At 72.0% G+C, this 115,343-nt stretch carries 99 protein-coding genes, 1 tRNA gene and 1 pseudogene (2 of these 101 running past the window's edge); 68 read left to right on the top strand and 33 right to left on the bottom strand.

All coding sequences use genetic code 11. The features are described from left to right. The 3 genes from ABZ840_RS18045 to ABZ840_RS18035 form a co-directional block, all read left to right on the top strand. Window positions 1-263 carry the 3' portion of an ABC transporter ATP-binding protein gene (locus tag ABZ840_RS18045; RefSeq protein WP_361560630.1) on the top strand. The gene continues 763 nt to the left of window position 1, outside the view, so only the last 263 of its 1,026 coding nucleotides appear in the window; its start codon lies off the left edge, out of view; it ends in the stop codon at window positions 261-263. Between the two features lie 61 nt (window positions 264-324). Then, window positions 325-1,125 (top strand): ABC transporter permease, encoded by an 801-nt coding sequence (locus tag ABZ840_RS18040; protein WP_361560911.1) that lies wholly within the window; start codon window positions 325-327, stop codon window positions 1,123-1,125. 77 nt (window positions 1,126-1,202) lie between these two features. Further along, entirely contained in the window at window positions 1,203-1,898 is a 696-nt protein-coding gene (locus ABZ840_RS18035) for a DUF2567 domain-containing protein (RefSeq protein WP_361560627.1), read from the top strand. A 201-nt stretch (window positions 1,899-2,099) separates the two neighbouring features. Here ABZ840_RS18035 and ybaK read toward each other — a convergent pair whose 3' ends face one another. The 3 genes from ybaK to ABZ840_RS18020 all read right to left on the bottom strand — a co-directional run bounded on the left by ybaK (window position 2,100) and on the right by ABZ840_RS18020 (window position 5,063). Next, complete coding sequence (ybaK, locus tag ABZ840_RS18030; RefSeq protein ID WP_361560624.1) at window positions 2,100-2,600, bottom strand: Cys-tRNA(Pro) deacylase; 501 nt, start codon at window positions 2,598-2,600, stop codon at window positions 2,100-2,102. Window positions 2,601-2,615: 15 nt separating this feature from the next. Continuing rightward, window positions 2,616-3,389 carry an LON peptidase substrate-binding domain-containing protein gene (locus ABZ840_RS18025; RefSeq protein WP_361560622.1) on the bottom strand — a complete coding sequence of 258 codons (774 nt, stop codon included), beginning with the start codon at window positions 3,387-3,389 and terminating at the stop codon, window positions 2,616-2,618. A gap of 75 nt (window positions 3,390-3,464) precedes the next feature. Beyond that, on the bottom strand, window positions 3,465-5,063 hold the full coding sequence (locus tag ABZ840_RS18020) for an oxidoreductase (protein ID WP_361560619.1): 1,599 nt from the start codon (window positions 5,061-5,063) through the stop codon (window positions 3,465-3,467). A 216-nt stretch (window positions 5,064-5,279) separates the two neighbouring features. Between ABZ840_RS18020 and hisD the strand changes: the two genes are divergently transcribed. Genes hisD through ABZ840_RS17965 form a run of 11 tightly spaced genes read left to right on the top strand, consistent with a single transcriptional unit; the run spans window position 5,280 to window position 12,257 of the window. Next, window positions 5,280-6,605: a histidinol dehydrogenase gene (hisD, locus tag ABZ840_RS18015; RefSeq protein ID WP_361560616.1), complete on the top strand. Its 1,326-nt coding sequence runs from the start codon at window positions 5,280-5,282 to the stop codon at window positions 6,603-6,605. Continuing rightward, on the top strand, window positions 6,602-7,726 hold the full coding sequence (locus tag ABZ840_RS18010) for a histidinol-phosphate transaminase (RefSeq protein WP_361560613.1): 1,125 nt from the start codon (window positions 6,602-6,604) through the stop codon (window positions 7,724-7,726). The genes hisD and ABZ840_RS18010 overlap by 4 nt, the downstream gene beginning before the upstream one ends. Then, window positions 7,723-8,325, top strand: coding sequence for an imidazoleglycerol-phosphate dehydratase HisB (gene hisB / locus ABZ840_RS18005; RefSeq protein WP_031057003.1), 603 nt, complete (start codon window positions 7,723-7,725; stop codon window positions 8,323-8,325). The genes ABZ840_RS18010 and hisB overlap by 4 nt, the downstream gene beginning before the upstream one ends. Then, a complete protein-coding gene (locus ABZ840_RS18000; protein ID WP_361560609.1) occupies window positions 8,322-8,486 on the top strand; it encodes a hypothetical protein in 165 nt (54 codons plus the stop codon). The genes hisB and ABZ840_RS18000 overlap by 4 nt, the downstream gene beginning before the upstream one ends. Then, window positions 8,477-9,127: an imidazole glycerol phosphate synthase subunit HisH gene (gene hisH / locus ABZ840_RS17995; RefSeq protein ID WP_361560606.1), complete on the top strand. Its 651-nt coding sequence runs from the start codon at window positions 8,477-8,479 to the stop codon at window positions 9,125-9,127. The genes ABZ840_RS18000 and hisH overlap by 10 nt, the downstream gene beginning before the upstream one ends. Before the next feature lie 23 nt (window positions 9,128-9,150). After that, window positions 9,151-9,873: a bifunctional 1-(5-phosphoribosyl)-5-((5-phosphoribosylamino)methylideneamino)imidazole-4-carboxamide isomerase/phosphoribosylanthranilate isomerase PriA gene (priA, locus tag ABZ840_RS17990; protein ID WP_361560909.1), complete on the top strand. Its 723-nt coding sequence runs from the start codon at window positions 9,151-9,153 to the stop codon at window positions 9,871-9,873. A gap of 13 nt (window positions 9,874-9,886) precedes the next feature. Further along, a complete protein-coding gene (locus ABZ840_RS17985; protein ID WP_361560603.1) occupies window positions 9,887-10,315 on the top strand; it encodes a Rid family hydrolase in 429 nt (142 codons plus the stop codon). Next, the gene (gene hisF / locus ABZ840_RS17980) at window positions 10,312-11,082 is read left to right on the top strand and encodes an imidazole glycerol phosphate synthase subunit HisF (RefSeq protein WP_361560600.1); all 771 of its coding nucleotides are present in this window, start codon (window positions 10,312-10,314) and stop codon (window positions 11,080-11,082) included. The genes ABZ840_RS17985 and hisF overlap by 4 nt, the downstream gene beginning before the upstream one ends. 41 nt (window positions 11,083-11,123) lie before the next feature. Beyond that, window positions 11,124-11,393: a hypothetical protein gene (locus ABZ840_RS17975; protein WP_361560597.1), complete on the top strand. Its 270-nt coding sequence runs from the start codon at window positions 11,124-11,126 to the stop codon at window positions 11,391-11,393. Beyond that, entirely contained in the window at window positions 11,386-11,670 is a 285-nt protein-coding gene (locus ABZ840_RS17970) for an SH3-like domain-containing protein (protein ID WP_361560595.1), read from the top strand. Before ABZ840_RS17975 ends, ABZ840_RS17970 begins: the two co-directional genes overlap by 8 nt. After that, complete coding sequence (locus ABZ840_RS17965; RefSeq protein WP_361560592.1) at window positions 11,667-12,257, top strand: nitrile hydratase subunit alpha; 591 nt, start codon at window positions 11,667-11,669, stop codon at window positions 12,255-12,257. The genes ABZ840_RS17970 and ABZ840_RS17965 overlap by 4 nt, the downstream gene beginning before the upstream one ends. Window positions 12,258-12,349: 92 nt before the next feature. Here ABZ840_RS17965 and ABZ840_RS17960 read toward each other — a convergent pair whose 3' ends face one another. From ABZ840_RS17960 to ABZ840_RS17950, 3 genes are read right to left on the bottom strand one after another with little or no spacing between them, the layout of a single operon-like run. Further along, entirely contained in the window at window positions 12,350-13,090 is a 741-nt protein-coding gene (locus tag ABZ840_RS17960) for a succinate dehydrogenase/fumarate reductase iron-sulfur subunit (RefSeq protein WP_361560589.1), read from the bottom strand. Continuing rightward, on the bottom strand, window positions 13,087-15,033 hold the full coding sequence (locus tag ABZ840_RS17955; protein WP_361560586.1) for a fumarate reductase/succinate dehydrogenase flavoprotein subunit: 1,947 nt from the start codon (window positions 15,031-15,033) through the stop codon (window positions 13,087-13,089). The genes ABZ840_RS17960 and ABZ840_RS17955 overlap by 4 nt, the downstream gene beginning before the upstream one ends. A 1-nt stretch (window position 15,034) precedes the next feature. After that, the gene (locus ABZ840_RS17950; protein ID WP_361560583.1) at window positions 15,035-15,793 is read right to left on the bottom strand and encodes a succinate dehydrogenase cytochrome b subunit; all 759 of its coding nucleotides are present in this window, start codon (window positions 15,791-15,793) and stop codon (window positions 15,035-15,037) included. Window positions 15,794-15,887: 94 nt separating this feature from the next. Between ABZ840_RS17950 and ABZ840_RS17945 the strand changes: the two genes are divergently transcribed. The 6 genes from ABZ840_RS17945 (at window position 15,888) to ABZ840_RS17920 (ending at window position 21,758) form a co-directional block, all read left to right on the top strand. Beyond that, entirely contained in the window at window positions 15,888-16,787 is a 900-nt protein-coding gene (locus ABZ840_RS17945) for a LysR substrate-binding domain-containing protein (RefSeq protein WP_361560580.1), read from the top strand. Between the two features lie 265 nt (window positions 16,788-17,052). Further along, a complete protein-coding gene (locus tag ABZ840_RS17940; RefSeq protein WP_361560577.1) occupies window positions 17,053-17,619 on the top strand; it encodes a phosphoribosyltransferase family protein in 567 nt (188 codons plus the stop codon). A 136-nt stretch (window positions 17,620-17,755) separates the two neighbouring features. Continuing rightward, on the top strand, window positions 17,756-18,745 hold the full coding sequence (locus ABZ840_RS17935; protein ID WP_361560574.1) for a cysteine synthase family protein: 990 nt from the start codon (window positions 17,756-17,758) through the stop codon (window positions 18,743-18,745). Between the two features lie 5 nt (window positions 18,746-18,750). Further along, the gene (locus ABZ840_RS17930; protein ID WP_361560571.1) at window positions 18,751-19,554 is read left to right on the top strand and encodes a YggS family pyridoxal phosphate-dependent enzyme; all 804 of its coding nucleotides are present in this window, start codon (window positions 18,751-18,753) and stop codon (window positions 19,552-19,554) included. Window positions 19,555-19,561: 7 nt separating this feature from the next. Beyond that, a complete protein-coding gene (locus tag ABZ840_RS17925) occupies window positions 19,562-20,500 on the top strand; it encodes a DMT family transporter (protein WP_361560568.1) in 939 nt (312 codons plus the stop codon). Further along, entirely contained in the window at window positions 20,481-21,758 is a 1,278-nt protein-coding gene (locus tag ABZ840_RS17920; protein ID WP_361560565.1) for an ATP-grasp domain-containing protein, read from the top strand. The genes ABZ840_RS17925 and ABZ840_RS17920 overlap by 20 nt, the downstream gene beginning before the upstream one ends. A 52-nt stretch (window positions 21,759-21,810) precedes the next feature. Here the strand turns inward: ABZ840_RS17920 and ABZ840_RS17915 are convergent, their stop codons facing one another. Then, the gene (locus ABZ840_RS17915) at window positions 21,811-22,443 is read right to left on the bottom strand and encodes a TIGR03085 family metal-binding protein (protein ID WP_361560562.1); all 633 of its coding nucleotides are present in this window, start codon (window positions 22,441-22,443) and stop codon (window positions 21,811-21,813) included. 220 nt (window positions 22,444-22,663) lie between these two features. Here ABZ840_RS17915 and hisI point away from each other — a divergent pair, with 220 nt between their 5' ends. The 10 genes from hisI (at window position 22,664) to lgt (ending at window position 31,956) form a co-directional block, all read left to right on the top strand. Continuing rightward, complete coding sequence (gene hisI, locus ABZ840_RS17910; protein WP_361560559.1) at window positions 22,664-23,077, top strand: phosphoribosyl-AMP cyclohydrolase; 414 nt, start codon at window positions 22,664-22,666, stop codon at window positions 23,075-23,077. Between the two features lie 79 nt (window positions 23,078-23,156). Continuing rightward, the gene (locus tag ABZ840_RS17905) at window positions 23,157-24,704 is read left to right on the top strand and encodes an anthranilate synthase component I (protein WP_361560556.1); all 1,548 of its coding nucleotides are present in this window, start codon (window positions 23,157-23,159) and stop codon (window positions 24,702-24,704) included. Between the two features lie 71 nt (window positions 24,705-24,775). Next, window positions 24,776-25,450: a TIGR02234 family membrane protein gene (locus tag ABZ840_RS17900; RefSeq protein WP_361560553.1), complete on the top strand. Its 675-nt coding sequence runs from the start codon at window positions 24,776-24,778 to the stop codon at window positions 25,448-25,450. Window positions 25,451-25,570: 120 nt separating this feature from the next. Next, window positions 25,571-25,807, top strand: a complete 237-nt coding sequence (locus tag ABZ840_RS17895) for an HGxxPAAW family protein (protein ID WP_361560550.1) — start codon at window positions 25,571-25,573, stop codon at window positions 25,805-25,807. Between the two features lie 184 nt (window positions 25,808-25,991). Beyond that, window positions 25,992-26,432: a DUF2752 domain-containing protein gene (locus tag ABZ840_RS17890; protein ID WP_361560907.1), complete on the top strand. Its 441-nt coding sequence runs from the start codon at window positions 25,992-25,994 to the stop codon at window positions 26,430-26,432. Window positions 26,433-26,637: 205 nt separating this feature from the next. Then, the gene (trpC, locus tag ABZ840_RS17885; RefSeq protein WP_361560547.1) at window positions 26,638-27,447 is read left to right on the top strand and encodes an indole-3-glycerol phosphate synthase TrpC; all 810 of its coding nucleotides are present in this window, start codon (window positions 26,638-26,640) and stop codon (window positions 27,445-27,447) included. Window positions 27,448-27,855: 408 nt separating this feature from the next. Then, complete coding sequence (trpB, locus tag ABZ840_RS17880) at window positions 27,856-29,160, top strand: tryptophan synthase subunit beta (RefSeq protein WP_361560544.1); 1,305 nt, start codon at window positions 27,856-27,858, stop codon at window positions 29,158-29,160. Further along, entirely contained in the window at window positions 29,160-29,972 is an 813-nt protein-coding gene (gene trpA / locus ABZ840_RS17875) for a tryptophan synthase subunit alpha (protein ID WP_361560541.1), read from the top strand. The genes trpB and trpA overlap by 1 nt, the downstream gene beginning before the upstream one ends. Window positions 29,973-30,057: 85 nt before the next feature. After that, entirely contained in the window at window positions 30,058-30,828 is a 771-nt protein-coding gene (locus ABZ840_RS17870; RefSeq protein ID WP_361560538.1) for a thioredoxin domain-containing protein, read from the top strand. A 114-nt stretch (window positions 30,829-30,942) separates the two neighbouring features. Then, a complete protein-coding gene (gene lgt / locus ABZ840_RS17865) occupies window positions 30,943-31,956 on the top strand; it encodes a prolipoprotein diacylglyceryl transferase (RefSeq protein WP_361560536.1) in 1,014 nt (337 codons plus the stop codon). A 63-nt stretch (window positions 31,957-32,019) separates the two neighbouring features. On the opposite strand, the gene ABZ840_RS17860 is transcribed toward lgt, so the two are convergent. From ABZ840_RS17860 to ABZ840_RS17845, 4 genes are read right to left on the bottom strand one after another with little or no spacing between them, the layout of a single operon-like run. Beyond that, a complete protein-coding gene (locus ABZ840_RS17860; RefSeq protein WP_361560533.1) occupies window positions 32,020-33,447 on the bottom strand; it encodes an ADP-ribosylglycohydrolase family protein in 1,428 nt (475 codons plus the stop codon). Further along, window positions 33,444-34,616, bottom strand: a complete 1,173-nt coding sequence (locus ABZ840_RS17855; protein WP_361560530.1) for an ADP-ribosylglycohydrolase family protein — start codon at window positions 34,614-34,616, stop codon at window positions 33,444-33,446. The genes ABZ840_RS17860 and ABZ840_RS17855 overlap by 4 nt, the downstream gene beginning before the upstream one ends. Beyond that, a complete protein-coding gene (locus ABZ840_RS17850) occupies window positions 34,613-35,842 on the bottom strand; it encodes an ADP-ribosylglycohydrolase family protein (RefSeq protein WP_361560527.1) in 1,230 nt (409 codons plus the stop codon). The genes ABZ840_RS17855 and ABZ840_RS17850 overlap by 4 nt, the downstream gene beginning before the upstream one ends. Then, window positions 35,839-36,879: an ADP-ribosylglycohydrolase family protein gene (locus ABZ840_RS17845; RefSeq protein ID WP_361560524.1), complete on the bottom strand. Its 1,041-nt coding sequence runs from the start codon at window positions 36,877-36,879 to the stop codon at window positions 35,839-35,841. The genes ABZ840_RS17850 and ABZ840_RS17845 overlap by 4 nt, the downstream gene beginning before the upstream one ends. A 308-nt stretch (window positions 36,880-37,187) precedes the next feature. Between ABZ840_RS17845 and ABZ840_RS17840 the strand changes: the two genes are divergently transcribed. The 4 genes from ABZ840_RS17840 to ABZ840_RS17825 all read left to right on the top strand — a co-directional run bounded on the left by ABZ840_RS17840 (window position 37,188) and on the right by ABZ840_RS17825 (window position 45,074). After that, complete coding sequence (locus ABZ840_RS17840; protein ID WP_361560521.1) at window positions 37,188-37,928, top strand: VIT1/CCC1 transporter family protein; 741 nt, start codon at window positions 37,188-37,190, stop codon at window positions 37,926-37,928. A 292-nt stretch (window positions 37,929-38,220) separates the two neighbouring features. Beyond that, window positions 38,221-42,831 carry a glutamate synthase large subunit gene (gene gltB, locus ABZ840_RS17835; protein ID WP_361560518.1) on the top strand — a complete coding sequence of 1,537 codons (4,611 nt, stop codon included), beginning with the start codon at window positions 38,221-38,223 and terminating at the stop codon, window positions 42,829-42,831. Further along, on the top strand, window positions 42,824-44,284 hold the full coding sequence (locus ABZ840_RS17830) for a glutamate synthase subunit beta (protein WP_361560515.1): 1,461 nt from the start codon (window positions 42,824-42,826) through the stop codon (window positions 44,282-44,284). The genes gltB and ABZ840_RS17830 overlap by 8 nt, the downstream gene beginning before the upstream one ends. Before the next feature lie 202 nt (window positions 44,285-44,486). Beyond that, window positions 44,487-45,074: a Uma2 family endonuclease gene (locus tag ABZ840_RS17825; protein WP_361560512.1), complete on the top strand. Its 588-nt coding sequence runs from the start codon at window positions 44,487-44,489 to the stop codon at window positions 45,072-45,074. Window positions 45,075-45,081: 7 nt separating this feature from the next. On the opposite strand, the gene ABZ840_RS17820 is transcribed toward ABZ840_RS17825, so the two are convergent. After that, window positions 45,082-45,555, bottom strand: a complete 474-nt coding sequence (locus ABZ840_RS17820) for a PPOX class F420-dependent oxidoreductase (protein WP_361560509.1) — start codon at window positions 45,553-45,555, stop codon at window positions 45,082-45,084. 228 nt (window positions 45,556-45,783) lie between these two features. Here ABZ840_RS17820 and ABZ840_RS17815 point away from each other — a divergent pair, with 228 nt between their 5' ends. Further along, on the top strand, window positions 45,784-47,670 hold the full coding sequence (locus ABZ840_RS17815; RefSeq protein WP_361560506.1) for a propionyl-CoA synthetase: 1,887 nt from the start codon (window positions 45,784-45,786) through the stop codon (window positions 47,668-47,670). A gap of 90 nt (window positions 47,671-47,760) precedes the next feature. Next, entirely contained in the window at window positions 47,761-48,504 is a 744-nt protein-coding gene (locus ABZ840_RS17810; protein WP_361560503.1) for an MBL fold metallo-hydrolase, read from the top strand. A gap of 9 nt (window positions 48,505-48,513) precedes the next feature. On the opposite strand, the gene ABZ840_RS17805 is transcribed toward ABZ840_RS17810, so the two are convergent. Next, window positions 48,514-49,383: a hypothetical protein gene (locus ABZ840_RS17805; protein ID WP_361560905.1), complete on the bottom strand. Its 870-nt coding sequence runs from the start codon at window positions 49,381-49,383 to the stop codon at window positions 48,514-48,516. A 309-nt stretch (window positions 49,384-49,692) separates the two neighbouring features. Between ABZ840_RS17805 and ABZ840_RS17800 the strand changes: the two genes are divergently transcribed. The 4 genes from ABZ840_RS17800 to ABZ840_RS17785 all read left to right on the top strand — a co-directional run bounded on the left by ABZ840_RS17800 (window position 49,693) and on the right by ABZ840_RS17785 (window position 56,156). Then, on the top strand, window positions 49,693-50,544 hold the full coding sequence (locus tag ABZ840_RS17800) for a serine protease (protein ID WP_361560500.1): 852 nt from the start codon (window positions 49,693-49,695) through the stop codon (window positions 50,542-50,544). A 232-nt stretch (window positions 50,545-50,776) separates the two neighbouring features. Then, the gene (locus ABZ840_RS17795; RefSeq protein ID WP_361560497.1) at window positions 50,777-53,857 is read left to right on the top strand and encodes an endo-alpha-N-acetylgalactosaminidase family protein; all 3,081 of its coding nucleotides are present in this window, start codon (window positions 50,777-50,779) and stop codon (window positions 53,855-53,857) included. A gap of 123 nt (window positions 53,858-53,980) precedes the next feature. Beyond that, the gene (locus ABZ840_RS17790) at window positions 53,981-55,123 is read left to right on the top strand and encodes a C45 family peptidase (RefSeq protein WP_361560494.1); all 1,143 of its coding nucleotides are present in this window, start codon (window positions 53,981-53,983) and stop codon (window positions 55,121-55,123) included. Between the two features lie 118 nt (window positions 55,124-55,241). Then, a complete protein-coding gene (locus ABZ840_RS17785) occupies window positions 55,242-56,156 on the top strand; it encodes a MurR/RpiR family transcriptional regulator (RefSeq protein ID WP_361560491.1) in 915 nt (304 codons plus the stop codon). Between the two features lie 53 nt (window positions 56,157-56,209). Here ABZ840_RS17785 and ABZ840_RS17780 read toward each other — a convergent pair whose 3' ends face one another. Continuing rightward, the gene (locus ABZ840_RS17780) at window positions 56,210-58,240 is read right to left on the bottom strand and encodes a beta-galactosidase (RefSeq protein WP_361560488.1); all 2,031 of its coding nucleotides are present in this window, start codon (window positions 58,238-58,240) and stop codon (window positions 56,210-56,212) included. Between the two features lie 277 nt (window positions 58,241-58,517). On the opposite strand from ABZ840_RS17780, the gene ABZ840_RS17775 reads away from it, so the two are divergent. Together ABZ840_RS17775 and ABZ840_RS17770 are read left to right on the top strand one after the other, a co-directional pair. Next, window positions 58,518-59,408, top strand: a complete 891-nt coding sequence (locus ABZ840_RS17775; protein ID WP_361560485.1) for an AraC family transcriptional regulator — start codon at window positions 58,518-58,520, stop codon at window positions 59,406-59,408. 16 nt (window positions 59,409-59,424) lie between these two features. After that, complete coding sequence (locus ABZ840_RS17770) at window positions 59,425-59,883, top strand: hypothetical protein (protein WP_361560482.1); 459 nt, start codon at window positions 59,425-59,427, stop codon at window positions 59,881-59,883. Between the two features lie 162 nt (window positions 59,884-60,045). On the opposite strand, the gene ABZ840_RS17765 is transcribed toward ABZ840_RS17770, so the two are convergent. Continuing rightward, a complete protein-coding gene (locus tag ABZ840_RS17765; RefSeq protein ID WP_361560479.1) occupies window positions 60,046-61,533 on the bottom strand; it encodes an MFS transporter in 1,488 nt (495 codons plus the stop codon). A gap of 497 nt (window positions 61,534-62,030) precedes the next feature. On the opposite strand from ABZ840_RS17765, the gene ABZ840_RS17760 reads away from it, so the two are divergent. The 12 genes from ABZ840_RS17760 to ABZ840_RS17705 all read left to right on the top strand — a co-directional run bounded on the left by ABZ840_RS17760 (window position 62,031) and on the right by ABZ840_RS17705 (window position 74,244). Continuing rightward, window positions 62,031-63,602, top strand: coding sequence for an aldehyde dehydrogenase family protein (locus ABZ840_RS17760; protein WP_361560476.1), 1,572 nt, complete (start codon window positions 62,031-62,033; stop codon window positions 63,600-63,602). Window positions 63,603-63,865: 263 nt separating this feature from the next. Next, window positions 63,866-64,825: a VOC family protein gene (locus ABZ840_RS17755; RefSeq protein WP_361560473.1), complete on the top strand. Its 960-nt coding sequence runs from the start codon at window positions 63,866-63,868 to the stop codon at window positions 64,823-64,825. Beyond that, a complete protein-coding gene (locus ABZ840_RS17750) occupies window positions 64,822-65,685 on the top strand; it encodes an aspartate dehydrogenase domain-containing protein (protein WP_361560470.1) in 864 nt (287 codons plus the stop codon). Before ABZ840_RS17755 ends, ABZ840_RS17750 begins: the two co-directional genes overlap by 4 nt. A gap of 236 nt (window positions 65,686-65,921) precedes the next feature. Beyond that, window positions 65,922-66,701: an alpha/beta fold hydrolase gene (locus ABZ840_RS17745; RefSeq protein ID WP_361560467.1), complete on the top strand. Its 780-nt coding sequence runs from the start codon at window positions 65,922-65,924 to the stop codon at window positions 66,699-66,701. Between the two features lie 49 nt (window positions 66,702-66,750). Next, window positions 66,751-67,272 carry a cupin domain-containing protein gene (locus ABZ840_RS17740; protein ID WP_361560464.1) on the top strand — a complete coding sequence of 174 codons (522 nt, stop codon included), beginning with the start codon at window positions 66,751-66,753 and terminating at the stop codon, window positions 67,270-67,272. Beyond that, window positions 67,272-68,009: an SDR family oxidoreductase gene (locus ABZ840_RS17735; protein ID WP_361560461.1), complete on the top strand. Its 738-nt coding sequence runs from the start codon at window positions 67,272-67,274 to the stop codon at window positions 68,007-68,009. Before ABZ840_RS17740 ends, ABZ840_RS17735 begins: the two co-directional genes overlap by 1 nt. A 100-nt stretch (window positions 68,010-68,109) precedes the next feature. Further along, window positions 68,110-68,898 carry an SDR family oxidoreductase gene (locus ABZ840_RS17730; RefSeq protein ID WP_361560458.1) on the top strand — a complete coding sequence of 263 codons (789 nt, stop codon included), beginning with the start codon at window positions 68,110-68,112 and terminating at the stop codon, window positions 68,896-68,898. 9 nt (window positions 68,899-68,907) lie between these two features. After that, entirely contained in the window at window positions 68,908-70,584 is a 1,677-nt protein-coding gene (locus tag ABZ840_RS17725) for a thiamine pyrophosphate-binding protein (RefSeq protein ID WP_361560455.1), read from the top strand. A gap of 13 nt (window positions 70,585-70,597) precedes the next feature. Continuing rightward, complete coding sequence (locus tag ABZ840_RS17720; protein ID WP_361560452.1) at window positions 70,598-71,590, top strand: PDR/VanB family oxidoreductase; 993 nt, start codon at window positions 70,598-70,600, stop codon at window positions 71,588-71,590. Window positions 71,591-71,623: 33 nt separating this feature from the next. Continuing rightward, window positions 71,624-71,845: a recombinase-like helix-turn-helix domain-containing protein gene (locus tag ABZ840_RS17715; RefSeq protein ID WP_052869760.1), complete on the top strand. Its 222-nt coding sequence runs from the start codon at window positions 71,624-71,626 to the stop codon at window positions 71,843-71,845. A gap of 1 nt (window position 71,846) precedes the next feature. Next, entirely contained in the window at window positions 71,847-72,917 is a 1,071-nt protein-coding gene (locus tag ABZ840_RS17710) for an aromatic ring-hydroxylating dioxygenase subunit alpha (RefSeq protein WP_361560449.1), read from the top strand. Window positions 72,918-72,921: 4 nt separating this feature from the next. Next, window positions 72,922-74,244 carry an MFS transporter gene (locus ABZ840_RS17705; protein WP_361560446.1) on the top strand — a complete coding sequence of 441 codons (1,323 nt, stop codon included), beginning with the start codon at window positions 72,922-72,924 and terminating at the stop codon, window positions 74,242-74,244. Here ABZ840_RS17705 and ABZ840_RS17700 read toward each other — a convergent pair. Further along, window positions 74,198-74,740 (bottom strand): MarR family transcriptional regulator, encoded by a 543-nt coding sequence (locus ABZ840_RS17700; protein WP_361560443.1) that lies wholly within the window; start codon window positions 74,738-74,740, stop codon window positions 74,198-74,200. The two genes, ABZ840_RS17705 and ABZ840_RS17700, sit on opposite strands and share 47 nt — an antisense overlap. A gap of 263 nt (window positions 74,741-75,003) precedes the next feature. Between ABZ840_RS17700 and pepN the strand changes: the two genes are divergently transcribed. The 3 genes from pepN (at window position 75,004) to ABZ840_RS17685 (ending at window position 81,234) form a co-directional block, all read left to right on the top strand. Then, a complete protein-coding gene (gene pepN, locus ABZ840_RS17695) occupies window positions 75,004-77,517 on the top strand; it encodes an aminopeptidase N (RefSeq protein ID WP_361560440.1) in 2,514 nt (837 codons plus the stop codon). A gap of 619 nt (window positions 77,518-78,136) precedes the next feature. Continuing rightward, the gene (locus tag ABZ840_RS17690) at window positions 78,137-79,777 is read left to right on the top strand and encodes a pyridoxal-dependent decarboxylase (protein WP_361560437.1); all 1,641 of its coding nucleotides are present in this window, start codon (window positions 78,137-78,139) and stop codon (window positions 79,775-79,777) included. Beyond that, the gene (locus tag ABZ840_RS17685; RefSeq protein WP_361560434.1) at window positions 79,774-81,234 is read left to right on the top strand and encodes a SidA/IucD/PvdA family monooxygenase; all 1,461 of its coding nucleotides are present in this window, start codon (window positions 79,774-79,776) and stop codon (window positions 81,232-81,234) included. Before ABZ840_RS17690 ends, ABZ840_RS17685 begins: the two co-directional genes overlap by 4 nt. Here the strand turns inward: ABZ840_RS17685 and ABZ840_RS17680 are convergent. Further along, window positions 81,190-83,022, bottom strand: a complete 1,833-nt coding sequence (locus tag ABZ840_RS17680) for a 5'-nucleotidase C-terminal domain-containing protein (protein WP_361560431.1) — start codon at window positions 83,020-83,022, stop codon at window positions 81,190-81,192. The two genes, ABZ840_RS17685 and ABZ840_RS17680, sit on opposite strands and share 45 nt — an antisense overlap. A gap of 297 nt (window positions 83,023-83,319) precedes the next feature. Here ABZ840_RS17680 and ABZ840_RS17675 point away from each other — a divergent pair, with 297 nt between their 5' ends. Beyond that, the gene (locus ABZ840_RS17675) at window positions 83,320-84,048 is read left to right on the top strand and encodes an SIMPL domain-containing protein (RefSeq protein WP_361560428.1); all 729 of its coding nucleotides are present in this window, start codon (window positions 83,320-83,322) and stop codon (window positions 84,046-84,048) included. Between the two features lie 250 nt (window positions 84,049-84,298). After that, a complete protein-coding gene (gene pyk / locus ABZ840_RS17670) occupies window positions 84,299-85,735 on the top strand; it encodes a pyruvate kinase (RefSeq protein WP_361560425.1) in 1,437 nt (478 codons plus the stop codon). Between the two features lie 20 nt (window positions 85,736-85,755). On the opposite strand, the gene ABZ840_RS17665 is transcribed toward pyk, so the two are convergent. The 3 genes and pseudogenes from ABZ840_RS17665 to ABZ840_RS17655 form a co-directional block, all read right to left on the bottom strand. Continuing rightward, on the bottom strand, window positions 85,756-86,187 hold the full coding sequence (locus ABZ840_RS17665) for a hypothetical protein (protein WP_361560939.1): 432 nt from the start codon (window positions 86,185-86,187) through the stop codon (window positions 85,756-85,758). A gap of 240 nt (window positions 86,188-86,427) precedes the next feature. Then, a pseudogene (locus ABZ840_RS17660) lies at window positions 86,428-86,541 on the bottom strand (helix-turn-helix domain-containing protein); the annotation flags it as partial. 84 nt (window positions 86,542-86,625) lie between these two features. Then, window positions 86,626-86,709: transfer RNA gene (locus tag ABZ840_RS17655), tRNA-Leu, on the bottom strand. 91 nt (window positions 86,710-86,800) lie between these two features. On the opposite strand from ABZ840_RS17655, the gene ABZ840_RS17650 reads away from it, so the two are divergent. Further along, window positions 86,801-87,463, top strand: coding sequence for a response regulator (locus tag ABZ840_RS17650; protein ID WP_361560422.1), 663 nt, complete (start codon window positions 86,801-86,803; stop codon window positions 87,461-87,463). Between the two features lie 136 nt (window positions 87,464-87,599). Here the strand turns inward: ABZ840_RS17650 and ABZ840_RS17645 are convergent, their stop codons facing one another. From ABZ840_RS17645 to ABZ840_RS17620, 6 genes are all read right to left on the bottom strand, one after another. Then, entirely contained in the window at window positions 87,600-88,316 is a 717-nt protein-coding gene (locus ABZ840_RS17645) for an ABC transporter ATP-binding protein (protein WP_361560419.1), read from the bottom strand. Further along, entirely contained in the window at window positions 88,313-89,305 is a 993-nt protein-coding gene (locus ABZ840_RS17640) for an ABC transporter ATP-binding protein (protein ID WP_361560416.1), read from the bottom strand. The genes ABZ840_RS17645 and ABZ840_RS17640 overlap by 4 nt, the downstream gene beginning before the upstream one ends. A 7-nt stretch (window positions 89,306-89,312) precedes the next feature. Next, the gene (locus ABZ840_RS17635; RefSeq protein ID WP_361560413.1) at window positions 89,313-91,130 is read right to left on the bottom strand and encodes a branched-chain amino acid ABC transporter permease; all 1,818 of its coding nucleotides are present in this window, start codon (window positions 91,128-91,130) and stop codon (window positions 89,313-89,315) included. A 5-nt stretch (window positions 91,131-91,135) separates the two neighbouring features. Further along, the gene (locus tag ABZ840_RS17630) at window positions 91,136-92,065 is read right to left on the bottom strand and encodes a branched-chain amino acid ABC transporter permease (RefSeq protein ID WP_361560410.1); all 930 of its coding nucleotides are present in this window, start codon (window positions 92,063-92,065) and stop codon (window positions 91,136-91,138) included. A gap of 130 nt (window positions 92,066-92,195) precedes the next feature. Next, the gene (locus ABZ840_RS17625) at window positions 92,196-93,416 is read right to left on the bottom strand and encodes a branched-chain amino acid ABC transporter substrate-binding protein (protein ID WP_361560903.1); all 1,221 of its coding nucleotides are present in this window, start codon (window positions 93,414-93,416) and stop codon (window positions 92,196-92,198) included. Between the two features lie 608 nt (window positions 93,417-94,024). Beyond that, window positions 94,025-94,498, bottom strand: coding sequence for a PaaI family thioesterase (locus ABZ840_RS17620; RefSeq protein ID WP_361560407.1), 474 nt, complete (start codon window positions 94,496-94,498; stop codon window positions 94,025-94,027). Between the two features lie 64 nt (window positions 94,499-94,562). Between ABZ840_RS17620 and ABZ840_RS17615 the strand changes: the two genes are divergently transcribed. Beyond that, window positions 94,563-94,688, top strand: a complete 126-nt coding sequence (locus tag ABZ840_RS17615) for a hypothetical protein (protein WP_361560404.1) — start codon at window positions 94,563-94,565, stop codon at window positions 94,686-94,688. A 191-nt stretch (window positions 94,689-94,879) separates the two neighbouring features. Here ABZ840_RS17615 and ABZ840_RS17610 read toward each other — a convergent pair whose 3' ends face one another. Beyond that, complete coding sequence (locus ABZ840_RS17610; protein ID WP_361560401.1) at window positions 94,880-97,162, bottom strand: FdhF/YdeP family oxidoreductase; 2,283 nt, start codon at window positions 97,160-97,162, stop codon at window positions 94,880-94,882. Between the two features lie 348 nt (window positions 97,163-97,510). On the opposite strand from ABZ840_RS17610, the gene polA reads away from it, so the two are divergent. Further along, window positions 97,511-100,246: a DNA polymerase I gene (polA, locus tag ABZ840_RS17605; protein ID WP_361560399.1), complete on the top strand. Its 2,736-nt coding sequence runs from the start codon at window positions 97,511-97,513 to the stop codon at window positions 100,244-100,246. Window positions 100,247-100,305: 59 nt separating this feature from the next. Here the strand turns inward: polA and ABZ840_RS17600 are convergent, their stop codons facing one another. Next, a complete protein-coding gene (locus ABZ840_RS17600; protein WP_361560396.1) occupies window positions 100,306-101,157 on the bottom strand; it encodes a DUF4184 family protein in 852 nt (283 codons plus the stop codon). A 206-nt stretch (window positions 101,158-101,363) separates the two neighbouring features. Here ABZ840_RS17600 and ABZ840_RS17595 point away from each other — a divergent pair, with 206 nt between their 5' ends. From ABZ840_RS17595 to ABZ840_RS17585, 3 genes are all read left to right on the top strand, one after another. Then, window positions 101,364-103,247: a lytic transglycosylase domain-containing protein gene (locus ABZ840_RS17595; RefSeq protein WP_361560394.1), complete on the top strand. Its 1,884-nt coding sequence runs from the start codon at window positions 101,364-101,366 to the stop codon at window positions 103,245-103,247. Between the two features lie 300 nt (window positions 103,248-103,547). Further along, window positions 103,548-103,682 carry an SPW_0924 family protein gene (locus tag ABZ840_RS17590; RefSeq protein WP_361560391.1) on the top strand — a complete coding sequence of 45 codons (135 nt, stop codon included), beginning with the start codon at window positions 103,548-103,550 and terminating at the stop codon, window positions 103,680-103,682. 47 nt (window positions 103,683-103,729) lie between these two features. After that, entirely contained in the window at window positions 103,730-104,743 is a 1,014-nt protein-coding gene (locus tag ABZ840_RS17585) for a DUF3068 domain-containing protein (protein ID WP_361560389.1), read from the top strand. A 75-nt stretch (window positions 104,744-104,818) separates the two neighbouring features. Here ABZ840_RS17585 and hrpB read toward each other — a convergent pair whose 3' ends face one another. The 4 genes from hrpB to ABZ840_RS17565 form a co-directional block, all read right to left on the bottom strand. Then, on the bottom strand, window positions 104,819-107,398 hold the full coding sequence (hrpB, locus tag ABZ840_RS17580; protein WP_361560387.1) for an ATP-dependent helicase HrpB: 2,580 nt from the start codon (window positions 107,396-107,398) through the stop codon (window positions 104,819-104,821). 84 nt (window positions 107,399-107,482) lie between these two features. Next, the gene (locus ABZ840_RS17575; RefSeq protein ID WP_361560384.1) at window positions 107,483-108,448 is read right to left on the bottom strand and encodes a hypothetical protein; all 966 of its coding nucleotides are present in this window, start codon (window positions 108,446-108,448) and stop codon (window positions 107,483-107,485) included. A 313-nt stretch (window positions 108,449-108,761) separates the two neighbouring features. Beyond that, entirely contained in the window at window positions 108,762-109,079 is a 318-nt protein-coding gene (locus ABZ840_RS17570; protein ID WP_361560381.1) for an SH3 domain-containing protein, read from the bottom strand. Window positions 109,080-109,354: 275 nt separating this feature from the next. After that, window positions 109,355-110,230 (bottom strand): class I SAM-dependent methyltransferase, encoded by an 876-nt coding sequence (locus tag ABZ840_RS17565; RefSeq protein WP_361560901.1) that lies wholly within the window; start codon window positions 110,228-110,230, stop codon window positions 109,355-109,357. Between the two features lie 499 nt (window positions 110,231-110,729). Between ABZ840_RS17565 and rpsA the strand changes: the two genes are divergently transcribed. Continuing rightward, on the top strand, window positions 110,730-112,244 hold the full coding sequence (gene rpsA / locus ABZ840_RS17560) for a 30S ribosomal protein S1 (RefSeq protein ID WP_361560379.1): 1,515 nt from the start codon (window positions 110,730-110,732) through the stop codon (window positions 112,242-112,244). Between the two features lie 183 nt (window positions 112,245-112,427). Here rpsA and ABZ840_RS17555 read toward each other — a convergent pair whose 3' ends face one another. After that, window positions 112,428-113,519, bottom strand: coding sequence for a sheath polysaccharide-degrading enzyme (locus ABZ840_RS17555; RefSeq protein ID WP_361560376.1), 1,092 nt, complete (start codon window positions 113,517-113,519; stop codon window positions 112,428-112,430). 537 nt (window positions 113,520-114,056) lie between these two features. Between ABZ840_RS17555 and ABZ840_RS17550 the strand changes: the two genes are divergently transcribed. Together ABZ840_RS17550 and coaE are read left to right on the top strand one after the other, a co-directional pair. After that, complete coding sequence (locus tag ABZ840_RS17550; protein ID WP_361560373.1) at window positions 114,057-115,010, top strand: PAC2 family protein; 954 nt, start codon at window positions 114,057-114,059, stop codon at window positions 115,008-115,010. A 182-nt stretch (window positions 115,011-115,192) separates the two neighbouring features. Continuing rightward, a protein-coding gene (coaE, locus tag ABZ840_RS17545) for a dephospho-CoA kinase (protein ID WP_361560370.1) crosses the window boundary here: on the top strand, window positions 115,193-115,343 show its beginning. The gene runs 440 nt beyond the window's last position; 151 of the gene's 591 nt are visible here — the first part of the coding sequence; its start codon is at window positions 115,193-115,195; the stop codon falls past the right edge of the window.

Genomic DNA, 115,343 nt, shown 5'->3' with positions numbered 1-115,343 from the left:
AGGAGGTACGGGTGGAACTGGTCTGGCGCGACCGCCCGCCGCTGGACGTGCCCGAGGTCGCCCGGCTCGGCGAGCACGCGCGGCAGAGCGGCCGGCGCTGGACGCTGCGGATGGCCCCGGACGAGGCGCGTGCCGCGGTGGCCGCGGTCACCGGTGGCCCCGCGTTCGCCGCGCTGGACGATTTCACCCTTGCCACGCCCAGCCTGGAGGATGTCTACCTCGCCCTGGGCGGGCGGACTGAGGAAGGCTTGGTGAAGGCGTGAGGGCGGCCCGGCCGGAACGGAAGAGGAGCGGCGCGGCGTGACAGTGGTTCCTGCGGAGGCGGTGACCGGCAAGCGGGCCGGCACCGGGACGCGCGACGTACCGGCGGCGGCCGAACTGGCGCCGCGCGCACGACTGCGCCCGGCGCTGGCCGCCGTCTACCGCGCACAGCTCTCCCGGGCCCGGGTGGCCCGCATCCCGCTGCTGTTCGTCGCCACCTTCCAGTCCGTCGGGATCATGGTCCTGATGCGCGGCGTGGCGGACGGCCCCGACGAGGCCCGGGCCGTGGTCGCCGGGTCCAGCGTGCTGGTCGTGGCGTTCGTGGCGCTCAACCTGCTCGCGCAGTACTTCGGCCAGCTGCGGGCCTGCGGCGGCCTGGACCACTACGCCACGCTGCCGGTGCCGCCCGCCGCCGTGGTGCTGGGCGCGGCCGGCGCGTACGCCTCCTTCACCGTCCCCGGCGCCGTGGTCACCGCGGTGGCCGGCAGCGTCCTCTTCCAGCTGCCGCTGGCCAACCTCTGGGTGCTCGTCGCCGTCATCCCGCTCTCCGGCGCGGCGCTGTCCGGCCTGGGCGCGGCGCTCGGGCTGCTGGCGCCCCGCCAGGAGCTGGCCACGCTCCTCGGCCAGCTGGGCATGTCGGCGGCGCTGCTGCTCGGCGTGCTGCCCGCGGGGCGGCTGCCCGCCGTCATCGGCTACGCGCGCGACCTGCTGCCCTCCACGTACGGGGTGGAGGCGCTGGCGCACAGCTTCGACGCGCACCCGGACTGGCTGCTGATCGGTGTCGACCTCGGCGTGTGCGCGGCCGTCGGCGTGCTCTCGCTGTCCGTGGCGACCTGGGCGTACCGCCGGGCGGCAGTACGGTGACCGGGCGGAGCGGGGCGACCGGCCCGGAGGAGCGTCCTGCCGCCGGTGGGAGAGCCGGGACCTGGCACGATGGCGGGGTGAGTGCACCGCTGACACCGCCCGACCGCCCGTCGAACCAGCAGCCGGGGGACACCCGTGAACCGTGGGCCCGGCCCGCGACCGAGGAGGACCACGTGCCGACGTCCCCGCAGGAGTACGGCGGGTCCGACGCCCGCCCCCTTGACGGGGACGGCGGCCCGGGCCTGCGCGTCGAGCTGCGCGAGGCCCTGCTGATCGTGCTGGTCACGACGGTGTGCGGGGCGCTGTTCGGGGTGCTGTGGGCATGGCTGGCGCCGCACGTTCCGCTGATCTCGGACGGCAAGGCCGTCTATCTGAAGAACGCCGAGGGCGAGGAGTCGATCGGCGCCGACGGCACGTTCCTGCTGCTCGGGCTGGGCCTGGGCGTGGTGAGCGCCGCGCTGGTCTTCCTGTGGCGGCGGCGCGGCGGCGTGCCGCTCGTGGTGGCCCTGGTGGCCGGCGGCCTGCTGGCCTCGGTGCTCGCCTGGCGGATCGGCATGCTGCTCGGGCCGGAGCAGGACGTGGTCGCGCAGGCCAAGGCGGCCGGCAAGGGCATCGCCTTCGACGCGCCGCTGCGGCTCCAGGCCAAGGGCGCGCTGCTGGCCTGGCCGATCGGGGCCGCGCTGGCGAACCTCCTGCTGACCGGGGCTTTCGGCCCGCGCGACCCGGAGCCGTTCGTGCCGGACTGGAACGCGCCGCAGCCGCCCCGGGACTGACGTACCGGGTGGCCCGCCCACGCGTGCCGGCCACCCGGGAGCGCCGTCCTCAGCCGGTCACGCCGGCCGGCGGCCGTGGTTGGCCCGGCCCTTCTTGACGCGCCACTTCCGCTTGCGGGTCTTCTTCGACACAGGGACCTCCTCGGTCGGTCCCTACGGGTACTAGTCGCGGCCGCGGAGGGCGTAAAGGGGTCCCGTCGGTCAGGCCCGGCCGATCGGCGCGAGGACCGCGTCCGTGAGCGCTGCCAGGTCCTCGGGGGACAGCTCGATCTCCAGCCCGCGGCGGCCCGCCGAGACGCAGACGGCCGGCAGCCCCTCCGCCGAGGCGTCCAGGACCGTACGGAGCTTCTTGCGCTGGCCCAGGGGCGAGATGCCGCCGCGTACGTAGCCGGTGGTGCGCTCGGCGAGCGCCGGGTCGGCCATCGCGGCGCGCTTGCCGCCCACCGCCGCCGCCAGCGCCTTGAGGTCCAGCGAGCCGGAGACGGGCACGACCGCCACGGTGAGCATGCCGTCGACGTCCGCCACGAGCGTCTTGAAGACCTGGTCGGGCGAGACGCCCAGCGCCTCGGCGGCCTCCTCGCCGTACGAGGCGGCCGCCGGGTCGTGCTCGTAGGCGTGCGTGGTGAAGGGGATGCCCGCACGGGTCAGGGCCACCGTCGCCGGGGTGCCGCCCTGCTTGCCGTTCTTGGACTTCTTCGCCAACGTCTCGGCCTCGTGTCAGTTGGGGTGGGTCTGCTGCCGGGTCAGGTCCACGGCCGGCAGCGACGGGAGCTTACCGATCACCGCGGTCTCCTGGCGCAGCATTTTCAGCTCCTGCGCGAGCCTGTTGGCGGTGTCCGGCGCCTCCAGGAGCTGCTGCTTGCGGGGGACGTCCAGCACGGTCGCCGCGGCCACCAGGTAGGAGAGGACGGCCGGATCGTCCGGCAGCTCCTGGGAGCTGGTCACCGTGCGCTCGTTCGCCCAGGCCAGCTTCTTCTGGTACATGCGGAACGCCCGCTCCACGCCGGTGGCGAGCGCGCCCGCGCCGTCGCCCTCCTCTTCCTCCAACGGCTCGATCTCGCCGGTGAGGTAGGGCCCCGAGGCGTCGACGGAGAGCAGCCGGAAGCGGGTGGTGCCGGTGGTCAGCACCTCGAAGGCGGTGTTCTCGTCGCTGCCCTCGGGGGCCGGGCCCGCCGCCGTGCTCTTCTCCTGGATCGTCGCCGCGTCAGCGATGCAGCCGACCGGATGGAAGGCGCGCATGGGGTCGTCACCGAAGCCGGCCGCCGCGCCCTGGTCGGGGACGGCGGTGCTGTCGGGCATGCCCGGGGCGGTCGCGGCGACCTCCCGGCCGTCGCGGATGGCGACGACTCCAAAGCGGCGCTCGTCCTCCGGGAGGTCGAGCAGGTCCCGCATCAGTGCTCGGTACCGCGCCTCGAACACGTTCAGCGGGAGCACGAGTCCCGGGAACAGCACCGAGTTCAGCGGGAAGAGCGGTAGGCGCACGGAGGTCACAGCCCGTAAGCCTAAATGGTCGGCGGCGTCCCGGGAGGGGCCGGGCGTCACAGGAGTGTTTCCCGGCCCCGTTGACTACTGGCGCCGCAGCAGCCGCGAGGCGCCGGCGGCGACCGTGGTGGCCAGCACCCAGCCCGCCAGGATCATGAGCGCGGCCGCCCACTGGGAGCCGCCCTCGGGCCGCCAGTAACTGTCCTGGTTGAGGTCGATGACGGGCAGCAGGAGGTCGAGGGAGTACAGATACGGGTTCCACAGGGGCGTCTCGCCGGGCTTGAGGGCGTGCGGCGGGTTCTGCGAGAAGAAGACCGTGCCCACCGCCCACAGGACGGCCATCCACACGGCGGCACGGCCCGGCCGGTACCCGTAGGCCACCGTCCAGTCCTGGAGGAAGCCCCACGACTTGCCCGCGAGGGGCAGCGTCTCCCGGCGTCTGCGCTGCTTGGCGAGGAGGACCTCGCGCGCGTCGGCGTCCTCGCCGCTGCTGCGGAGCGCCGCGGCGAGCATCTCGTACGGCTCGGGGGCGTACTCCGGGGTGGCCGCGGCCACCCACTGGAGGCGCAGCGAGAGCGGGAAGTGGCCGCGGGGGATCAGCGTCTCGTACGCGAAACCGGCCATCCACAGGCCGCCCAGTCCGGGCCAGCTGGTCGACTTGTCGACCAGGTTCACCACCCGCGCCCCGGAGAGGATGACCCGGCCGCGCTGCGGACGCTCGCCGAGAAAGCGCAGCTCAGGGGTCTGGATGCGGCGCATCGACAGTTCCTGGTCGGACTCCAGGACGAAGCGGGCCTGGTCCAGGTCGACGGCGTCGCCGAAGCGGCCGTCGTCCAGCCGCATGCCGCCCTCGCACTCGAAGCGCTGCATGCGGGTGCCGCGCGCCGGGGTGGCGGTGATGCCGTACGGGGGAGTGGCGCTGCCGGCGACCGAGCCGGTGAGCCCGGCGGCGGTGAGGTAGAGCGTGCGCTCGACGGTGAGCTGCGGGGCGTTCAGCGCCCGGCGGCCGTAGGGATTGCTCAGCCGGCTGCCGCGCAGGCTCAGCGACACGCCGACGGTCGCGCCGCGCAGCGTCAGCTCGCCGTAGGACTCCAGCATCTCGGCCTGGAGGTCCTGGGCCACGGTCAGGCCGTCGGCGGTGATGGACCGGCCACGCCGGTCCTTGTGCACCACGGCCTGGTTGAGCATGAGGTCCGTGCCGATGTGCGCGTCGGTGAGCCGGATGCCGTTCTGCACGACACAGCGCGGCAGGTGCAGGTCACCCTCGGTATGCAGGCGGGCGGCCTCCAGCCGCGGGATGGCGCAGTTCACCATCCGCAACGTCGTGAAGCGGCTCTCGGGGAGCGTGACCTCGCGCTCGAAGCGGCAGTCGCGCAGTTCCACAAATGGCTCGATCGTGCCCCCCGCGACGTCGAGGGAGCCGCTGATGTACGCGCCGGTCAGCTTCAGCGCGGAGACCCGGCCGGGCTGGGCCGGCGGACCGTCCAGAAGGAGCAGCGCGACGATCCGGGCACGTACCGTGCGCTCGGCGCCCCATGGGTGGCGGCCGTGCGGATCGTTGCGCGCCGGGTCGTCGGTGCGCAGATCACACGTGCTGCCGTTGCGGTACGACTGCCACAGGGCCCATTCCGCAGGGCTCAGGTCCAGGTCGGCCGGCGCGTCGCCGTCGGTGGGGTCACTCACCGCGGCATCCCCCTCTCGTTCCCGGCCGCGCCGCCCGGGCGCCGCCGTCTTCTCCATGCGTACCGGGCGCCCCACACGTACCGCTGCGCCCCCCTCGGCCCCCCATTCCCGCTGGGCGACCAGGTGAACGCCAGTGGTCAGAATCACCCCGGGGAGTGCGTATCACCGATTGATACGGGCGGCGGGCACCGGCAGCACGTCTGAGACACTGGAGGAGTGATCTCCCGAATCGATCTGCGCGGTGACGCCCTCCCCGAGGGTGGCGCCCTGCGCGACCTGCTGCCCCGTGCCGAGTTCGACGTGGAAGCCGCCCTGGAGAAGGTGCGGCCCATCTGCGAGGACGTGCGCCATCGTGGCACGGCTGCGCTGATCGAGTACGCCCATCGGTTCGACCGGGTCGAGATCGAGCAGGTACGCGTGCCCGCCGAGGCGCTGCGCACCGCGCTGGAAGAGCTGGACCCGAAGGTCCGGGCCGCGCTGGAGGAGTCCGTCAAGCGGGCCCGCACCGTCCACCGTGAGCAGCGGCGTACGGATGTGACGACGAAGGTCGTGCCCGGCGGCACCGTCACCGAGCGGTGGGTGCCGGTCGAGCGCGTCGGGTTGTATGTGCCCGGTGGCCGCTCGGTCTACCCCTCGTCCGTGGTGATGAACGTCGTCCCGGCCCAGGAGGCCGGCGTGGAGTCGCTGGCGATCGCCTCGCCCCCGCAGGCCGAGTTCGGTGGCCTGCCGCACCCGACCATCCTGGCCACCTGCGCCCTGCTGGGCGTCGACGAGGTGTACGCGGCCGGCGGCGCGCAGGCCGTCGCGATGTTCGCGTACGGCACCGAGGACTGCCTTCCGGTCAATCTGGTGACCGGTCCCGGCAACATCTACGTCGCCGCCGCCAAGCGCCTGCTCAAGGGCCGGATCGGCATCGACTCCGAGGCCGGCCCCACCGAGATCGCCATCCTCGCCGACGACACCGCCGACCCGGCGCACGTCGCGGCCGACCTGATCAGCCAGGCCGAGCACGACCCGATGGCCGCCGCCGTCCTGGTCACGGACTCGGCGGAGCTGGCCGAGCGGGTCGAGAAGGAGCTGGAGCCGCAGGTCCGCGCGACCCGGCACATCGAGGACCGGATCATCCCGGCGCTGGCCGGCCGCCAGTCCGCGATCGTCCTGGTCGACGGTGTGGACGAGGGCCTGACGGTGGTGGACGCCTACGGCGCCGAGCACCTGGAGATCCAGACCGCGGACGCCGCGGCGGTGGCCGCCCGGGTCCGCAACGCCGGCGCGATCTTCGTCGGCCCCTACGCCCCGGTCTCGCTCGGCGACTACTGCGCGGGCTCCAACCACGTCCTGCCCACCGGCGGCTGCGCGTGCCACTCCTCGGGGCTGTCCGTGCAGTCGTTCCTGCGCGGCATCCATGTCGTGGACTACACCCGCGACGCACTGGCCGAGGTCGCCCACCACGTGGTGACCCTCGCCGAGGCCGAGGACCTCCCGGCACACGGCGCGGCCATCAAGGCAAGGTTCGACTGGAAGGTCCCGCAGTCCAAGTGACCAGGAACCCCTCTTCGTCCCCCTGGGACGAGCTCCCCATCCGGGACGAGCTGCGCGGCAAGTCCCCCTACGGCGCCCCCCAGCTGGACGTGCCGGTGCGCCTGAACACCAACGAGAACCCCTACCCGCTCCCCGAGCCGCTGGTGCGGCGGATCGCCGAGCGGGTCACCGAGGCGGCCCGCGACCTCAACCGCTACCCGGACCGGGACGCGGTCGAGCTGCGCACGGAGCTGGCCCGGTACCTCTCCCGCACCGGCGGGCACGAGGTCACCAAGGACCAGGTCTGGGCGGCCAACGGCTCCAACGAGGTCATCCAGCAGCTGCTGCAGACCTTCGGCGGCCCCGGCCGCTGCGCCCTCGGCTTCGAGCCGTCGTACTCGATGCACGGCCTGATCTCGCGCGGCACGGGCACGGACTGGATCTCCGGGCCGCGCAACGACGACTTCACCATCGACGTCGAGACCGCGAAGAAGACCATCGCCGAGCGGAAGCCCGACGTGGTCTTCATCTGCTCGCCGAACAACCCCACCGGTACGGCCGTGGACGCGGAAACGGTTCTCGCGCTGTACGAGGCGGCGCAGGCGGCCAAGCCGTCGCTGGTGGTCATCGACGAGGCGTACGGCGAGTTCAGCCACCGCCCGTCGCTGCTGCCGCTGATCGAGGGCCGGCCGAACCTGGTCGTCTCGCGGACGATGTCCAAGGCGTTCGGCGCGGCCGGGCTGCGCCTGGGCTATCTCGCCGCCGACCCGGCCGTGGTCGACGCCGTACAGCTGGTACGCCTGCCGTACCACCTCTCCTCGGTCACCCAGGCCACCGCGCTGGCGGCCCTGGAGCACACCGACACCCTGCTGAAGTACGTCGAGCAGCTGAAGACCGAGCGGGACCGCATCGTCGACGAGCTGCGCGCGATCGGCTGCGAGGTCGTCGACTCCGACGCCAACTTCGTGCAGTTCGGCCGGTTCGACGACCAGCACGCGGCCTGGCAGGCCATTCTCGACCAGGGCGTCCTGGTCCGTGACAACGGAGTGCCGGGCTGGCTGCGGGTATCCGCCGGCACCCCGGCGGAGAACGACGCGTTCCTCGATGCGGTGCGCGCGATCATGAAGGAGACAGGCGCATGACGCGCGAGGGTCGCATTGGGCGCATTGAGCGCAAGACCAAGGAGACCTCGGTCCTCGTCGAGATCGACCTCGACGGCACCGGGCAGGTCGACGTCTCGACCGGCGTGGGCTTCTACGACCACATGCTCGACCAGCTCGGCCGGCACGGTCTGTTCGACCTCACCGTCAAGACCGACGGTGACCTGCACATCGACACCCACCACACCATCGAGGACACGGCCCTCGCGCTGGGTGCCGCCTTCAAGCAGGCCCTCGGCGACAAGGTGGGCATCTACCGCTTCGGCAACTGCACCGTCCCGCTGGACGAGTCGCTCGCCCAGGTGACCGTGGACCTCTCGGGCCGCCCGTACCTGATCCACACCGAGCCCGAGAACATCGCGCCGATGATCGGCACCTACGACACGACGATGACCCGGCACATCCTGGAGTCCTTCGTCGCGCAGGCGCAGATCGCCCTGCACGTCCACGTGCCGTACGGGCGCAACGCCCACCACATCGTGGAGTGCCAGTTCAAGGCGCTGGCCCGGGCGCTGCGGTACGCCTCCGAGCGGGACCCGCGCGCGGCCGGCATCCTGCCCTCCACGAAGGGCGCGCTGTGAACGGTCTGTCGACGGTCTTCATCCTCGTGGGGCTCTTCCTGCTCGGCGGGGTCTACTCCTTCTGGAAGCAGCAGCTGCCCAAGAGCGTGATCGTGCTGCTCGGCATCGGCGCGGTGCTCTGCCTCGCGGCCGGCATCGTGCGGCTGGAGGTATGGAATTGAGCGCGCCGCGCAAGAAGGTCGTCGTCTTCGACTACGGCTTCGGCAACATCCGCTCCGCCGAGCGGGCGCTGGCCCACGTCGGTGCCGACGTCGAGGTGACCCGCGACTACGACACCGCCATGAACGCCGAGGGGCTGCTCGTCCCCGGCGTCGGCGCCTTCGCGTCCTGCATGAAGGGCCTGCGCGAAGCCCGCGGCGACTGGGTCGTCGGCCGCCGGCTGGCCGGCGGGCGCCCGGTCATGGGCATCTGCGTCGGCATGCAGATCCTCTTCACGCGCGGCATCGAGCACGGCGAGGAGACCGAGGGCCTGGACGAGTGGCCCGGCACGGTCGGCCCGCTCAAGGCCGACATCGTGCCGCACATGGGCTGGAACACCGTCGAGGCGGCGCGGGACTCGCGGCTCTTCGCGGGCCTGGACGCCGACGCGCGCTACTACTTCGTGCACTCCTACGCGGTGCACGACTGGGAGCTGGAGATCACCAACCCCAGCATGCGTGCCCCGCAGGTCACCTGGGCCACCCACGGCGAGCCCTTCGTGGCCGCCGTGGAGAACGGCCCGCTGTGGGCCACCCAGTTCCACCCCGAGAAGTCCGGCGACGCCGGCGCCCAGCTCCTGTCCAACTGGATCGAAACCCTGTGAGTGCTGAGAGTCCTGTGAGTGCTGTGAACAAGCTCGAACTGCTGCCCGCCGTCGACGTCCGCGACGGCCAGGCCGTCCGCCTCGTGCACGGCGAGTCCGGCTCCGAGACCTCCTACGGCGACCCGCTCCAGGCCGCGCTGGCCTGGCAGCAGTCGGGCGCCGAGTGGCTGCACCTGGTCGACCTGGACGCCGCGTTCGGCACCGGCGACAACCGCGCGCAGATCGCCGAGGTGGCCCGCTCCATGGACATCAAGGTCGAGCTGTCCGGCGGCATCCGCGACGACGACTCGCTGGCCGCGGCGCTCGCCACCGGCTGCAAGCGCGTCAACATCGGCACCGCGGCCCTGGAGAACCCCGAGTGGGTCGCCAAGATCATCGCCGAGCACGGTGACAAGATCGCGGTGGGCCTGGACGTGCGCGGCACGACCCTGCGCGGCCGCGGCTGGACCCGCGACGGCGGCGACCTGTACGAGACGCTGACCCGGCTGGACGCCGAGGGCTGCGCCCGGTACGTCGTCACCGACATCAACAAGGACGGCACGCTCCAGGGCCCCAACCTGGAGCTGCTCAAGAACGTCTGCGCCGCGACCGACCGGCCCGTCGTGGCCTCCGGCGGCGTCTCCTCCCTGGACGACCTGCGGGCCATCGCCTCGCTGGTGCCCGAGGGTGTGGAGGGCGCCATCGTCGGCAAGGCCCTGTACGCCAAGGCGTTCACCCTGGAAGAGGCCCTGGAGGCCACCCGATAACGGAGGCAGTGCGATGAGCGGTGTACGGCGCGTACCTGGTGAGGGCCCCTGGGAAGAGGTCTTCGGCGCGGCACGCGCCGTCGCCGCCGGGGACCGGGTGCTGGTCTCCGGCACCACCCCGTTCGACGGCACGGTGCTGTACGGCGAGGGCGATCCGTACGAACAGACGCGGGTCGCCCTCACTCGCGCCGTCGACGCCCTGGCGGAGTTCGGCCTCGACGCCGCCTCCGTCCTCCGCACCCGCCTCTATCTCGCCCACACCCGTGACCTCGACGAGGCGGCGCGGGCCCACCAGGAGCTGTTCGGCGCGGTCCGGCCCGCCACCACGGTCGTCGTGGTCTCGGGTTTCGTCGACCCGCGGATCCTGGTCCAAGTAGAACTGGAAGCCTTCGCAGGCCCCGAAGGCTTCCGCGCACCCATCGAAGGAGCCTCTCCCTCATGACCCTCGCGGTCCGAGTCATCCCCTGCCTGGACGTGGACAACGGCCGGGTCGTCAAGGGCGTGAACTTCCAGAACCTCCGTGACGCCGGCGACCCCGTCGAGATGGCCAAGGTCTACGGCGAGGAGGGCGCGGACGAGCTGACCTTCCTCGACATCACCGCCTCCTCCGGCAACCGCGAGACCACCTACGACGTGGTCCGCCGCACCGCCGAGCAGGTCTTCATCCCGCTCACCGTCGGCGGCGGCGTCCGCACCCCCGAGGACGTCGACAAGCTGCTGCGCGCGGGCGCGGACAAGGTCGGCGTCAACACCGCCGCCATCGCCCGCCCGGACCTGATCCGGGAGATCGCCGAGCGCTTCGGCCGCCAGGTCCTGGTCCTCTCGGTCGACGCCCGCCGCACGCCCGAGGGCACCACCACCCCCTCCGGCTTCGAGGTCACCACGCACGGCGGCCGCCGCGGCACCGGCATCGACGCGGTCGAGTGGGCCCACCGCGCCGCCGACCTCGGCGCCGGCGAGATCCTCCTGAACTCCATGGACGCCGACGGCACCAAGGACGGCTACGACACGGAGATGCTCGCCGCCGTCCGCAAGCACGTGACCATCCCGGTCATCGCCTCCGGCGGCGCCGGCAAGCTCACCGACTTCCCGCCGGCCGTCGACGCCGGTGCCGACGCCGTCCTGGCAGCCTCCGTCTTCCACTTCGGCGACCTGCGCATCGGCCAGGTCAAGGACACCCTTCGCGAAACGGGCCACCCGGTCCGCTGACGGCACTGGCTGCCCGCCCGCATGACTCGTAGGCTCCGGCCATGAGCCGAGTCAACGATGTGGGCGGGCAGACCGGGTTCGGGGCGCTGCGGATCGAGGCGGACGAGCCGGCGTTCCACGCCGACTGGGAGGCGCGGGTCTACGCGCTGAACACGGCGTTGGTGCGCGGCGGGGTCTACACGCTGGACGAGTTCCGGGACGCCGTGGAGCGGATGCCGCCCGCCGAGTACCTGGCGGCTTCGTACTACGAGCGCTGGCTGCACGCCATCGAGACGCTGGTCGCCGAGCGGAAGGTGCTCGGCGATGAGTGACTTCTCCGTGGGCCAGGCGGTACGCGTACGGCCCGTCGACCCTGACGGGCACACCCGCGCGCCGCGGTACGTGCGCGGGCACACCGGCCGGGTCGTGGAGGCGCAGGGGCGCTGGCCGCTGGCCGACGAGCGGGCCGCCGGGCGCGCCCAGCCGCGCGTCGAGACCGTCTACACCGTCGCCTTCCCGGCCCGGGAGCTGTGGGGCGCCGGCACGCACGAGGTCACGGTGGACCTGTGGGAGTCGTACCTGGAGCGGGCGGAGGAGGAGCGGGCATGAGCGGGGAGCACGCGAGCAGCACGGTGGCGGTGCGGGTCCGGCGCCTGGAGGAGCGGCTGATCGGGGCCGGTGTGATCGCGGACGACCAGCTGGACGCGATCCTGACCTCGGTACTGAACGGCGCTTCGCCGGTCAACGGCGCGCGGATCGCCGCGCGGGCCTGGACGGACGAGGGCTTCCGGGAGCGGCTGCTGGCGGATGCCAACGCGGCGCTGCCGGAAGTCGGACTGTCGATGGCCGGTGGGATCCAGGAGCAGCGGTTGAAGGTCGTGGCGAACACCGCGGAGCAGCACAACGTCCTGGTGTGCACGCTGTGTTCGTGCTATCCGATCGGACTGCTGGGGCCCTCGCCGTCCTGGTACAAGAGCGAGGCGTACCGGTCCCGGGTGGTGCGCGATCCGCGGTCGGTGCTCGGGGAGTTCGGGCTCGACCTGCCGCCGGACGTGAAGATCACCGTCTGGGACTCCAGTGCGGAGAGCCGGTACATGGTGTTGCCACGGCGGCCCGATGGCACGGATGGCCTGGGCGAGGAAGCGCTCGCCCGGCTGGTCACCCGGGAGGGACTCATCGGGACCGCCGCGGTCTGAGGGCGCCGCGGCCGCGGAGCGTCGGTTGCCGCCGCGGCGCCGGTACGGCGGGTCCGGACTCCCGGAGGCCTGGGAGCCCGGACCCGGGTCTGTCAGGCCTTGCGGGCGGCCCGTACGAACTCGCGGTTCATCTTGGTGATGCTGAACAGCGGGATGCCCTTCGGGCAGGCCGTCGCGCACTCGCCGGTGTTCGTGCAGCCGCCGAAGCCTTCGGCGTCCATCCGGCCGACCATGTCCAGGACCCGGGACTCGCGCTCCGGGGCGCCCTGCGGCAGGGAGTTGAGGTGGACGACCTTGGCGGAGGTGAAGAGCATCGCCGAGCCGTTGGGGCAGGCCGCGACGCAGGCGCCGCAGCCGATGCACTCCGCGTGCTCGAAGGCGGTGTCGGCGGCCGCCTTGGGCACCGGCGTGGCGTGCGCGTCCGGCGCGGCGCCGGTGGGGACGGAGACGTACCCGCCGGAGCCGATGATCCGGTCGAAGGCGCCGCGGTCCACGACCAGGTCCTTCACGACGGGGAACGCCGAGGCGCGCCACGGCTCGATGTCGATCGTGTCGCCGTCGTCGAAGTGCCGCATGTGCAGCTGGCAGGTGGTGGTCCGCTCCGGGCCGTGCGCCTCGCCGTTGATGACCATGCCGCACGCGCCGCAGATGCCCTCGCGGCAGTCGTGGTCGAAGGCGACCGGCTCCTCGCCGCGCAGGATCAGCTCTTCGTTGAGGGTGTCGAGCATTTCGAGGAACGACATCTCGGGGGAGATGTCCCGCACGTCGTACTCGGTCATGCGGCCCGCGGAATCGGGGCCGGACTGGCGCCAGATGCGCAGGGTGAGGTTCACGCGTAGCTCCGCTGGGTGGGGTGGACGTACTCGAAGTCGAGCTGCTCCTTGTGCAGCACGGGCGCCTCGCCGCTGCCGGTGAACTCCCAGGCCGCGGCGTAGGAGAACTCCTCGTCCCGGCGCTCGGCCTCGCCGCCCGCGGTCTGGCTCTCCTCGCGGAAGTGGCCGCCGCAGGACTCGGCGCGGTGCAGCGCGTCCAGGCACATCAGCTCGGCGAGCTCGAAGTGGTCGGCGATCCGGTTGGCCTTCTCCAGCGACTGGTTGAGGTCCTGGCCGGAGCCGGGGACCTTGATCCGGCGCCAGAACTCCGCGCGCAGTTCGGGGATGCGGTCCAGCGCCTTGCGCAGCCCGGACTCGGTACGGGCCATGCCGCACTCCTCCCACAGCAGCTCGCCCAGCTCCCGGTGGAAGGAGTCCGGGGTGCGGTCGCCGTTGTTGGAAAGGAGGCGGTAGAGGCGGTCGGTCACCGAGGTGACGGCTTCGGTGACGGCCGGGTGGTCGGCCGGCACCTCGTCGTGCGGGTGCCGGGCGAGGTAGTCGTTGATGGTGGCGGGGAGCACGAAGTAGCCGTCGGAGAGGCCCTGCATCAGCGCCGAGGCGCCGAGCCGGTTCGCGCCGTGGTCGGAGAAGTTGGCCTCGCCGATGGCGAAGAGGCCGGGCACGGTCGTCTGGAGGTCGTAGTCGACCCAGAGGCCGCCCATCGTGTAGTGGATGGCCGGGTAGATGCGCATCGGCGCGGTGTACGGGTCCTCCGCCGTGATGCGCGCGTACATGTCGAAGAGGTTGCCGTACTTCTCCTCGACGGCCTTGCGGCCCATCCGGGCGATGGCGTCCGCGAAGTCCAGGTAGACGCCCTGTCCGCCGGGGCCGACGCCGCGGCCCTCGTCGCAGACGTTCTTGGCGGCGCGGGAGGCGATGTCGCGGGGGACGAGGTTGCCGAAGGCGGGGTAGATGCGCTCCAGGTAGTAGTCGCGCTCGTCCTCGGGGATCTCGTGCGGCGGCCGGGTGTCGCCCTTGGCCTTGGGCACCCAGATGCGGCCGTCGTTGCGCAGCGACTCGCTCATCAGCGTCAGCTTGGACTGGTGGTCGCCGGAGCGCGGGATGCAGGTGGGGTGGATCTGGGTGAAGCAGGGGTTGGCGAAGTACGCGCCGCGCCGGTGCGCCCGCCAGATCGCGGTGGCGTTGGAGTTCTTGGCGTTGGTGGAGAGGTAGAAGACGTTGCCGTAGCCGCCGCTCGCCAGCACCACCGCGTCCGCGAAGTAGGTGTCGATCCGGCCGGTGAGCAGGTCGCGCGCGACGATGCCGCGGGCCCGCCCGTCGACCACGATCAGGTCGAGCATCTCGGTGCGCGGGTGCATCTCCACGGTGCCGGCCGCGATCTGCCGGGACAGCGCCTGGTACGCGCCGAGCAGCAGCTGCTGACCCGTCTGGCCGCGGGCGTAGAAGGTACGGGAGACCTGGACGCCGCCGAAGGAGCGGGTGTCGAGCAGGCCGCCGTACTCGCGGGCGAAGGGCACGCCCTGGGCCACGCACTGGTCGATGATCTCCACGGAGACCTGGGCGAGCCGGTGCACGTTGGACTCGCGCGCCCGGAAGTCGCCGCCCTTGACCGTGTCGTAGAAGAGGCGGTGGACGGAGTCGCCGTCGTTGCGGTAGTTCTTCGCCGCGTTGATGCCGCCCTGCGCGGCGATGGAGTGGGCCCGGCGCGGCGAGTCCTGATAGCAGAACTGGACGACGTGGTAGCCCTGTTCGGCCAGGGTGGCGCCGGCCGCGCCGCCGGCCAGCCCGGTGCCGACGACGATGACGGTGTGCTTGCGCCGGTTGGCGGGGTTGACCAGCTTCGCCTCGAAGCGGCGGCGGTCCCAGCGCTCGTTGATCGGCCCTTCGGGGGCCTTGGTGTCGACGACCGGCGCGCCGACCTCGTACTCCGCGTACGTGCTCATCTCAGCTCACTACTCCGGTCATCACGGATACGGGGACGGCGAGGAAGCCGACGGTGAGGACCAGCGCCAGGACATTGGCGACGGCCTTCAGGACCCGGTCGCGGGTCGGCCGGTTGGCGCCCAGGGTCTGTGCCGCGCTCCAGAAGCCGTGCCGGATGTGCAGGCCGAGCGCGAGCATCGCGACGATGTAGATGACGTTGCCGTACCAGGTGGAGAAGGTGGCGACGACATTGGCGTACGGGTGTCCGGCGGCGGCGTGCGGGTTCACCGTCAAGGTCGTCAGGTCCAGGAGGTGCCAGACGATGAAGAGGCCCAGGATGACCCCGCCCCAGCGCATGGTGCGGGTGGCGTAGGAGGCGCGCTTCTTGAAGAGAAACTGCGGCGCGAAGCGCCTCCGTGAGGGGCGGCGGCCGGGCGACGGGTGGGCGTACTTCTGCGGGCGGGCCGAGATGTCGCGGCGGGACAGCTGGTAGGCCGCCACCGCGTGCACGAGCACGGCGGCCAGCAGCACGATCCGGGCGATCCACAGGAACCACTCGTGGTGCAGGAAGGGCTCGCCGATGGTGCGCAGCCAGTGGGCGTATCCGTCGAACTCGACGGCCCCGAAGAAGATCTTGAGGTTGCCCAGCATGTGGGCGACCAAGTACAGCAGCATCACGATGCCGCTGACGGCCATCGCCGTCTTCTTGCCGACGGTCGAGTGCCACAGGATGCCCGCATAGGAGGACGGCCGTCGGTCCGTCCGGGTGTCCACTGCCATGGGCACGACGGTAGGGACGCCGTAAGCCATCAGTCCAAGACATGGTGGAGCTCATCTCCATAGGCTCCGGCTATCAAGCCACTACCCTGGCCGCATGCAGCTCCAGCAGCTCCGGTATTTCGCGGCCGTCGCCGACACCCGGCACTTCACCCGCGCCGCCGAGCAGGAACACGTCGCGCAGCCCTCGCTCTCCCAGCAGATCCGCTCCCTGGAGCGCGAGCTGGGCGCCGAGCTGTTCCACCGGGCGCGCGGCCACATCACGCTCACCGACGCCGGCGAGACGCTGCTGCCCTTCGCCCGCCGGATCCTCGCCGACGCCGACACCGCGCGCCGCGAGGTCCAGGAGGTCGCCGGGCTGCGCCGCGGCCGGCTGCGCCTCGGGGCCCCGCCCAGCCTCTGCGCCTCCGTCGTCCCCGACGTGCTGCGCGCCTTCCACGACCGCTACCCGGGCGTCGACCTCCAGGTGCACGAGAGCGGCTCGCAGGACCTGGTACGGGTACTGGCCGCGGGCGAACTGGACCTCGCCCTGGTCATCACCCCGCTGCCCGTCCAGGCCCCCGCGCTGACCACCGCCGAGCTGCTGCGCGAGGAGCTGGTCGTGATCTCCGCGCCGGACGCCCCGCCCCCGGTGCGCCGTACGCACATCCGCGTCGACGACCTGCGCGACCGCCCGCTGGTGATGTTCCGGCGCGGTTACGACCTGCGGGAGTTCACCGTCGCCGCGTGCCGGACGGCCGGTTTCGAGCCGGTGTTCACGGTGGAGGGCGGCGAGATGGACGCCGTTCTCGGCTTCGTACGGGCCGGGCTCGGCATCGCCGTCGTGCCCGTCATGGTCGCCGAGCGCGCCGGGCTGCGCGCCACCCCGTTCGCCGCGCCCGGCCTGCACCGCAACATCTCCGTCGCGCACCGCGCCGACGTCTCGCCGCCCCGCGCGGCCCGCGAGCTGCAGCGGATCCTCGTCCGCCACCTGACGCCCGGGGCGGCGGACGACTGACCCCGCCCCCGCGGCCCCTGCCGTAAAAGGGCGCTTTCCGGCCAGAACGTCGCGATATTGCCGTACGGCGGCAGGGGCGGCCCTGCCTGGTGGCGGACGGCCGCGCGGCGCCCGCGGCACATCCGCGCGCTCCGCGACCGGCGGTTTCCACGCACACTTCCGGAATGCCATTGCCCGTCCCGCTGCCGCCGGTGTACCAATGCCTCACTTGCCTTCCGGCGCTACGCGGAAGGCAATCGGGGGATTGGACGGGGGAAACATCACCATGCTGCTCGAAGAGGTCTACGCGGGCGCGCCCACCGTAAAGTCGGGACGCCATCTGACCACCGTGAACGAATTCACGGACCAGACGCCCGCGCTGCGCCCGGAAGTCCTTGCCGAAGCCACCGGCCGTATGCTCGCGCTGGGGAACTTCGACGCCGACAAGATTCTTGTCGAGGAGGACAAGGGCGCCATTCTCGGCGGAGCGCTCTCGCTCGCCGCCGGCCTGCCGCTCGCGGTCGCCCGCTGGTACACCTACGACCTCGGCGGCCGGTCCGTCGCCGTGCCCGTCGACAGCGAGTACTTCCAGGGCACGCTCTACGTCAACGGCGTCGAGCCGGGCGACCGGCTGACCCTCGTCGACGACACGATCAGCACCGGCGGCACCATGGTCGCCCTGATCGAGGCGGTGCAGGCGGCCGGCGCCCGGGTCGGCGAGGTCGTGGTGGCGGTGGAGAAGGCGGCCAACGGCGGCTGCCGGAAGGTCGCCGAGCGCTTCGGCATCACGGTCAAGTCCGTCATCCGGATCACCGTCGACGAGCGGACCGGGCGCGCCGTCGTCCTGCCCTGACACCCGCTGTCGTCCTGCCCCGAGAGCCGGCGCACGTGCCGGCCCCACGCGTCGCGGCCGTCGGCCCGACGCGGTCCGGGCATTTCCTCTTCACGTATTTCTCCATGCTGTCCAGCACGGTTCGGGGGAGCCGCACATGAACACATCGGCGCATGGTGCCGGTATCGGTCACACGGAATTGTACGAACTACGGGAAACTGCCGAGAAGGGCGCCGCTCGGATATTCGCCAAGTGCGAGTTCCGAAATCCCACCGGCAGTCACAAGGACCGGGTCTTCACCTTCATGCTCGACGAACTGGAACGGGCCGGCACGATCGCCCCCGGAATGACCCTGGTCGAATGCTCCACCGGAAACGGCGGCGCGGCGCTCTCCCGGGTCGGCCGGGACCGCGGCTACCGCGTCGTCATCGTCATGCCCGCCGGCATGACCGAGGAACGCCGGAAGCAGATCGCCGCCTTCGACGGCACGGTCGTCGAGACCTCCCCGGAAGGCTTCCTGCTGGAAGGCGAGGAGACCGCCCGCCGGTACGTCGCCGAACACCCCGGCAGCCACTTCCTGGACCAGTCCACGAACGAGCTGAACTGGCGTGCCTGGCGCTCCTGCGGCACGGAGATCGTCACCGCGCTGGACGCGCTGGGCCTGGTCCCCGACCACTTCCTCTGCTCCGTCGGCACCGGCGGCACCTTCACCGGCATCGCCGACGTCCTCAAGGCCGCGTACCCCCGCCTGCGCACCACCGCCGTCGAGGTCGACCGCTCGGCCGCCCTGTACGCCAAGCGGCACGGCCTGCCCTTCGCGCACCGCACCCACAACCTGATGGGCCTCGGGCCCGGCAAGGTACCGGCCAACCTGCGCGAGGAACTGGTCGACGACGTCGAACTGATCAGCGGCGACGACGGCTGGACGGCCATGAAGCGGCTGATCGAGAAGGAGGGGCTGTACGTCGGGCCCACCGCCGGCGGCAACGTCTTCGCCGCACAACGCCTGGCGCGCCGGCTGCCGCCGGAAGCCGTCGTGCTCACCGTGCTGTTCGACTCCGCCTGGAAGTACTTCAGCGTCTGGGACGGCCGGTACGCGCAGTACGCCACCGACGACGCGCCGTACGAGACCGAAAGGGCGGACTGACCGCCATGAACGAGGAACGCACCACCGAATACACCGTCACCGACCGGACCAGGACCGACCGCACCGCACCCCGCGACAGGCCGCCGGACAGCCATCGCCCGGAGCCGGGGCCCGTCCCTGATCCCGCGGCGCGCCTGGCCGCCCTCACCCGCCGCCTGGACGAGGCGTGCCGGCGCGCCGGCCGCCCGCTCGGCTCCGTGACGCTCGTCGCGGTCAGCAAGTACCGCTCACGCGACGCCGTCGCCGCCGCGCTCGACGCGGGCCAGCGCGACTTCGCGGAGAGCCGGGTCCAGGAGGCCCGCGCCAAGTGGCCGCAGCTGCGCGCCCGCCACCCGGGCGTCCGGCTGCACCTCGTCGGTCCGCTCCAGACCAACAAGGCGACGGCGGCCGTCACCGGCTTCGACACGCTGCACAGCGTGGACCGCCCCCCGCTGGCCGCCGCGCTCGCCGCCGCCATGGCCCGCACCGGCCGCAGGCCCGACTGCTTCGTCCAGGTCAACACCGGCGACGAACCGCAGAAGAGCGGCGTCCCCCTGGACTGCGCCGACGCCTTCCTCAAGGAGTGCCGGGACGTGCACGGGCTGCCCGTCGTCGGCCTGATGTGCCTGCCGCCGGCCGGCCGCGACCCGCGCCCGCACTTCCGGCTGCTCCGCTCGCTCGCCGCCGCGCACGGCCTGGCCGGGCTGAGCATGGGCATGAGCGACGACTTCGAGGCGGCGGTGGCGGAGGGGGCGACCGTGATCAGGGTGGGCCGGGCGCTCTTCGGGCCCCGGCCGCGGCGCGCCGGCGGCCCGCCGGGCACCCGCTAGGCACGCCGTGCCCGCGCTGTTCGTCTTCGCCCTGTTCTCCGCCCTGGTGGACGTGTTCGCCGCACACCGGCTCCAGCACCTCGACCCCGGCAGCGTCGCCGCGGTCGCCTTCACCCTCACCGGAGCCTTCTTCTGCGGCCTGACGCTGCTGCGGACGCGCCCGGCACGGCTGCTCGCCGTCGTCCGGGCGCACGCCGCCGACCTGCTCGTCCTGAACCTCACCACCGCGGTCACCTGGCTGTCCCTGCTGTACGCGCTCAAGCTCATGGAACCGGCCGTCGCCAACGTCGTCTCGATCGCCATCGGCCCGGCCTGCACCGTGCTGCTCCAGTACCTGTGGTGGCGCGAGGACCGGGTACTGCCCGGCGAACTGCTCTCCGCGCTCGGCATCGTCCTCGCCCTCGCCGGCCTGGTCTGGGCCTCGCTGGACGGCCGCAGCGGCGTCGGCGACCGGGCCGCCGCGACCATGGCACTCGGCGTGTGCGCCGCGGTCGCCTCCGGCGCCGGCGGGGCCGCCAACGTCGTCTTCTCCGCCCGGCTGGGCGCGGCCGGCGTCGACGTACCGACCGTCATGGGGCTGCGCTTCGGCCTCGTCGCCGCGGCCGGCTGGCTGCTCGCCACCACCGGGGACGCCGGCCGGCTCGGTGCGGCGCTGCTCCCCGGCGCGGTGGTCGCCGTCATCGGCGTCGGCGTGCCGGCCGTCCTCGTGCAGATCGGCGTCCGCCGGACCACCCCGGTGACCGCCTCCATGATCTGCGCCCTCGCGCCCGCGCTGACCCTGCTGCTCCAACTGGCCGACTCCCGGCTGGCGTTCTCGGTGCCGTCGGCGCTCGGCATCGCCCTGATCACCGTCCTCATCGGATGCGGGCTGCTCGCCCGCCGGGGCGCGCCCCCGGCCGCGGCGGCCCGGAAAGGTACCAAGACTCATGCACTGCCTGGTGGTTGACGCCTACTCCACCGGCCGTTTCCTGCCCGCCGCGCTGGCCGCGCACGGCATCGGGACGGTCCCCATCGACAGCGCCCCCGGCATCGGCGACCGCCTCGTCGGCGCGCCCCGCCCGCCCGGCCCGTGCGCCGGCCGGCTCACCTACCGGGGCGACCTGGACGCCCTGGTCACCGCGGTACGCCCGTACGCGGCAGCGCGCGTCCTCCCCGGCAACGAGACCGGCGTGGACCTCGCCGACGCCCTCTCCGCGCAGCTCGGCCTGCCCGGCAACGTCGTCGACGGCCGCCGCGTGCGCCGCGACAAGTACGAGATGGCCGCGGCCGTACGGACCCACGGGCTGCGCGCGCCCGACACGCTGCGCACCCACCGCTTCGACGCGGCCCTCGCCTGGACCCGCGCCCGCGGCCGCTGGCCCGTGGTGGTCAAGCCCGCCGACAGCGCCGGCACCGACAACGTCTTCTTCTGCGCCGGTCCCGTGCAGCTGTGCACCGCCTTCGATCACATCCTGCGCTCGGTGAACTTCGCGGGCGCCCGCAACCGCACGGTCGTCGTCCAGGAACACCTGACCGGCACCGAGTACTTCGCCAACACCGTCAGCGTGGCCGGCCGCCACCACATCGCCGAGATCTGGCGCTACCACAAGCGCCCCGGCCGCGGCGGCGCCCCGGTCTACGACTACGAGGAGCCGGTGCCCGCGCGCGACCCGGCCACCGCCGTGCTCCGCCCGTACGTCCTCGGCGTCCTGGACGCCCTCGGCGTGCGCAACGGGCCCGCGCACTCCGAGATCATGCTCACCGGCGAAGGCCCGGTACTGATCGAGACCGGCGCCCGGCTCGCCGGCAGCATCCTGCCCGACGTGGTCAGCCGCTGCTTCGGCACCGACCACGTGGCGCTGACCGCCCTGGCCTGCGCCGATCCGGCCGCCTTCATGGCACTCACGGACCGCAGGGCGCAGCCGCGCACGCCCTTGCGGTATGTCTCGCTGATCGCCCCGCGCGCCGGCCGGCTGGTCTCCCTGGACCGCTTCGCGGAGATCCGCGCGCTGCCCTCGTACGCGGGCCACCATCTCGCCGTCGCGGTCGGCGACCACCTGGTCCCCACCGTCGACGCGGCCACCTCGCCCGGCGTCTGCTACCTGCTCCACGACGACCCGCGGCAGATCGAGGCCGACTACCGGCGGCTCCGCGCGCTGGAGGAGGCGGACCTGTACGGCACCGAGGCCGGGACGGGCGGGCCGGACGCCCGCCGCCCGGCCTGAGCGCCCCCGCCCGGGGGTGCTCGCCGCCCGGGACCACAGCCCCGGTCCGGGACTACAGCCCCAGCTTGGTCTCCTGCGCCCGGACCACCGCCTCCTTGTCGCCGTCCAGCTCCACCTTGGCGGCGCTCTGCCGCCCGAAGAGGAACAGCGTCAGCTCGCCCGGCTCGCCGGTGACGGTCACCACCGGCGTGCCGCGGTGCGCCACCGCGGTCCGGCCGTCCGGGCGGCGCAGCACCAGGCCCACCGGGGCCTTCCGCCCCAGCACCCGGGCCATCCGCTCGATCCGGGACCACAGGGCGTCGGCGAAGCCGGAGCTCAGCTCGCGCGGCGTCCAGTCCGGCTGGGCCCGCCGCACGTCCTCGGCGTGCACGAAGAACTCCACCGTGTTCGACACCTCGTCGATCTGCTTCAGACCGAACGGCGAGACACGCGGCGGCCCGGTCCTGATCAGCCGGATCAGCTCTTCGTACGGCTTGGCGGCGTACTCGCTCCGCACCCGCTCCATCCGGGACGCCAGCGGCTTGAGCACCAGGCCGCCGGCCGCGTCCGCGCGCCGCTCGCGCACCACCACATGGGCGGCCAGGTCACGCGCGGTCCAGCCCTCGCACAGCGTCGGGGACTCGGGCCCCGCGCTCTCCAACAGGTCGGCGAGAAGAAGTCGTTCACGCTTGGCATGGGTCGACATGGCCTCACCCTACGGCCCGGCCCGCCGCCCGTGCCACGACGCCGCGCGGTCCCTTCCGCACCCCGCGTCACCCCAGGACGAGGATCACCGCCATCACCACCACGGCCGCCACGAAGACCGCGCACAGCACGATCGTCGCCACCTTGGCCGCCCGGTCGTCGTCCGGGGGCGGATACCGGTCGTTCATGCCCGCATGATGCCGCACGGCACAATGGAGGGCATGAGCAGCAGTCCCGCCACCCCGTCCCCCGAGTCCTCGGCCCCGGCCGCAGAGGCAGTCGCCGCCGGCACCTCGCTGGACCCGGCCATCGCCGCCCGGCTCAAGCGCAGCGCCGACGGGCTGGTCCCCGCCATCGCCCAGCAGTACGACACCGGCGAGGTGCTGATGCTCGGCTGGATGGACGACGAGGCGCTGCACCGCACGCTGACCACCGGCCGCTGCACCTACTGGAGCCGCAGCCGCGGCGAGTACTGGGTCAAGGGCGACACCTCCGGCCACGTCCAGCACGTGAAGTCCGTCGCGCTGGACTGCGACGCGGACACCGTCCTGGTCAAGGTCGACCAGGTCGGCGCGGCCTGCCACACCGGCGCGCGCACCTGCTTCGACGAGGACGTCCTGCTCGCCGGGGAGTGACCCGCCGGGTGTCCGCGGCGCCGATCAGTACGCGGACACGCCCGGCCCCCGCCGCTGATCGCTACTAGGATCCGCTGGCATGACCACGGGAACCACCGGCACCGCCACTCCGGACCTCGAAAACTTCCGCACCCTCGCGAAGGACCGCCGGGTCATCCCGGTCACCCGGCGGCTCCTCGCGGACGGCGACACCCCGGTGGGCCTGTACCGCAAACTCGCGGCGGAGCGCCCCGGCACCTTCCTCCTGGAATCCGCGGAGAACGGCCGCAGCTGGTCCCGCTACTCCTTCATCGGCGTCCGCAGCGCCGCCACCCTCACCGCCCGCGACGGGCAGGCGCACTGGCTCGGCACCCCGCCGGTCGGCGTGCCCACCGAGGGCGACCCGCTCGCCGCGCTCCGCGAGACCGTCGAGACCCTGCACACCCCGCGCGACCTCATCGAGGGCCAGGGCCTGCCGCCCTTCACCGGCGGCATGGTCGGCTACCTCGGGTACGACATCGTGCGCCGCCTGGAGAAGATCGGCGACGCCACCTCCGACGACCTGCGGCTGCCCGAGCTGACCATGCTGCTCACCTCGGACCTGGCCGTGCTGGACCACTGGAACGGCACGGTCCTGCTGATCGCCAATGCGATCAACCACAACGACCTGGACACCGGCGTCGACGAGGCGTACGCGGACGCCGTGGCCCGCCTCGACACCATGGCGTACGACCTGAGCCGGCCCGCCCCCTCGAACGCCGCCGCGCTCCCGGCCTCCGAGCTGCCCGAGTACACCGCCCTGTGGGGCGCGGAGGCGTTCAAGGACGCCGTCGAGGACATCAAGGAGCGCATCCGGGCCGGTGAGGCCTTCCAGGTCGTGCCCTCGCAGCGCTTCGAGACGCCGTGCACGGCCTCCGCGCTGGACGTCTACCGGGTGCTGCGGGCCACCAATCCCAGCCCGTACATGTACCTCTTCCGCTTCGAGGGCGGCGACGGCCTGCCCTTCGATGTGGTCGGCTCCAGCCCCGAGGCGCTGGTCAAGGTCGAGGACGGGCAGGCGATGCTGCACCCCATCGCCGGCACCCGGCCGCGCGGCGGCACCCCGCAGCTGGACCAGGCCCTCGCCGACGAGCTGCTGGCCGACCCCAAGGAGCGCGCCGAGCACCTGATGCTGGTCGACCTGGGCCGCAACGACCTGGGCCGGGTCTGCGAGCCCGGCAGCGTCGAGGTCGTCGACTTCATGTCCATCGAGCGCTACAGCCACGTCATGCACATCGTGTCCACGGTCACCGGCAAGGTCGCGGAGGGCCGCACCGCCTTCGACGTGCTCACCGCCTGCTTCCCCGCCGGCACGCTGTCCGGCGCCCCGAAGCCGCGCGCCCTGCAGATCATCGAGGAGCTGGAGCCCAGCCGGCGCGGCGTCTACGGGGGCTGTGTCGGCTACCTGGACTTCGCCGGCGACTCCGACACCGCCATCGCCATCCGCACCGCCCTGCTCCGCGACGGCACGGCGTACGTCCAGGCCGGCGCCGGCATCGTCGCCGACTCCGACCCGGACGCCGAGGACCAGGAGTGCCGGAACAAGGCGGCGGCGGTGCTGCGCGCGGTGCACACGGCCAACCACCTCGAAGGCCCGTCCGGCCTGTGAGGACACCGCGGCCGGTGGCCGCCGCCACCCCGGACGAGCGTGCGGCCGACGGCGTACGGGATAGTGGAAGGGTGAGTGCCGTACCCCCGCCCCGCACCGACGCCGTGGCAGCCGACGCCGCAGCCCCCGCCGCCACCGGCGGCCGGGGCACCGCGCGCAAGCCCCTCGCCCTGGCCCTCCTCCTCGGAGCGCTCGGCGCCGCCCTGGCCCTGCTCTCCTCCGGCCGCACCTGGGCCACCGCCACCGCCGTGGTCGCCCAGGGCGAGCTGCCGCAGAAGGCGTCGGGCCAGGACATCACCGGCGTACCCGGCGCGCTCGCCGTCGTCGGGCTCGCCGCCCTGGTCGCGGTCTTCGCCGTACGCGGCGCCGGCCGCGTCGCCGTCTCCGCGCTGCTGGCGCTCAGCGGCGCCGGCACGCTCGCCGGCGCCCTCCTGGGCAACGCCGACACCGCCGCGCTGAAGGCCAAGGCCGCCACCGCCACCGGCATGAGCAACGCGAGCGTCCACCACGTCGCCCACACCGCTTGGCCCTGGGTGGCCGCAGGCGGCGGCGCGCTCCTGCTGGTCGCCGGGCTGCTGGCACTGGTCTACGGCCGGCGCTGGCCCGCGATGTCCGGTCGCTACGAGCGCGCGGCCGGCGGCCCCCGCGCCGCCCGCGGGCCGCGCCGCGCCCCCGCGAAGCCGGACCTGGACCGCCCGGAGGAGATCTGGAAGTCGCTGGACCGGGGCGAGGACCCCACCACCTAGGCGGTGGCCGGCACCGGTCCGTACCGACCCGATGGCGGGCCCACCCCGCGCATCAGGGACAATGATTCCGAGCGAACGCCGCGCCCCGACCCAGGCGCGAGAAAGCAACGAGGAGCACTCATGTCGAGCAATGGCCACGGCCACGGACACACCCCGGCTGCCTGGACCGGCGTCATCATTTCGTTCATCGGCTTCTGCGTCGCGGGCGCCTTCATGGTGGTCGCCAACGTGCCCGGCTTCTGGGCCGGCGTGGTCCTCATCCTGGCCGGCGCCGTAGTGGGCGGCATCATGCACCTCATGGGCCTGGGCTCCGCCCCGAAGCGCGCCAAGGGCACCCCGCAGCCGCAGCAGAGCTGACCGCCCGGCGGCCGGACACCGGTCCGGCCCCGGCCCGGGCCCGCTGCGGCCCCGTGCTCGACGAAGGCGCGGCTTCCCGGCCGTTCCGCACGCCCCGCACTCATGGCGCGGAGTGGCCCGTGCGGCGGCAGGGAAGCTGCGCCTTCGTCCGTACCGGGGGAGAATCGGTCCCGTGACGGAACCCGTGGCGCGTACCCCGGACGGCCCGCCCTCTGCGGCCCGCCGCGGGGCCGCGCGCCGCCTCGCGGCCCCGCTGGGCGCCCTCGCGGCGGTCCTGGCGGCCTTCGCGTACGTCGGTGCCGTCGACCCCAACGAGGCCGGCCACTACCCCGTCTGCCCGCTGCTGCGGCTCACCGGCCTGTACTGCCCGGCCTGCGGCGGGCTGCGCAGCGCCCACGCGGTCGCGCACGGCGACCTGGGCGCCGCGCTCGGCGCCAACGCCCTGGCAGTGCTCGGCTACGCCGCGGTCGCGCTGTTCTGGACCGTCTGGCTGGTGCGCGCCGGGCGCGGGCTGCCGGCCGCCGGGCCGCGGCCGAGACCCGTCCACTGGTGGCTGATCGGGGGTGCCGTGCTGCTGTTCACGGTGGTACGCAATCTCCCCGCCGGATCGGTTCTCGCCCCGTGAGCCCCGTGAGCGCCCCTTTCCCGCCGCTTTCGGAGCGCCCGAACGCGGCCGGTATGTATCGGTATCTGTCCATGTTGTGGGACTGCGGACAGCCGGATGCGGGGCGGGAGCCCCTGGCCGGATACCATCGGAGTGCCTGCTGGGAGCGCACCGCGCGCCCGAGGGTGACAGATTTCCTCCACCGCTCTAGAAGGAGGCCGCTCGCGTGAGTGTGCTCGACGAGATCATCGACGGAGTCCGCGCCGACCTCGCCGAGCGACAGGCGCGCGTCAGCCTCGACGAGCTGAAGGAGCGGGCGAAGAAGGCCGCCCCCGCCAAGGACGGCGTGGCCGCGCTGAAGGGCGACGGCATCCGGGTGATCTGCGAGGTCAAGCGCTCCAGCCCGTCCAAGGGCGCGCTGGCCGCCATCGCCGACCCGGCCGGGCTCGCCGCCGACTACGAAGCGGGCGGCGCCGCCGTCATCTCCGTCCTCACCGAGCAGCGCCGCTTCGGCGGCTCGCTCGCCGACCTGGAGGCCGTCCGGGCCAAGGTCGACATCCCGGTCCTGCGCAAGGACTTCATCGTCAGCGCCTACCAGCTGTGGGAGGCCCGCGCGTACGGCGCCGACCTGGCGCTGCTGATCGTCGCCGCGCTGGAGCAGGAGGCGCTGGTCTCGCTCATCGAGCGGGCCGAGTCCATCGGGCTGACCCCGCTGGTCGAGGCGCACGACGAGGAAGAGGTCGAGCGCGCGGTGGCCGCCGGAGCGAAGATCATCGGCGTGAACACCCGCGACCTGAAGACCCTCAAGGTCGACCGCGGCAACTTCGGCCGGGTCGCCCCGGAGATCCCCGACCACATCGTCAAGGTCGCCGAGTCCGGCGTCCGCGGGCCGCACGACCTGATCGCGTACGCCAACGAGGGCGCGGACGCCGTGCTCGTCGGCGAGTCGCTGGTCACCGGCAAGGACCCGAAGACCGCCGTCGCGGACCTCGTCGCGGCCGGCTCCCACCCCGCCATCCGGCACGGCCGGGACTGACGGGACAGGGAAGACCGCCTCTCATGACCGCCGCCACCCGATTCCAGCAGCCGCGCCCGGGCCACCGCCCGGCCGCGGCCGGCGCCGCGCGCCTGCCGCACGCGGCCCTGGGACGAGGGTGCAGGCCACGCGGCTGCCGGGCCCCGGCGCGCCGCGCCCAAGGACGACGCGTCCGCTACCACATCGGCGCGGAGCCCGGACAGATCAACGGCCGTCGATGGCCCCGCCCCGCGCCGCGCGCGGGCTCCCACGCCTGACCGGACCTCCCCGGCGGACGCCTGTCCGTACGGGTGCTCCGGCCGTGTGTGACACCCGGGACCGCGCCGCGCGCACGTAGCTTGATGCCCGTATTTCGCTACATCGAGACTTCCGGGGTGCCTGCGCGCGCCCCGGCGAGGAGTACGTCGGATGTCGTCTGACTTCTTCATTCCGGACCCCGAGGGCCAGGTGCCCAGCACCGAGGGCTACTTCGGCGCCTTCGGCGGCAAGTTCATCCCCGAGGCCCTGGTCGCCGCGGTCGACGAGGTCGCCGAGGAGTACGAAAAGGCCAAGGCCGACCCCGAGTTCGCCCGCGAACTCGACGACCTGATGGTCAACTACACCGGCCGGCCCAGCGCCCTCACCGAGGTGCCGCGGTTCGCCGAGCACGCCGGCGGCGCGCGGATCTTCCTCAAGCGCGAGGACCTGAACCACACCGGCTCGCACAAGATCAACAACGTGCTGGGCCAGGCGCTGCTCACCAAGCGCATGGGCAAGACCCGCGTCATCGCCGAGACCGGCGCGGGCCAGCACGGCGTCGCCACCGCCACCGCCTGCGCTCTCTTCGGCCTCGAATGCACCATCTACATGGGCGAGGTCGACACCAAGCGGCAGGCGCTCAACGTCGCCCGCATGCGGATGCTCGGCGCCGAGGTCATCGCCGTGAAGTCCGGCAGCCGCACCCTGAAGGACGCGATCAACGAGGCGTTCCGCGACTGGGTCGCCAACGTCGACCGGACGCATTACCTCTTCGGTACGGTCGCGGGCCCGCACCCCTTCCCCGCCCTCGTACGCGACTTCCACCGCGTCATCGGCGTCGAGGCGCGCCGCCAGATCATCGAGCGCGCGGGCCGGCTGCCGGACGCGGCCGTGGCCTGCGTCGGCGGCGGCTCCAACGCCATCGGCCTCTTCCACGCCTTCCTGCCCGACGAGAGCGTGCGCCTGATCGGCTGCGAGCCGGGTGGCCACGGCGTGGAGACCGGCGAGCACGCGGCCACCCTCTCCGAGGGCACGCCGGGCATCCTGCACGGCTCCCGCTCCTACGTCCTCCAGGACGAGGACGGCCAGATCACCGAGCCGTACTCGATCTCCGCGGGGCTGGACTACCCGGGCATCGGCCCCGAGCACTCCTACCTCAAGGACGTCGGCCGCGCCGAGTACCGCGCCGTCACCGACGACGCCGCCATGCAGGCGCTGCGGCTGCTCTCCGAGACCGAGGGCATCATCCCGGCCATCGAGAGCGCGCACGCGCTGGCCGGCGCCCTGGAGGTCGGCCGCGAGCTGGGCAAGGACGGCCTGATCGTGGTCAACCTCTCCGGCCGCGGCGACAAGGACATGGACACGGCCGCGCGGTACTTCGGGCTGTACGACGAGGCCGCCGACGACGCCGTCGAGGCGGACGACACCGACGCCACGGACACCGCGCTCGGCGCGCACCAGGAGGGGACGAAGTGATGGCGGGCAACGTCGAACTGCTCAGCTCGGTACTGGCCGGCGCGAAGGCCGAGGGCCGCGCGGCCCTGGTCGGCTACCTCCCGGCGGGCTTCCCGACCGTGGACGGCGGCGTGCGCGCCGTCACCGCGATGATCGAGGGCGGCTGCGACGTCGTCGAGGTCGGCCTGCCGCACAGCGACCCGGTCCTGGACGGCCCGGTCATCCAGACCGCCGACGACATCGCGCTGCGCGGCGGCGTGAAGATCGTCGACGTGATCCGCACGGTCGGTGAGGCGCACGCCGCCACCGGCGCGCCCGTGCTCTGCATGACGTACTGGAACCCGGTCGACGCGTACGGCGTGGAGCGGTTCGCCGCCGACCTGGCCGCCGCGGGCGGCGCCGGCTGCATCCTGCCGGACCTGCCGGTCGAGGAGTCCGAGGTGTGGCGGAAGGCCGCCGAGGAGCACGGCCTGGCCACGGTCTTCGTGGTCGCGCCGAGCAGCAAGGACGCGCGGCTCGCCAAGATCACCGCGGCCGGCTCGGGCTTCGTGTACGCGGCGTCCCTGATGGGCGTCACCGGCACCCGCGAGTCCGTCGGACAGGAGGCCCAGGACCTGGTCACCCGCACCCGGGCCACCACCGACCTGCCGGTCTGCGTGGGTCTCGGCGTCTCCAACGCCGAGCAGGCCGCCGAGGTCGCGCAGTTCGCCGACGGGGTCATCGTCGGCTCGGCGTTCGTGAAGCGGCTGCTGGCGCACGAGGGCGACCTGGAGGCCGGGCTCGCCGGCGTACGGGAGCTGGCCGGGGATCTGGCCAAGGGCGTACGGGCGTAAAGCCGGTACCGCCGAGGTCCCTCGATAGGGCGAAATCCGGGGCGGAGGGGCGCAGTGACGTCCCTCCGCCTCGTTTTTCAGCGGTGTGAGCCAGAAAACCCGAGCCGAAGGCACCGCACGCGAGCGGCTGCAGGCACAGCGCGACAAGGAAAAGGCCCGCGCCCGGCGCGGCAGGCAGGCGAAGGTCGCCGCGGTGGTGGTGGCGGTCCTGGCGGTGGCCGCCGGCATCGCGGTCTGGGCGTCCTCCACGGGCGACGACAAGGACACCCCGGTCGCCGCGCCGAAGGGCGCCACCGGCGGGGACAAGCCGATGGTGACCGTCGGACAGAAGAGCGCACCGTCCACGCTCCAGGTGTGGGAGGACTTCCGCTGCCCCGCCTGCAAGCAGTTCGAGACGGGCTTCCGCTCGACCCTCCATGAGCTCCAGGACGCCGGTGAGCTGCGTACGGACTACCACCTCGCCCTGCTCATCGACGGCAACATGGGCGGCAAGGGCTCGCTGAACGCGGCCAATGCCGCGCTGTGCGCGCAGCACGCCGGCAAGTTCCGCGAGTACCACGACGTGCTGTTCACCAACCAGCCCGCCGAGCAGCAGGACCGGTACGCCGACAAGAACTACCTGATCAAGCTCGCCGGCAAGGTGCCGGGCCTGGTGACCCAGGACTTCCGCTCCTGCGTGAACGACGGCACGTACAACGGCTTCGTGCAGAAGTCGAACGAGGCGTTCCAGAAGGCCGGTCTCCAGGGCACCCCGAGCGTCATCCTCAACGGCAAGAACATCTTCGCCGACCAGAGCGCGCAGATGACCCCGCAGAAGCTGAAGCAGACGGTCCAGGAGGCGAACAAGAAGAAGTAGGGCAGGAAGCGAGGCAAGGAATGAGGCGGACAAGTGCCGTCCGGGGGTCGTTACTGAGCCGTTGCCGGGTGGGTTGCCGCCCGGCCCGCCCGGCGCGGTAGCGTCGGGGCTGCCATGGACCTCGCATTCATTCCCAGCCCGTCGACCGGAGTCGTGCATCTCGGCCCGATCCCGCTGCGCGGCTACGCATTCTGCATCATCATCGGCGTCTTCATCGCCGTCTGGCTCGGCAACAAGCGCTGGGTGCAGCGCGGTGGCCAGAGCGGGACGGTCGCCGACATCGCCGTGTGGGCGGTGCCGTTCGGCCTGGTCGGAGGGCGGCTCTACCACGTCATCACGACGTACGAGCCGTACTTCGGCGCGGGCGGCGACCCGATCAAGGCGTTCTACGTCTGGGAGGGCGGCCTCGGCATCTGGGGCGCGATCGCCCTCGGCGCGGTGGGTGCCTGGATCGGCTGCCGCCGCCGGGGCATCCCGCTCCCGGCGTACGCGGACGCGGTGGCCCCGGGCATCGCGCTGGCGCAGGCGATGGGCCGCTGGGGCAACTGGTTCAACCAGGAGCTGTACGGCCGGCCGACGGACGTGCCGTGGGCGCTGAAGATCACCTCCGACCCGTCGATCGGCCGTGTGGGCGGCACGTACCACCCGACGTTCCTGTACGAGTCCCTGTGGTGCATCGGCGTCGCGATCCTGGTCATCTGGGCGGACCGGCGCTTCAAGCTGGGGCACGGCCGGGCGTTCGCGCTGTACGTCGCCTCGTACTGCGCGGGCCGCGCCTGGATCGAGTACATGCGGGTCGACGAGGCCCACCACATCCTGGGCCTGCGGCTGAACGTCTGGACGGCGCTGATCGTGCTGGTCCTCGCGGTGGTCTACATGGTGCTGTCGGCGAAGCGGTCCCCCGGCCGGGAGGCGGTCGTCGAGCCGGCTGCGGTCGAGCAGGAGACCGCCGACGCGGACGACGCCGATACGGAGGGCGCCGACGCGGCGGATTCCGACGCGGCGGACGACGCCCCGGAGAAGGCCGCCCCGAAGGCCGTGGGCTCGGAGGACTCGGAGGACTCCGGGGACCCGGCGGCGGCCGGCACGGCGGACAAGCCCGCCGGGGCCGGGGAGAAGAAGCCCTAGCCGCAGCACGCGGTGCGGCGCAGCGGGCCGTGGTCCCTTCGGGGGCCGCGGCCCGCTGCCGTGTCAGCCGAGGGCCGCGTCCGCCGGTTCCGGAGCCGCGGCGGTTCCGGTGACCGCCAGGGCGGCCGTCTCCCGGGCCAGCGCGTCGAAGCCGATGCCGTCCAGGCCGCCGACGGAGGTGGTCAGCCGGTTGGCGAGCGGTGCCGTCCAGTGGGCGGGCAGGGCGTCCGGCGCACCGGCCAGCAGACCGGTGAGGGAACCGGCCGTGGCGCCGTTGGAGTCCGTGTCCCAGCCGCCGGAGACGACGCGGCAGACGGACCCGGTGAAGTCGCCGTCGGCGTGGGTGAGCGCCGCGGCCAGCAGGGCGGCGTTGGGCAGTACGTGCACCCAGTGGTGCCAGCCGTAGGCCGCGTGCAGCCGGTCCACGACGGATTCGAAGCCGCCGGGCGTGGCATCGGGCGCCTCCCGGGCCGCCGCGATCCCGAAGCGCACGGCCCGCGCGAGCCGGGAGCGGGGCGGCACGACGGCCAGGCCGGCCGTCAGGCACTGGTGCACGTCGGCGGTGCCGCCCGCTGCTGTGGCCAGCGCGGCGGCGGCGAACATCGCCCCGTACACGCCGTTGGCGGTGTGGGTCAGCACCGCGTCGCGCCAGGCAGCAGCCGCGGCCCCGGCCGGGTCGCCCGGGTGCGTCCAGCCGTGGACGTCGGCGCGGATGAGGGCGCCGATCCACTCGCGGAAGGGGTTGCGGAAGCGGGCGGTCTCCGGCGGTTCGAGGCCGTCGAGGAGGTTGCGGTACGCGACGCGCTCGGCGGTGAACGTACGGCCCGCCGGCAGCTCCTCCAGCCAGAGCCGGGCGAGGTCGGCGGTGGTGAAGCCGGGGCCGTGGCGGCGGAGCAGGAGCAGCGCGAGCAGGGGGTGGTTCAGGTCGTCGTCCTCGGGCATGCCGTCGATGTTCTCGGCGAGCGAGGTGGCGCGGCTGCGGCGGTTCCAGGGGTACTGGGCCGCGGTCGCGGGGTCCAGCCCGGCCTCGGTGAACCAGGTGTGCAGCGGCCAGTTCGCGGTCGAGCGGGCGAGGGCGCGGATGCCGGCCAGCGGCAGCTTCTCCACCGGTTTGCCGAGGAGGCAGCCGGCGGCGCGGCCCAGCCAGGCGGCCTCCAGGCGGGGGAGGAGGCCGGCGGCGACGGGGCCGGGCGGGGGACCGGGGGCCGCGGCCCGGATCGCCGCCAGGTCGGTGGGTTCGTCGGCGGCCGTGGGGCAGGGCAGGGTGGCCAGGTCGTCCAGGAGGGCGGTGGCCAGGGCGCGGAGCCGGGGGGACGCCGGCGCGGGGGAGGCCCCGGCCCGGTCGGGCGCGGGGGTGCCGCCGGCGGTGAGCCAGCGGCGGCGGATCACGGTGGCGTCCCGGCCGTCCTCGGCGGCCTGGCGCAGTTCGTGCCCGATCAGGTCCTCGGGCTGGACCCAGGTGACCCGCAGCGGGGCCGGGGGATACGTCATCGGCTCTCCGTGAGGGCGGCGAACGCGGCCTCGTGGGCGCGGCGGCGGGACAGGTCGCGGTGGTGGATCTCGTGGGCGACGGCGGTCAGCGCGGCGGCCGGGCCCCGGAGGTCCAGGCGACTGGCCTCGGTGACGGCCGCGGTCCACTCCGCGGGCACGGGCCGGCCGAGCGCGCCGACCAGGGCGCCGCACATGGTGGCGATGGAGTCGCAGTCCCGGCCGTAGTTGACGGCGCCGAGGACCGTCTCGCGGTAGTCGCCGCCGCCGACGAGCAACAGGCCGAGCGCGACGGGCAGTTCCTCGACGGCGTGCAGCCGGGAAGGCCGCCGGGCGCCCAGCGAGGGCCGGCGGTACTCGGGCCCGACGGTGTCGAACGGCGAGACCGCGCCCCGCAACGACGTCAGCGCGGGCTCGAACTCGTCGTACTTCACCGCCACTTCGCAGACCGCTTCGATCGCCGTGCGGGTGCCGTCCTTCGCGAGGGCGAGCGCCGCGTCGACCACGGAGGCGGGGGTGGCGCCGGGGACGCAGGCCGCGGCCACCGCGGCGGCGAGGACACCGGCCGCCTCCCGCCCGTACGAGGACTGGTGCGCGCCCGCGACGTCCAGCGCCTCGGCGTAAGCGCTCCGCGGATCACCGGCGTTGACCAGGCCCACCGGGGCCATGTACATCGCGGCACCGCAGTTGACGATGTTGCCGACGCCGGCCTCGCGGGGGTCGGCGTGCCCGTAGTGCAGCCGGGTGACGAGCCACTTCTCGGCGAGGAACACCCGCTGCAGGGGGAGCGCTTCGGCCTCCAGCTCGGGGATCCACCGGGGCTCGGTGATCAGTTCGGGGACCAGGTGGTCGGCCACCGCGTACGCGTCGAGGTGGTCGCGGACCTTCTCGTACACCCTGATCAGCGCGTGCGTCATGAGGGTGTCGTCGGTGACGTGGCCGTCGCCCTTGTGGTAGGGCGCGAGGGGGCGGGCGGTGCGCCAGTCCTCGTGCCAGGGGCCGACGATGCCGCGGACCGGTCCGCCGTGCCGCTCCCGGATCTGCTCCGGGCTCCGGCCCTCGACCGGGCCGCCGAGCGCGTCGCCGACGGCGGCCCCGGCCAGCGCGCCGGCCGTGCGGTCGGCGAGGCTCGGGCACGCCGTGGTGGTGGGTGGTGCCGCGGTGTCGGTCATGGCCGGTCGGGTCCTTTCGCCGGGGGCGTCTGCGGAGTGGTCAGTTCGGTGCCGGCGAGCAGCTCGGCCAGCTCGACCAGGTCGGTGCCGGCCAGCCGGGGCAGCGCGCAGCCGGAGAGCGTGCGGCAGGTGTCGCGCCAGGCGGCGGGCAGCGCGGCGGCGCCGCCGAGCGCGCCGGTCAGGGCGCCGGTGAGGGCGGGGGCGGAGTCGGCGACGCGGGAGAGGCAGGCGGCGGCGGGCACCGCCTCGGCGGTCCGGCCACCGCCGGCGAGGGCCAGCGCGAGGGCGACCGGCACGGTCTCGGCGGCGGCGATGCCGTAGCTGTAGACGTGGTCGACGATCTCGTGCTCCAGGGTGGGGACGAGGGCGAACGCGGCGCCGGGGCGGCCGTCGGCGGTGGCCTCGGCCAGGTGCACGGCGTGCAGGGCGTTGCGGCGGATCTCGGTGCCCTCGGGGAGCTGGGCGAGGGCGGCCTCGACGCACGCCGCGACGCCGGTGCCGCCGAGCGCGGCGGCGACCGCCGCGGCCATCGCGCGGGCGCCGTGCACGCCGTCGCCGTCCTGGGTGTACCGGGCGTCGAACTCGGCGAGCCCGGCCGCCGACGCGGGGTCGCCGGGGTGGACGACGGCGAGTACGGCGGCGCGTACGCAGGCCGCGTCGTCGAAGAAGTGCGGGTTGTCGTGGCCGGTGGCGGGCGGCCGCAGCCCGGCGGCGAGGTTGCCGAGCCCGGCGCGTACGGAGATCCGGGCGCGCAGCGGCAGCACCGCCGACTCGACCTCCGGCGCGCGGTCGGCGGCGGCCGCGACCTCGCAGGCCAGGGCGTTCCAGGCGAGGTCGAGGGCGGCCCGCATCCGGCGGTCCCGGCCCAGGTCGGAGAGGAAGGCGCCGGCCGCCGTGAGCACGGAGCCGGCGGTGAAGGCGGCCCATTCGGCGTCGTCGGAGGGGCCGAGGCGGAGCGGCTCGGGGGGCTGGTTGAGGGCGATGGGGACGGGGAGCGTGGTGGTGGCGTTCTGTTCGGCGAAGGTGTCCAGTTCGCGGGTGAGCCGGCGGGTCCACTCGGGCATCCGGGCGGCGCGGTGGCGGCTCGCGGGCCAGCCGGCGGCGTCTCCGGCGGCGAGGCCGAGGAGGAGGCCCTCGATACGGGTGGCGCCGGCGGGGGCGTCCTGGTGCGGGGCCTCGGCGGCGGGGGGAGGGACGGCGGCAGCGGTGTCCGCCGTGGTGCTCATGCGGTGTCCGGGGTGAGCAGGTCGGCGATGTCCAGGACGTGGTAGCCGGCCATGGAGGGCAGACAGCTGCCGCGTACCGGGCCGATCACCCGGGCCCAGTCGGCGGGGACGGCGGCCGTGCCGCCGAGCGCGCCGGCCAGGGCGCCGGCGACGGCCGCCGTGGTGTCGGCGTCCCGGCCCATGTTGACGGCGGTCAGCACCGCGCCGCGGAAGTCGCCGGCCGCCGCGGCGAACGCGCCGAAGGCCAGGCCGACGGCCTCGGGCGCCAGGTCGGTCCAGGGGTAGCCGCCGATGACGACGGCGGAGCGGACGGCGCGTTCGGTGCCGAGCCGGGTGATGCCGGGGGCCAGGCGGGAGCGCTGGGCGGCGGCCACGGCGCGGCGCAGCGAGCGCGCTGTCCAGGAGTCCTCGGGGACGACGGAGAGCGCGGCGGCGATCACCGCGTCGGTGGTCCGGGCGACCATTGCGGCCGCGACCCCGGCGGCGACGGCCTGGCCGCCGTAGATGCCCTCGCCGTCGTGGCTGACGGTGCCGTCCACCGCCACCAGGCGGGCGGCCTCGGCCGGCCGGCCCGCCGCGTGTACGCCGAAGGGTGCGGCCCGCATCGCCAGTCCGTCGCTCCAGGCATGCCGGTGCTGGGCCGAGATCGGTGCGGCGAGGCCCCTGCGGAGGTTCTCCAGGGTGCCGCGCTCGCTGAATCCGGCGCCGCGGAAGGGGCCTTCGTCCAGGTCGGCGATCCACTGGTGCCAGGCGGCCTCGACGTGCGCGACGGTGAGCGCCGCGCCGTGCTCGGCCAGCAGCAGCCCGGAGAAGATGGCGTATTCGGTGTCGTCGGTGCCTGCGGGGTCGTCGGCGACGAAGCCTTCGATGCGGCCCCACCTGCGGCGGATCTGCGAGGGCTTCATGTTCTCGGCGGGGGCGCCGAGCGCGTCGCCGACGGCGAGGCCCAGGAGGGAGCCGCGGGCCCGGTCGCGCGGATCGGCGGTGCGGTCACCCGGGGTGAGGGGGACGGGTGAGGGGGCGTGCGGTGTGCTCATGTGCGTGCCCTTCCGCCGACCGGTCCCGGATGCGTACGCGTGGGAGGGATCGTAGGGCCGGTTTGCCGCGAATGGGGGGACATCAGGCCGGATCGGAACGATGTCGCGATGACCGGAAACAGGCCGCCGGAGAGTAGCCGCTGTGAGCCGGATCACGTGGTGATCGTTCCGGTAAACCCGCAGGTCAGAGCGGTAAGTACGGCCTTCCTTGCTAGCGCGGAGGGGTGTGGGCCGCATAACTTCGAAAGTGTTCCAGGGGGAAGTGCCGCTCATCGGCCCACACCTCGTGAGGGAGGGAGAGGTCCCTTATGTCCGTCACAGATGTCATGGACGCGTCGGCTCCTACGCACATTGCCCACCGTGACAACCACACTCACCGTGACGTGAACGGCGGCTGGCTCCGCCCGGCGGTGTTCGGCGCGATGGACGGCCTGGTGTCGAACCTCGCCCTGATGACGGGCGTGGCGGGCGGCTCGGTGTCGCAGCAGACCCTCGTCATCACGGGGCTGGCCGGCCTGGCCGCAGGCGCCTTCTCGATGGCCGCCGGTGAGTACACCTCGGTGGCCTCGCAGCGTGAGCTGGTCCAGGCGGAGCTGGACGTGGAGCGCCGTGAGCTGCGCAAGCACCCCAAGGACGAGCAGGCGGAGCTGGCCGCTCTGTACGAGTCGCGCGGGGTGGAGCCGGCCCTCGCCCGCGAGGTCGCGGCGCAGCTCTCCAAGGACCCGGAGCAGGCCCTGGAGATTCACGCGCGCGAGGAGTTGGGCGTGGATCCGTCGGACCTGCCCTCCCCGCTCGTCGCCGCCGTTTCCTCGTTCGGCTCCTTCGCACTGGGTGCGCTGCTGCCGGTGTTGCCGTACCTTCTGGGTGCCTCCGCGCTGTGGCCCGCGGTGATCCTGGCGCTGCTCGGACTCTTCGGCTGTGGCGCGGTGGTGGCTCGGGTGACGGCGCGTTCGTGGTGGTACAGCGGGTTGCGCCAGTTGGCCCTCGGTGGTGCCGCCGCAGGTGTGACGTACGTCCTGGGCGCACTGTTCGGAACCGCCGTAGGGTGACTTCCTATGCGTGCAGGCGCATAATTAACGTGTTACCTCGCGGTTTCAGAAAATGACCAGCGGGCATAAGGCACTGACGCCGGAGGCAACGTGGCTTGCCGGCGACCCGCGCTGTCGGACGATGCTCTGTCCCACTGCGTTCTCGATCCACCGCCCTGAGCGGTGTCCGCATGCTGGAAGCCTCTATCCGATTCCCGAGATCGAGGTCATCCTGTAACCTGCACGCAAAATTCGCGGAGGGCCAACGTCGTCCCTCGGCACTGCACATGCCACGACGACGTTGGGAGAGCCGATGCGTTCCGCGTCCACGCACTCCGCGACCACCGGCAGCGCCACCAGCGCCGCCTGGTCGCCCATGGACGGGCGCCCCGCCCAGCAGGGGATGTACGACCCGCGCAACGAGCACGACGCCTGTGGCGTCGGCTTTGTCGCGACCCTCACCGGTGAGGCGAGCCACGCGCTGGTCGAGCAGGCCCTGACTGTTCTGCGGAACCTCGAACACCGCGGCGCCACCGGCTCCGAGCCCGACTCCGGCGACGGTGCGGGCATCCTCCTGCAGATCCCCGACGCCTTCCTCCGCGAGAACGTCACCTTCGAACTCCCCGAGGCCGGCGCCTACGCGGCGGGCATCGCCTTCCTCCCCTCGGACGCCGAGGAGGCCCAGGCCGCCGTCTCGAAGATCGAGACGATCGCGTCCGAGGAGGGGCTGAACGTCCTCGGCTGGCGTGTCGTGCCGGTCGCCCCGCAGCTGCTCGGCAACGGCGCCCGCGCCACCATGCCCGCCTTCTCCCAGATCTTCGTCTCGGACGGCGAGAACACCGGGCTGGCGCTGGACCGCAAGGCCTTCGTGCTGCGCAAGCGCGCCGAGCGCGAGGCCGGCGTGTACTTCCCCTCGCTCTCCGCCCGGACGATCGTCTACAAGGGCATGCTGACCACCGGTCAGCTGGAGCCGTTCTTCCCGGACCTCTCGGACCGCCGCTTCGCCACCGCCATCGCGCTGGTCCACTCGCGGTTCTCCACCAACACCTTCCCGAGCTGGCCGCTGGCCCACCCGTACCGCTTCGTCGCGCACAACGGCGAGATCAACACGGTCAAGGGCAACCGCAACTGGATGCGCGCCCGCGAGTCCCAGCTCTCCAGCAAGCTCTTCGGCGACGCCACCGAGACGCTGGACCGCCTGTTCCCCGTCTGTACGCCGGACGCCTCGGACTCCGCGTCCTTCGACGAGGTCCTGGAGCTGCTCCACCTCGGCGGCCGCTCGCTGCCGCACTCCGTGCTGATGATGGTCCCGGAGGCCTGGGAGAACAGCCCCTCCATGGACCCGGCCCGGCGCGCCTTCTACCAGTACCACTCCACGATGATGGAGCCCTGGGACGGCCCGGCCTGCGTCACCTTCACCGACGGCACCCAGGTCGGCGCGGTCCTGGACCGCAACGGCCTGCGCCCCGGCCGCTACTGGGTCACCGACGACGGCCTCGTCGTGCTCTCCTCCGAGGTCGGCGTCCTGGACATCGACCCCGCCAAGGTCGTCCGCAAGGGCCGCCTGCAGCCCGGCCGGATGTTCCTCGTGGACACCGCCGAGCACCGCATCGTCGAGGACGACGAGATCAAGGGCGCCCTCGCCGCCGAACACCCCTACGCGGAGTGGCTGGAGGCCGGCGAGATCGAGCTGGAGGACCTCCCCGAGCGCGAGCACATCGTGCACACCCACGCCTCGGTCACCCGCCGCCAGCAGACCTTCGGCTACACCGAGGAAGAGCTGCGCGTCCTCCTCGCGCCGATGGCCAAGGCCGGTGCCGAGCCCATCGGTTCGATGGGTACGGACTCGCCGATCGCCGCGCTCTCCGAGCGCCCCCGGCTGCTGTTCGACTACTTCACCCAGCTGTTCGCGCAGGTCACCAACCCGCCGCTGGACGCCATCCGCGAGGAGCTCGTCACCTCGCTGATCTCCTCGCTCGGCCCCCAGGGCAACATCCTGGAGCCCACCGCGGCCTCCTGCCGCAGCGTCACGCTGCCCTTCCCGGTGATCGACAACGATGAGCTGGCCAAGCTCATCCACATCAACGCCGACGGCGACATGCCGGGCATGACGGCCGTGACCCTCTCCGGCCTCTACCGCGTCAACGGCGGCGGCGAGTCCCTCGCGGCCCGCATCGACGAGATCTGCGCCGAGGCCGAGGCCGCCATCGAGGACGGCGCCCGCCTGATCGTCCTCTCCGACCGGCACTCCGACGCCGAGCACGCGCCGATCCCGTCGCTGCTGCTCACCTCCGCCGTCCACCACCACCTCATCCGCACGAAGCAGCGCACCCAGGTGGGTCTGCTCGTCGAGGCCGGTGACGTCCGCGAGGTCCACCACGTCGCGCTGCTGATCGGCTACGGCGCCGCCGCGGTCAACCCGTACCTGGCCATGGAGTCCGTCGAGGACCTGGTGCGCGCCGGCACCTTCCTGCCCGGCATCGAGGCCGAGACCGCCATCAAGCACCTGATCAAGGCGCTCGGCAAGGGCGTCCTGAAGGTCATGTCCAAGATGGGCATCTCCACCGTCGCCTCCTACCGCGGCGCGCAGGTCTTCGAGGCCGTCGGCCTGGACGAGGCCTTCGTCGACAAGTACTTCCACGGCACCGCCACCAAGATCGGCGGCGCGGGCCTGGACGTCGTCGCCAAGGAGGTCGCCCAGCGGCACGCCAAGGCGTACCCGGCCTCCGGCATCGCCCCGGCGCACCGTGCGCTGGACATCGGCGGCGAGTACCAGTGGCGCCGCGAGGGCGAGCCGCACCTGTTCGACCCGGAGACCGTCTTCCGCCTGCAGCACTCCGCGCGCTCGGGCAAGTACGACATCTTCAAGAAGTACACCGAGCGGGTGAACGAGCAGTCCGAGCGCCTGATGACGCTGCGCGGCCTGTTCGGCTTCAAGTCCGACCGGCCCTCGATCCCGATCGAGGAGGTCGAGCCGGTCAGCGAGATCGTCAAGCGGTTCTCCACCGGCGCCATGTCGTACGGCTCCATCTCCCAGGAGGCGCACGAGACCCTCGCCATCGCCATGAACCAGCTGGGCGGCAAGTCCAACACCGGTGAGGGCGGCGAGGACCCGGAGCGCCTGTACGACCCGGCGCGCCGCTCGTCCATCAAGCAGGTCGCCTCCGGCCGCTTCGGTGTCACGTCCGAGTACCTGGTCAACTCCGACGACATCCAGATCAAGATGGCCCAGGGCGCCAAGCCCGGCGAGGGCGGCCAGCTGCCCGGCCACAAGGTCTACCCGTGGGTTGCCAAGACGCGTCACTCGACGCCGGGCGTGGGCCTGATCTCCCCGCCGCCGCACCACGACATCTACTCCATCGAGGACCTGGCTCAGCTGATCCACGACCTCAAGAACGCCAACCCGCAGGCCCGCATCCACGTGAAGCTGGTCTCCGAGGTCGGCGTCGGCACGGTCGCCGCGGGCGTCTCCAAGGCGCACGCGGACGTCGTCCTCATCTCCGGCCACGACGGCGGTACGGGCGCCTCGCCGCTCACCTCGCTGAAGCACGCCGGCGGCCCCTGGGAGCTCGGCCTCGCCGAGACCCAGCAGACGCTGCTCCTCAACGGCCTGCGCGACCGCATCGTCGTGCAGACCGACGGCCAGCTGAAGACCGGCCGCGACGTGGTCATCGCCGCCCTGCTGGGCGCCGAGGAGTACGGCTTCGCGACCGCCCCGCTGGTGGTCTCCGGCTGCGTCATGATGCGCGTCTGCCACCTGGACACCTGCCCGGTCGGCATCGCCACCCAGAACCCGACGCTGCGCGAGCGGTTCACCGGCAAGGCCGAGTACGTCGTCAACTTCTTCCAGTTCATCGCCGAGGAGGTCCGTGAGCTCCTCGCCGAGCTGGGCTTCCGCAGCCTGGAGGAGGCCGTCGGCCACGCCGAGCTGCTGGACACCACCCGCGCGGTGAACCACTGGAAGGCGCAGGGCCTGGACCTGGCCCCGCTGCTGCACGTGCCCGAGCTGCCCGAGGGCTCCGTCCGCCACCAGATCGCCATCCAGGACCACGGCCTGGAGAAGGCGCTGGACAACCAGCTCATCAAGCTGGCCGCCGACGCCCTGAACGCGGACACCGCGGAGCAGGCCGAGCCCGTCCGGGCACAGGTCGCCATCCGCAACATCAACCGCACGGTCGGCACCATGCTCGGCCACGAGGTGACGAAGAAGTTCGGCGGCGCGGGTCTGCCCGACGACACCATCGACATCACCTTCACCGGTTCGGCCGGCCAGTCCTTCGGCGCGTTCCTGCCGAAGGGGGTCACCCTCCGCCTGGAGGGCGACGCCAACGACTACGTCGGCAAGGGCCTGTCCGGCGGCCGCGTCGTCGTCCGCCCGGACCGCGGCGCCGACCACCTGGCCGAGTACTCCACCATCGCGGGCAACACCCTCGCCTACGGTGCCACCGGCGGCGAGCTGTACCTGCGCGGCAAGGTCGGCGAGCGGTTCTGCGTCCGCAACTCCGGCGCCACGGTGGTCTCCGAGGGCGTGGGCGACCACGGCTGCGAGTACATGACCGGCGGCAACGCGGTCGTCCTGGGCGAGACGGGCCGCAACTTCGCGGCCGGTATGTCCGGCGGCTTCGCGTACGTCATCGACCTGGACCCGGCCAACGTCAACAAGGAGATGACCGGCGCGGTCAACCCCTTGAACGACACCGACAAGCAGTGGCTGCACGACGTGGTGCGCCGCCACCAGGAGGAGACCGGCTCCACCGTCGCCGGGAAGCTCCTCGCCGACTGGGATGGCGCGGCCGCGCGCTTCAGCAAGGTCATCCCGCCCACGTACCAGGCAGTGCTCGCCGCCAAGGAAGCCGCCGAGCAGGCCGGACTCTCCGAGTCCGAGACCCACGAGAAGATGATGGAGGCGGCGACCAATGGCTGACCCCAAGGGCTTCCTGAACCACGACCGCGAGGTCGCCAAGACCCGTCCCGTCGAGGAGCGCGTCAAGGACTGGAACGAGGTCTACCAGCCCGGCTCCCTGCTGCCGATCATCAGCAAGCAGGCCTCGCGCTGCATGGACTGCGGCATCCCGTTCTGCCACAACGGCTGCCCGCTGGGGAACCTCATCCCCGAGTGGAACGACTACGCGTACCGCGAGGACTGGGAGGCCGCGAGCGAGCGGCTGCACGCGACCAACAACTTCCCGGAGTTCACCGGTCGCCTCTGCCCCGCGCCGTGCGAGGCCGCCTGCGTGCTCGGCATCAACCAGCCGCCGGTGACCATCAAGAACGTCGAGGTCTCCATCATCGACAAGGCGTGGGACAACGGGGACGTCACCCCGCAGCCGCCCGAGCGCCTGTCCGGCAAGACCGTCGCCGTCATCGGCTCGGGCCCGGCGGGTCTCGCCGCCGCCCAGCAGCTGACCCGCGCCGGCCACACCGTCGCCGTCTACGAGCGCGCGGACCGTATCGGTGGTCTCCTCCGCTACGGCATCCCCGAGTTCAAGATGGAGAAGCGCCACATCAACCGCCGCATCGAGCAGATGCGCGCGGAGGGCACCAAGTTCCGCACCGAGGTGGAGATCGGCCGCGACATCGACGCAGCCAAGCTGCGCCGCCGGTACGACGCCGTCGTGATCGCGGCGGGCTCGACCACCTCCCGCGACCTGCCGGCGCCCGGCCGTGAGCTGAACGGCATCCACTTCGCGATGGAGTACCTCCCCCTCGCGAACAAGGTGCAGGAGGGCGACCTGACCGTCGCCCCGATCTCCGCCGAGGGCAAGCACGTCGTCGTCATCGGCGGCGGCGACACCGGCGCCGACTGCGTCGGCACGGCCCACCGGCAGGGCGCGCTGTCCGTGACCCAGCTGGAGATCATGCCCAAGCCGGGCGAGGAGCGGAACGAGGGCCAGCCCTGGCCGACCTTCCCGATGCTCTACAAGGTCACCTCCGCGCACGAGGAGGGCGGCGAGCGGATCTACTCCGTGAACACCACCCACTTCGAGGGCGACGAGGACGGCAACGTCCAGGCGCTGCACCTGATCGAGGTGGAGTTCAAGGACGGCAAGCTGGAGCAGAAGCCCGGCACCGAGCGGCGGATCCCGGCCCAGCTGGTCACCCTCGCGATGGGCTTCACCGGTACCGACAAGGAGAACGGCCTGGTCGAGCAGTTCGGCCTGGAGCTGGACGAGCGCGGCAACATCGCCCGCGACGCCGCCTTCGAGACCAACGTCCCCGGCGTGTTCGTCGCCGGTGACGCGGGCCGCGGCCAGTCGCTGATCGTGTGGGCCATCGCCGAGGGCCGCTCCGCGGCCAAGGGCGTGGACCGCTTCCTGACCGGCGCGTCCTCCCTGCCCGCCCCCATCAAGCCGACGGACCGCGCACTGGCCGTATAACGCCCGTGCCGTCCTGACGGCCCAGAGATGTCCCGTACAACGACGTACGGAACAAACGCGGCGCCTGCCCCTTCCCCGACCGGTGAGGGCAGGCGCCGCACTGTGCTTTCGGGCGCGTTTCACTCGATCGTGGAGGCGATTGCCTATCGTGGTACCGGAGGCTGCTGCTCTCCATACGCTGTGCCTGAAAAGGAGGCGCGCGATGCCCCTGACGCATCATGAGACGGCCGAGGACATGTCGCCGATCGAGAACCCGCACGATCTGCTGCGCTTTCTGGAAGATCTCCCTGAGCTCGATCAGCTGAAGATCGAGCTCATTGACGGAAAGATCGTTATGCAGGCGTCGGCAGCCCCATTCCACAATCAGATCGTCATGAAGCTCGGTATGCAGTTCGAGTCGCACGGCTGGACAGCGTTGCCGGATCAGGCCCTGATTTCCCCCATTTCCTCGTTTGAGCCGAAGGCGGACCTCACGGTCACCACGCCTGAGGCGATGGCCGACAACGCCAACCCGTTCCCCGCCGACCGTGTCGCCCTCGTAGTGGAGATCGTTTCCAGCGACAAGGACGTCGACTACATCAAGAAGCGGTTCTGGTACGGCATGAGCGAAATCTCGCTCTACCTCGTGATCGACCCGAACATCGGCACGTGCTCACTGCACTCGCAGCCGCACACCAACGGCTATCGGACCGTCACCACATTGGAGTTCGGCGAGCCGGTGGAGCTGCCGGCCCCGTTCGGCTTCGCCGTCGACACCTCCACCTTCAAGCTGTACCCGCCGAAACCCTGAGACTGCCTCAGCCCTCGTCCTCGGCCAGGCGGGCCGGGAAGCCGCCCGTGGCGATGGGGCCCCAGCGGCGGGGGGTGATGCGGATGATCGACTTGCCCTGCTTCAGCATGGCCGCGCGGTACTCGTCCCAGTCCGGGTGCTCGCCGGAGATGTTGCGGAAGTACTCCACCAGCGGCTCCACCGAGTCCGGCGCGTCGATGACCTCGGCCTCGCCGTCGACCTGCACCCACGGGCCGTTCCAGTCGTCGGAGAGGACGATGACGCTGACGGACGGCGCGCGGCGGGCGTTGCGGACCTTGGCGCGCTCGGGGTACGTGGAGATCACGATCCGGCCCGAGTCGTCCACGCCGCAGGTCAGCGGCGAGCCCTGAGGGGTGCCGTCCGACCGGCGGGTCAGCAGGATGGCGCGGTGCCGGGGGCGGACGAATTCCAGCAGCTCGGCGAGTTCGACGGTGGTGTTGGTGGCGATGGAAGGGCTCATACCGGGGAGCCTAGGCGCTGGAGTGCGCTCCAGGCCCCACCGCCGCGACCGGTCCGGCCGCCGCCGCACCGGTACGACCGCACAGCCGCCCCGCCCGCCCGTGCGCCCCTCTTCCTCCGGCGCCCCGTACAGGACACAGTGGACGCCCGAAGACCGACCAGGACGCCGGCAGGGCGGTGAGCGGAGACCTGCGCGGCCGGTCGGCCGAGACGAGGAGTGAGCGCGACGATGCGTGCCTACCGTGCGGCGCACGACCAGAGCATCAGCGACCCCGAAGGCTTCTGGGGAGCCGCGGCCGAGGCGGTGACCTGGACGAGGAAACCCGGCCGCGTACTGGACGCGGACCGCCCGCCGTTCTTCCGCTGGTTCCCCGACGGCGAGCTCAACACCTGCTACAACGCCCTGGACCGGCACGTCGCCGCCGGCCACGGCGACCGCACCGCGCTGATCCACGACAGCCCCGTCACCGGCACGCAGGAGCACCTCAGCTACGCCGAACTCCTGGACGCGACGGCCCGCTTCGCCGGCGTCCTCCGCTCCCTCGGCGTCGGCAGAGGCGACCGCGTCGTCCTCTACCTGCCGATGGTCCCGCAGGCGGCCGTCGCGATGCTGGCCTGCGCCCGCCTCGGCGCCGTGCACTCCGTCGTCTTCGGCGGCTTCGCGCCGCGGGAGCTCGCCGTCCGCATCGACGACGCCCGGCCCAAGGTCGTCGTCTCCGCGTCCTGCGGCATCGAGGGCAAGCGCGTCGTCCCGTACAAGCCGATGCTCGACGAGGCGCTGCGCATCGCCGAGCACACGCCCGACCACTGCGTCGTCCTGCAACGGCCGCAGGAACGCGCGGAGATGACCGAGCGCGACCTGGACTGGGACGAGGCCATGGCGGCCGCCGCACCCGCCGACTGCGTCCCCGTCGCCGCCACCGACCCGCTCTACATCCTCTACACCTCCGGCACCACCGGCCGCCCCAAGGGAGTCGTCCGCGACAACGGCGGCCACGCCGTCGCCCTCACCTGGAGCATGGCCAACGTCTTCGACATCGGCCCCGGCGACGTCTGGTGGACGGCCTCCGACGTCGGCTGGGTCGTCGGCCACTCCTACATCGTCTACGCCCCGCTGCTGACCGGCGCCACCACCGTCCTGTACGAGGGCAAGCCCGTCGGCACCCCGGACGCGGCCGCCTTCTGGCGGGTGATCGCCGAGCACCGCGTCAAGGCACTGTTCACCGCGCCCACCGCACTGCGCGCCGTCCGCAAGGAGGACCCCGAAGCGGCGCTCCTCGCCGGCCACGACACCGGCTCGCTGCGCACGCTCTTCATGGCCGGGGAGCGGCTGGACCCGGGGACGTACCACTGGGCGAGCCGGGTGCTGGACGTGCCGGTGATCGACAACTGGTGGCAGACCGAGACCGGCTGGCCGATCGCCGCCAACCTGCGCGGACTGGACCCGATGCCGGTCAAGCCCGGCTCGCCGACCGTGCCGGTGCCCGGCTACGACCTGCGGGTCCTGGACGAGAACGGGGAGCCGTGCGGCCCCGGGCAGGACGGCTCGGTCGCGCTGCGGCTGCCGCTGCCGCCCGGCTCGCTGCCCACCCTCTGGAACGACGACGAACGGTACGTGTCCTCGTACCTGTCGCGGTTCCCCGGCCACTACGCGACCGGCGACGGCGGATACGTCGACGAGGACGGCTACGTCTTCATCATGGGCCGCACGGACGACGTGATCAACGTCGCCGGGCACCGGCTGTCCTCGGGGGCGATGGAGGCCGTCCTCGCGAGCCACCCGGCGGTCTCGGAGTGCGCCGTCATCGGCGTCGCCGACGCGCTCAAGGGCCAGGTGCCGCGGGCCCTGGTGGTCCTCAAGGCCGGCGCCACGGACGACCACGACCGGGTCGCCGCCGAACTGGTGCAGTCCGTACGCCGGGAGATCGGCGCCGTCGCCGCCCTGAAGGAGGCCGTGATCGTGCCCGCGCTGCCCAAGACCCGCTCCGGCAAGATCCTGCGCCGCAGCATGCGCGCCCTCGCCGACGGCGTGGACGAGCCGGTCCCCGCCACCGTCGAGGACCCCGCCGTCCTGGAGGCCCTCCGCCCGGTGCTCCGCCCACGGCAGCAGGACTGACCCCCGCCCGCCGCTCCCACGCGCTACGCGCTGGGTGAACGCCCGCCGCGCGCACGTCACTTCGGGGCGCAGTCTCCATAGTGTCGCCGCATGGAACCCAGACAACTCACCCCTTCCATATGGCAGTTCCCGTTCCCCGTGGGGCATGTGTACGCCGTCCGCCTGCCGGCCGGCGGCCCCGCGGGGCGGCCCGGATACGCCCTGGTGGACACCGGCGTACCGGGCTCGGCCCCGGCGATCCTCAAGGCGCTGGCCGCGCTCGGCGGTCAGCCGGCGGACGTCCGGCGGATCGTGCTCACCCACTCGCACATCGACCACATCGGCTCGGCCGCCGACCTCGCGGCGGCCACCGGCGCCACCGTGCTGGCCGGCGCGCCCGACGCCCCCGTCATCCGCGGCGAGGCACCCGAGCCGAAGCCGGTCCCCACCGCCGCAGAGCAGGTGCTGCACGAGCAGGTCATGGCGGGCCTCGCGGCCGCGGGGCTGCCGGAGCTGCGCCCCGCAGCGGTCGACGTCGAACTGCACGACGGCGACGTACTGGAGGGCTGGGGCGAGCCGGTGCACGTGTACGCCACGCACGGCCACACCCCCGGCGGTGTCGCCCTGCACCTGCCCCGGTCCGGGGTGCTCTTCCCCGGCGACATCATCGGCGAGGGGGAGGGGCGGGTGGTGCTCGGCCCGTTCAACGTCGACCGGGCGGCGGCGATCGCCTCCTTCCGGCGGCTGGCGTCGCTCACGCCACTGGAGACCGTGTGCGTACCGCACGGCGAACCGGTGCTCGGGGACGCGGCGGCGGTGCTGCGCGCCGCCACCCCGGACACCGACTGGCTGTAGTCATCCCTCCTACGTGTCGCACTCCAGCTCCGTGCGGCACAGCGTGCAGCGGGCGCGGACCGGGCCGCGCACCGGCAGCCGGACGCGCTGGTGGCAGACCGGGCACGGGAAGGTGACGCGCAGCGGCCCCGGCCCGTCGAAGACGTACCCGGCGTCCGGCGGCGGGCCGGAGGCGCGCGGTACACGCGCCGCACGCCGGTCCTTGGCGTACCGTCGCCGCTCGGACCGGCCGGCGGCGGCCAGCGGCGGCTGCCGGGTGTCCCGCAGTGCCCGCAGCCGCCCCGCGCGGTACGCGTCGTACGCCTGCGGGCTGGTGAACCACGGCGCGGGGTCCTCGCCGAAGAACAGCGCCCGCTTGGCGAGGACGTACCCGAACTCCTCGGGGGTGAGGTAGCCCAGCTTCTGCGAGGCGGTGCCGTGCTCCCGGTAGGCGTCCAGCAGCAGCCAGCCGGCGCCGAGGTAGGCGGTCGCGGTGTCGGTGAGGATCTCGTTGGCGTGCGTACCGGGGAAGGACAGGCCCAGGCGGTGCAGGTAGATGTGCATCACTTCGTGGGCGAGGGCTGCGGCGATGTCCTCGCGGTGGTCCCGGAAGCGGTCGTTGAGCTCGATGAAGTACTCGGGGCCCGCGGTCAGTTCGACGTGGGCGGCGTGCCGCATCGTCCGGAAGGAGACGATCATGCGGGCGTCCGGCAGCCGCAGATGGGCCACCATCGTGCGGGCCACCCGCTGCACGCCCAGGTGCAGGTCCTCCTGGTCGGCGAACGCCGCGTCGACGGGCGGCACCGCCATGTCGAAGGTGCGCACCGTGTCGTACGACAGGCGTTTGTAGAGCGCGGTGACGGCCGAGCGGACCGTTTCCAGGTGCGGGTAGCCGTGCACGACCTCGCTGCCGGCGCCGGCCGACCGGCCCGGGCTGCCGGGACCGCCCGGACGCCCGGTGCCTCCCACTGCCACTCCACCACTCTACGAGCAGGAGGGACCGGGCGGTATGGGGCGTACTGCCCCCGGGTACAACGGAATTGAGCGGTTGGATGCCCTTGTCACTCTTGTCTCTCGTTCCACATAATCGCAGGGCGCTTTACGGGCTCACCCCCACTGGGTCCGGACGCCTTTCCGTGCGCCGCCATTGATTCCGCAGATGTTCCTCCCGGCGGCGGACACCGGCTCCGGTGTTGGCATGGGCCCGTCATGGACAACCGTCTTGGCGCGCAACCCCCCACGAAAGGAAGCCCGTTGAACTACCTGAAGCACCTCAAGAGAGCCGCAGCCGTCGGAGCCGTAGCCCTCGCGGCCGTCAGCCTCCAGCCCGGCACCGCAGGCGCCGCCACCCCCGCCCGTGACGGCGGGAACGAGACCAAGGTCGTCGGCGGCACCCGCGCCCAGCAGGGCGAGTTCCCCTTCATGATCCGCCTGTCCATGGGCTGCGGCGGCGCCCTGTACGCCAAGGACGTCGTGCTGACCGCCGCGCACTGCGTGGACGGCAGCGGCAAGGACACCTCCATCACCGCGACCGCCGGCGTGGTCGACCTCAAGGACTCCGCCGCCGTGAAGGTGAAGTCCACCGAGGTCCTCCAGGCCCCGGGCTACAACGGCAAGGGCAAGGACTGGGCCCTGATCAAGCTCGCCAAGCCGATCGAGAACCTCCCCACCCTGAAGATCGCCGAGAACGACACCTACAACACCGGCGACTTCACCATTGCCGGCTGGGGCGCCGACAAGGAGGGCGGCTCCCAGCAGCGCTACCTCCTCAAGGCCGAGGTGCCGTTCATCGACGACGCCACCTGCGAGAAGGCCTACGGCGCCGACCTCACCCCCGGCGACGAACTGTGCGCCGGCAAGCTGGACACCGGCGGCGTGGACACCTGCCAGGGCGACTCCGGCGGCCCGATGTTCCGCAAGGACGACGCCGGTGACTGGATCCAGGTCGGCATCGTCAGCTGGGGCGAGGGCTGCGCACGTCCCGGCAAGCCCGGCGTCTACACCGAGGTGAGCGCCTTCGCCGCGGACATAAAGAAGGGCGCGGGCGAGCTCGGCGGCTGACCACGCCGCTGACCGGGGGCGGTGCCGCGTGCGGCGGCACCGCCCCTCCGCCGGTCCCGCGGCGGCGAGCGACCGGCCCGCCTCCGCCCCTCCGCCGTCCCGCCCCCCATCCGTCCCAACTTCGCCCCTCCGTTAGTCCAACACCTGTCCCTCCTTTGTCCATGGGCGCACCCGACGCACGGGCAGCACGCTGTCCGCGACAAGGCCGCCGGTGCGAAGGAGGACAGTGCGCGTGAACGGACACACAGGTGACGGGCACGGGCCCAGCCGCAGGACCGTCGTCGCCACCACCGCCCTCGCCGCCCTCGGCACCGCCCTGCCCCTCGGCGCCGGCACCGCACACGCGGCACCCCGCCCCGGCGAGGCCGTACTCCGCTCCGACCGCCTCCAGGTCCGCGTCGACACCGCCTTCCCCCGCGTCATCGCCTACACCGACACCGGCACCGGCGCCGTCCTGCACGGCCGGACCGAGCCGGTCACCGAGGTCGTCATCGACGGCACCGCACACACCCCCGAGGTCACCGCGCGGCCCTCCGATGACCGCATCGCCTACACCCTCGCCTTCGACGGCGGCACCGAGATCGACGTGACGGTCGCCGTCGACGGCTGGCAGGTCGACTGGCGCGTCACACGGATCGCCGACACCGCGGCGCTGCGCGTCGGCACCCTGCAGATCCCCGCGCTCGCGCTGCTCAGCGTCCGCAGCGACCAGCCCGGCGCCACCCTCCTCGCCGCCCGCGTCGAACTGGACAAGGCCAAGAGCGGCGACACCCTCGTCCAGGTCACCGACGCCACCCCCGCCGACCCCGCGCCCCTCGGCTGCGCGTACGCCGTCGTCGCCACCGACGAGCTGGCCGCGGCGCTGGAGACCAACACCGTGTACGACAAGCCCGCCGGGGCCACCACCTGGGAGAACGGCCGACTGTGGCGGCAGACCGTACGCCGCGACGGTCACACCGAGGCGCGCCTGGCCTGCGGCCAGTGGACGCACCGCGCGGCGACCGCCCCCGTGGACGCCACCGAACCGCTGCCGTACGCCACCGTGATCCTCACCCGCGACCGCAACGGCGACGGCCGCGTCGACTGGCAGGACGCCGCCATCGCGCTGCGCGACATCATGGTCGAGCCGCTCGGCGCGGACGAGCAGCACCTCCGCGTCGTGCCGCACATCCCGTTCAACTTCGCCAGCCAGGCCACCAACCCGTTCCTCGCCACCCTCGACCACGTCAAGCGGATCTCCCTCGCCACGGACGGGCTGCGGCAGTTCACTCTCCTCAAGGGCTACCAGTCCGAGGGCCACGACTCCGCGCACCCCGACTACGGCGGCAACCACAACGAACGGGCCGGCGGCCTCGCGGACCTCAACGCGCTGGTCCGCGCCGGGAAGAAGTGGAACAGCGACTTCGCCGTGCACGTCAACGCCACCGAGTCCTACCCGGTCGCGCACGCCTTCTCCGAGAAGCTGGTGGACAAGACGGACGAGCAGTGGGACTGGCTCGACCAGTCGTACCGCATCGACGCCCGCCGCGACCTGGTCTCCGGCGACATCGCCGCCCGCTTCCAGCAGCTGCGCGACGAGACCGACCCGGCCCTGAACACCCTCTACATCGACGTCTTCCGCGAGTCCGGCTGGAACTCCGACCGCCTCCAGCGCCACCTCCGCGACCAGGGCTGGCAGATCACCACCGAATGGGGCCACGGCCTGGAACGCTCCTCCCTCTGGTCGCACTGGGCCAACGAGACCGACTACGGCGGCGACACCTCCCGCGGCATCAACAGCAAGCTGATCCGCTTCCTCCGCAACCACCACAAGGACGTCTTCGCCGACAAGTGGCCGACGCTCCTGGGCGCACCCCGCATGGGCAACTTCGAAGGCTGGGTCGGCAAGACCGACTGGCACGCCTTCTACGAGATCATCTGGCGGGACGCGCTGCCCGCCAAGTACCTCCAGGCGTACCCCGTCAGCACCTGGGGCGAGCACGAGATCACCTTCGAGGGCCCGACCCGTACGGCCGTCTCCGACGCCGACGGCGGCAAGCGGCGGATCACCACGGACGGGCGGCTGGTGTACGACGACGGCACCTACCTGCTGCCGTGGGAACCGCGCCGCGCCACCGACCCGCAGAAGCTCTACCACTACAATCCCGCGGGCGGCACGACGACCTGGACCCTGCCGCGCGGCTGGCGGACCGGCACGGTGTACCTGTACCACCTCACCGACCAGGGCCGCGCCGACGAGCGGCGGCTGCCGGTCACGGGCGGCAAGGTCACCCTCGACGCGGCGGCCGGCGTCCCGTACGTCGTCCACCGGCGGCGGGCCGCGGCCCAGGAGGCGCCCGGCTGGGGCGAGGGCACGCCCCTGCCCGACCCCGGCTTCCACTCCGGCACGCTCGACGGCCGACAGGTCACCGGCCCGGCGGCGGTACGCGCGAGCGCGCTGGGCGACTACGAACTGGTCATCGGGGCCGGCGCCGCCGCCACGGTGGCCCGTCGCCTGCACCGCCTCGCGCCCGGCACCTACGCGGCATCCGTCCAGGTCGAGGTCGGCGAGAAGGCGGGGGAGCGGCGCCGCGCCGAACTGGCCGTACGCACCGCCGACGGGGTCACCGCCGTCAACTGGACCGAGACCTCCACGGCCGGCAACTTCGTGGGCGCCGACCGCAAGCACGGCACCCGCTTCCAGCGGATGTTCACCCGCTTCACCGTCCCCGAGGGCGGCGGCCCGGTGACGCTGTCCCTGAAGGCCGCGGCGGGCCGGGCCCGCGTCCGCTTCGACAACGTACGCGTCGTCCCGGCCGTCCACACGACGAAGCCCGGCACGCTGGCGTACGAGGACTTCGAGCACGTACCGCAGGGCTGGGGCGTCTTCGTCAAGGGCGACGCGGGCGGCGCGAACGACCCGCGCACCCACATCGCCCAGCGCCACGCGCCCTACACCCAGCGCGGCTGGAACGGAAAGGCCGTCGACGACGTGATCGACGGCAGCCAGTCGCTGAAGTCGCGCGGCGAGAACAAGGGGCTGGTGTACCGCACGGTGCCGCACACCGTCCGCTTCGCGCCGGGCCGCCGCTACCGGGTCACCTTCCGGTACGAGAACGAGAAGGCGGACCAGTACGCCTGGATCACCGCCGTCGACGAGCCGGCGGCGCGCGAGCTGAGCCGCGAGCCGCTGCCCGTCGCCACCCGGCCCACCGCCTTCTCCTACGAGTTCACCGCGCCGGAGAAGGGCGAGGCGTGGGTGGGCCTCCGGAAGACGGGGGACGACGGGACGGCGGAGTTCGTGCTGGACGGGTTCGAGGTACGGGAGGTGTGAGGGGCGGGGAGGTGTGAGGGCCGAAGGAGGTGTGAGGGGCGGGGTCGAGCGACGTGGCGCAATAGAGATTGCGTAGGCTGATGGCTTTGCAATTTTTATTACGTCACGAGAGGCGGGTGCGCGATGGGTGCGGAGGTCCGGGAGCAGGAACTCGCGGGACTGCGATGGCTGGTGCTCTCCGGCGAACGCTCCGCCGTCTTCCGCACCCTCGGCGACACCACCCGCGCCGACATCCGCGCCGTCCAGGACGCCCTGCCCGAACGCGCCGCACTCCGCGCCCGCACCGCCGACGGCCCCGGCCGCGCACGCGCCGAACGCCTGCTGCGCCGCACCGAGAACCACTGGCCCGTCCAGCTCGCCGAACTCCGGGAACTGGCCGCCGGCGCCGACGTGCCCTTCCACGACCTGCTCCTCGCCAACCTCCGCGGCGACCTCGGCACCGCCGACGGCACCGGCTGCACCGACCTCGGCTGGCGCCGCACCCGCTCCCGTGTCGCCCACAACGAGGACGGCGCCCCCGCCCTCGCCGGCCGCCTGATGCTCCTCACCCTGCGCATCGACGGCGAAGCACCGGTCACCGTCCAGTGGTACCCGGGCTTCCTGCCCGCCAACACCTTCACCGCCACCGGCCACGGCCTCGTCTGGGGCATCAACCACCTCCAGGCCACCACCCCCGCCGACGCACCCGGCCGCCACTTCGTCGCCCGCGCCCTGCAACAGGCCCGCACCCTCGACGAAGCCCTCCACCACCTCACCACCCACCCCACCGCCGGCGGCTTCGCCTACACCCTCGGCGAGGCCGCCACCGGCCGCGTCGTGGTCGTCGAGAGCGTCGCAGGACGCACCGCCGCCCATGAAGTCGGCCCCCGGGCACCACTCCAGTGGCATACCAACCACCTGCGCCGGTTGCCTGCTGTGCTGGACGCCCCGGGCATCGCCCCTGCGACGGGTGAGGCCTTCGCGACCGGGGACGCCACAGAGGCCGCCCGCAGTCTCGGGCAGTACGAGGAGAGCGTGGCACGCGGCGCGGTCCTGGACCGGCTCGACGTTCCGGAGGAGGAGCCCGGTGCCGACTGGTTCCTCGACGTCCTGACCGGCGCGCCCCTGCCGCACGGCGTGCACCGCACCGCCGCCGGCACCGACCCCCTGATGACCCTCTGCACCGCCGTCGCCGACCTCACCGAGGACCGGATCACCGTACGCGGCACCGACGGACGCACGGCCACCCTGCCGCTGCCGGCCTACGCCCGGGGCGAGCTCGTCTGAGCACCCGGACCGTACGCGGACCGGGCGGCCCGCCGTGCCTGTTGTGCTTGCCGTGTCTGCCATGTCTGCCGTGCACGCCGCCCCGGCCCGCGCGGCCCCGTACGAGAGAATCCCTGTCATGGCCCCCGCACCGTCCCGCCCCTCGCACCCACCGCAGACCTACGGCGAACTCGTCGCCGAACTGCAGCGCCGAACGGACACCCTCACCCGCTCCCAGCGCCTGCTGGCCGACCGGCTCCTCGCCGACCCCGAAGGCGTCGCCTTCATGACCGTCTCCGAGCTCGCCTCGGCCGTCGGCGTCAACGAAGCCACCGTCGTCCGCTTCGCCGCGGGCCTCGGCCTCGACGGCTACCCGGGCCTCACCCGCCTCTGCCGCGCCCACCTCCGCGAACAGGCCCAACTGCTCCGCCGCTACGACAACCTCGAACAACTCGGCACCGACGACGGCGACCTCCTGGAACGCTCCGTCGCCCTGGACCGCGCCAACATCGCCCGCACCTTCGCCCGCATCCCCCAGGACACCTGGGACGCCGCCGTACGGGCACTGGCCGAGGCCCCGCGCGTCCACGTCATGGGCCTGCGCAAGTGCCACGCCCCCGCGTACCTCCTCGGCTACCTGCTGCGCATGCTGCGCGAGGACGTCGCCACCGTCACCCCCGGGACCGGCACCCTCACCGACGACCTGCGCCGGGTCCGCCCGGGCGACTGCTTCGTGGCCGTCTCCATCCACCGCTACAGCGCCCAGACCGTACGCGCCGCCGCCTGGGCACACGGCCGCGGCGCCCACTGCCTCGCCCTCACCGACAACCCCTCCTCCCCGCTCGCCGCCACCGCGCAGCAGACCTTCTACGTGGACGCCGCCGGCCCCTCCGTCCTGCGCTCGGTGACCGCGTTCACCTCCCTCGTCCAGGCCCTGGCGGCCGGCGTCGCCCAGCTCCGAGGCCACGAGGTCCGCGCCACGCTGCTCCAGGAGGAAGAGCTGATGGAGGAGTTCGGCGTGTACGCGGGGGAGGGGCGGTCGGGGGTGGAGTGACGTAGCCGCCCGCAGCCGATGCGGTCGGGGCCGGGAGCCGGGGCCACGGGGGCTCAGGGAATCAGGCGGGGGGCTTCTGCGGGCCGTCCGCCCGTGCCCGTTGCGGCGGCTCCATCCGGTGCGTCTCCACTCGGTGCGGCTCCCTCCAGCTCCAGGATCAGCACCTCGTTCGCGCCCTCCCGCAGGCACGGGCCCGGCACGTACAGCGACCGCTGCGGGCCCGCCGACCAGTACCGCCCCAGCGGAAAACCGCCCACCCACACGAACCCCCGCGTCCAGCCCGGCAGTTCGAGCAGCGCATCCCCGACGCCGCCCGCCGGCACCACCACCGACCCCCGGTGCAGGCCCCGCGCCCCGACCCGCGGTGCCTCGAACGCCAGCCCGGCCACGGCCGCCGTGTCCTCCACCGCATCCAGCCGCAGCCCACGCGCCCGTACACCGTGCAGATACTGCCGCTCGTGCAGCACCCCGCCGGTGATCCCCTTCGGCTCACCCAGCCGCGGCCCGTAATTGACCCGCCCCAACGACTCCACCCACAGCTCGACCTCCGCAGGCCCCGCCACCGGCCCGATCAGCCCCGCGTCGTCCCGCCCGGATACGGCCGCCGCTCCGGCCGTGTCCTGGCCTCCGTACGCCTCGTCGCACAGCACCGGCCCGGGCGTCCCGTCCACGAACGTCACCGCCCGGTCCCGCAGCCCCAGCACCCGCAGGTCGTACGGGCCGCGCGGTCCCGGCACCGACAGCCGGTACCGGACCACCCCGCGGTCCACGTCCAGCTCCTCGAACGTCGGCGGCACCCCGGACCACACCTCGGGCCCGCCCAGCCCGTCCACCACCGCGTCCATCGACGCCCACCCCGTCAGCCGTACCTCCGCCGCCCCGCCCAGCACCGGCAGCGGAGCCGGCGGCTCCGGCAACGGCGAGTCGGCATACGGGGCCAGCACCTCCCGGAACCGCCAGAACTTCGCCGTCGGCCGGCCCCGCTCGTCCACCGGTGCGTCGTAGTCGTACGACGTCACGGTCGGCAACAGCGCGCCGTCCTGCAGCGCACCGCCCCGGTTCGCCCCCGCCCAGCCGCCGAAACTCGTCCCGCCGTGCGCCATGTAGATGTTCACCGACGCCCCGCACTCCAGAATCTCGGCCAGCGCCGCGGCGGCGTCCTCGGCATCCCGTATGCCGCCCTCACCCCCGTCCTGCCCCTCGCCCGGCCCCTCTCCCGGCCCCTCTCCCGGCCCCTCGTCTGGCCCCTCTCCCGCGTCCGCGGACGCAGGGCCCCGGCCCGTGCCGGCCGCGTCGGGGTCCCAGTGCGAGAACCAGCCGCACCAGAACTCCATGCACATCAACGGCCCGTCCGGCCGGTGCCGGCGCAGCGTCGCGAACGCCTCCCGCGCCCCCGACCCGAAGTTCACCGTCGCCGTCAGCCCCGGCACGCTCCCGCCCGTCAGCATGTGATCCTCCGGCCCGTCGGAGGTGAACAACGGCACCGTCACCCCCCATGCCCGCAACCGGTCCGCCAGCCACGCCAGATACACCGCGTCCGACCCGTACGAGCCGTACTCGTTCTCCGCCTGCACCATGACCACCGGACCACCGCGGTCGCACTGCCGCGCCACGACCTGCGGCAGGACCGCCGCCAGCCACTCGTCCACCGCCCGCAGGTACCGCGGATCACGCGTCCGCACCCGCCGCCCCAACGGCCCGGTCAGCCAGTGCGGCAGCCCGCCGTTCTCCCACTCGGCACAGATGTACGGGCCCGGGCGGACGATCGCCAGCAGCCCCGCCCGCCCGACGGCGTCCAGGAACCGGCCCAGCGCCGCCAGCTCCCGGAACTCACCGGAACGCGGCTCGTGCAGATTCCACGGCACATACGTCTCCACGCAGTTCAGGCCCATCGCCCGCAGCATCGCCAGCCGGTGGTCCCAGTGCCCCTCGTGCACCCGGAAGTAGTGCAGAGCCCCCGACAGCAGCCGCACCGGCCGCCCGTCCAGCTCGAACTCCCGCTCCCCGACGACGAACCGCCGCCGCCCCGCCGCACGCTCCGCGTCCCCGGCCGTATCCACCACCGCGCCGTCCTTCCCTCGCATCCGCCCTCCCCCGCCCGGTCCAGCACACCCCCTGGCGGCAGAGCGGGTCCATGGACAAAGATCGGCATTGTTTGGACGGAATGCCCGGGGCGGGCCGTCCGGGGACGGAAGGCCGGGGCGGGAACGCCCGGGCACGGAAGGCCTGGTGGCGGAACGCCCGTACACCGGAGGCCCGGTACGCCGGAGGTCCGGTATGCCGGAGTTCCGGTATGCCGGAGGTCCGTACGGAAGGCGGCCGGACGGCAGGGGAAGACGGCGGCGAACGGGAGGAGCCCGCGTGTACCACACCTGGATGCGCTACTTCACGCCGAGCCCGGTGCACCACCGGCTCGGCCTCGTCTGCCTCGGCGTCGGCCTCCAGCACGGCACCCTGCCCGCCGTCGGCCCCCGCACCCTCGACCACCACGTCGCCGTGATCGTCCACGCGGGCAGCGGCTGGTACGCCACCCCCGACGGCACCCGCCACCCCGTCACCGCCCCCGCCCTCCTCTGGCTCACCCCCGGCACCCCGCACCACTACGGCGCCGACCCCGACACCGGCTGGGACGAGAGCTTCGTCGACTTCACCGGCCCGGCCGCCACCACCTACACCGAACTCGGCTACATCGAACCCGCACCCGACCGCCCCCTCGTCCCCCTCGCCGACACCGCCGCCGCCCGCGCAGCCATCAGCCGCATCGCCCGCGCCGCCCGCCGCGGCAACCCCCTCCTCGAAGTCGAGACCTCCGCCGCCGTCCACGAACTGCTCGTCGCCCTCCGCCGCGCCCGCGCCGACACCGACGCCGACGGCGACCCCGTCCTCCAGGCCCTCGCCCGGGACGCCTTCCTGCCGCTCTCCGTCGCCGAACACGCAGCCCGACACGGCATGAGCCCCGCCGAACTCCGCACCGCCGTACGCCGCGGCGCCGGCTGCAGCCCCAAGGACTACCTCCTCGGCATCCGCCTCGGCCGCGCCAAGGAACTCCTCGCCGCCACCGAACTCCCCGTCGCCGCCGTCGCCCGCCGCGTCGGCTACGACGACCCGGCCTACTTCAGCCGCCTGTTCACCCGCAGAGTCGGCACCGCCCCCGTACGCTTCCGCCACCAACAGGGCCGCGCGGTACCGGGCGGCTGGTCCACCCGCATCCCCGACCCGGACAACCCCCCTCTGGTCAGCGGGACGGGTTGAAAACAACGATGCCGTCATGGCCGACCTCACCACGAGACACGTCCTCACCCTCGGGCCGGACCGCGTCACCAAGCGCTTCACCAGCTGGGACCGCGGCGAACACGAACGCGAGTGGCGCGGACCGACCCTCCTCGCCGAGTACGCACCCGGCCTCGCACCCCGGCCGCTGACCGCCGACCTCACCGCCGAACCCCCGGTCATCACCATGACCCGGCTCCCCGGCACCTCACTGCGCGGCACCCGCCTCGACACCGTCCGGACCGCGGCCGTCGCCACCGCCGTGACCCGCCTCCACGAAGCACTGCCCCGGCACGTCCTCACCGCCGTACCGCCCAGGCCCTCGTACACCGCCGAGATCACCGAACACATCTCCGTATGGGGCGACGGCCACCTCCCCGCCGACGCCCCCTCCTCGTCCACTTCGACCTCACCCCCGCCGAGACCGCCCGGCTGCGTACCACCCGCCGCCTCCTGACCGCCGTCTGGCTGTTCCTCCTCCGGCAGGACGCCCGGTCCGCCCACCCCCGCAACCCACCGGACGCCCTCACTCGCCAGGCCGCCCGCGTGCTCGACCGCCTGGGATGACGGCCGGGCACGCGGGCGCGGGCACAGGCGAGCCCGGGAGTCCCCTGATCCCTCAGGGGGAGACCTCTTCGAGCGGCCGGTCGGTGGTCTCCTCGGCGAAGAACGCCGCGGCCAGCGCACCGACGAGAGCGACCCCGCCCAGCGTCAGGAACACCGCGGAGACCTGCCCGCCGCCCGCGTAGATCGCACCGACCAGGATCGGGCCGAGGATCACCCCGAGCCGGTTGAGCGCCCCGCCGACGCTGCACCCCAGCGCCCGCATCCGCGTCGGGTACAGCTCGGGCGTGTACAGGTACAGACAGATGTTGGAGCCGAAGAAGCACACCGCGGCGAGCGAGGTCCACACCAGTACCTGCACCGGCGTACTCGCACCGAGCGCGGCCAGCACGATCAGCAGCACTGCCGCGCCACCGAGGAAGACCGCGAACACCTTGCGCCGCCCGATCAGATCGACCGTGAGCGCGACCAGCAGACACCCGAGGAAACCGGCGACCGAGGTGACGGTGGAGTACAGCAGCGAGTCGGAGAGCGACAGCCCGTACTGCTTGCCGTAGATCGTCGGCAGCCAGGAAGTGATGCCGTAGTTCACGAAGTACCCGGTGAACCACAGCGTCCCGATGACCAGCGTCCGACGCCGGTACCGGCCGGTGAACAGCCCCTTCACCCCGGTCGCGGCAGCCTCGGCGGGAGTCGCGGGGGTGAAGGTCCGGTCGCCCGGCGCGGGAGTGGAAGTCGGGACCGGGGCCGGCTCCGGCGTTCCGGCGACGGGGGTGGCGGCCGGTTCCGGCGTTCCCGTCAGGGCGGGGACCGGCGGCAGCGGAGCACCGGTCGCCGCGACGACCTTCGCCTCGATCAGATCCATCGTCGCCGCGGCCTCCTGCAACCGGCCGCGGTCGGCGAGCCACCGCGGCGACTCGGGAACGGTGCGCTGCACGAGGATGCATAGCAGCCCCGGCACGGCGGCCACGACGTACATCCACCGCCAGCCCAGCGCCGGCACGATCCACGCGGCGGCCAGCGCGCCGAGGGTGAGCCCGGCGGGGAAGACGAGTTCGTAGAGCAGGACGAAGCGACCGCGCTTGAAGCTGCGGGTGATCTCGCTGATGAACGTCGCGGCAACCGGTACCTCACCCCCGATCGCCAGGCCCTGCACGAAGCGCAGCAGCATGAAGGGCGACGGCGACGGACTCGCCGCCAGTGCGAGCGAGGCCAGTCCGGACACGCCGATGCAGATCGCGATGATCTTCACGCGCCCGATGCGGTCCGCCATCCGTCCCGAGAAGAGCGCGCCGATCAGCATGCCCAGGGAGCCGATGGTGAGGACGGCGGTGGCGTCGCCGTCCGTGAGGCGCCACTCCTGGCGCAGCTCCGGCATGGCGTACGCGATCAGCAGCTGGTCGAAGGCTTCGAAGAAGGTCACCACACCGATGACGATGCGGACGGTGACGTGCCAGCGGGACAGGGGGAGACGTTCGAACCGAGCAGCGATTCCGGCGCGTACGGCGTCGGTGTCACGGCCCGGGGAGGCGTCGAGGCTCATCCGGGATTCCTCCATACCCGCGAAGGGCGCGGGCGAGGGACAGGGGGGAGGGGGAGAGGGCGCGCGGGGTCGACAGGGAGCTGGGGGAGTCCCGTACGTCCGTACGTAAGCGCCAAGTTTCTTAGGGCTTAAGTTCTACCGACTCATAGGGTGTGCACGTCAAGGGGTCCGACGCCGACAAATTTTTCTGCGGCCACCCTTGCGGGCAAATACTTAAGCCCTTAGATTTCTGGCACTGAGAGACCCGATGGGCGAGGAGAGCCCGGAGCCGCCGCAACCGCACGGCAGCCACCACCTCCCCGACGCCACCGCCCGAGCCGCACCCGAGCCCCACCCGCGCCCGCCCGGCCCGACCCCGGACACCTCGCCTTCGGGCAGCTCACCCAGCTCACCTCCGGCCCTCCGGCCGGTACGCCCCCGCCCGTCCGCCCGTCCGCCCGCCCGTCCGTTCGTCCACGGGCTGTGTCACGACCCCACCAACGCCTGGGAACCCACCGATGCCTTCGACTCCAAAACCCCCGCCGCCCGCCACACCGCCCACCCCGACGCACGAGGCCCCGCAGGCCGAGGCCCCGGCGGGCGAGGTGTCGCTTCCCAAGGACGAGGTGCTGGTCGCAGGGGAGTGGCGCCCCGGCCGCGGCGACCCGATCACCACCCTCGACCCGGCAACCGGCGCCGCCCTCACCACCCTCCGCGGCGCCTCGCTCGCCGACGTGGAAGAAGCCGCCGAGCGCGCCGCACAGGCCGCCGCCGACCCCGCCTGGCGCGACCTGCCGCCGCACGAACGCGCCCGCCTGCTCCACCGCATCGCCGCCCTCGTCGAAGACGCGGCCGAAGACCTCTCCGCACTGCAGACCGCCGACACCGGAAAGTCCCGTACCGAGACGCGAGCCCTGGTGCACAGCGCCGCCGGCACCTTCCGCTACACCGCCGCAGCCCTGGAAACCGCCGAGGACACCCTCACCCCCGCCCGCGGTCCGTACGTCACGATGAGCACCCACGAACCGATCGGCGTCATCGGCGCCATCACCCCGTGGAACTCACCCATCGCCAGCGACGCCCAGAAACTCGCCCCGGCTCTCGCCGCAGGCAACGCCGTACTCCTCAAGCCCGCAGAGTGGACCCCGCTGGTCTCCCTCGCGCTCGGCCGCATCATCCACCGGGCCCTGACCGAGCACGGACTGCCCGCCGGCCTGCTCTCCGTACTCCCCGGCCCCGGCCGCGTCATCGGCGACGCCATCGTCCGCCACCCCGCGGTCGGCAAGGTCACCTTCACCGGCGGCACCCGCACCGGCCGCACCCTCGCACACGCCGCCGCCGACAAGCTGATGCCCGTATCCCTCGAACTCGGCGGCAAGTCACCCACCGTCGTCCTCGAGGACGCCGACATCGAACAGGCCCTGGCAGGCGTCATGTTCGGCATCTTCTCCTCCAGCGGCCAGAGCTGCATCGCCGGCTCCCGACTCTTCATCGCCCGCCCCGTGTACGACCGCTTCCTCACCGAACTCGTCGCCCGCACCCGGAAACTCCGCATCGGTCCCGGCACCGACCCCGCCACCCAGGTCGCGCCCCTGGTCCACCACAAGCACCGGGACGCCGTCGCCGCATACGTCGACCTCGCCCGCCAGGAAGGCGCCCGCGTCCTGTGCGGCGGCGCGGCACCCGAGGGCGAGCAGTACCGCGACGGCGCGTACTACCTGCCCACCGTCCTGGACGGCCTGCCCAACTCCGCCCGCACCTGCCAGGAAGAGATCTTCGGCCCGGTTCTGGTCGCCCTCCCCTTCGACGACGAGGACGACCTGGTCACCCAGGCCAACGACACCGTCTACGGACTCGCCTGCGGCCTGTGGACCAAGGACGCCGCCCGCGCCTGGCGCCTCGCCCGCCGCATCGACGCCGGAACCGTCTGGATCAACACGTACAAGCAGTTCAGCATCTCCACCCCCTTCGGGGGCATGAAGGACAGCGGCCTGGGCCGCGAAAAGGGCCGCGACGGCATCCGAGCCCACCAACGCCAAAAGTCCCTCTACTGGAACACATCTCCCGCCCCCCACCCATGGGCCACCTGACATCCCCTGGGCCCGTCGGTTCGCTGCGGAAGCGGCACTCCGGTCAGTTCGGTGCAAGGGCCGGACTCCGACCCGCCGGCCGTTCGCCCCGGGCCTTGCCTCGGGGGCCACCCGGGGGCATTTGCCCGAGTCCCGCCTCCCCCTGGGGGCCTCCCCCCCTCCGGCCTCCGCCCCACCCACCTCCTCCACCCCAGCCGCCCCCACCCCGCGCCCACCCCCAACCCCGTGCCGCCCCGCCCCGCCCCGTACGTCTGGAGACAGCGATGCCTCGCTCCCCGCACCAGCCTCCGCCGCAGCAGCCCATCGCGCGCCTGCGCTCGCTGCGGTGCGTCGAACTGTTCACCCCCGCGTTCACCGAAGCCGCCGACTTCTACCAGGAGGTCTGGGGCCTGGAGACCGTCGAGGGCGACGGGGGTGCACGCTGGCTGCGCGGCACCGGCGAGGAGCACCACGTCCTCCAGCTGACCAGCGCCGACCGCACCGGTCTCGGCCGCATCGCGTTCGCCGTCGCCACCCCCGCCGAGGTCGACGAAGCCGCCCGCCGACTGCTCGCCCGCGGCATCACCCCCGTCACCGGCCCCGGCCCGCTGGACCAGGTGGGCGGCGGCTACGGGCTCCGCTTCACCGACCCCGAGCACCGGCTCATCGAGATCAGCGCCCAGGTCGAGGCCGTCGCCCCGCGAGGCCGGGACGGTGCGGTCCCGGTCGGCGTCACCCACGCCGTACTCAACACCGCCGATATCGACGCCGCCGTCGCCTTCTACTGCGACGTCCTGGGCCTGCGCGTCTCGGACTGGTCGGAGCACCAGATGGCGTTCCTGCGCTGCAACGCGGACCACCACTGCATCGCCTTCAACCAGGCCGAGTGGGCCTCCCTCAACCACGTCGCCTACGAGATGAGCTCGGTCGACCACTTCATGCGGGGGCTGGGCCGGCTGCGCCACCACGGCATCACCCCGCAGTGGGGCCCGGGCCGGCACGGTCCCGGCAACAACACCTTCTCCTACTTCACCGACCCTTCCGGTCTCGTCTGCGAATACACCTCCGAGGTCGCCCAGATCGTCGAGGACGCCTGGATCGCCCGTGTCTGGCGCCGTGTTCCGGAGCTGTCGGACCTGTGGGGCACCGCAGGTCCGCCGTCAGCGGAGATCCGCTCCCACATGGCCGGGCGCCCCGACCCCGGCCCACTCACCCAGCCGGCCGCACAGGAGAACTCCGCATGACCGCCCAGACCACCACCGCCTCACCGTCCGTCGCCTCGGCGCCCTCCTCGCCTTCCTCGCCTTCCGCTCCCGCCCCGCGCAAGGTCGGTCTCGTCGGCTGGGGTGCGATCGGCCGCGTCGTCGGCACCGCGCTCGCCGAGGGCGGCGTCCCCGGCGCTGAACTGGTCTGCGTCGTCGACAACCGCGCCCTCGGTGACGCACCGGCCCCGCAGCTGTCCTTCGAGGACGCCCTCGACAGCTGCGACCTGATCGTCGAAGCGGCGGGCCAGAGCGTCGTCCGCGAGTGGGGCGAGCGCGTCCTGCAGTCCGGTACCGACCTCCTCGTCGCGTCGACCGGCGCGCTCACCGACGAGGACCTCGCCGCCGCTCTTCTCGCCGCTGGCCCGGGGAGGGTGTATTTCACCGGCGGTGCCGTCGGCGGCCTCGATCTGCTGCAGGCCGTACGCTCCCTCGGCCCGCTCACGGACGTCACCCTCACCACCACCAAGCTGCCCAGCACCCTCGAACAGCCCTGGATGGGCGAGGAGTTGCTGCACCGGATGCGTACGGCCTCCGGTCCGGTCGAGGTCATGCGCGGCACGGCCCGGGACGTACCGGTGAAGTTCCCGAAGTCGACGAACGTCGCCGCCTCCGTCGCGCTGGCCGTCGGTGACCTGGACGCCGTACGTGTCCACGTCGTCGCCGACCCGGCGGCCCAGCACACCCGGCACGTCATCGAGGCGTCCGGCAGCCACGGCGTGTACCGCTTCGAGGTGCAGCACCTCCCGGACCCCGGCAACCCTGCCACCAGCCAGGTCGTTCCGTATGCGGTGCTGCGCAGCCTCGGTGCGCTGGCCGGCCGGAGGGGGCAGATCCTGTGACCGACCCCGTGGCCACCGCCGCTCACTCCGACCCCGGCTCCTCGCCTTCTCCCGAACCTTCGCCGTCGCCTTCGTCCGCGTCCCCGTCTGCATCTGCGCGTTCGGCATCCGTTTCCCCTTCCTCTTCTCCTTCTACTTCTCCTGCTTCTTCGTCTTCGTCTTCGTCGTCCGCTCTCGCGTCCGTGCGCGAGGCCGGGGACTCGTCCTCCGAGCCGTCGCCGTTCGACCTTGCGGGGTTGCATGTGGAGGAGGCCGGTGACGCGGGGCCCGTGCTGCTGTGTCTGCACGGGATCGGTTCCTCCTCCGCCGCGTTCGCCCCGCAGCTCGCCACGCTGAGCCGGTACGTGCGCGTGGTGGCCTGGGACGCTCCCGGGTACGCCAAGTCCGCCGATCCGACGGGACCGTTCACGCTGGACGACTTCGCCGATACCGCCGCCGCGCTCATCCGGCAGCGTGGCGGCCGCGCCCATGTGCTCGGCGTTTCCTGGGGCGGGGTGATCGCGCTGCGGCTCGCCGCTCGCCACCCCGAACTCGTCTCCTCTCTGATCGTGGCCGACTCCAGTGCCGGGTCGGGCACGGATCCGGTGAAGGCCGAGGCGATGCGGGCGCGCGCCGACGAGCTGGCCGAGGCCGGTCCGCGTGCCTTCGCCGAGCGGCGCGGCCCGCGTCTGGTCTCCGATGCCGCTCCCGAAGCTCTCGTTCAGCGCGTCACCGACACCATGGCCCGGTCTCTGCGGTTGCCCGGCTACCGTTGCTCGACCGAGTCGATGGCCGCCACCGACCTGCGTATCGCGGATCTTTCCGCGGTCACCGCGCCCACGCTCGTGCTGTGCGGGGACCAGGACCGGGTCACCGGGATCGACGCGAGTCAGATGCTCACAGCAGACCTCCATTCCTCCGTGTTCGTGATCGTCAAGGACGCCGGTCACCTCGCGAACCAGGAACAGCCCGAGGCCTTCGACGCGTGGGTTCTCGCCCACCTCCGAATCTCAGCAGGGATCGCCGAAGGCTTTTGAGGACTGTCCACAGTCCTGCCCATTCGTACGACTAAAGGACGGCAGCACCATGCCCATCACCACCACCGACTACGACAACGGCGGCGACCTCGCCCGCTACACCGACTCCCTGATCGCCACCAAGGAGTCCCGCGACCCCGACTGGGACACCCTGGCATTCCAGGCCAAGGCCGGTGACCAGTACCGTCGCGCCCAGATCCGGTACGTCGGTTCCGGCGCGACCGGCAACCACGACGGCGACAACCGCATCCTGCCGTCCGGCGGCTTCACCTTCTCCAACATGCTGCTGCCGCCCGGCGCGGAGGGCCCCGAGCACACTCACCACGACGTCGAGGAAGCCTTCTTCGTGCTGGAGGGCAAGGTCAGGGTCGGTATCCACCGCGGTGAGGGCGAGGCCGAGTACCGCACGCTCGGCTACCGGGACATGATCGTCGTGCCGGCGGGAGTGGCCCGCAGCCTGAAGAACGAAGGCGACACCGACGCCCTCTTCTGCGTCATCATCGGCACCCAGAAGCCGCAGATCCCGACCTACCCCGAGCACTCGCCGATGCACGGCGTCACCCGCGACTGATGCGCACCGTCGTCATCACCGGCGCCGGCCGTGGCCTCGGGGAGGCCATGGCCCGCCGGGCCGCGGCGGACGGCCACCGCGTCGTACTCGCCGAACTCGACGCCGAGCGCGGCAAGCGGGTCGCCGACCAGCTGTGCGCCGAAGGCCGGGAGGCCCACTTCGTGCCGTGCGACGTGGCCGACCCGGAGTCGGTCGACGCGATGGCGGAACGCGTCGCCGGGCTCGGGCCGCTGCACGGCCTGGTCAACAATGCCGGGCTCGCCAACGGCGTGGGCGGCAAGGAGTTCCAGGACATCGGCATCGAGGCGTGGGACCGCATCATGAGGGTCAACGCCCGCGGGCCGTGGCTCGTCGCCCGCGCCCTGCTGCCCCAGCTCCTCGCCGCGGGCAGCGGCCGCATCGTCAACCTCGCGTCGGACGCCGCGCTGTACGGCTCGCCGCGGCTGGCCCACTACATCGCCTCCAAGGGGGCCGTCATCGCCCTCACCCGGGCCATGGCACGCGAGCTGGGCGATCGCGGCATCACCGTCAACGCGGTCGCGCCGGGCATCACCGAGTGCGAGGCGACCGAGAACGTGCCCGCCGAGCGGCACGAGCTCTACCGGCTCAACCGGGCCATTTCCCGGGCCCAGCAGCCGGACGACCTCACCGGGGTCGTCTCCTTCCTGCTCGGCGAGGAGTCCCGCTACCTCACGGGACAGGTGCTCGCCGTCAACGGCGGCTTCACCATGCACTGATCACTCCGGCCGGACCCTGTGCGCCGGTTCGCCGGCGGCACCGGGCGGCTCGCGCCGGAACCCCGTACCGCTCACCACCCCGAAAGACGAAGGACACCCCATGGACCTGGGCCTCGCCGACCGCACCGTACTGGTCACCGGAGGCAGCTCGGGCGTCGGCCTGGCCACGGTCCGCGCCCTCCTGGACGAAGGTGCACGCGTCGCCACCTGCGGCCGTGACGCCGACCGCCTGGACAAGGCCGCGGCCCGCCTCGGAGCGGGCGACGACCGGCTGCTGATCGGCGTCTGCGACGTACGGGACGCCGGCGCCGTACGTGACTTCGTCGCCCGCACCGCCGACCACTTCGGCTCCCTCGACGGGCTGGTCAACAACGCGGGACAGTCACGTATGAAGCGGCTCGCGGAGACCACGGAGGAGGACTGGCGCGACGAGCTGGAGCTGAAGTTCGCCGGCGTGCTCAACCCGCTGCACGCCGCCCTCCCGTACCTGCGCGCCTCCGACGCCGCCGGCATCGTCAACATCAACGCCGTACTCGCCAAGCAACCCGAGCCGCGCCTCATCACCACCAGCGCAGCCCGCGCCGGCATCCTCAACCTCTCCGCGAACCTCGCCCGGGAACTCGCGCCCGACGGCATCCGCGTCAACTCCGTCTGCCTCGGCCTGATCGACACCGGGCAGTGGACGCGCCGGCACGCCGCGGCCGACAGCGGGCTGAGCTACGAGGAGTGGCAGGCCGAACTGGCCGCCGACCGCGGCATCGCCCTCGGCCGCCTGGGCCGCGCCGAGGAGGTCGCCTACGCGGTCCTGGCGCTCCTGTCCCCGCGCGCCTCCTACATCACCGGAACCAGCATCGACGTCTGCGGCGGAGTCGGCCGCGGCATCCTCTGAGGAGCCTCCATGACGCACCATCCCACCGGAGGCGACCTTCTCGTCGCCGTCCTGCGCGAACTCGGCATCGACACCGTCTTCGGCATCGTCAGCGTCCACAACCTGCCGCTCGTCGAAGCCGTCGACCGTGAGCTGCGCTTCGTGCCCGTACGCCACGAGGCCACCGCCGTGAACGCCGCCGACGCCTACGGGCGCGCCCGCGGCTCCCTGGGCTGTGCCCTGACCTCCACCGGGACCGGCGCGGGCAACGCGGCCGGCTCGCTCATCGAAGCGCTCAGTGCCGGTACGGGTGTTCTGCACGTCACGGGGCAGGTAGAGAGCCAGTACCTGGGCAGCGGCCGCGGGTTCATCCACGAGACCAAGGACCAGCTCGGCATGTTGCGGGCGGTCTCCACGTACGCGGCGACCGTGCCCTCCACGGAGGCCGCCGGACGCATCCTTCGTGAGGCGGCGCGCGCCGCGCTGCGCGCTCCTGGTGGTCCCGCGAGCGTCGAGTGGCCGATCGACCTGCAGTACGCGGCGCAGCAGGACGACGACGCCGTTGCCCCGGAGCCGGCGACGCCCCACCCGGACGAGGCCGCGCTGGACGCCGCCGCGCGTCTGCTGGCCGGGGCCCGGCGGCCCCTCATCTGGGCCGGGGGAGGGGCGTGCGGCGCCGCCGACCGGCTCGCGGAGCTGCTGGCGCGCACCGGCGCCGGTCTCCTCACCTCCAATTCCGGCCGCGGCGCCGTACCCGAGGACCACCCGCAGGTCATCGGCAACTTCGCCACCACACCGACGGGCCGAGCGCTGCTCGCCGACGCCGATGTCCTGCTCACCATCGGCACGCACTTCCGCTCCAACGAGACCGGCGACTACTCGCTGGCCCTGCCCGAGGCGCACATCCAGATCGATGCCGACGCCGCCGCCCTGGGACGCGTCTACCCGGCGCGGCATGCGCTGCAGGGCGACGCGGACGCCGTGCTCGGCGCCCTGCTCGCCCGCCTGCCCGCCGCGAGCGTCGGGCAAGCCACCGGAGGCACCGAGCAAGCCGCCGCGAGCGCCGAGCCCGCCTGGACGGCCCGCGTCGCCTCCGTACGCGAAGAGGTGCGTGCCACGCTGCACGACGCCATCGGGCCGCAGGCCGCCGTCTGCGACGCGCTGCGCGCCGCCCTGCCCCGCCGCGCCGTCGTCGCCCGCGACGTCACCATCCCCTCCAGCAGCTGGGGCAACCGTCTGCTGGAGATCTACGACCCCCGCGACAACGTCTTCCCGCGCGGCGGCGGCATCGGCCAGGGGCTCGGCATGGGCATCGGCGCCGCCCTCGCACGACCCGGCGTGCCCACGGTCGTCATGGCCGGGGACGGCGGCCTCGCCGTGCATCTCGGAGAGCTCCTCACCCTCGCCCAGGAGCGCCCCGCCCTTACCCTCGTCGTCTTCAACGACGGCGGCTACGGCGTGCTCCGCAACATGCAGGACCGCTACAGCGAACGCCGCTCCGGAGTGGACCTCGCCACCCCCGACTTCTCCCTCCTGGCCCGCTCCTGCGGCCTGCCCTACGCCCGGATCGCCACCGAGGCCGACGCCGCGCCGGTCCTCACCGAGGCCGTCGCATCCGGCGGCCCCACCCTCGTAGAGGTCGACCTGGCCGCCCTCGGCCCCATGAAGAACCCCTTCACCCCGCCCGTCAAGATCCCCACCGCGTGAGGAGGCCGACGCCATGACCAGCAACGACGCCCAGCCGGACACTCCCGACCAGGCCACGGCCGGCGAGGCCCGCCTCAACCTGCTCGTCCACCGCATGACCTGGGAAGCCGACGGGGTGCTCTCCGTCGACCTCGTCCACCCCGACGGCAAGCCCCTGCCCGCCTGGCAGCCCGGCGCCCACCTCGACCTGCACGTCGGCGGCCACACCCGGCAGTACTCCCTGTGCGGCGACCCTCACGACACCAGCCGCTACCGCCTCGGTGTCCTCAACGAGCCGGCCTCCCGCGGAGGTTCCCGCTTCGTCCACGACCGGCTGCGCCCCGGCCAAACCGTCACGGTCGTCGGCCCCCGCAACCACTTCGTGCTCGCCGACGCGCCCGCGTACTTGTTCATCGCCGGCGGCATCGGCATCACCCCGCTGCTGGCCATGGCCCGCGAGGCCACCCGCAGGGGCGTGCCCTGGCGGCTCGTCCACGGGGGCCGCACGCGCGCCTCGATGGCCTTCGGCACCGAACTCGCCGACCTCGCCGCCCAAGGGCCCGGCGAACTCGTCCTCCACCCGCAGGACGAGCACGGCCACATCGACCTCGACGCCGCCCTGAACGGCCTCGACGCGCAGACCCTCGTGTACTGCTGCGGTCCGGAACCCCTGCTCGTCGCCGTCGAGGAACGCTGCCCCGCGGCGCAGCTCCGGGTCGAGCGGTTCGCCGCGCCCACAGTGGAGCGCAGCGGAGACGACAGCGCCTTCGAAGTGGAGTGCCGCCGCTCCGGAGTGACGCTGAGCGTCGACGCCGACACCTCGATCCTCGAAGCCGCCGAGGCCGCCGGCGTGCCGGCCGAGAACTCCTGCCGGGACGGCATCTGCGGCAGCTGCGAGACCCGCGTCCTCGAAGGCGTCCCCGAACACCGCGACTTCCTCCTCAGCGAGGCCGAGCACGCGGCGAACGCGACCATGATGATCTGCGTCTCGCGCTGTGCCTCCGACCGCCTCGTTCTCGACCTGTAAGCCACCCGCTCGCCTGTGAACCCGGAGGCACCGATGACCCCATGGCCGTACCTGGACGTCCACCAGTCCCGTACGCACGAGCCCACCCCGTACGAGTACAAGCTCGCCGCGACCCTCGAAGAGGTCTTCACCAAGGAGGGCCACGAGCTCGCCGACGTCATCCGCGGCCTCAACTCCCGCCAGGTGCACGCCCCCGACGGCACCCCCTGGACCGAGGACACCTTCCGCGCCGAGATGCACCGCCTGGGAGCCTGACATGACCCTCACCCACCCGGACACCACCGGACACACCGCCACCGCGGACCACATCTACGCCACCGGACTGCGCAACCAGTGGCACCCCGTGGTGCCCTCCCATTTCGTCACCCCCGGAGGCATGCGCAAGGTCACCGCCCTGGGGGAGGACTGGCTCCTCTTCCGCCGCGGCGACGGCACCCTCCACATGCTCGCCGACCGCTGCCCCCACCGGGGCGCCCGGCTCTCCCTCGGCAAGCACCTCGGGGACCGCGTGGCCTGCTGGTACCACGGCGTGGAGGTCGAGGGCGACGGCACCGTCTCCTCCGTGCCCGGCCTGCCCGGCTGCAACCTGGAGGGCAAGAAGCTCGTCACCAGCCTCCCCGTACGTGAGGTGGGCGGTGCGATCCTCGCGTACTTCGGCGACGAGCAGCACCCGGAGCCGTGCGAGTTGACGCTCCCCGAGCCGCTCACCGACCCCGGTACGGAGGCCATCCTCTGCTACGCGGAGTGGAACGTGCCGTGGCGGTTCGGCATGGAGAACCTCCTCGACCCGATGCACGGCCAGTTCCTCCACCACGACTCGCACACGATGTTCGACGGCGACACCACCGCCAAGTTCCGCATCCGGGAGACCGACCGCGGTTACTTCTTCGAGAAGACCGACCAGCGCGGCGTCAACTTCGACTGGGTGGAGCTGTGCCGCACCGGAGTGGACTGGGTCGACCTGTCCATCCCGTACCCGCCGTCCGCGGGCCCCGGCGGCCCCTTCGGGATCGTCGGCATGATCTGCCCCGTGGACGCGCACCGCAGCGGCGTCTTCTTCTGGCGCTACCGCAACGTCGAGGGCTGGCAGCGCGACACCTGGCGCTTCCTGTACCGCACTCTCATCGAGAAGCGCCACTGGGAGGTCCTCGAACAGGACCGCGTGATGCTGGAGGCCATGCCGCGCGACGCGGACCAGGCCGAGAACCTCTACCAGCACGACCTCGGAGTCGTACGGCTGCGCCGCCTCTACCGCGCGGCGGCCGAGCAGCAGGCCGCCGCGCTCGCCGCCCCGGAGCCCGCCACGATCGCCCCCGCCGGCGGCTGACACCGTGGCGCCGACCGCCGTACCGCCCACCGCCGCGGCCTCCCCGCGGCGGTGGGCGGGCGTCCTCAGCCTGCTCGCCGTCGTCCTGATCTCCTACATCGACCGCGTCAACGTCTCCGTACTGATCACCGACCGGGCCTTCACCGACCACTTCGGCATGACCGGCGACCGCGTCCTCCAGGGCGCCCTGATGACCGTCTTCCTCATCGGGTACGGACTCGCCGCCTTCTTCCTCACGCCGCTGTACGAATCCGCCCTGGGCGCACGGCGCGGCCTCCTGGTGAGCGTCGGCCTGTGGGCCGCACTCACCCTGCTGTCCCCGTACGCGCTCGGCGCCCTCATGTTCGTCGCGGTCCGCTTCCTTCTGGGCGCGTCCGAAGGGCCGCTGTTCTCGCTCAAGACGATGTACGTCAAGGAGCACTTCGCGCCCCACGAGGTGGGCCGGCCCAACGCGGTCAGCTCCATGGGCGTCTCCCTGGGCACCGCTCTCGGACTGCCGCTGATCACCTACCTCGTGCACCGCTACGACTGGCACACCTCCTTCGTGCTCCTCGCGCTCCTCAACGCGGCAATCGGACTGCCGCTCATCGCGCTGTTCATCCGGGGCCGCCGGCACACAGCACAGGGGAGGGGCGAACACGCGCCCTCCGAAGCGCGGCGGGGCGTCGCGGCCACCCTTCGGGAAGCCCTGCGCACCCCGCGCCTGGGCTGCATCCTCCTCATCGAGATCGCCACCCTCGCCTACCTGTGGGGAAGCAGCTCCTGGCTGCCGGCGTACCTCCTCCAGGAACGCCACTTCTCCCTCGCACAGATGGGCGCCGTCTCCGCGCTGCCCTTCCTGATGAGCCTGGCCTCCGGCTTCCTCGGCGGGCACCTCATCGACAAGCTGCCCGCCCGGCGGCTGCCCCTGCTCTTCGTCATCGGCGCGCTCGGCACCGGAAGCTGCGTCCTGCTGGTCATCACCGCGGACGCCGCCTGGCTCGCCGCCACCGGACTCGTCCTCGCGGGCGGCTTCTGGGGACTGCAGGGCCCGGCCATCCCCACCCTCGTGCAGCGGCACGCACCGGCCGGCACGGTCGGCAGCGCGTACGGAGTGGTCAACGGCGTCGGCAACCTCGTCTCCGCCTTCATGCCCACCGCCATGGGAGCAGCCATCACCCTCGGCGGCGAGCACGGCTTCGGCGCCGGCTACGCCCTGCTGATCGGCGCGCAGGCCATCACGCTGGTGTGCGGGGCGTGGCTCCTGCTCCGCCCCGGCCCGGCCACCACCGACGGGCCGCTCACGCCCCGGACGGCGACTCCGGCTCCGCCGCACCCGACTCCGTGATGGACCGCTCCAGCTTGGACAGCAGCCGCGCCAGCTGACGGCACTCGGCGGGGGAGAGGCCGGCCAGCATCCGCCGCTCGTTCTCCAAGTGCTCGGCGAACAGCTCGTCGATCTTGGCCAGCCCCTCCTCCGTCAGCCGCGACCGCACCACCCGCCGGTCCTCCGGGTCCCGCTCCCGGACGATCAGCCCGTCCTTCTCCAGCCGGTCGATGCGCAGCGTCACACCCGCCGACGAGATCAGCCCCGAATCGGCCAGCTGACCAGCGGTGCGCTTGAACGGCTTCCCCGCCCGGCGCAGCGCCGTCAGCACGTCGAAACCGGCCACCGACAGCCCGTGCGCCTCCACCGAAGCCGTCAGCTTCGCGCTGTACCGCAGAAACGTACGGTGCAGCCGCGCCAGGACTTCCAGCGGCGAGGTGTCCAGCTCCGGGCGTTCCCGCTGCCAGTCCTCGATGATCCCGGCAACCGCGTCCTGCGCCGCTGTCTTCCTCGCCATCTCGGCACCCTCCCCGGGGCTCGCCCATCGGGCCGGGCTCCCGGCCGTGATCCATAAGAAATCTTAGCCCTGAGAAGCCGGGCCGCTTAACGGTCGGACCGCCCGGGCGCACAGCCCGCCCCGCTCGGGCGGACGGCTCGACCCCGCCGCGGAGCACCCGCCCGGCCGGCCCTTGCCCGCGCCGGCGAACCCGCCCGAGCGAGTTTTCCACAGGCAGCAAGGCATGGGTGCGAGGAGCCGTCGGCCTGCGGCAGCATGACGCCATGCCCGCATTGACGCGCGATGAAGCGCAAACCCGAGCCCGCATCCTCGACGTCCACCACTACGACATCGACCTCGACCTCACCACCGGCGAGGAGCACTTCACCTCCCGCACGGCCATCCGCTTCAGCGCGCGCACCCCGGGCGACACCTTCCTCGACCTCCAACCCGAGGAACTCCGCAGCATCACCCTCGACGGCACCCCCCTCGACCCGGCCGATCTCGCGGACAACCACTTCCCGCTCACCGGCCTCACCGCAGGCGAACACGAACTGCGCATCGAAGCCACCATGCGCTACTCCCGCACCGGCGAAGGCATGCACCGCTTCACCGACCCCGCCGACGGCGAGACCTACCTCTACACCCAGCTGTTCATGGAAGACGTCCAGCGCGTCTTCCCCGCCTTCGACCAGCCCGACCTCAAAGCCGTCTTCGCCCTCACCGTCACCGCCCCCGACGGCTGGACCGTCCTCGGCAACTCCCGCGCCACCCAGGCGCCCGAAGGCCACTGGACCCTCGCCCCCACCCCGCCCCTCAGCACCTACCTCATCGCCATCGCCGCCGGCCCCTGGCACTCCGTCCGCACCGAGCACGCCGGCCTCCCGTTCGGCATCCACTGCCGCCGCTCCCTGGCCCCGTATCTCAATGCCGACGCCGACGAGATCTTCGACATCACCCGCCGCTGCTACGACCGCTACCACCAGCTCTTCGACGAGCCCTACCCCTTCGACTCCTACGACCAGGCGTTCGTCCCCGAATTCAACGCCGGCGCCATGGAGAACCCCGGCCTGGTCACCTTCCGCGACGAATTCGTCTACCGCTCCGCCGTCACCGACACCGAACGCCAGACCCGCGGCATGGTCATCGCCCACGAAATGGCCCACATGTGGTTCGGCGACCTCGTCACCCTCGCCTGGTGGGACGACATCTGGCTCAACGAGTCCTTCGCCGAGTACATGGGCTACCAGGTCCTCAGCGAAGCCACCCACTTCACCGAGACCTGGACCGACTTCGGCGTCGCCCGCAAGAGCTGGGGATACGACGCCGACCAGCGCCCCTCCACCCACCCCGTCGCCCCCGCGCCCGACGCGGTCCCCGACACCGCCTCCGCCTTCCTCAACTTCGACGGCATCTCCTACGCCAAGGGCGCCTCCGCACTGCGCCAACTCGTCGCCTGGATGGGGGAGAAGGACTTCCTCGCCGGAATCAACGACCACTTCGCCCGGCACCGTTTCGGCAACGCCACCCTCGCCGACTTCACCGACTCCCTCGCCCGCGCCACCGACCGCGACGTCCATGCCTGGGCCGAGCGGTGGCTGCGCACCACCGGCGTCGACACCCTCACCCCCGTCGTCGAGACCACCGACGGCTCCTGGACCCTCACCGTCACTCACCAGGGCGACCGCCCCCACCACCTCACCATCGGCCTCTACGACCAGGACCCCACCGACCCGGCCCGCCTCGTCCCCCGCTCCCCTCTCACCCACGACCTCCCCGAAGGCGGCACCCACACTCTCCCGGGCCGCCGCCCCGACCTCGTCCTGCTCAACGACCGGGACCTCACCTACGCCAAGGTCCGCCTCGACCCCACCTCCTGGGCCACCGCACAGGCCGCCCTCTCCGGCCTCCCCGACTCCCTCACCCGCGCCGTGGTGTGGAACGCGGCACGCGACATGGTCCGCGACGGCGAACTGCCGCCCGCCGCCTACCTCGAAGCCGTCCGCACCCACCTCCCGCACGAGACCGACACCGCCGTCGTCCAGGGCGTACTGGCCTTCGCGCGCACCCAGATCGCGGACCGCTACCTCCCCGCCGCCGACCGCCCCGCGGCCCTCACCACCCTCTCCGACCTCTGCCGTGACATCCTGCGCCGCACCGAAGGCAGCGAACACGGCGACCGCCAGGGACTGCGCCTGGCCGCCGTCCGTACCTTCATCGACAGCGCCACCACCCCCGCGGGCATCCAGGACTGGCTCGACGGCGACAGCGTGCCCGGCGGCCCCGCCCTCGACCCCGAACTGCGCTGGCGCATCCTCGGCCGCCTCGCCGTCCTCGGCGCCACCACCCCGGCCGCCATCGACGCCGAAGCCACCCGCGACCCCAGCGCCAGCGGCAAGGAAGGCGCCGCGCGCTGCCGCGCCGCGCTCCCCGACCCGGCCGCCAAGAAGACCGCCTGGGAGGCCATGTTCACCACCGACCCGGCCGACGACCTGTCCGCCTACCTCTTCACCGCCACCGCCACCGGCTTCTGGGCACCCGAACAGGCCGACCTCGTACGCCCTTACGTGAAGCGGTACTTCACCGACGCCGTCCCCCTCGCCGACCGCCGCGGCCCCGCCCTGGCCGAAGCCGCGGGCCGGAACTGCTTCCCCGCAGTGCTCGTCGAACCGGACACCCTGCGGGCCGGCGAGGCATGCCTGCGCGACGAAGCGCCCACCCCGGCCCTCCGGCGCAAGCTCACCGACCAACTCGACGACCTGCGCCGCGCGCTGGCCGTCCGAAACGGCCAGGGGTGATGCCCACGGACCGCCACACGACTGCTTCGTAGCAGGTCAGGGCCGGGGAAGGGAGGGGCGTCGCGGAGCCCATAGCAGATCCGCGCGCCTCAACCCGCACGTGTGTCCCTCGTGAGAGTGGACTCCGCCCGCATCTCGGCGAAGGGCTCGACACCGGAAGTAACTTAGGTCGCCCTAAACCGATCAAATCCCCGACAAGAAGGGCACATCCATGCCTGTGCCCGCCCCAGGCACCCCGGCCCCAGGCGACCGCACCCCCCGCCCTCTCGACCCCGAAAGGACCCCGCCCGACCCCCACACGACAGAAGGTGACACGACAGGAGGTGACACGACAGGAGGTGGCACAACACCGGCAGCAGACGACCGGGACAACCACCACGCGAGCCAGGCCTCGGCGCCGGCCGCGGTCACCACCGCTCTCCTGGACGCCGCCACAACCGGCCCCACCCGGCCAACCGTTCCGGCTCCCGCGGCCCCCGCCCCCACACCCGCCCCCACACCCGCTCCCACACCCGCCGCGGTCCCCGCACCCGCCGCGGCCCCCGAGCCCTCCCTCGCCACCCCCGAGCTGGCCGGTGGACCCCAGGGCCCCGAGGCGCTGCGACCCCTGCTCCACACCGTGCTCGACGCCCTGCACACCGGAGCCACGGAGCGCGGGGGACCACTGCCCGCCGGCGGCCCCGAAAGCGTCGCCGAGACAGTGCACCACGCCTGCGCCCCCCTCCTCCCGGACACCGGCACCGGCCCGCACGCCGCCCTGCACACCGTCGTCCGCACCCTCGCCGCCGGCGCCGCCGACCCCGCCGACCCGCACTGCGCGGCCCACCTGCACTGCCCGCCGCTCGCCCTGGCCACCGCGGCCGACCTCGCCGCCTCGGCCCTCAACCCCTCCATGGACTCCTGGGACCAGGCCCCCGCCGCCTCCGAACTGGAAGCCCTGACCACCCGCACCCTCGCCCACCTCGTCCACCCCGAAGGGCCCGGTGCCGACGCCCTGGTCACCACCGGCGGTACGGAGTCCAACCAGCTCGCCGTCCTCCTCGCCCGGGAACACGCCGCCAAGGAACACGCCGCCCGGGAGCACGAGACCCGCGAGCGCACCGCACGCGAGCGGGAGAACACCCCCGAGTACGCCGCACGGGAACGCGAGACCGTACGCGAACACGCCGGCCGGACATACGGCACCGCACACGACGCCGGCCGGGACCACGGCGCCCGGCACACCGGCGGACAACCCGGCACGCCCCTCGGCGAGCGAGAACCGCACCGCCCCTGCGACCGGCCCGGCCACGGCCCCGACCACCCCGGCCGCCCCCACATCTGCACCCACCCCCACACCACCACCCATCCACACCCGACCCACACCGCACCGGCCGCCCCCGCCGGACCACCCCTGCAGGTCGTCTGCGGCGCCAACGCACACCACAGCGTCCACCGCGCCGCCTGGCTGCTCGGACTGCCCGCCCCCGTCACCGTCCCCACCCCCGACGGGACGCTCGCCCCCGCCGACCTGGCCGCCACCCTCGAACGCCTCGCAGGCCGGCCACTCCTCGTCGTCGCCACCGCAGGCACCACCGACTCCGGAGCCATCGACCCGCTGCCCGCACTCGCCGACATCGCCGCCGCCCACCGCGCCCGGTTCCACGTCGACGCGGCCTACGGCGGCCCGCTCCTCTTCAGCGACGCCCACCGGCACCTGCTCACCGGCCTCGACCGCGCCCACACCGTCACCCTCGACCTGCACAAACTCGGCTGGCAGCCGGTAGCCGCCGGATTCCTCGCCGTCCCCGACGCGCGCGACCTCGCCCCCCTCGACCACCGCGCCGACTACCTCAACGCCGACGACGACACCGAAGCCGGCCTCCCCGACCTCCTCGGCCGCTCACTGCGCACCACCCGCCGCCCCGACATCCTCAAGATCGCCGTCACCCTCAAGGCACTCGGACGCCGCGGCCTCGCCGACCTCGTCGATCGCACCGTCACCGCCGCCCGCACCCTCGCCGACCTCGTCGAAGCCCGCCCCGCCCTCGAACTCCACTCACACCCCACCCTCACCACCGTCCTCTTCCGCCCCACCGGCGCCGACGACACCACCATCGCCACCATCCGCCGCCGCCTCCTCCACGACGGCCGCGCCGTACTGGGCCGCGCCACCACTCCCACCGGCCTCTGGCTGAAGGCCACCCTCCTCAACCCCCACGCCCACCCCGACGACCTGCACTCCCTGCTCGACCTAGTGGAAGGCCACACCCCCCGATGACCACCGCCACCGCCCCGGACCCGCGCACCCCCCTCGACCTCGTCGGCGTCGGCATCGGCCCCTTCAACCTTTCGATCGCCGCCCTCGCCCAGCCCCTCGCCGGCCTCACCTGCGCCTTCTACGACCAGCGCCCCGCCTTCCACTGGCACCCCGGCCTCATGATCGAAGGCGCCACCCTCCAAGTCCCCTTCCTCGCCGACCTCGTCACCCTCGCCGACCCCACCAGCCCCTGGAGCTTCCTGAACTACCTCAGGCACCGCGAACGGCTTTTCCCCTTCTACTTCGCCGAACGCTTCCACGCCCCACGTGCCGAATACGACGCCTACTGCCGCTGGGTCAGCGAAAACCTCCCCGGCCTCCACTACCGCCACCAGATCGACGCCCTCCGCTGGAACGCCGAACACGCCGTCTTCGAGATCGACCACACCCAGCTCGACGCCGAGGGCGAAGCCGAAGCACTCGGCCGCACCTACGCCCGCAACGTCGTCCTCGGCATCGGCACCGCCCCCCACATCCCCGAACCCCTCCAGCCGCTCGCCGCCGCCCCCACCCTCCCCGTCCTCCACTCCGCCGACTACCTCGACCACCGCGAACGCCTGCTCGCCGCCGATCACATCACCGTCATCGGCTCAGGCCAGTCCGGCGCCGAAGTCTTCCTCGACCTGCTCCGCAACCGCCCCGCAGGAAACGAACGGTTGCACTGGCTGGCGCGCACCCCCGCCTTCGCGCCCATGGAATACAGCAAACTCGGCCTGGAACAGTTCACCCCCGACCACACCCGCTACTTCCACGGCCTCCCCGAAGCCACCCGCGACGCCCTCGTCCCCCAGCAATGGCAGCTCTACAAGGGCATCGACCACGACACCATCGCCGCCATCCACCAGGAGCTCTACGAACGCACCGTCGACGGCGGCTGGCCCGACGCCGTCCTCACCCCCGGCGTCACCGTCCGCACCGCCGGCCGCATCGGGGCCCACACCATCGAACTCCACCTGGAACACGCCCACCAGCAGACCCGCAGCCGCCTCACCACCGACGCCGTCGTCCTCGCCACCGGCTACCGCGAACGCAGCCTCGACGCCCTCACCGGCGCCCTCGACCCCTACCTTCGCCGCGACACCGCAGGCCGCCCCCGCATCGACACCCACCACCGGCTCGACCTCGACGCCCGCGTCACCGGCTCCGTCTACGTACAGAACGCCGAACGCCACACCCACGGCGTCGGCGCACCCGACCTCGGCCTCGCCGCCTGGCGCAGCGCCGTCATCCTCAACCACCTCACCGGCACCACCCCCTACCCCCTCCCCGACCGCACCGCCTTCACCACCTTCGGCCTGACACCACAGCCCCGCTCCACGCAGACAGCCGGCGGACGGCGGCTCCAGCACCAGCCGCCCGCCACCACCCGCCCGTCAGAAGACCGGAACGCCGTCCCGCGTCAGCTTCCAGTCCACTGACGCGAACCGCGACGCATCGATCGAACCCGACTGCTTCACCCACTCAATGATCAGATTCCGGATCTCGTCCGACATCGCCCACACCTGCTCCGCCTTCGCCACATGCGGGAAATTCCCGCCGCCGCTCGCCCGGTAATTGTTCACCGCCAGCACGAAACGGGCCGCCGGATCCAATGCTTCACCATTCAGCTGGAGCTTCCCGATCCGCTGCCCCGCCGGCTTCGCGATATCGATCTCGTACGACACCCCGCTCACCGCGTCATAGTTGTAATCCGGGATGTTGTCCGCATTCGTCAGTTTCGACGGATCCACCTCCCCACCCGCCGGCGTCCGCACGTAATACCGGGCCGAGAACTCCAGGTAATCCTTCAGCTGCGCGCCCGTCAGCACCCGCGCCTCCAGCGTGTTGTCGAACGGATACAGCGCCGCCATCGAGCGGATCGTCACCTCCCCCTCCGGCACCTCCGCCGTACGCGAGAAACACGACGCCTGCGACACCACCGGCAGATCCGCGTACTCCCCACCGGCCAGCGCCTTCCGCACCACCTCCGCCTGCACGAAAGCGATGAAATCGAGCACCGGAGTGTCCTTGTAGGGAGCCTCCGCCGCCGACAGCCGCGCGGTGGACCGGCCGATCACCTGGTTCACATACCGCACCACCTTCGCGTGCGCCCCACGCAGCAGCCCGGAAATACGCTCGTCCTCGGCCGCCGCGTTGGAATTCAGCACCCGCGCCGCCACCGAATCCACCGACCAGCGCCCGCGCTCCCACGCCAGCTCGAAGTCGAACAACGTCAGCCGCTGGCCCCACTTCAACGGCTCCGAAAGCACCACCTCACGGCCCGTCCGCTCATTCTTCACCCGGTACTCCGCGATCTCCGTGTGCGCATGCCCCACAAGAATCGCGTCGATACCCGGCACCTGCTGCGCCACCAGCGCGGCCGCGTTCTCCACGTACGGCAACTGATCGCCGTACGACGATGTGCCGCTCGACCCCGAATGCGCCGCGACGATCACCACGTCCGCGCCCAGCGCCCGCAACCGGGGAACCCATTTCGCGGCCTGCTCCTCCAGACCCGGAAAGGCCATCTTCCCCTGCACGTTCGCCTTGTCCCAGATCGCGATGCCGGGATTCGTCAGCCCCAGAACGCCGACCCGCACATCCCGGCCGTGCGGGGTACGCAGACGCTTGATGACGTACGGGGGAAACGCCGGACGCAACGACTTCGCGTCCACCGCGTTCGCGCCCAGCAGCGGGAAATCGCAGTTCTCCTCGAACTTGCGCAGCACCGGAATACCGTAATTGAACTCGTGATTGCCGAGCGCCGCGGCGTCGTACCCGATGGCATTCATGGCCCGCGCCATCGGATGGACCGGACCGCCCGCCCCGGTGATCGGGTCCACCTTGGCGTAGTAGTAGGCCAGTTGCGTCCCCTGAATGGTGTCACCCGCGTCGATCAGGAGCGTGTTACGGCGGCCCTTCTCGGCACGCACCTCGTTCACGAGAGTCGAAATCTTCGCCAGCCCGACATCGTTGTGCGCCGCGTCGTCGAATTCCGCGTCCGTCGCGTAATCCCAGTTGAAGACGTTGCCGTGCAGATCGGTCGTCCCCATCACGGTGAACGCGTACCGCTTGCCGGAATGACCGTGCCCCGGCCCGCGACCGGCGGCGAGCGGAGCACCCGCCGGCCCGTCCGCCGCGGCGGACGGCGCACCCGCACCCGTCAGCGCCACCCCGGCACCCGTGGCGACGGAACTCCCGAGAAACGTTCTGCGATCGAGCGGCATGACTCTCCTTGACCGTCCGCAACCCTGCGAACCGTTGGTCGTACAACTGGTCGTACTACTGGACGTACAGCGGAACAACGCGCGTAGATTCTGGCGTAGGCGCCACTCCCGCAACACCCCTCACAGGTTGCGATCGGATGACCACCACGCCGCCCACCACTCCCGCACTCGCCTGACAAACCCCCGCCACCGTGCGAGGCTCTCCACGGAAACCGTGCGAGGCCTGCCCGGACACCACGCGGCCTGGGCCACCCGGAACACCACCGCGTCGCGCCACCCGAAGGAGCCCCCCGCCCCATGACCGATGCGCCCACCCCCTTCACCAGCGCAGGGCACCCCGAGCCCGCCCTCCCGTACGGCACCCCCGACGCCCCGCGCGTCGCCGTACGCGGCGAAGCACGCCTCGAAGTCGACCCCGAAATCGCCCGCATCGGCATCACCGTCCAGGCCCGTGGCACCGACCGCGCCGCCGCCCTGCAGGACCTCACCCGCCGCAATACCGAAGTCATCGACCTGGTCAAGAGCTACGGCGAAGCGGTGGAAAAGCTCGCCACCGGCGCCTTCACCGTCACCCCCCAGCTCACCCACAAAGGCCGCGGCGAACGCGTCCGCGCCTACCACGGCAGCGTCCACCTCACCGCCACCGTCACCGACTTCAGCGCACTCGGCGAACTCGCCACCCGTCTCGCCGACCACGAACTCACCCGCGTCGCCGGTCCCTGGTGGGACCTGCGCCCCGACTCGCCGGCCCACCGCGAAGCACGCCAGCAGGCCGTACGCGAAGCCGTCCAGCGCGCCCGCGAATACGCCGAAGCGCTCGGTGCCCGCCTCGACGCCCTCCTGGAACTCGCCGACATCGGCGCCGAAGCCCCCGCACCCGCCGGCAACCCCATGCTCCGCTCCCGCGCCGCCTACGGAGGCGCCGCCCACGAGGAGACCGCCCCGGCGCTCGACCTCGAACCCCAGCAACAGACCGTCTACGCACACGTCAACGCGCGCTTCACGATGACGCGCCCCACGCTCTGAAAGCGCCGCGAGCCCCGGCGACGCCGCACGCTCTGGTGGTGTCACACACGGGCATGCGTACGAGCCGACCGCGCGAACAGCGAGCGGCTCGTGCGGACGTACGTACGAGTGCACGTGCAAGGCTCGAATGCTGCTCATAGGAGCGGGCGCTCGCACATTGCAATACTTGTCAAGAGCCTTTCACCGCACCGACGTTGGGCAGTCACTTCTCCACAGGTCTCTACCCGCCGGTAAGTCATAGGGTCGACCCATGCGCCGAGCAAAGATCGTCTGCACCCTGGGACCCGCCACAGATTCGTACGAGCAGATCAAAGCCCTCGTCGAAGCCGGAATGGACGTGGCCCGCTTCAACCTCAGCCACGGCACCTACGCCGACCACGAGGCGCGCTACGAGCGGGTCCGCAAGGCATCCGACGAGACCGGACGCAGCGTCGGCGTACTCGCCGACCTTCAAGGTCCGAAGATCCGCCTCGGCCGATTCCGAGAAGGCCCCGTCCTCCTCGAAACCGACGACGAATTCACCATCACCGTCGAACCGGACACCGACGGCGACCGCCACGTCTGCGGCACCACCTACGAAGGGCTCGCCGCCGACGTCACCACCGGCGAACGCATCCTCGTCGACGACGGCAAGGTCACCCTCGAAGTCATCGGCGTCGACGGCCCCGAGGTCCGCACCCGCGTCATCGAAGGCGGCATGGTCTCCGACCACAAGGGACTCAACCTCCCCGGCGTCGCCGTCTCCGTCCCCGCCCTCTCCGAGAAGGACCAGGACGACCTCCGCTGGGCACTGCGCACCGGCGCCGACGTCATCGCCCTGTCCTTCGTACGCAGCGGCCGCGACATCGAGGACGTCCACCGCATCATGCGGGAGGAAGGCCGCTTCCTCCCCGTCATCGCCAAGGTCGAAAAGCCGCAGGCGGTCGACAACATCGAGGACATCGTCGCCGCGTTCGACGGCATCATGGTCGCCCGCGGAGACCTCGGCGTCGAAATGCCGCTCGAAACGGTCCCGATCGTTCAGAAGCGCGCGGTCAAGCTGGCCCGGCGCAACGCCAAACCGGTCATCGTCGCCACGCAGATGCTCGATTCGATGATCGACAACTCCCGGCCGACGCGCGCCGAGGCCTCCGACGTGGCCAACGCCGTCATCGACGGCACGGACGCGGTGATGCTCTCCGGCGAGACCTCCGTCGGCAAGCACCCCACCGAAACCGTCCGCACGATGAGCCGCATCGTCGAGGCCGCCGAGGAAGACATCCTCGCCAAGGGCCTGCGCCCCCTCACCGAGACCAGCAAGCCCCGTACGCAGGGCGGCGCCGTCGCCCGCGCCGCCGCCGAGATGGGCGACTTCCTGGGCGCGAAGTTCCTCGTGGCCTTCACGCAGTCCGGCGACACGGTCCGCCGGCTCTCCCGCTACCGCTCGCCGATCCCGCTCCTCGCCTTCACGCCGGAGCCGGCCACCCGCTCCCAGCTCAACCTCACCTGGGGCGTCGAGACCTTCCTCGGCCCGACGGTCGACTCCACGGACGAGATGGTCGCCCAGGTCGACGAGCAACTCCTCCGCATCGGCCGCTGCCGCCCCGGCGACGTAGTGATCATCACCGCCGGCTCACCCCCCGGCGTCCCCGGCTCCACGAACCTGGTCCGCGTCCACCACATCGGCGAGGACGACTCCCCGAAGTAGCACGGACGGGCAGGCCCGGTTCAGTACTTGGGCCCGACGTGGGCGTCCATCAACGCGACGGACGCCTGTCGGGCCACGGAGACGTTCTGGGCTTGCCGCGACTGCCGGGCGGCCTTCCACTCCACGCCGAGCGAGTCAAGGGTGTCCGTGTAGAGGCGCACGATGTCCTCGGAGGCATTCGTGAAGAAGTACCGCGGATACTCGTACCGCTTCTGCTCTCCGCCGATCATCCGCGTCGTCCAGTTGGTGATCCGACAGCCGTCGGAATGGATCAGCCCGCGTATGAGCTCCCAGGGGTAGGCGTCGACGATTTCTTGCTGCCAGGGTTCGAGGGCGATGCGGCGCTCGTGCTTCCTACCGGGGCCGTGCTGGGGGAAGAGGCACGGCCAGTGGCGGCTGTAGCTGGTCACCATGACGCAGCCCTGATTGTGGACGACGCACACGCTGTTCATGGGGCGTACGCGGCACACAGCGTCGCGGCACGCCTCTATAAGACCTGGCCACGCGTCGGCGCAGGCGATGCGCAAGGCATAGCCGCCGCGTGGCTGTCGGCTGATGCATCCGTCACCTAGGTACAGGCCGAGAAGATAGGCGTACGTGGCTTCGTCCAGGTCGCAACCGTCGCAGCGCGAGCACTGAAGCAGGCGAGGGGCGGGAAGCCCGCCGCGACTGGCCCGGTCTCTGTGTAGCCACACCCCGACTGTGCTGCGCGGAACGTCGAGGTCGCGGGCGACGTCCGCGTTCTTTCGGCCGGACCGCAGGAGAACGAGTGCCTTCTGACGTACGTCAGGATCATGCGTCTTCATGCGGCCACTCTGCGTTATGAACGCAGGTCGCGCGGTGATCCCTGAAAGATTCACGCGAAGGTGATCGTCCGTTTTAAGGAAGAGTGCCGGGTATGGGATTCGAACCCACATGCCCTTTCGGGCAGAAGCTTTTGAGGCCTCCGCGTCAACCAGTTGCGCCAACCCGGCTGGATGGGCTCCGAGCAGCATACCGTGTGCACCTTCGTGCCCGGTGCTAGGTAGGCTGCATACGCACCACCTGCCTGGAACGAGGAGTCACGTGAGCGCCGCCGAGCCCGAGCAGCCCGTCGCCGACGAGCAGTCGCACGTCCCGCCGCAGACCACCCGCGTCGTCATCGCCGAGGACGAGGCGCTCATCCGCCTGGATCTGAAGGAGATGCTGGAGGAGGAGGGCTACACGGTCGTCGGCGAGGCCGGTGACGGCGCCAAGGCCGTGGAGCTGGCCCGTGAGCACCGCCCCGACCTGGTGATCCTCGACGTGAAGATGCCCGTCCTCGACGGCATCTCCGCGGCCGAGCAGATCGCCGAGGAGAGCATCGCCCCGGTACTGATGCTGACCGCGTTCTCCCAGCGTGAGCTGGTCGAGCGGGCGCGGGACGCCGGTGCCATGGCGTACCTGGTCAAGCCGTTCTCCAAGAGCGACGTCGTGCCGGCGATCGAGATGGCCGTGAGCCGGTTCACGGAGCTGCGGACGCTGGAGAAGGAGGTCGCGGACCTCACCCAGCGGCTGGAGACGCGCAAGCTCGTGGACCGGGCGAAGAGCATTCTGCAGACGCAGTACGGGCTGACGGAGCCCGCCGCGTTCCGGTGGATCCAGAAGACGTCGATGGACCGGCGGCTGTCGATGCAGCAGGTTGCCGAGGCGGTCATCGAGGACGCCGAGGAGAAGAAGCAGAAGGAGAAGGACAAGGCCTCCGAGTAGTCGGCCGTCCCGGGCCGCGCGGCGGCTCCGGGCGGTGGCAGGCGGGGCGCTTTCCGCGTACGGCGAGGGCCGCACCATGATCATGGTGCGGCCCTCGCCGTGTTGCGTACCGACGTCCTGCCTGCTTGCCGCGGCTTCAGTCCTCGCCGAGGTAGGCCTTGCGGACGGACTCGTCGTGGAGGAGGTGTTCTCCGGTACCGGAGAGAACGATCCTGCCGATCTCCATGACGTGTCCGTGATCGGCGAGGGAGAGCGCGGCCTGGGCGTTCTGTTCGACGAGGAGGATCGTCGTGCCCTGGGAGCGGAGCTCGATGATGGTCTCCATGATCTTCTGCATCATGATCGGGGAGAGGCCCATGGAGGGTTCGTCGAGCATGAGCAGTTTGGGGCGGGACATCAGGGCGCGGCCCATGGCGAGCATCTGTTGTTCGCCGCCGGAGAGGGTGCCGGAGGCTTGTTTGCGGCGTTCGCCGAGGATGGGGAAGAGCTCGTAGATCCGCTGGATGTCGCGTTCGATGCCGTTGCTGTCCTTGCGGAGGAAGGCGCCGAGCTGGAGGTTTTCGGCGATGGTGAGGCGGGGGAAGAGGCGGCGGCCTTCGGGGGAGTGGGCGAGGCCGCGTTCGACGATCTTGTGGGCGCCGACTCCGTTGAGGATCTGGCCGTCGAAGGTGATCTTTCCGGCGAGTGGTTTGAGGAGGCCGGAGAGGGTGCGGAGGGTGGTGGTCTTGCCGGCGCCGTTGGTGCCGATGAGGGTGACGACCTGGCCGGCCTGGACGCTGAAGGAGATGCCCTTGACGGCTTCGATCTTGCCGTAGGCGACGCAGAGGTCCTCGACTTCGAGCAGGGCGGTCATCGCGCGTCTCCGTTCGGGGGGTGCTCGTCGGGAGCGGTGGTCTCGTCGGGCGCGGGGCCCGGCGCCGGTCGGGTCTCGGTGGCTGCCGGAGTACCGGTCGTTCGCGTACCGGCTTCCTCGGCACCGGCCGCTCGCGTACCGGCTGCCTGCGCTTCCGCCGCGTCGACCTCGGCGGCTTCTTCGGCTCCGGGGGCGCCTTCGAAGGGGGTGCCGAGGTAGGCGGCGACGACGCGTTCGTCGGCCTGGACGACGTCGGCGGTGCCTTCGACGAGTTTTTCGCCCTGTACGAGGACGGCGACGCGGTCGCAGAGGTTGAAGATGAAGCGCATGTCGTGCTCGATGACGAGGACGGCGGTGCCCTGGTCGCGGATGGCGAGGACGAGGTCCTGGGTGGCGCGGGTCTCCTGGGGGTTCATTCCGGCGGTGGGTTCGTCCAGGAGGAGGAGGCCGGGTTCGCTGGCGAGGGCGCGGGCGATTTCGAGCTTGCGCTGTTCGCCGTAGGGGAGGTTGCGGGCCAGGTGGTCGCGTTTGGCGGCGAGGCCGGTGAATTCCAGCAGTTCCAAGGCGCGGGCTTCGCTGCCGCGTTCGGCTTTCTTGAAGCCGGGGCCTCGGAGGAGCGCTGACCACAGGCCTTCTTTGGTGCGGGTGTGGCGGCCGACCAGGACGTTCTCCAGGACGGTCATGTTGGCGAAGAGGCGGATGTTCTGGAAGGTGCGGGCGACGCCGGCCTGGGTGACGAGGTGGGGTTTGGGGGAGAGGCGGGTGCCTTTGTAGCTGACGGTGCCTTCGGTGGGGGTATAGAGGCCGGTGAGGCAGTTGAAGAAGGTGGTTTTGCCGGCGCCGTTGGGGCCGATGAGGCCGACGATTTCGCCGGGGGAGACGGTGAGGTCGACGGCGCGTACGGCGGTGAGGCCGCCGAAGCGCATGGTGACGCCGGCTGCTTCGAGGACGGCGCCGTTGCTCTTCGTGACGGTCGTGGGTGTGGTCATGGTGTCCTCACGCCCCTGCCTTGGTGGCGCCGGTGGTGTCCTCGTTGAGGCGGGGTTCGGGTACATCGGGTACGTCGAGCTGGCCGGTCTCGTGGAATTCGAGCTGCTTGCGGCGGTCGGGAATCAGTCCTTCGGGGCGGAAGCGCATGAGCAGGACGAGGGCCAGGCCGAAGAGGAACAGCTGGTAGTCCTGGAGGAAGTCCAGTTTGGCGGGGATGAGGAAGAGGAGTGCCGCGCCGACGAGGGGGCCGCTGAGGGTGCCCATGCCGCCGAGGATGACGGCGGCGAGGAGGAAGGCGGAGTTGGGCGGCTGGGGTCCGGCGAACTGGAACTGCTCGGGTGTGACGGTCGTTACTACGTGTGCATGGACGGTTCCGGCAAGTCCGGCCAGGGCGGCGCCGAGTGCGAAGGCGAGGAGGCGGAGGCGGAAGGAGTTGATGCCCATGGCGATGGCGGCGGTTTCGTCCTCGCGGATGGCGATCCAGGCGCGTCCGATGCGGGAGGCGGCGGCGCGGCGGAAGACGAGGACGACGAAGGCCGTCACGAGGATCATGAGGAGGTAGTAGTTGCCGTAGGTGGCGATGGGCACGCCGAGGATGGTGTGGGGCTCGCCGAAGTTGAAGCCGAAGATCTCCAGGTTGGGGACGTTGGGGATGCCCATGGCGCCGTTGGTGACATCGGGTCCGGTGGTGCCGTTGAGGTTCAGCATGGCGATGCGGAAGATCTCACCGAAGCCGAGCGTGACGATGGCTAGGTAGTCGCCGCGCAGTCGCAGGGTGGGGGCGCCGATGAGGACGCCGAAGACGAGGGCCGCGGCGGCGCCGGTGAGGAGGGCTGCCCAGAAGGGGAGTTGGATGCCGAGGGCGGAGTCGGGGGAGCCGGAGACGAGGGCCGCGGCGTAGGCGCCGACGCCGAGGAAGGCGACGTAGCCGAGGTCGAGGAGGCCGGCCAGGCCGACGACGACGTTCAGGCCGAGGGCGACGGTCGCGAAGATCAGGATGTTGGCCCCGATGATCGTGTACTCGTCGGTGTCCTGGGTGAAGGGGAAGGCGGCCGCGGCGATGAAGGCGGCGGCGAGTGCGATGCCGCGGTGCCGGCGGGTGAGTGCGGTGAGGCGGTCGATGAGGCCGGCGCGGTGCAGTGCGGGGACGGCGAGGGCGACGAAGAGGAGGTAGCCGACGAAGGGGGGGCCGTCTTCGGCGTCGATGCCGTAGGTGAAGGCGTAGAGGGCGATGCCGAAGGCGACGGCGATGAGGAGGATCTCGGCCCAGGAGGGGAGTTGCTTGGCGGGGCGCGGGGTGGGGACGGCCGCGCAGCTGTTGGTGAAGCGCTGCCAGGGGCCGTGCGGGGGTGTGGAGGGGGTGCGGTCGGCGGGGAGGCCGAGGGCGCCGAGGAGGGTGATCAGTGCGGTGATGCCGGCGATGAAGCCGCCGGGTTCGAGGTTGATCAGGCCGCCGAGCTGTACGGCGATGGCGCCGAGGGTGAACCACGTGGTGGCGAAGGTGGCGAGCGCGGCGAAGAGGAGGGGCGCGTTGCGGCCGCCGGGGGTGAGTGCGGTCAGGCCGCGGATGCCGAGGCCGGCGAGGGCGAAGGCGAGGGTGAGGAGGGCGCCGACGAGGGCGATGAGCTGGAGTCCGGCGGGGGATCCGTAGTAGGTGAGGTCGCCGGGGAATTCGCTGCTCCAGGTCCAGGAGAGGCCGGTGGAGGCGGCGGTGAGGAGGGCGCCGGCGGCGGTGAGGAGGCGGGCGGCGCGTGCGGGGAGGGGGAGGAGGCCCGCTGGGGGCGTGTCCGTGGCGGGGGTCTTGGTAATGGGGGTGGTGGTCATCGCTATCACGCCCGATCCGCGACGCGTTCGCCCAGGAGGCCTTGTGGCCGCAGGAGCAGTACGAGGATGAGGAGGACGAAGGCCCAGACGTCTTTCCAGGCTCCGCCGCCGAACTGGGTCATGCCGGGGATGAACTCGACGTAGGCGGTGGCGAGGGCTTCGGCGACACCGAGGACGAGGCCGCCGAGCATGGCGCCGTAGATGTTGCCGATGCCGCCGAGTACGGCGGCGGTGAAGGCCTTCAGGCCCATGATGAAGCCCATGCGGAACTGGACCTCGCCGGTGCGCAGTCCGTAGGCGACGGCGGCGACGCCGGCGAAGGCCGCGCCGATGGCGAAGGCGAGGACGATGATGCGGTCGGTGTTGATGCCCATGAGTGCGGCGGTGTCGCGGTCCTGTGCGGTGGCCTGCATGGCGCGGCCGCTGCGGGTCCGGGAGACGAAGTAGCCGAGGGCGAGCATGCAGAGCGGGGCGGCGATGAGGACGAAGAGGTCGCCGCGCTGGACGGTGGCGCCGAGGATGTCGAAGGCGTCGCCCTTGAACTGGGGGAAGACCCGGGCCTTCTTGGCGTCGGGGTACCACTTCCAGACGGCTTGCTGGAGTGCGATGGACAGGCCGATGGCGGTGATGAGGGGGGCGAGGCGGGGTGCGCCGCGCAGGGGGCGGTAGGCGAAGCGTTCGGCGGCGACGCCGACGAGTACGGAGACGAGGATGCCGCCGATGAGCATGAGAGGGAGGGCTGCCATGAGGGGCAGGCCGGTCGGGAGGGCGAGGTAGACGGTGAGCGCGCCGAAGCCGCCGACCATGAAGATCTCGCCGTGTGCGAAGTTGATGAGCTGGACGATGCCGTAGACCATCGTGTAGCCGATCGCGATGAGTCCGTACATCGCGCCGAGGATGAGTCCGTTGGCCAGCTGTTGCGGCAGTTCGTTCACCGCAGGGCCTCCGTGGGGTGGGAAGGTACCGGTGGGCCGTGCATGCGGGGGGTGTGCGGTGTGCCGCGGGCCGCGCCAGGGGTTGGTGTCCTGCTGGCGCGGCCCGGTGAGGGGGCAGAGGTGGTGCCTGTCAGCTCTTGTCGAACTTCTTGAACTCGGCGCTGAAGCGGGCTGCCCACTTCTTGTTGTCGACCTGGTAGGCGGTGATCATGGTGTTGGTGGTGTCGCCGTACTTGTCGAAGGAGACCTTGCCGGTGACGCCTTCGAAGGAGACCTTGTTCATGGCGTCGACGACCTTCTTGCGGGCGTCGTCGGGGAGCTTGCCGTTGTTGTCCTGGACGACCTGCTTGACGGCCTGGATGATCGACCAGGTGGCGTCGTAGGTGGAGCCGCCGTAGGCCTCGTAGGCGTCCTTGTAGCCGGCGTCCTTGTAGTCGGCGATGAACTTCTTGGCGGATTCCAGCTGCTCGACGGGCTTGCCGACGGAGGACGCGTAGTCGCCCTGTGCCTTCTTGTTGAGTTCGATGTAGTCGCCGCTGTACATGCCGTCGCCGCCCATGAGGGGTACGTCGACGCCGCCGTCCTTGAGCTGCTGGCTGAGCGGTCCGGAGGCGGGGTATTCGCCGCCGTAGAAGACGAGGTCGGGCTTGGCGCCCTTGGCCTTGGCGACGACGGCCTTGAAGTCGCGGTCGTCGGGACTGACGTGCTCGGTGCCGACGACCTTGCCGCCGAGCTTGGTGAACTGGTCCTTGAAGGAGGAGGCCAGGCCGACGCCGTAGGTCTTCTGGTCGTCGATGACGTAGGCGGTCCTGACCTTCATCTTTTCGTAGGCGTACTGGCCGTCGAACGCGCCCTGGACCTCGTCGGTGGTGGCGGTGCGGAAGTAGGTGGAGAACTGCCGCTTGCGGTCGTTCTTCTTCCAGTTCTTGCCCTGGGTGAGGTCGGGCGTGGTGTTGGCAGGGGAGATGAGGGTGACGCCGTTGGACTGGGCGACCTGCTGCATGGACTGGGCGACGCCGGAGTTCAGCGGGCCGACGATGCCGAGTACTTCCTTGTCGCCGGCCAGTTTGGTGGCGTTCTGCTGGCCCGCGTTGGGCAGCGCCTTGTCGTCGAGGGGCCGCAGTTCGAAGGTGACGCCTTCGACCTCGTTCTGTTTGTTGGCGTTTTTCACGGCGAGGTCGGCGGAGTTCTTGATGCCCTGGCCCAGTGCGGAGAGTTCGCCGGTGAGCGGGGCGTCGAGGCCGATGACGACGGTGGCCTTGGAGCCGTCGCCGCTCTTGTCTTCGCCGCGGGAGCCGCACGCGGAGAGCGTGAGGGCGCCGGCGGCTACCGTGGTGGTGAGTATCAGCAAGGAACGGTGACGCACGATCAGTCCTTTCCCCTGGCTCGGTCACGCCACTGCGTGACCGTTCGCGCGCCGGGCTGTACGGGGTGATACAGGCCGTGCTGGTACAGCGCGCCCGGCGGCGCGGTGACTGGCGGTGATGGTAGAGCTGCCCCAACGGCGGGGGTACCGGCGCCGACGAGGATGTGACGCTCTTGTTATGACCTTCGATGAGCGTTTCGTGCGGATGGTCCTTACTGCAGAGGGGTGTACGGCAGGCGGAGCGCCAACTCGCACTTCTACGAGGGCGTTTGTCGCGTGGCGCCCCAGAGGCGTCCGGAATGCGGTGCGGGCGGCGGTACGGGAGCGGCGCCGCGACGGCCCTGGGAGGCGCGGCGGAGACAAAGTGCGTGCGTGTTACACAGCGTTAGGGCGACGGACGGCTAGGGCGTCCGTCCGTGCGGAACGCGTACGGGATGCGTACGGATCGCGGCGAGTGCGCGCACCGGATCGCCCGGGGCACGGACACGCCGCGGCCCCGCTCCGAGGCTGCCGGAGCGGGGCCGTGCTGCGAACTGATCGTGCCAGGTCAGCAGGGGTGTGCCGGTCGGTTCAGGAGGGCTGTGCCGGTCCGTTCAGGAAGGCTGCGTCGGGGCCTCGGCGTCGCGCAGCAGGCAGGTCAGCCGCGCGCTGCAGACCCGCTTGCCCTGCTCGTCGGTGATGGCGATCTCGTACGTGGCGGTGGAGCGGCCGCGGTGCACGGGCGTGGCGACGCCGGTGACCAGGCCGGTGCGCGCGCCGCGGTGGTGGGTGCAGTTCAGGTCGACGCCGACGGCGAGCTTGCCGGGGCCGCCGTGCAGCATGGCGCCGACGGAGCCGAGGGTCTCGGCGAGCACCGCGGAGGCGCCGCCGTGCAGCAGGCCGTAGGGCTGGGTGTTGCCTTCGACGGGCATGGTGCCGACGACCCGCTCCGGGGAGGCCTCCACGACCTGCACGCTCATCCGCGTCCCGAGGTGGCCGGCGGAGAACAGGGCGGGCAGGTCCAGGCCCTGCCCGGCCCACTGGTCGAGGACTTCCTGGGGGAACGTGGTCGTGGTCTGCTCGCCCATGGCGTGCGGCTCCGTTCGCTCGCGCTGCTCGTCGTGATCGCTGTTCGTTGTGACGCTGTTCTTCGTGACGCTGTTCGTTGTGGTGTGCCGGCGTGCCGGTGTGCCGGTGTGCTGGCCGTACGCGTACGAGCCGGCGGCGTGGGCCGCGGGCCGGGCCGAGGCGGGCGTCGTGCCGCCCTCAGGCTACTGAGCGAGCGCTCAGTTCGGGGTCGGGAACGCTGTGCGGCTCGTCACTGCGGGGAGGGGCAGGGGCGGGTGCCGGGGCGGTGCCACGACCGCGTGGTCGTACCAGGCTGCACGCGGCCCCGTCCCGGCGCCCGCGCGGGTACGCCGGGCCCCGGCGTACCCGCCGCACTCCGCCCCGCCGGCTGCTCCCACCCCTCAGAGCGTCGTCCGTTCCAGCCTCACCACCACCGACTTGGAGGCGGGGGTGTTGCTGGTGTCGGCCGTGTGGTCGAGGGGGATCAGGACGTTGGTCTCGGGGTAGTAGGCGGCGGCGCAGCCGCGTGCGGTGGGGTAGTGGACGACGCGGAAGCCGGGTGCGCGGCGTTCGATGCCGTCGGTCCACTCGCTGACGAGGTCGGTGTACGCGCCGTCGGCGAGGCCGAGCGCGCGGGCGTCCTCGGGGTGGACCAGGACCACGCGACGGCCGTTCTTGATGCCGCGGTAGCGGTCGTCCAGTCCGTAGATGGTGGTGTTGTACTGGTCGTGCGAGCGCAGCGTCTGGAGCAGCAGCCGGCCTTCGGGGGCGTCGGGGTACTCCACCGGGGCGGCGGTGAAGTTTGCCTTGCCGGTGGCGGTGGGGAAGCGGCGGTCGTCGCGCGGGGCGTGCGGCAGGGCGAAGCCGTCCGGGTTCGCGACGCGGGCGTTGAAGTCCTCGAAGCCGGGGACGACGCGCGCGATGCGGTCGCGGACCGCGGCGTAGTCCCGCTCGAACTCCTCCCACGGTGTGCGGCTGTCCTCGCCGAGCACCCGGCGGGCGAGGCGGCAGACGATGGCGGGCTCGGAGAGCAGGTGCGGGCTCGCGGGCGCCAGGCGGCCGCGGGAGGCGTGCACCATGCCCATGGAGTCCTCGACGGTGACGAACTGCTCGCCGCTGTCCTGGACGTCCTTCTCCGTGCGTCCGAGGGTGGGCAGGATCAGGGCGCGGGCGCCGGTGACGACGTGCGAGCGGTTGAGCTTGGTGGAGACGTGGACGGTGAGGTTCGCCCGGCGTACGGCGGCCTCGGTGACGTCGGTGTCGGGGGTGGCGGAGACGAAGTTGCCGCCCATGGCGAAGAAGACCTTGGCCCGGCCGTCGCGCAGCGCCCGGATGGCCCGTACGACGTCGTAGCCGTGCTCCCGGGGCGGCGCGAAGCCGAACTCCTTCTCCAGGGCCTCCAGGAAGGCGGGCGCCGGGCGTTCGAAGATGCCCATGGTGCGGTCGCCCTGGACGTTGCTGTGGCCGCGTACGGGGCAGACGCCGGCGCCGGGGCGGCCGATGTTGCCGCGCAGCAGCAGGAAGTTGACCACCTCGCGGATGGTGGGGACGGAGTGCTTGTGCTGGGTGAGGCCCATCGCCCAGCACACGATCGTCCGCTTGGAGGCGAGGACCATGTCGAGTGCGCGGTCGATCTCGGCGCGCGTCAGGCCCGTGGCCCGCAGGGTCTCGTCCCAGTCCAGCTTGTCGCGTGCGGCCTCCCGGAATTCCTCGAAGCCGTGCGTGTGCTCCCGGATGAAGTCTTCGTCGAGCGCGCCGTCGGTGGTGAGGAGCAGGTGGTTCAGTGCGCGGAAGAGCGCCTGGTCGCCGCCGAGGCGGATCTGGAGGAAGAGGTCGGTGAGGGCGGTGCCGCCGCCGGCCAGACCGCGCGGGGTCTGGGGGTTCTTGAACCGCTCCAGACCGGCTTCGGGCAGCGGGTTGACCGAGATGATCTTCGCGCCGTTGGCCTTGGCCTCCTCCAGGGCGCTGAGCTGACGGGGGTGGTTGGTGCCCGGGTTCTGGCCGGCCACGATGATCAGATCGGCCTTGTGGAGGTCTTCCAGGGAGACGCTGCCCTTGCCTATGCCGATGGTCTCGGTGAGGGCCGAGCCGGAGGACTCGTGGCACATGTTCGAGCAGTCGGGGAGGTTGTTCGTGCCGAACTCGCGGGCGAAGAGCTGGTACAGGAACGCGGCTTCGTTGCTCGTACGGCCGGAGGTGTAGAAGACGGCCTCGTCAGGGGAGCCGAGGCCGGTCAGCTCCTCGGCGACGATGTCGAAGGCCCGCTCCCAGGACACGGGGGTGTAGTGGTCGGCGCCCTCGGCGAGGTACATCGGCTGCGTGAGGCGGCCCTGCTGGCCGAGCCAGTAGCCGCTGCGCTTCGCGAGGTCGGCGACGGAGTGGGCGGCGAAGAAGTCGGGCGTGACGCGCCGCAGGGTGGCTTCCTCGGCGACGGCCTTGGCGCCGTTCTCGCAGAACTCCGCGGCGTGCCGATGGTCCGGGTCGGGCCAGGCGCAGCCGGGGCAGTCGAAGCCTTCCTTCTGGTTGACGCGCAGCAGCGTCAGCGCCGTGCGCTTCACGCCCATCTGCTGACGGGAGATGCGCAGGGCGTTGGTGATCGCGGGCAGGCCGACGGCCGAGTGCTTGCGGGCGCTGACCTCGGGGGCGTCCTGTACCGGGTCCGACTCGGGTGCTTTGCCTGCCATGACGGTCTCCTGGGTGCCGATGCCGCTCCGCTGCCTGCGCGAGCAGCCGTTCTGTATATCACCATTCAGCCGTCCGGATCATGCATGGAAGGGTCCTTGCGCGGTCCTCCGGCTGCCATCGATCCTGGCACGGGCGACCGGCCGTCGGGTGGTTGTCCACAGGTCGTCGTGGCGAAGGCGCCGGGCGTCGAGGGTGACGAAGTTCTCCACAGCTGACGCGCGGGAGCGGTTCCACGGTCGCCGGGCCGGCACGCCGGGAGCGGTTCCACGGCCGGCCGGCAGCACGCGGGGGCGGTCCCGCGGCCGTCGCGTCGGGGAATGTCAGTGGGGCGTGGCAGGATCGGGGGCGTGGCAGCAAAGGCAGCGAAGAAGAGCGAAACGACCGGCAGCGAGACGACGGGCGGCGGGCGCCCCCGGCTGCTCCTGATGGACGGGCACTCCATGGCGTACCGGGCGTTCTTCGCCCTGCCCGCGGAGAATTTCACCACCGCCACGGGGCAACCGACGAATGCCGTGTACGGCTTCGCCTCGATGCTCGCGAACACCCTGCGCGACGAGGCGCCCACCCATTTCGCGGTGGCCTTCGACGTCTCGCGCAAGACATGGCGGTCGGAGGAGTTCCCCGACTACAAGGCGAACCGTTCCAAGACCCCGGACGAGTTCAAGGGGCAGGTGGAGCTGATCGGTGAGCTCCTGGACGCCATGAAGGTGAAGCGGTTCGCCACCGACGGGTTCGAGGCGGACGACATCATCGCCACGCTCACCACGCAGGCCACCGAGCAGGGCTTCGAGGTCTCCATCGTCACCGGCGACCGGGACTCCTTCCAGCTGGTCAACGACGACGTCACGGTGCTGTACCCCACCAAGGGCGTCTCCGAGCTGACCCGCTTCACCCCGGAGAAGGTGTTCGAGAAGTACGGCCTCACCCCGGCCCAGTACCCGGACTACGCCGCCCTGCGCGGCGACCCGTCGGACAACCTCCCCGGCATCCCCGGCGTCGGCGAGAAGACCGCCGCGAAGTGGATCAACCAGTTCGGCTCCTTCCAGGAGCTGTGCGAGCGGGCCGACGAGGTCAAGGGCAAGGCCGGGCAGAACTTCCGCGACCACCTGGACGCCGTGAAGCTCAACCGCCGCCTGACGGAGATGATCCGCGACGTCGAGCTGCCCTGCGGCCCCGCCGAGCTGGTGCGCGAGGGCTACGACCGGCAGGCCCTCACGGTGTTCCTGGAAGGGCTGGAGATCCGCAATCAGGGTCTGCGCGACCGTCTCCTGGCCGTCGACCCCGGCGCGGAGGAGGCGGCCCCCGCCGAGCCGCTGCCGGGCGTCGAGATCGACGGCCTCGTCGCGGGCGCCGGGCAGCTCGCCCCCTGGCTCGCCGAGCACGGCAGCGCCCTCCTCGGTGTCGCCACGGTCGACTCCTGGAAGCTGGGCAGCGGCTCGGTCGCCGAGGTCGCCCTGGCCAGTGCCGAGGGGCCCGCCGTCCGCTTCGACCCGACCGAGCTGGACGAGGCCGACGACAAGGCCTTCGCCGAGTGGATCGCGGACCCGCAGCGCCCGAAGGTGATGCACAACGCCAAGGGCCTGATGCGGATCTTCCCCGAGCACGGCTGGCACATCGACGGCGTCACCATGGACACCGCCCTCGCCGCCTACCTGGTCAAGCCCGGCCGGCGCTCCTTCGCCCTCGACGCGCTCTCCGTGGAGTACCTCGGCCGTGACCTGGCCCCCGCCGCGGCCGGCGACGGACAGCTGGCCTTCGGTGCCGACGAGCAGGCGGAGGCCGAGGCCCTGATGGCCACGGCCCGTACGGTCCTCGACCTCGGAGCCGCCTTCGAGACGCGCCTCGAAGAGGTGGGGGCCGCCGACCTGCTGCGCGACATCGAGCTGCCCACCAGCGCGCTGCTGGCCCGTATGGAGCGCTCCGGCATCGCCGCCGACCGGGGCTGGCTGGAGCGCATCGAGCAGCAGTTCGCCGCCGCCGTGCAGCAGGCCGTCACCGAGGCGCACGCCGCCGCGGGACACGAGTTCAACCTCGGCTCGCCCAAGCAGCTCCAGGAAGTGCTCTTCAACGAGCTGGGCCTGCCGAAGACCAAGAAGACCAAGACCGGCTTCACCACCGACGCGGACGCCCTCGCCTGGCTCGCGGCGCAGACCGACAACGAACTGCCCGTGATCATGCTGCGCCACCGTGAGCAGGCCAAGCTGCGCACGACGGTCGAGGGTCTGATCAAGACCATCGCCGCGGACGGCCGCATCCACACCACCTTCAACCAGACGGTGGCAGCGACCGGCCGGCTGTCCTCCACGGACCCCAACCTGCAGAACATCCCCGTGCGCACCGACGAGGGCCGCGCCATCCGCCGCGGCTTCGTGGTCGGCGAGGGCTATCAGACGCTGCTGACCGCGGACTACAGCCAGATCGAGCTGCGCGTGATGGCGCACCTCTCCGAGGACGAGGGCCTCATCGAGGCGTTCACCTCCGGTGAGGACCTGCACACCACGGTCGCCTCGCACGTCTTCTCGGTGCCGAAGACCGACGTCGACCCCGAGATGCGCCGCAAGATCAAGGCGATGTCGTACGGGCTGGCGTACGGCCTGTCCGCGTTCGGCCTGTCCCAGCAGCTGAGCATCAGCCCGGACGAGGCCCGCAAGCTGATGGACAACTTCTTCGAGCGCTTCGGCGGCGTCCGGGACTACCTCCAGCACGTCGTCGACCGCGCCCGCGCCACGGGCTACACCGAGACCATGCTCGGCCGCCGTCGCTACCTCCCCGACCTCAACAGCGACAACCGCCAGCGCCGGGAGATGGCCGAGCGGATGGCGCTCAACGCCCCCATCCAGGGCACCGCGGCGGACATCGTCAAGATCGCGATGCTGCGCGTCGACGAGGCCATGAGGGCTGCCGGGCTCAGCTCCCGGATGCTGCTCCAGGTCCACGACGAAATCGTGGTCGAGGTGGTGCCCGGCGAGCAGGAGCAGGTCGAGGAGCTGGTGCGGCGCGAGATGGCCGGCGCCGTCGAGCTGCGTGCCCCGCTGGACGTCTCCGTCGGCTCGGGCGGGGACTGGGAGTCGGCCGCGCACTGATCACGGCAGGCATCGCCGCACCCCGAGTGCGGAAGGCGGCCGGGGGCGATCCGTTCGGATCAGCTCCCGGCCGTCGCCTTTTCCGCCGGAGCGGCGGCCCGCAGCCGTCGGCGCCGTCGGCCGAAGAGGTGGACCGCCGCCGCCCACACCGGCAGGCCCACCCCCAGTCCGGCGCCCGCGCCGAACAGCACCGTCGGCACGTAGTCGAACCACGTCGCCGACCCGCCGTACACCGCATGCGCCCGCACCACCCGGTGCCCGGCGCCCAGCAGTACGCACGCCGTCAGCAGCACGCCGCACCCCGCCCGCGCCCTATTGCCGAGCGAGGGCAGCGCTTCGGGTGCGGCGTCGCGCGGCGCCCCTCGCAGCGCGGATCGCACGAACCAGGCCATGGCCACCAGAGCCACCGCCGACGTGCCGTACTGCACGTACGCGTACACGGGCCACCCGGCGACGTACTCCTGCAGTACGGGCAGCAGCCGGACACCCCAGCGCCCGGGGTGGGTGAACGCGTCCCACACCACATGCGTGAGCGCGCCGATCACCGCGGAGCACCAGAAGCGCACCACGAGCTGCCCGCGCGACAGCTCCCGCCAGTCCCGGCCGCGGAACAGCGCCCACGCGCGGCCCCGCCACGCCCGCGGCAGCACGGCCAGCAGCGGACCGCGCAGCAGTAGCCACACTCCGACCAGGAGCGCGGCGCACAGCGTGTCCACGGTGAGAACACCCCACGGCGCGTGCGTGAATTCTCCGAACGCCATCGCACCGGGCACGACCGTGTCCGCGAAGTACGTCAGGTCCGGCGCGAACGAACCGGCGACGAGCGCCGACGCGAGCAGCGGGCCGCGCGCCGTGCCGTTGCGGCGCACCGCAGGCAGCACCGCCGCGGCATGGCTGAGTGTGAACGGCATGATCCCCCTCCTGACCGGACCCGATCGCTGAACCTGATCGAGTGATCGGTTCGAGGCAGTATGCCGGATGTGGGCGGACAGTGATGGTGAGCCGGGAACGGTAGCTGCGCGCGGGGAGTTGTCGTAGTGTCGCGTGCGTTGGAGCGCCGAGAGCGCAACGCCGTGCACCCAGCACGGTGGTTCGACGCGGAGGGGGAGTAGGGCGTATGGCAGCCAAGTTCGGCCGACGGCTCCGCAGGGGAGCGGCCTCCGGTGTGGTCGCGGCGCTGGCCGTTGCCGCGCTCACGGCCTCGCAGGCGCCGGACGCCGCCAAGGCGGTGGGCAGTTCCCGGGACGTTCCCCGGGGCGACACCCCCATCGACGGTGACTCCTCGTACTACACCGACCTCCCGCCGCTCGCCGGTCCACGGCCCGGCAAGGAGAAGGGCGGGGACGGGCCCATAGCCACCGGCCCCATGGAGTCCGGCATACCGGCGACCGTGCTCGCCGCGTACAAGAAGGCCGAAGCCTCTCTCGCGCAGAGCAACCCCGGCTGCAAGCTGCCCTGGCAGTTGCTCGCCGCGATCGGCAAGGTCGAGTCCGGGCAGGCCCGCGGCGGCGCGGTCGACGCGAACGGCACGACGCTGAAGCCCGTCCTCGGCCCCCAGCTCAACGGCAACGGCTTCGCCCGGATCACCGACACCGACGGCGGCCGCTTCGACAGCGACACCACGCACGACCGCGCGGTCGGCCCGATGCAGTTCATCCCGTCCACCTGGGCGAGGTGGGGCACGGACGCCAACGGCGACGGCGCGAGCGACCCCAACAACATCTACGACGCCGCCCTGTCGGCCGGCCGTTACCTCTGCGCCGCCGGCCGCGACCTGTCGGTGCAGGCGGACATGAACCGCGCGATCCTCGGCTACAACCACTCCGAGGAATACCTGCGCACGGTGCTGTCCTGGTACGAGTACTACCGCAAGGGCACGCACGAGGTGCCCGACGGCGCCGGCGTCCTGCCGACCGGACCGCGCACGAACGACTCCGGTGCGGGCACCGGCGATTCCGGTCGCGGAGCCGGCAAGGGGAACACCGGCGGCAAGCAGAGCGGCGAGAAGGACCGGGGGAGCTCGGGGAAGGACAACGATCCCGGGAAGAACTCCGGGACCGACAAGGGCTCCGACGCGAACAACGGCTCCGGGGGCGGCAAGGAGTCCGGCTCCGACAAGGACGACGACGGCTCGGGGACCGGCGGCGACACCACGAAGCCCGACCCGACGCCCGCGCCCGACGGCGACGGCGGCTCCCAGCCGGGGTCCGAATCCGGCAGCGGCTCCGACGAGGACGGCTCGACCCCCGGCACGACACCGGGCAGCGGCAACGAGACGCCCACGAAGCCCCCGGCGCCCGACGAGCCCGCCCCCCTCGCCTCCCTCGAACGCGTCGGGGACAAGGAGCGGAGCGCCACCGCCGGCGAGACGTTCGCCGACCCGCTGCAGGTCCGCGCGGAGAACACCGCGGACCGCACCGTCTCCGGCGTGCGCGTGCAGTACGAGATACGCGGCGACGGCGACACCCGCTTCAAGGGCGGCGCCGCCAAGGTCACCGTCACCACCGACAAGGACGGCATCGCCACCGCCCCCGCCCTGATCGCGGGCGAGAAGGCCGGGACCTGGACCGTCCGTGCCACGGCGGTCGGCCGCGCCGTGCCGGCCACCGACTTCACCGCCACCGTCAAGGCCAGGCCGCAGGCCGACGCCCTGGCCCGCACCTCCGACGAGAAGCTGCAGGCCGAGTCGGGCGCCTCCTACGCCGACGCCGTCGAGGTGAAGGCGACCTACCACGGCAAGGCAGCGCCGGGCGTGGCAGTCACCGCCACGATGATCGCCGGGGACGCCGCCGACCCCGCCGAGGCGGAGCAGAGCACCGAAGGCCCGTACTTCAAGGACGCCAAGGGCGCGCCGCTGCGCACCCTCACCGGCCTGAAGACCGACGCCAACGGCCTGCTGAAGCTGCCGCAGATCTTCACCGACAGTCACCCCGGTACGTACAAGCTGCGGCTCACCACGGTCAGCGGCGCTGTGCTTCTGGTGGACCTCAAGGTCGGCTGATCTCGGGTACCGGTACGTGGTGGGCTGACGCCGGTACTGGTACGCAGCGGGGACACCCGTATTGGTACGCAGTGGAGGGGCGTGGCGCGCGGGCGTCGCGCCCCTTTCGTATGCGTCCCCGCATCCCGACTTCGTACGCGGTCTCGCATTCCGCTCGTATGCGGGCTCCGCATCCCGTGCCGGCGCAACGTGTTCTCATCTGTGCCGCCCGTTGCTACGGTGCCCCAGCCCCACCTGCTGACGGGTCGTCAGTTCCGTCGGTTCCGGTGGGGAGGTCCGCAGTCGAACGGGAGGCCGAGCATGCGTGCCCTCACAGCAGCCGCGATCGGGCTGGCCGCCGCCCTCGCCCTGGTCTTCGCCATCACCGCCGTCGGCGCCCCCGACGGGAAGACGTCCCCCGAACCACTGTTGACCACCGTCCCCGAGCACCCCTGAGGCACCGCCGACCACCACACCGACCGCACCCGAGGGAGGCCGCCGTCATGCGCCGCAAGGCCAGCCTCGTCCTGCTCGCCTTCGCCGTCTTCTGCACGGCTCTGTCCCCGCTGATGCGGTGGTACGCCTTCCCCCGGCTCGCCAAGATCCCGCCGAGCCAGTACCAGTCGATGGTCCTGGAGGCGAGCCCCGCCACCCTCGTCGACTACGGCACGATGAAGGCCAAGAAGGTCCCCAAGATCAGCATCGTGCAGACGCTGAAGGGCAACGTGGAAGCCGCCGACAAGGTCGAACGCACCGCCGGCCGCGACGTCGTCGTCTGGGACGCGCTGTCCTACGTCGCCGGGCCCGACGGCAAGATGGTCTCCGAGATCCCCGAGCGCTACATCTTCGACGCGCACAGCCAGGAACCCGTGCACGCCGCAGGCGAGTCGGTCGACGGCGAACCGGTGCGCCGCGACGGCATCGAGTACAAGTGGCCCTTCCTCACCGAGAAGCGCGACTACACCTACTTCGACGCCCAGACCCGCACCTCCGCGCCCATCCACTACAAGGGCACCCGCCGCTTCCACGGCCTGGACGTCTACTACTTCGAGCAGACCATCCCCTGGACCAAGGTCCCGCTCCCCAAGAAGATGCCGGTCAAGGGCGTCACCCCGGAAGCCGTCGAGAAGATGGGCACCACCCGCTGGTACACCACCAAGCGGATGTTCTGGGTCGACCCGGTCACCGGCGCGCCCGTCAACGGCGAGGAGATCCACAAGGAGGAGCTGCGCGGCGGCGACCTGCTGCCCGGCGGCGGCAAGGTCACCGCCTTCGCCGGACACGTGAAGATGCGCGCCGACTACCTGGACGCCACGGTCGCCCTGGTCTCCTCCCAGCGCACCCTCGTCCTGCTGCTCACCACGTACCTGCCCTGGGGCCTCCTCGGCGCGGGCGCCGTACTGCTGACCCTGAGCCTGTACCTGGAGGCACGCGGACGGCGCCCGCGCGGGGGGCGGGAGGCGCCTGCGGCGGAGGGGGCGCATGGGGCGATGGGCGCCCCAGAGCATGCGTCTTAGGGGCTTCAGCTGTACGGCGGCGCCGCTGTACGGCGGCGCCGGCCCCCACGGCTTCCGGAGCCCGGCGGCGCGGCCTCAACCCCGCCGCATGCGGGCCGTCGTATGACGTGTCGGCTCGGCCGTCGCCGGGTCCTCGGGCCACGGGTGCTTCGGGTACCGGCCGCGCAGCTCCGCCCGTACGGCGCGGTAGCCGTCCTGCCAGAAGGACGCCAGGTCGGCGGTGACCGCGGCGGGCCGCCCGGCCGGTGACAGCAGATGCACCAGTACCGGAACCCGGCCGCCCGCCACCCGCGGCGACTCCCGCAGCCCGAACATCTCCTGCAATTTCACCGCCAGCACCGGCTGATCACCGCCGTAGTCCACCCGGATGCGCGAGCCGCTGGGCACCTCGATGCGCTCCGGAGCCAGTTCGTCGAAGCGCGCCGAATCACCGCTCGCCCACGGCAGCAGCCGCGACAGCGCCTGTCCCGCGTCGATCCGCGCCAGATCCGCCCGCCGCCGCGCCCGGCTCAGCTCCGGCTCCAGCCACTCGTCCCGGCGCGCCAGCAGCGCCTCGTCCGCGACGTCGGCCCACGGATCCCCCAGCTCCCCGTGCAGGAACGCCATGCGCTCCCGGAGCGATCGCGCACCGTCCGACCAGCGCAGCAGCCCGAGCCCTTCCCTGCGCAGACCGTCCACCAGCGCCTCCCGTACGAGCGCCGGATCCGCGTCCCGCAGCGGCCGGGACACCAACTCGATCGCGCCGAGCCGTGCCACACTCCGCGCGACCACGTCACCGTCCGCCCAGCCGACCTCCTCGGCCTCGGCATACAGGGCCCCTGCCGCCGCCCGCGCCGTCGCCTCGTCGACCACGGCCGCGAGCCGCACCCGCGCCGACGCCGCTGTCACCGGTCGGTCCGCCACGGCCACCGCCAGCCACTCGGCACTCCGCAGCCGCGACCCGTCGCCGACCTCGGCACCGGTCCCCGACGCCATCACGTACGCACCCGCACCGCGCTTACGGGCCACCCGCTCGGGGAAGGCCAGCGCCGCCACGACCCCCGCCACCACGTCGTCACTCTCCCCGGACGACGAGGCGGTCGCCTCCGAGGCACCGGACGCCTCCAAGGCACTGGAAGTCTCCGAGGTGCCGGACAGGGCGGAGGCCAGTCCGGAGGCCAGTCGTCGGGACTCCTGCCGCCAGCGGCCGGCGTACGCGTCGCGCCCGCGCCGGGCCGTGCGCCAGGCGTCGGCGAGATCGTCGCCGTACTCGCGCGGCGGCTCCTCGCTCAGCAGTGCCACGACCTCCGCCGCCCGCCGCGTACCCACCTGTGCCGCGCCGTCCAGCAGGGCGCGCGCCAGCCGCGGGTGCAGGCCGAGCCGGGCCATCCGTACGCCCCGTTCCGTCGCCCGGCCGGCCGCGTCCACCGCGCCCACCGCCGTCAGCACGTCCCGCGCCGCCGCCATCGCCCCGCCCGGCGGCGCATCCAGCAGTGCCAGGCCCGACGCGTCCGGATCGCCCCAGCACGCGGCCTGCAGTGCGAACGCCGTGAGGTCCGCGACCTTGATCTCCGGGGAGGGGAACCGCGGCAGTCGCCCGTTCTCCCCCTCCGACCAGCAGCGATAGACCGCACCGGGCGCCTCACGCCCCGCGCGGCCCGCCCGCTGTCGCGCTGCCGCCTGCGATGCCCGTACTGTCGTCAGCGCGCTCAGCCCCCGCGCATGATCCATCCGCGGCTCGCGCGCCAGGCCGCAGTCGACCACCACCCGCACGCCGGGAACCGTCAGGCTCGACTCCGCCACCGACGTCGCCAGCACGACCCGCCGCCGGTCACCCGCACCGGCCAGCACCGCGTCCTGCACCGCCGCCGGCGCCCGGCCGTGCACCTGGAGCACCTCGACCCCGACACCCGCCAGATCGGCCAGCTGCCCGGCCACCCGGGCGATCTCCCCCACGCCCGGCAGAAAACACAGCACGTCGCCCTCCCGCTCGCGCAGCGCACGCCGCACCACCGAGGCGACATGTGTCAGCAGCGCCGGATCCACCCGCATCCCGTGCGCCGGACGCACCGGCCGCTCCGGCGGCGCCCACACGGTCTCCACGGGATGCGACACCCCCTGCGCCGCCACCACCGGCGCGTCCCCCAGCAGCCGCGACCAGCCCTCCGCGTCCGTCGTCGCCGACGCCGCCACCAGCCGCAGCTCCGGCCGCAGCGCCTCCCGTACGTCCAGCAGGAACGCGGCCGCCGTATCCGCGTCCAGATGCCGCTCGTGGCACTCATCCAGTACAACGATGTCCACGCCGGGGAGTTCCTGATCATGCTGGAGCCGCTGGAGCAGCACGCCTGTCGTCACCACCTCCACGACAGTGCGCGCCCCTACGGAGCGCTCCCCGCGCACGGTGAACCCCACCCGCTCACCCACGCGCTCCCCGAGCAGCCACGCCATCCGCCGGGCCGCCGCACGCGCCGCGATCCGCCGCGGCTCCGCGACCAGCACCTTGCGTACGGGCGAGCCGCTCTCCGTCAAGCCCGCCAGTGCCAGCGGTACGAGGGTCGTCTTGCCGGTACCCGGAGGCGCGCAGAGAACGGCGGTCCCGGCGCCCTCCAGCGCCTCATGGAGCGCGGGCAGCGCGGACCGTACGGGCAGAGCATCGAGTTCATCACGGCGGATCACCCGACCAGTGTCTCGCGGGGCAGCGGGCCGCCTCGGGGGCCGGTGTCGCGGAGCTGCGGGTGGCCCGGCCTGCTGCGGTAACCGCTACTCGGCCTTGGCCGCCGTCTGCTTGGGCAGCCGCTGCAGGAAGGCCACCTGGCCGCCGTTCTTCTTGGCCGGCACCTTCACCATCTGTTCGGAGACGGACGTGAAGGTCATCTTGTTGGTCTGCTTCTTCGGCCCGTCCAGGACCGCCTGGATCTCAGGAGTGATGTTGAATGCGTGGCCGGCGGGCAGCGTCTTGCGCTGGAAGGAGCGCGTCGCGAAGAAGGCCAGCGCGCCGCCGTCCTTCGTGCGCAGCGCCATCGCCGGGAACTTGTACGCCTGGTCGATGGTCTCGGTGCGCTGTCCCACCTGCTTGGCGGCGGCCGTGCGCTGCTGCCGCAGACGGTCGGTGTGCGGCCCGGGGGCGAAGAGGTCGCCGCTGCCGGTCTTGAGGTACTTGGCGTAGGCGTTGCCGAGCTTGCCGGGGTCGATGGTCAGCCCGGCGGAGCCCTTGCCGGCCGGTATGGCCTTGGCGTAGCCGTCCTTGTCGGTGGCGAACTGCGGAAGTCCGCCTGCCGGCAGCGGCAGGAGATAGGCGGCCTTCCACTTCTCCTGCGGGCTGTTGCGGGTGAAGGCCAGGAGCCAGCGTCCGGACTTGTTGCTGCGCGCGTCGGCGAGGAAGAACTTCGGCCATCCCGCCATCTTGGGGATGACGATCTTCGTGTCGCTCAGCTTCAGCGGCTGGAAGCCCCGGCCGTGCTGGCGGTCGACCTTGATGGACGCCTCGTCGATGTCCTGCAGCGCGCCCGTTTCGTAGCTGGTGGTCACCTCCGGGTCGTGGACCGCGTTGGCCTCGTTGTACCCGGCGACGAACTGCTTCACGGCTTTGCCGGCATCGGCCTTGTCGGACACCGCCGGGATCACGGCCAGTTCGCCGTGGACGGTCATGCATCCGCTCAGCGTCAGCAGCGCCGCGGTCGCGGTCATCATCGCGACGGGCGCCCGGAACGGCGACCTGCGTGTCATGGGGCCGGGGCTCCTTCTGGGCGACCGGGCGGCGTACGTGGCCGCCGGGGTGGCTCGATTCGGCGTAACCCTACCGGGCAGTGGCGCGAAGCGATCCGCCCAGGGGCCGCGTGACGACCGGCGGAGAACGGCCGATGAGGTGGTCGGTGACCGTGCCCGCGTGAGCATCGGGGCTTATATGCGCTTTTCCCCTGCCGGCAGGGCACTGGCACTCCTGGGTACCGCTGCGGCTGGGTGCATGGTGCCTGAAGCCGCGAGGGGCCGGCGATCAGGTCGCCGGCCCCTCGGGGTGCATCCATGCCGCGGTCAGCGGTTACTTCAGCAGGCCGATCTTCTTGCCGTAGGCCCAGCCCTTCGCACCCTTGTGGGCCCCGGACTGCACCTTGCCGTAGATCCAGGTCGTGGAGCCCTTCTTGTACTCGCAGTAGTAGTAGAACTTCGTCCCCTTGGACAAGGTTCCCTTCGAGGAGTACTTGGTGCTGGGGCCGGTGCGCAGGGCGGCCTTCTGCACCACGTCGAACTGGACGTTGGAAAAGTCCCAGTTGCACTTCGAGCTGCCGACGGCACTGGCCGCCGGGGCCGTGACGACCGCGCCGCCGGCCAGAACTGCGGTCGCGGCGAGAGTGATCATTCCTCGCCCGAGCAGAGACTGTCGCAAGACGTTCCCCCATTTTTTCGAGCGCTGCGTGGCGGAGGTCCCGCACTGCGCATCGCGCTGTTGTTACTGGTCAGTTGAGCAGCTGAGCTTAACCCGGCCGGTCTCGGGAGCCTCGCCCGCCCCAACGGCATCATCTGCCCCGTATCCGTCGGCGAGGAGTTCACCATCGCCCGGGGCTGCAGTCGCAATGCGCGTACGCAAGCGGCTGATTCGGTGCTGTGCCCGGTGCCCCCGCGGCACTCAGCCGTTCACGGGTCCCGGCGGCATACGAAGATCGCGGTGCCCGGGATCAGCCCGCCTCGCAGGGGGGACCAGCCGCCCCACTCCTGGGTGTTCCAGGCGGGCCACTCCGGCTCCACCAGGTCCTCCAGGCGGAAGCCGGCCGTCACGACGTCGCGTACGCGGTCACCCAGGGTGCGGTGGTGCTCCACGTACACCGCCTCGCCCCGCTCGTCCTGCTCCACATAGGGCACGCGGTCGAAGTAGGACGCCGCGACCGACAGACCCTCGGGGCCGGGCTCGTCCGGGAAGGCCCAGCGGATGGGATGCGTCACCGAGAAGACCCAGCGGCCGCCCGGCCGCAGTACCCGGTGCACCTCGCGGAAGACCCGTACCGGATCGGCGACGAAGGGCACCGCCCCGTAGGCCGAGCACGCGAGATCGAAACTGCCGTCCGCGAACGGCAGCGCCCCGGCGTCCGCCTCCACCAGCGCCACCTCAGGGACCGCGGAACCCTGCGCCTGAATGTCGGCACCGATCCGCAGCGCGTGCTGCAACTGCCGGTGCGAGAGATCCAGCGCCACCGGATGCGCGCCCTGCGCCGCCAGCCAGCGCGCACACTGTGCCGCGCCCGCGCCGATCTCCAGGACCCGCAGACCCTTGAGGTCGGCCGCCGGCCCCAGCAGCCCGGCCTCCGCCTCGTCCAGCCCCTCGGGACCCCATACGAAGCGGTCGTCACCCAGAAAGCCGCCGTGCTCGATCTGGTACTCGTCGGCGTTGCGGTCCCACCAGCCACGGCTGGCCCGGCTGCTCTCCGCGTCCCCGGCGCTGCGCCGTACGGCCACGGAGTCGTCGTCCACGGAGTCGTCGTCCACAGCGGCCTCGGTGCCGGCATCGGCCCCCATGAGGTGGGTGCCGTCAGTGCCCATGAGGCCCGTGAGGCGGGTGTCGGGGGAGTCGTCGTAGTGGTTCATCGGGCCCGTCGCGTATCCTTCGCCGAAGCTTGTAGTTTTCTGAGGTTCGTGGGGCCGCTGAGCCTGGCTGGTCACAGCCCCGCGATGGACTTGGTCAGGCCCCCGTGGCCTGCAACGGCAAGGCTGTGCGGCTCTCTCGTACCCGGCATGTGCCGGTTATGGGGCGATCCGCCCGCGGTGTGCGCCTTCGCGCATTGACCGTGTCCGGCTGCCCCCGTATGCTACAAGTTGCGCTGCGGGCCTGCGCACCTCAGACGGAGCAGGTCGCGCTCGCATCTGTTGCATGTCCCCTCGGTTTCGAGGCGCTGACCGGATTCTCCGGAGTTCCGGAGGGCGCGCCTCATTGCTGTCCGACTTCTGCAGAAGCGATAAAGGCTCTCGGCGTAGCAGTACCTACGACTTCAATGTCCGTACCGGAGCCCTTTCCCACATGACGAGCAGCACCGAGACCACCGCCACCACCCCGCAGGTAGCGGTCAACGACATCGGTAACGAGGAAGCCTTCCTCGCCGCGATCGACGAGACGATCAAGTACTTCAACGACGGCGACATCGTCGACGGCGTCATCGTGAAGGTCGACCGGGACGAGGTCCTGCTCGACATCGGTTACAAGACCGAAGGCGTCATCCCCAGCCGCGAGCTCTCCATCAAGCACGACGTCGACCCGAACGAGGTCGTCGCCGTCGGTGACGAGATCGAGGCCCTGGTTCTCCAGAAGGAGGACAAGGAAGGCCGCCTGATCCTCTCGAAGAAGCGCGCCCAGTACGAGCGTGCCTGGGGCACCATCGAGAAGATCAAGGAAGAGGACGGGATCGTCACCGGTACCGTGATCGAGGTCGTCAAGGGTGGTCTCATCCTCGACATCGGCCTCCGCGGCTTCCTTCCCGCCTCCCTGGTCGAGATGCGCCGCGTCCGCGACCTGCAGCCCTACGTGGGCAAGGAGCTCGAGGCCAAGATCATCGAGCTGGACAAGAACCGCAACAACGTGGTCCTGTCCCGCCGTGCCTGGCTGGAGCAGACCCAGAGCGAGGTCCGTCAGACCTTCCTCACCACCCTCCAGAAGGGTCAGGTGCGCTCCGGCGTCGTCTCCTCCATCGTCAACTTCGGTGCCTTCGTGGACCTGGGTGGCGTCGACGGTCTGGTCCACGTTTCCGAGCTGTCCTGGAAGCACATCGACCACCCGTCCGAGGTCGTCGAGGTCGGCCAGGAGGTCACGGTCGAGGTCCTGGACGTCGACATGGACCGCGAGCGCGTGTCCCTGTCGCTCAAGGCGACCCAGGAAGACCCGTGGCAGCAGTTCGCCCGGACCCACCAGATCGGTCAGGTCGTCCCGGGTAAGGTCACCAAGCTCGTTCCGTTCGGTGCGTTCGTCCGCGTCGACGAGGGCATCGAGGGCCTGGTCCACATCTCCGAGCTGGCCGAGCGCCACGTGGAGATCCCGGAGCAGGTCGTCCAGGTCAACGACGAGATCTTCGTCAAGGTCATCGACATCGACCTCGAGCGCCGCCGCATCAGCCTCTCGCTGAAGCAGGCCAACGAGTCCTTCGGTGCCGACCCGACGGCGGTCGAGTTCGACCCGACCCTGTACGGCATGGCCGCGTCCTACGACGACCAGGGCAACTACATCTACCCCGAGGGCTTCGACCCGGAGACCAACGACTGGCTGGAGGGCTACGAGGCCCAGCGCGAGGCCTGGGAGAACCAGTACGCCGAGGCCCAGCAGCGCTTCGAGCAGCACCAGGCGCAGGTCATCAAGTCCCGCGAGGCCGACGAGCAGGCTGCGGCCGAGGGCGCTGCGGCGCCGGCGGCCGGTGGCCAGGGTGGCGGCGGCGGCAACGTCTCCGGCGGCTCGTACTCCTCGGAGTCGGCGGACAACTCCGGCGCCCTGGCGTCGGACGAGGCGCTGGCCGCGCTCCGCGAGAAGCTGGCCGGCGGCCAGAGCTGAGCACGCGCTCACCGCGCTAGCGCCAGTCGCTAGCCGATAGCGATGGAGGCCCGTCCCCTTCGGGGGGCGGGCCTCCGTGCTGTTGCGCCTCTCGGCTCGGTAGGCTGTTGTGCCTCTCGGCTCAGTAGCTCGGCTCGCGGGTTCAGCGGGTAGGGCCCAGTTCACGGGGTCAGCGGGCAGGGCTCAGTTCACGGGTACGCCCGGGTTGGCGATGCCACGGCCGCCCGTCACCGTGTTGTCGCCGGTGATCGTGACCGGGCAGTCCGCCGCGTCGTAGTTGGTGATGTTGAACCCGTAGCGACCGGAGCCCGAGGCGTCGCTGAGGTCGGATTTGTTGCCGCGGAAGACCGTTCCGCAGCCCCAGCCCGACTGCTGCGTGTGCGTTTCGTAGCCGTTGTTGGTCGTGTGCGTACCGGTGTTGTTCTCGACCAGGACGTCGTTGCCTTTTACGTCGACCCAGGAGTCGTCATAGTGGGTTCCGGTGAGCCCGCTTCCGTCGAACGTATTGCCGATGATCTTCGCGCCCGTGGTCCCTTCCTTGATGTCGATGTTCTCGCCGCCGACACCCGGGCCGATCGTGTTGCCGCGTATCTCGACGTTGTCGCTGTTGTCGCCGAGATCCCCCGCGCCGCCCACGTAGACGCCCTCGCCCATGCCGCGGCCGTCTCTGCCGGTGTCGTAGATCCGGGAATCCTTGATCACGCCGTCCTTGCTGGAGTGACGGAAGTGGACGCCCTCCATGTCGAGCCCGTGCACGGTGACGGAGTCGATGACGACACCCCGGGCGGCGTCCGCCATGATCCCCTTCTGCCCGCCGGTGACGGTGAGGCCCTTCACCGTCCAGTACGAGGCGCCGTTCAGGTGCAGCCCGTAGCCGCCGCTCGCGGTCAGTACGGCCTTCGAGGAGCCGGTCAGGGTGATGCGGGACGAGGCACTGCCGGCGACGGAGGTCTTGAAGTTGCCGCGGTACGTACCGTCCGCCAGCTGAATCGTGTCGCCGGGGCGCGCCGTGCTCATCGCGTCCTTGAGCTGGGCGGCCGTGGAGACGTCGATGATGGCGCGGGTGTCGGGGGAGGTTCGTGCGGAGTTCGTGGCGCCCGAGGCGTTGGCGTTCGTGGCGCTTGAAGTCGGGGCGCCGGCGTTGGTGGCGATGGCGTTCGTGGCGTCCGCCGTGGCGGAGACGGCGAAGAGGGTGCCTGCCGCTACCAGGGCGGCGACCGGTACGAGCAGCAGCGGCCGGGCATGGAGTGCCAGGAGAGGTCGGGGGGTGCGCATCCTGGGGCCTTCCTGCGAGTGGGGGAGGGAAGACGGGGAGATGGGGAGACGGGGAGACGGGGCGGTGTGTGAGGTGTCGGCGAGAGCGGCACCTTTACGTCCGCATACATGAACTTCGGGTTACTACGTGAACACTTTGGGCTTTCGTGAAAGTAGAGGTGGATGGGGCGGTCGTCAATCCCTTGGGCGGGGCGGCTTTCGCGCCCACGGGCCGAGTGCCTGCTTCGGCGCTCGCGGGGCGACTGGCTGCTTGGGTCACTCGCGGGGCGAGTGCCTGGTTGGGTCGCTCGGGGGTGCGGAAGATCGGCGCGCTGTGCCGGTGGAACGGTTCGCCAGGCCGGCGGTCCGGTCCGCTGCGCCGGTGAGCGGCTTCCGTAAGCGCCGGACGGGGCAGGGGTATTCGCGGGAGCGGTTCCAAACAGCGGGCGGTCCGCAGGGGGTTTGACGTCCGCACGCGGGGGTGACAGCCCGCGGAGCGGGAATGCATGTGCCCCGCACCGCGTTGTTCCGGGCGGACATCGAGGAGGAGCGGTCACTGTGTTGGATCCCCAGAGTTTGTACGAATGGGAGCCGAGCGGGCTCGCGGCGGTCGACGCGATCGCCTCCCGCGACTCCGCCGGGCTGGTGCTGCTGTACCACCTGGACGGCTACATCGACGCCGGCGAGACCGGCGACCAGATCGTCGAGTCCCTTCTGGAGGGACTGCCGAACGAGGTCGTCGCCCGCTTCGACCACGACCGTCTCGTGGACTACCGAGCCCGCCGTCCGATGCTCACCTTCGACCACGGCCGCTGGAGCTCGTACGAGACGCCCAGCATCGAACTGCGCCTGGTCCACGACGCGACCGGCGCCCCCTTCCTGCTGCTCTCCGGGCCCGAGCCGGACGTGGAGTGGGAACGCTTCACGGCCGCCGTACGCGAGATGGTCGAGCGGCTGAACGTACGCCTCTCGGTCAGCTTCCACGGCATCCCGATGGGCGTCCCGCACACCCGCCCCGTCGGCATCACCCCGCACGGCAACCGCACCGACCTGACCCCGGGCCACCGCGACCTCTTCGAGCAGGCGCAGGTCCCCGGCAGCGTCGAGGCACTGATCGAGTACCGGCTCGCGGAAGCCGGCCACGACGTACTGGGCGTCGCCGCCCACGTACCGCACTACGTCGCGCGCTCCGCCTACCCGGACGCCGCACTGACCGCACTGGAAGCAGTCACCGCCGCGACCGGCCTGGTCCTGCCCAGTGCCGCGCACGCGCTGCGCACTGAAGCGCTGCGCACGCAGGAAGAGATCGAGCGGCAGATCTCGGAGGGCGATGAGGAACTGGTTGCGCTGGTCAGCGGCCTTGAGCATCAGTACGACGCGATGGCCGGCGCCGAGAGCCGCGGCAGCCTTGTGGCCGAGCCTGCCGAGCTCCCCTCGGCCGAGGAGATCGGCCGCGAGCTCGAACGCTTCCTGGCCGACCGAGAGCGCGACCTGGGGGAGGGAAGCGCCTGAGTCGGCGCTTCGCGGGGGACGGGGGAGCGGGGAATGGCCTTGAGGGGGAGATCGGGGAGACCGGGGAGATCGGCTGGGAACCTCGCCGGAGCTTGCTGGCTTGAGGGCAGTCGGATCTTGCCTTGAGGGCAGTGGCCGCCCGGCGCTGTGCTGGAGCCGGACCGCCGTATAGCGTGGGGCGCATGGTCAAGGTGGGGCTCACAGGCGGCATCGGCGCAGGCAAGAGCGAGGTGTCGCGACTGCTCGCGTCGTACGGCGCGGTGATCGTGGACGCGGACAAGATCGCGCGAGAGGTCGTCGAGCCGGGTACGCCCGGCCTCGCCGCCGTCGTCG

Origin of the sequence: Streptomyces sp. NPDC047117, assembly GCF_040643545.1 — a bacterium.
Lineage (GTDB): Bacteria > Actinomycetota > Actinomycetes > Streptomycetales > Streptomycetaceae > Streptomyces.
Note: the sequence above shows the minus strand (reverse complement) of the source record. Positions and strands in the feature narration are given on the sequence as shown.

Coding starts and splice junctions, on each gene's coding strand:
- ABZ840_RS17700 (WP_361560443.1), bottom strand. CDS start 74,740: ATGGCGAGGAAGACAGCGGCGCAGGACGCGGTTGCCGGGATCATCGAG.
- ABZ840_RS17940 (WP_361560577.1), top strand. CDS start 17,053: ATGCTGCTCGAAGAGGTCTACGCGGGCGCGCCCACCGTAAAGTCGGGA.
- ABZ840_RS17800 (WP_361560500.1), top strand. CDS start 49,693: ATGGACAACCGTCTTGGCGCGCAACCCCCCACGAAAGGAAGCCCGTTG.
- ABZ840_RS17730 (WP_361560458.1), top strand. CDS start 68,110: ATGGACCTGGGCCTCGCCGACCGCACCGTACTGGTCACCGGAGGCAGC.
- ABZ840_RS17715 (WP_052869760.1), top strand. CDS start 71,624: ATGACCCCATGGCCGTACCTGGACGTCCACCAGTCCCGTACGCACGAG.
- ABZ840_RS17635 (WP_361560413.1), bottom strand. CDS start 91,130: ATGACCACCACCCCCATTACCAAGACCCCCGCCACGGACACGCCCCCA.
- ABZ840_RS17820 (WP_361560509.1), bottom strand. CDS start 45,555: ATGAGCCCTTCCATCGCCACCAACACCACCGTCGAACTCGCCGAGCTG.
- ABZ840_RS17815 (WP_361560506.1), top strand. CDS start 45,784: ATGCGTGCCTACCGTGCGGCGCACGACCAGAGCATCAGCGACCCCGAA.
- ABZ840_RS17610 (WP_361560401.1), bottom strand. CDS start 97,162: ATGGCAGGCAAAGCACCCGAGTCGGACCCGGTACAGGACGCCCCCGAG.
- ABZ840_RS17575 (WP_361560384.1), bottom strand. CDS start 108,448: ATGACACGCAGGTCGCCGTTCCGGGCGCCCGTCGCGATGATGACCGCG.
- ABZ840_RS17720 (WP_361560452.1), top strand. CDS start 70,598: ATGACCAGCAACGACGCCCAGCCGGACACTCCCGACCAGGCCACGGCC.
- hisF (WP_361560600.1), top strand. CDS start 10,312: ATGACCCTCGCGGTCCGAGTCATCCCCTGCCTGGACGTGGACAACGGC.
- ABZ840_RS17975 (WP_361560597.1), top strand. CDS start 11,124: ATGAGCCGAGTCAACGATGTGGGCGGGCAGACCGGGTTCGGGGCGCTG.
- ABZ840_RS17710 (WP_361560449.1), top strand. CDS start 71,847: ATGACCCTCACCCACCCGGACACCACCGGACACACCGCCACCGCGGAC.
- ABZ840_RS17825 (WP_361560512.1), top strand. CDS start 44,487: ATGCCCCTGACGCATCATGAGACGGCCGAGGACATGTCGCCGATCGAG.
- ABZ840_RS17930 (WP_361560571.1), top strand. CDS start 18,751: ATGAACGAGGAACGCACCACCGAATACACCGTCACCGACCGGACCAGG.
- ABZ840_RS17620 (WP_361560407.1), bottom strand. CDS start 94,498: ATGGGCGAGCAGACCACGACCACGTTCCCCCAGGAAGTCCTCGACCAG.
- ABZ840_RS17845 (WP_361560524.1), bottom strand. CDS start 36,879: ATGAGCACACCGCACGCCCCCTCACCCGTCCCCCTCACCCCGGGTGAC.
- lgt (WP_361560536.1), top strand. CDS start 30,943: ATGGACCTCGCATTCATTCCCAGCCCGTCGACCGGAGTCGTGCATCTC.
- ABZ840_RS17970 (WP_361560595.1), top strand. CDS start 11,386: ATGAGTGACTTCTCCGTGGGCCAGGCGGTACGCGTACGGCCCGTCGAC.
- ABZ840_RS17590 (WP_361560391.1), top strand. CDS start 103,548: ATGCGTGCCCTCACAGCAGCCGCGATCGGGCTGGCCGCCGCCCTCGCC.
- ABZ840_RS17640 (WP_361560416.1), bottom strand. CDS start 89,305: ATGACCACACCCACGACCGTCACGAAGAGCAACGGCGCCGTCCTCGAA.
- ABZ840_RS17850 (WP_361560527.1), bottom strand. CDS start 35,842: ATGAGCACCACGGCGGACACCGCTGCCGCCGTCCCTCCCCCCGCCGCC.
- ABZ840_RS17555 (WP_361560376.1), bottom strand. CDS start 113,519: ATGCGCACCCCCCGACCTCTCCTGGCACTCCATGCCCGGCCGCTGCTG.
- trpA (WP_361560541.1), top strand. CDS start 29,160: ATGGCGGGCAACGTCGAACTGCTCAGCTCGGTACTGGCCGGCGCGAAG.
- ABZ840_RS17685 (WP_361560434.1), top strand. CDS start 79,774: ATGACCACCGCCACCGCCCCGGACCCGCGCACCCCCCTCGACCTCGTC.
- ABZ840_RS17770 (WP_361560482.1), top strand. CDS start 59,425: ATGGCCGACCTCACCACGAGACACGTCCTCACCCTCGGGCCGGACCGC.
- ABZ840_RS17585 (WP_361560389.1), top strand. CDS start 103,730: ATGCGCCGCAAGGCCAGCCTCGTCCTGCTCGCCTTCGCCGTCTTCTGC.
- ABZ840_RS17945 (WP_361560580.1), top strand. CDS start 15,888: ATGCAGCTCCAGCAGCTCCGGTATTTCGCGGCCGTCGCCGACACCCGG.
- ABZ840_RS17740 (WP_361560464.1), top strand. CDS start 66,751: ATGCCCATCACCACCACCGACTACGACAACGGCGGCGACCTCGCCCGC.
- ABZ840_RS17595 (WP_361560394.1), top strand. CDS start 101,364: ATGGCAGCCAAGTTCGGCCGACGGCTCCGCAGGGGAGCGGCCTCCGGT.
- ABZ840_RS17830 (WP_361560515.1), top strand. CDS start 42,824: ATGGCTGACCCCAAGGGCTTCCTGAACCACGACCGCGAGGTCGCCAAG.
- ABZ840_RS17735 (WP_361560461.1), top strand. CDS start 67,272: ATGCGCACCGTCGTCATCACCGGCGCCGGCCGTGGCCTCGGGGAGGCC.
- ABZ840_RS17790 (WP_361560494.1), top strand. CDS start 53,981: ATGGGTGCGGAGGTCCGGGAGCAGGAACTCGCGGGACTGCGATGGCTG.
- ABZ840_RS17840 (WP_361560521.1), top strand. CDS start 37,188: ATGTCCGTCACAGATGTCATGGACGCGTCGGCTCCTACGCACATTGCC.
- ABZ840_RS17965 (WP_361560592.1), top strand. CDS start 11,667: ATGAGCGGGGAGCACGCGAGCAGCACGGTGGCGGTGCGGGTCCGGCGC.
- ABZ840_RS17860 (WP_361560533.1), bottom strand. CDS start 33,447: ATGACGTATCCCCCGGCCCCGCTGCGGGTCACCTGGGTCCAGCCCGAG.
- pepN (WP_361560440.1), top strand. CDS start 75,004: ATGCCCGCATTGACGCGCGATGAAGCGCAAACCCGAGCCCGCATCCTC.
- ABZ840_RS17570 (WP_361560381.1), bottom strand. CDS start 109,079: ATGATCACTCTCGCCGCGACCGCAGTTCTGGCCGGCGGCGCGGTCGTC.
- ABZ840_RS17915 (WP_361560562.1), bottom strand. CDS start 22,443: ATGTCGACCCATGCCAAGCGTGAACGACTTCTTCTCGCCGACCTGTTG.
- ABZ840_RS17855 (WP_361560530.1), bottom strand. CDS start 34,616: ATGACCGACACCGCGGCACCACCCACCACCACGGCGTGCCCGAGCCTC.
- ABZ840_RS17680 (WP_361560431.1), bottom strand. CDS start 83,022: ATGCCGCTCGATCGCAGAACGTTTCTCGGGAGTTCCGTCGCCACGGGT.
- ABZ840_RS17920 (WP_361560565.1), top strand. CDS start 20,481: ATGCACTGCCTGGTGGTTGACGCCTACTCCACCGGCCGTTTCCTGCCC.
- ABZ840_RS17780 (WP_361560488.1), bottom strand. CDS start 58,240: ATGCGAGGGAAGGACGGCGCGGTGGTGGATACGGCCGGGGACGCGGAG.
- ABZ840_RS17895 (WP_361560550.1), top strand. CDS start 25,571: ATGTCGAGCAATGGCCACGGCCACGGACACACCCCGGCTGCCTGGACC.
- hisH (WP_361560606.1), top strand. CDS start 8,477: ATGGAATTGAGCGCGCCGCGCAAGAAGGTCGTCGTCTTCGACTACGGC.
- gltB (WP_361560518.1), top strand. CDS start 38,221: ATGCGTTCCGCGTCCACGCACTCCGCGACCACCGGCAGCGCCACCAGC.
- ABZ840_RS17985 (WP_361560603.1), top strand. CDS start 9,887: ATGAGCGGTGTACGGCGCGTACCTGGTGAGGGCCCCTGGGAAGAGGTC.
- ABZ840_RS17750 (WP_361560470.1), top strand. CDS start 64,822: ATGACCGCCCAGACCACCACCGCCTCACCGTCCGTCGCCTCGGCGCCC.
- ABZ840_RS17765 (WP_361560479.1), bottom strand. CDS start 61,533: ATGAGCCTCGACGCCTCCCCGGGCCGTGACACCGACGCCGTACGCGCC.
- ABZ840_RS17950 (WP_361560583.1), bottom strand. CDS start 15,793: ATGGCAGTGGACACCCGGACGGACCGACGGCCGTCCTCCTATGCGGGC.
- ABZ840_RS17675 (WP_361560428.1), top strand. CDS start 83,320: ATGACCGATGCGCCCACCCCCTTCACCAGCGCAGGGCACCCCGAGCCC.
- pyk (WP_361560425.1), top strand. CDS start 84,299: ATGCGCCGAGCAAAGATCGTCTGCACCCTGGGACCCGCCACAGATTCG.
- ABZ840_RS17645 (WP_361560419.1), bottom strand. CDS start 88,316: ATGACCGCCCTGCTCGAAGTCGAGGACCTCTGCGTCGCCTACGGCAAG.
- ABZ840_RS17725 (WP_361560455.1), top strand. CDS start 68,908: ATGACGCACCATCCCACCGGAGGCGACCTTCTCGTCGCCGTCCTGCGC.
- ABZ840_RS17755 (WP_361560473.1), top strand. CDS start 63,866: ATGCCTCGCTCCCCGCACCAGCCTCCGCCGCAGCAGCCCATCGCGCGC.
- ABZ840_RS17810 (WP_361560503.1), top strand. CDS start 47,761: ATGGAACCCAGACAACTCACCCCTTCCATATGGCAGTTCCCGTTCCCC.
- trpB (WP_361560544.1), top strand. CDS start 27,856: ATGTCGTCTGACTTCTTCATTCCGGACCCCGAGGGCCAGGTGCCCAGC.
- hisB (WP_031057003.1), top strand. CDS start 7,723: ATGACGCGCGAGGGTCGCATTGGGCGCATTGAGCGCAAGACCAAGGAG.
- ABZ840_RS17785 (WP_361560491.1), top strand. CDS start 55,242: ATGGCCCCCGCACCGTCCCGCCCCTCGCACCCACCGCAGACCTACGGC.
- ABZ840_RS17955 (WP_361560586.1), bottom strand. CDS start 15,033: ATGAGCACGTACGCGGAGTACGAGGTCGGCGCGCCGGTCGTCGACACC.
- ABZ840_RS17600 (WP_361560396.1), bottom strand. CDS start 101,157: ATGCCGTTCACACTCAGCCATGCCGCGGCGGTGCTGCCTGCGGTGCGC.
- hisI (WP_361560559.1), top strand. CDS start 22,664: ATGAGCAGCAGTCCCGCCACCCCGTCCCCCGAGTCCTCGGCCCCGGCC.
- ABZ840_RS17905 (WP_361560556.1), top strand. CDS start 23,157: ATGACCACGGGAACCACCGGCACCGCCACTCCGGACCTCGAAAACTTC.
- ABZ840_RS17665 (WP_361560939.1), bottom strand. CDS start 86,187: ATGAACAGCGTGTGCGTCGTCCACAATCAGGGCTGCGTCATGGTGACC.
- ABZ840_RS17565 (WP_361560901.1), bottom strand. CDS start 110,230: ATGGGGGCCGATGCCGGCACCGAGGCCGCTGTGGACGACGACTCCGTG.
- rpsA (WP_361560379.1), top strand. CDS start 110,730: ATGACGAGCAGCACCGAGACCACCGCCACCACCCCGCAGGTAGCGGTC.
- ABZ840_RS17760 (WP_361560476.1), top strand. CDS start 62,031: ATGCCTTCGACTCCAAAACCCCCGCCGCCCGCCACACCGCCCACCCCG.
- ABZ840_RS17935 (WP_361560574.1), top strand. CDS start 17,756: ATGAACACATCGGCGCATGGTGCCGGTATCGGTCACACGGAATTGTAC.